Source organism: Streptomyces sp. LUP47B, assembly GCF_001746295.1.
Taxonomy (GTDB): Bacteria; Actinomycetota; Actinomycetes; order Streptomycetales; family Streptomycetaceae; genus Streptomyces.
In genome coordinates this window covers 284287-399629 of sequence record NZ_MJAH01000003.1, presented here as the reverse complement: position 1 = coordinate 399629, position 115343 = coordinate 284287, and the positions used below count along the sequence as shown (strand labels likewise).

The following is a 115343-nucleotide window of genomic DNA, read 5'->3' as shown; positions in this document are numbered from 1 at the left end:
CGGCTCCGGAGACGACGACGGTCTCGCCACGCTCGACCTTGACGGCATGGACCGCCGCGTACGCCGTGGCACCGGCGACGTAGAGCGCGCCGGCCTGCTCCCACGGGACGCCCGCCGGCCGGCGAATGAGCTGGTCCTCCTCGACGATCACGTACTCGGCGTGACTGGCCCGGCTGTGGGTGAAACCGATCACCTCGTCACCGACGGCGAATACGGTGACTCCCGCGCCGAGTTCCTCGACGATTCCGGCGAGGTCACTGCCCTGACCTGACGGGAACGTCGCCGGAAACCTGTCATGCAGGAACCCCCGCCGGATCGCGGCCTCGCCCGGGTTGATCCCGGCGGCCACCACCTTGACCAGTACCTGGCGGGCACCGGGCTCGGGCCGTTCGACGTCGACCACGTTCAGTACGTCGATGCCCCCGTACTCCGCGAATCGCACCGCTTTCGGCATCGTGACTCCTTCGATCGCACTGCGGGTGAGGAAAAATCCGGGACTACACGGAACGATGGTCGTTCACAGTCCCAGAACGCGCTCGGCATTGGCGTGCGCGATGCGCCCGAGGTCGGCCGGCGCGTACGGCGCGGACCGCAGGAACCCCACCGCCTCGGCGCTGGACTCGAACGGGTAGTCGATGGAGAACAGCACCCGGTCGACACCGACGGCATGGACGGCTCCCAGCAGCGCGGCATGCGACATGACTCCGCTGGTGGTGACGTACACGTTGTTCCGCAGGTAGTACGACGGCAGGTGCCGCACCCTGTGCTCGACGGGCACCTGGGGATAGCGGCTGTCGAGCCGCGACATCTGGAACGGCAGCAGCTCGCCCATGTGGCCCAGCGTCACGGACGCGCCCGGGAACTCGTCGAACACTCCGCCGTAGATCAGCCGGAGCGCATGGGCACCCGTCGTCGCGGTCCATCCCCACGACGGCCCGACCAGCACGGGGTACCCGTCGAAGACATGCCAGTTGTCCGCCGGAACCACTGCCGGATGCAGATACAGCGTCACACCCAGGCGCTCCAGTTCGGCCCATACCGGCCTGAACTGCGGTTCGTCCAGGTAGTGCCCCCGCACATGGTCGTTGTGCAGCACTCCCTTGAGCCCGAGCTCCTGAACCGCCCGCCGCAGTTCCACGACCGCGGCCTTGGGGTCCTGCAGCGGAAGGGCGGCGAAGCCCGCGAAGCGGGTCGGGTGTGCGGCGACCGCCTTGGCCAGATAGTCGTTGATCCGCCGCGCGGCCGCCACGGCCTCCGCGGGATCCTCGATCACTTCCACGCCCGGCGTGGAGTACGAGAGGACCTGAATGTCGACGCCGTTGGCGTCCATGTCCGCCAGCCGCAGGTCGGTCAGATCGTCCAGACGTCGGAACCACTCCTGCTTCATGGCCTCCGGCACGGCCATGTGCTGACGGATGGCCTCCTCCTGCCGGATGGCTCCGGGAACGGCGAACGCCTCTTCCACGGCCACGATGCGCATCTTTTCCTCCGAGGTGTTCCGATGGTGCTTCGAACGGCCGCCTTCGGGTCGGCTCGGCGGACCTTGCGTCGGCTGCTTGTGGCCGGCTGCCTGGATGCCGCCGGCCGTGGTGGAGGCGCGGTTGCCGGACGCGGCCTCGGCTGCCGACGCGGACGGCCCCGCGAGCAGGCCGTCGACCACGGCGGCTCCACCGGCAGCGGCGGTCGCGGCGGTCGCGGCGGTCGCGGCGGTCGCGGCGATGAATCTTCGCCGAGTGGCGTCTGCGGGAGGCTCGGGGGTGGGGCCGGGCGACGGAGTCGCTGCTTGGAAGGGACGAACGTCGGACATGTCCACTCTCCCTCGATGGTGCGCGGGTGCTGGCCGGGGTCCTGCCGGTGCTGTCGCGCTCCGCGAAGGTGCGCGTCTCTCCCGAGTGGTCCGACGGCCCTTCGAGCCACGGCCGTTGGGGGCGTGGCGGCGGTCAGGGCGTCGGTCGGTCGTGGTCGGCCCCCGGAATCGGTGGGCCGCGTACGGCGACCGGATCCGACGTGGTGCGTCATCTCGGACCCGGTGCCGAACCGGTCGATGACCGGTCTCGTGACGGGGTGGACGCCGGACCGGGCTCGGCTGGGACCGTTCGCTCCTGCCCGTCAGTCGGTCTGCTCGCCGTTCTCGGCCAGGATCCTGTTGCGCACGCCGGCGAGGGCTCCGGCCATCGCGCCCGCGGGCCTGCCGAAGGTCGTGGCCGAGAACTGAGCGGGGCCGGTCTTGGCGGTGAAGGAGTGCGGGTAGGCGAACTCCCGGAGTCCTTCCTCGCCCTGCTTGCGCCCGTAACCGCTGTCTCCGCGACCGCCGAAGGGCACCGCCGGGTTGATGGAGAACACGAGGGCGTCGTTGATGCTGGTCATTCCGACACGGAGTTGACGGGCGATGGCTTCGCCGCGGTCGCGGCTGAAGACGGCGCTGCCCAGTCCGTACCGACCGCCGTTGATGTGGGCGATGGCCTCCTCGGTGTCGGCCACCTTGACGACGGCGAGCGTGGGCCCGAACGTCTCCTCCGTCGCCGCCAGGGCGTCGGGGGCCACCCCGACGAGGACGGTGGGAGTGACATAGCGCTCCCCCACCGCATCGAGGCCGCCGACCGTGGCTGTCGCGCCGCGCTCGAGAGCGTCCTTGATGTGCTCCCGGATGATCGGGATCTGGGTGGGCAGAGGGACCGGTCCGATCTCCGCGTCGTCGCCGCTTCCGACCCGTACCAGCTTGGCGAGGTCGCTGATCTTCTCGACGAAGGCGTCGTGAACCGACTCGACGACGTAGGCCACTTCAAGGCTGATGCAGCCGTGCCCGGTGTTCTGCATGGCGCCCCAGACGATATGGCGGGCGGCTTCGTCCAGGTCGGCGTCCTCGGCAACGACGACTCCGTCCTTTCCGCCGAGTTCCAGCAGAACCGGGGTCAGGGTCTGTGCGCACTGGGCGGCCACCGTCCTGCCCGTGGTGACACTGCCGGTGAACGCGAGCTTGTTCAGACCGGCCTCGATGAGCGCCTGGCCCGTGGCCCCGAACCCGTTGAGGCACTGGAGGACGTCCGGGAGGTCGGGGACCGCGCGCCGCCAGGTCCGGACGAGCCACTCCCCGACGCCGGGCGTGATCTGGCTGGGCTTGAGGACGGCGGCGTTTCCGGCCGCGATCACCTCGATGAGGATGGCCCCCGGTGTGAGCAGGGGGAAGTTCCACGGGCCGATGACACCGACGACGCCGTAGGGCTGGTACTCGACCCACGCACGCTGATTGGGCACGGTGGGGCTGCCCGGGACGTCCCGGCGTCCCAGTACACGCTCGGCGTTCTCGATGGCGAACTGCACGTGCTCCAGAATCCCGAGCACCTCCACGCGGGCGTCGTCCAGGGGCTTGCCGTTCTCCGCGTGGATGAGGGCGGCCCCCTCCTCGCCGCTCACGGCTATCTCCCGGCGCCATGCGCGCAGCCGTTCCGCGCGGCCCTCGAATCCGAGGGCCCACCAGGTCCCGGCGACCGAGCGGGCGGCGGCGACGGCCGAGGCAGCCTCTTCCGTGCCGGCCACGGGGTACCGGGCGAACTCGGCTCCGGTGGCCTGGTCGACGGTGACCACCTCGCTCCCGTCCTGTCCGATGACTCCGTCACGCGTGATCGTCGGAGTGTTGTTGGTCACGGGTTTCTCCTACTTTGTTACGACCGCCTGCGCCAGAGCGGCACCCCGAGGGCTACGGCAGGTGAAGGGGGCGGTCTTCGGCGCGATGAAGGGCCGCTGTGCGACAGCGGACGCGCGCCGGGGTGAATGACTTCAGCGACGGCTCATGGGCCGCGCGCAAGTACTAGAGTATCAAACCCTTGGGTAGCGTCAAGCGTTTGATAGTCAGCGGTGCACCTGCGACTCAGCCGGTCAGGTCGAGGGCTGCGCGAACGATGCTGTCCGCATCCAGACCGTGATGGCGGTAGACGTCCTCGATCGATCCGGACTGCCCGAACCGGGTCACGCCGAGGGAGGAGACGGGCACACGGTTGACGGTGGCCAGGAAGGCCAGGGTGTGCGGATGGCCGTCCAGGACCGTGACCAAAGGCGTGGCGCGGTTGGCCGGGAAGACCTGGTCCAGCACCCAGGACTCGGCCTGTTCATGACCCTGCCTGGCGCGCACCGCCCGGTACAGGAGGTCGGGACTGGTGACACACACGACGTCCGCCGGAACGCCGACCTGCGCCAGCCGGTCAGCGGCCGCCAGCGCCTCCGGAACCACCGCACCCATCACGGCGATGGTGACCTTGGCGGCGTCGGTGCGCACCAGGGGGTAAGCCCCGGCGACGACCTGGCGACGGCGACGCTCGCGCGCGGCGGGGTCGCCGGGGACGGCGGCCAGTGTCTGGTCGACGGGCCGCGTCGACAGCCGTACGTACGCGGAGCCGCCGTCCGGTCTGCCGAGCCGGGCCAGGCCGGCGAGCAACGTCCATTCGGCGTCGAGGGCGAACGCCGGTTCGTAGGTGACGCAGCCGGGTTGCTCCAGACCGATCGACGGCGTCTTGATCGACTGGTGCGCACCGCCTTCCGGGGCCAGGGAGACCCCCGAAGGGGTGCCGACCAGGAGGGACTGTCCGCCGGCGTAGATGCCGAAGGACCAGGGTTCGAGGGCGCGTTCCACGAAGGGGTCGTAGAGCACACCGATCGGCAGGAGCGGCTGCCCCCACCTGCTCCAGCAGGCGCCCAGTTCGCCGATCAGGCCGACGAGGTTCGTCTCGGCGATGCCCAGTTCGATGTGCTGCCCGGAGGGTCTTTCCCGCCAGTGCAGGATGGTCTCGGCGTCGTCGGCGAACCAGTCGAGCCGATCGGTGGAGGCCCAGACGCCGACCTTGTTCACCCACCCGCCCAGGTTCGTGCTGGAGCTGACGTCGGGGCTGACGGTGACGACCCGGGCGGCCACCTCGGGGGCCGCTCTGGTCAGGTCCAGCAGCACCCGGCCCAGCGCGGCCTGCGTGGTCGCGGTCCCGGTCGGTGTCCGTCCGATGTCGACGGGCACGGCCGCCGGCGCGTGGCGCACCGGCTCGCTCCTGCGGAGCCGTCGCGCGGTCTGGCGGCACAGCTCATGCACCGCGCTGTCCTCGGGTACGCGGTTCGCGTGGTGAGTGATCGCCGATGACAGCCAGAGCACCCTGCCTTCCACCTCGCGGAGAACGCCGAAGTCGTCCTGTGCGCCGAGCGGCGTGGTGACTGGGCTGCTCATGACTGACCAACTCCTGCGGTCGGTGGCGGATTCGCCACTCTTAAACTGGAGCCAAGTTAGTTCTGCAGAATTGATCCAGTCAACACCAGGGACATGGCACAGAAACTTCAATTTCAATCTCATGACCCGGAGCCAAGAGCAAGAGATAGAGGGAACGCTCCTACATGCGAGCCGGCGGACAGGAAGCAATCCTCTACCCGCCGGCCATGACCGCCCTAAGCTCGCGGTTCCGTGTAGCGGGACGCGAGCGTGGGCTGGTTGCCGCCCGCGACAAAGGCCGTCTCCGCGGCGAGCAGGGCGTCCAGGGCGGAGTCCAGATCTTCCAGACCGGGGGCACAGACGGTCTCGCCGAGGCGCAGCCCGGCCAGGCTCGCCGACGCCACGTCCTCGGGCGACATCGCCCAGGGGATGATGTGGCCGGCGCCGCTGTTCCAGTCGGTCGCCACGACGCCGGGACACACCACCTGGACGCGGACCGGGGTATCGGCGAGTTCACCGGCGAGAGTGCGGGTGAAGCCCACCGTGGCGGCCTTGGCAGCGACGTACAGGGTGCGCCGTGGGGCTCGCGGGTCGGTGCTGCCCGCACTGAACGCGAGGAGGGAGGCGACGGTGACGATGGTGCCCTCGCCTGCCGCCAGCATCGCGGGAAGTGCGGCGTGGACCAGCCGGACGGGGGCGACGGCGTTGAGGGTGAGCAGGCCGTCGATGTCGGCCGACTTGACCTCCGCGAGTGGGGCGTAGCCACCGGCGCCGGCGTTGCTGATCAGCATGCGGACGTCACCGGCGGCCAGACGGTCGGTGACGGCGGCGATGCCGTCGTGGGTCATGAGGTCGGCGGGCAGCACGTCGACGGCCGCTCCATGGGCGCGGAGTTCCTTGGCATGGTCGGCCAGCCGGTCGGCCCGGCGCGCCACCAGGACGAGGTCGTGGTCGTCCGCCAGGAGTCGGGCATAGGCGGCACCGATACCGGAGGAGGCGCCAGTGATCAGAGCAAGGGTACGAGTCATGTGGCCAGTCTTCGTCAAGTGCTGGACTGCTGTCAAACGTTTGATGCTAGTGAAATGTCGTACCCTTCTCCCGTGATACGAAACAACGAGGAGCCCCTCGGGCTCGAGGCTCTCGACAATGAGGAGCCCGTCGGGCTCGACGCCCTTGACCGGGTGACGTGGGCCCTGCGCCGCGCGGAGCTGGCGGTGCAGACCCTCAAGGAGCAGCGGCTGCGCCCGTTGGGCATGGCGGCCCCCCATTACACGCTCCTGATCTCGGTGCACGCCGACCCGGGACTGACCGGCGCCGAGCTGGCCCGCCGCCTGAACGTCACCCCGCAGGCCGTCGCCTCACTGGTGGCCCGCCTGGAGAGCCGCGGACAGTTGGAGAGACGCGAGCACCCGCGCCACCGGCATGTGCAGGAGCTGCACCTCACCGACGCCGGACGCGATGCCCTGCGCGCGGCCGACAAAGTGATCGCCGACATCGAGCTGCAGATCACCGATGGTCTCGGCCCGGAGGAGACCGTGCGGCTGCGGGCGCTGCTCGACCGGGTGGCCCGGACGGTTCGCGAGGACTGACTGCGCGTCCCGTGGACGGGAATCGCCCGCAAGCGGTGGCCTTCGTGGTGAGCCACTGGGGAACCCGGAGGCCATCTCCTGCGCCACCTGTCCCGCGCAGAGGGCCACCCGCCGACACGTGCCGCGACGATCTCCGCCTGACCGCCGTCGGGTTGGGCGGCCCGACTCACCCTCCGGCCTGCTCGCTCCTCCCCGGAGAGGGATCCCGAGACCTTCACTTGGTTGAGTGCTGTCAGGCCGTTTACTAGTGCCCAGGTGCCGTAGGGTCGCGGCGTGACACACGACGACGAGCGGTCCGTCGCCGCCGACGCACTGGACCGGGTGACCTGGGCGCTGCGGCGGGCGGAGTGGGCGGTGCAGGCCCGGAAGGATCAGCGACTGCGACCGCTGGGGCTCGCGGCCGCGCAGTACGCCCTGCTGATCTCCGTCCACAGCGACCCCGGTCTGACCGGCGCGGAACTGGCCCGGCGTCTGAACGTCACCCCCCAAGCAGTGGCCTCCCAGGTGGGCCGCCTGGAGGAGCGGGGTCAGCTGGAACGCCGACCACACCCGCGCCACCGCCATGTGCGGGAGCTGCACCTCACCGAAGCCGGCCGCGACTCCCTGCGGGATGCCGACGCCGTGATCGTGGGGATCGAAGGGCGGATCGCCGAGAAGCTGGGTCTCCGAAAGGCCGCACAGCTGAGGACACTGCTCGACGAGGTGGCCGACGTGGTCCGGGAGGCCTGAGCCGGTGGGCCTGCCGACCCTCGACCCCCTCGACCTCCAGATCCTGCAGGCGCTGCAGCTTGACGGACGCGCCCCGTTCAGCCGTATCGCCGCCGTCCTCGGGGTCTCCGACCAGACCGTGGCCCGGCGGTACCGGAGGCTGCACAACACCGTCAACGTGCGCGTTCTCGGCATGACGGACGAGGACCGGTTCGGTCGGCAGACCTGGGTCGTACGACTGCACTGCGTCCCTGACGTGGCGGAGCAACTCGCGGACGCTCTGGCCAGACGCCCCGACACCCTCTACGTGAACCTCATCTCGGGTGGCACCGAGGTCGTCTGCGGCATGAAGCCCCGCAACCGGAAGGAGCGGGACGAGCTGCTCTTCGGCCGGCTCCACCGCACCCGGCAGATCGTCAGTGTGACCGCCCACTGTCTCCTGCACTCCTTCTACGGCGGCTCACTGGGCTGGTTGAACAAGTCCCACGCCCTCACCCCCGAACAGGAGTCCGCGCTGCGGCTCCCCGGTCCGGTTCCGCTCGATGCCCCGCTCGTTCCGGACGCGGCCGACGAGGCGCTGCTCGCGGTACTGCGCCGTGACGGCCGGGCCACCTTGGCCGAGCTGCACAAGGCCACCGGCCAGTCGGAGTCGGCGGTCAAACGGCGGCTCGAGACCCTGCGCTCCACCGGCGCCCTGTACTTCGACCTGCAGTACGACCAGGGGTCCCTGGGACAAGACGTCAGCGTCATGCTCTGGCTCACCGTGACGCCCCGTGCGCTGGCCGACGTGGGCCGCAGTATCGCCGCGCACCAGGAAGTGAGCTTCGTGTCCGCCACCACGGGCAAGGAGAACATCGTCGTCTCCGCCCACTTCACGAGCACCGACGAGCTCTACACCTATCTGAGCGAGAAGATCGGTGCCCTCGACGGCATCCAGGCGGTCGAGACGGCTCTCGTCCTGCGCCAGGTCAAGCAACTCACCTACGAACCGAACCGTGCCGCCGACCACACCACGTGAGCCGGTCCACGGCGGCACGTGGTGGTCCGGGAGCGGGGGCGAGGTCCCGGACCACACGCAACCCACGGAGCGCCCCGTACCGGCCGGGCCCTCCGTGCCCTGGGCGGGCGCGGACCGGTACGTACCGCTGCCTCGCTCTCAGCCGACGGTTGCCGATCGGGTGGCCCGTTCAGCGCTCCGCATGAGCGAGCTCCACGTCGAGCTCATGTCCTGGTCCGGCCACGGAAACCGGCGCGGCAACCGGCGGATAGCCGCCGGCGATCACCGAGTAGACCCCCGCGTCCAGGTCGGTGAAGGCGTAGCCGCCGTCCGGACCGGTGGTCGCCGTGCCGATGACGTTGCCCGCCTTGTCCACGAGCGTGACCCGCGCGTCGGTCAACGGCAGGCGGGCGGCGCCTGCCCTCACGGTGCCCCGAAGTTCCGCTCCGGGCCGCAACACCACGTCCAGACGGCCGAGTCGAGGGCCGGACACCCGCACCGGGAGCGCGGCGGGCCGGAATCCCGCCGCGTTCACCACCACCGTGACATCGCCTTGCGGCAACTCGCTGAACGCGAACGCGCCGGACACGTCGGTCGTTTCAGCGGCCAGTGCCTCTCCCCGTACGTCCGTCACCGCCACCGTGGCACCCTGCACGGGCACCCCGTCCCCGGCGGTGACCACCGTGCCGACCAGCCCGCTGTTCGCGGACAACAGAACGTCGTGGGACAGCGGCTCCTCACCCACCACCACGCCGGCCGCCTGCGGTTGGTGGCCATCGGCAGCCGCGATCAGAACGTACGATCCCGCCGCCGGCACGTCGAGACGGTAACGGCCTTCGGAGTGCGCCACGGCCCGGCCCAGCTGTCGCCCGCCCGGGGAGATCAGCGTCAACGTGGCATTCTCGACCGCCTCCCCTGCCGTACCGAGTATCCGGCCGTGCAGGGCGGGACCGGAGCCACCGTCAGGGACGAGGCCTTCAACACCGGCTGCGAAGCCGACCGCGCCCATCCGTTGCCCGGACTCCCCCGACCGCCCCAGAGCATGGGCACCGACCAGCACCGGCTCGGACTCGGACTCGGACTCGGACTCGACGGAAGGTTCGGAGTGTGCCGGATGATCGGCAGCGGTGACGGCGGACTTCGCGGCCTGCGGGGTCCGCAGTAGTACGGCGCCGAGGAGAGCGGCGAGCAGAACCAGGCACGCGGACACGATCAGGCACAGGTGGAGCCCGTCGAGGAATGCCTCACCCAGGGCGCCCATCGCCCGGCCGGTGTCCTTACCGAGGTTCATCCCGGCCACTGCTCCCAGGCCGTCGGCGTCCGCGACGCCGGTGATCCGGTGTGCGAGCGGTCCGGTGAGGCCGGCGTCGCGCAGGTGGCCGGGCAGGGCGTCGGTGCTCCTGGTCGTCAGCAGGGTGCCCAGGACGGCGGGGCCTAGAGCACCGCCGACCTGCCGGAAGGCGTTGTTGCCCGCCGCCGCCATGCCGGCCAGGTGATGGGGCACCGAAGCGACGGCGGTGGCGGTCATCGGGGTGATCACCAGACCCAGGCCCAGGCCCATGACGGCCAACCGCCAGGCCAGCGGACCGAAGGAGGTTCCCGCGTCGATCGCGGTGAGGGCGAACAGCGCACCGGCGGTGGCCAGCAGACCGACGGTGATCATGACGCGAGGCGAGGTCCGGTGCATCAGGCGGCCCGCCAGGGCGCCGACGACCAGGGACATCACACAGACGACCAGCAACCGGTACCCGGCGTGCAGGGTGTCCAGGTGCTGCACCATGCCGAAGTAGAGGCTGAGGACGAAGAAGAAGCCGATCAGCCCCAGGAACGTGATCATGGCGATCAGGGTCGTCGCGCTGAACGCCGCACTGCGGAACAGGGACAGGTCCAGCATCGGGCTGGGGCTGCGCCGCTCCACCAGGACGAAGACGACGGCGCTGACGGCCGCCAGTGACAGGGCCGCGATCACCCGCCCCTCGGTGAACGAGGTGGCGCCGCCCTCGATGACGCCGTAGACCAGGGCGCTGATCGTCAGCGCCGCCACGATCTGACCTGGCCAGTCCAGCCGGCGATCGCCGGGAGCGCGGGAGTCGGTCACCAGCGGTGCCGCGACCGCGAGGGTGATGACGGCCACCGGTATGGTCGGCAGGAAGATCCAACGCCAGGTGGTGTGGTCGAGGATCACACCGGCGATCATCGGCCCGACGGCCAGCGCGGTCATCAGGGACGCCGCCCAGAGCCCGACGAACGTGGCGCGCTTTCGCGGGTCGGGCACGGCATGACTGATCAGCGCCAGCGTCGAGGGCAGCAGCGCGGCGGCGCCCAGACCGGCGCACGCCTGGCCGATCCAGAGGACCTCGACCGACTGGGCCGACAGTGCGACGGCCGCTCCCACGCCGGCCATCGCGAGGCCCGCCAGGTACACCTTCTTACGGCCGTGCACGTCGCCGAAGACCCCGGCGGTCAGGATGAGAGCGGCCATGGGGAGCTGGAACGCGGAGGAGGCCCAGGTCAGTTGGGAGGTCGAAGCGTGCAATGCCCTCTGGATGGCGGGCAGGCTCACCGAGACGGTGGTCACCGGCAGATAGGCGACGAACATTCCGAGACAGGCCATGACCAGCGTGGCCACCTGCCGTTCTCGGTGGTCGTTCACTTTGTGTGTAGCACTCACAGAACTCTCCCTCATGGCACGGCGATGCCGCACTCGACTCGCAGCGCAGTCAGCTTCCGGCCACGTCCTCGTCCGATGCCAGCCACGACCTCAAATACCTGGAGAACCGACATCCGGAGCGGGCCGGCGAAGGATTTCCGACAGGCCGGCGGCTTTCATACGGCTGCACTGACAGTGCGATCAGGCTCTGCCTGACCCGGGTGCGGCACGGCGCATTCAGGCCGTGCCACGCAGGGCCGGCGCCGGCAAAGCGTCGGGATTGAGCTCGGCCTGGGGAGTGGCATAGGCACAGCCGGCTGCGTCCCCACGCCGGCTGCCGATGTCCTGGAGCGACGCTCCCCTGCCGCCGGGACGGGATGCGACAGGGGAAGGCCGTGAGCGCCGGGCAGCCCTCTCGAAGAGGGCCGCGATGGTCTTCGCCGCTCAGCCGCCGTGGACGGTGTCGACGCCGAAGCTGTAGGACCCCGAGCCGACCTCGAACACGGCGGCCCCGTTCTCCATCCGGAGGAAGCGGATTCCCTTGGCGGCCTCGGCCCGTCGGCCGCCCTCGGTGACCGCCCACCGGCTCTTCGCCGGTACGTGGACCTCCGCGACGGTGTTGACCGGCACCGTCACCTTCAGGTCGAGAGCGCCGTTGCGGGTGCTCCACCGCGAGGACAGCGGGCCGTAGACGGTCTTGAGGCTTCCTGATCCCTGCGTCAGGTTTCCGCCGGGCACCGGCGCGATCCGGGAGCGCTTGTAGCCGGGTCCGATCGCGGAGAGGCCGCCGATGTTCTGGAACATCCAGTTACCCACGGCACCGTAGGCGTAGTGGTTGAAGGAGTTCATGTCGACCGGGCCGAAGCTGCCGTCAGGCATGATCGAGTTCCAGCGCTCCCACATGGTGGTGGCTCCGTTGGCGACCTCGTAGCCCCAGGACGGGTAGTCCTTGTGCAGCAGCATCTTGTAGGCGAGGTCGTCCCGGCCGATCCTGCTCAGCGCGGGCAGCAGCAGTGGTGTGCCGATGAACCCGGTCCTCAAGTGGTAGTCGGTGAGGGCGAGTTTGGCCACGAACTTCTCGCCGGCCTTGTCGACCAGTGCCGGATCGGAGATCAGGTTCATGCCGAGGGACAGGGCGTACCCCGTCTGCGAGTTGCCTTTGACGGTGCCGTCGGCTGCGACGTAGGCCTTGGTGAAGGCGTCGCGGATGTCGGCGGAGAGCTTGCCGTAGTCGGACGCCGCCTCCGTGTCGCCCAGGGCCCCCGCCACCTCGGCCATCATGCGGGCGTCCTCGGCGTAGTAGGCCGTGCCCAGGATGCCCTGCTCGGTCGGGTCGTCCAGGTTGAGCCAGTCGTTGGTGAAGAACGTGGTGCGGCCGGGCTCGAGCAGGTCCGGTCCGGCGCTGTCGCGCACAAACTGGAAGAACTTCTGCATGGCCGCATAGTTCTCCCGCAGGATGCGGGTGTCGTCAAACGCATGCCACACCGAGTACGGCACGGTGATCATCACGTCGGACCAGCCGACACCGCTGTCGCTCAACTGGCCCTGAGGGGACGGTACGACTGCCGGCAAGTCACCGTCGGGGTGCTGGGAGTTGCGTACGTCCGCCATCCAGTGGGAGAGGAACGCGCGGGTGTCGACGAGGTAGTTGGCCGTCGGCGCGAACAGGCTGATGTCTCCCGTCCATCCCAGTCGTTCGTCGCGGGCGGGGGTGTCGGTGGGGATGGAGAGGAAGTTGCCCCGCTGACTCCAGGAGATGTTGCTCACCAGTTGGTCGAGCATGGTGTCCGAGGTCCTCAACGTGCCGGTGGTGGGGAGGTCGGAACCCCACACGACGCCCTTGACGTCGGAAAGCGCGGGAGGTTCGGTCACGCCGGTGATCTCGACGTAGCGGAACCCGTGCTGAGTGAAGGTGGGCTCGTAGGTGGCCTTTCCCGACTGGGCGAAGGTGTAGCGGTCGGTAACCTTGGCACTGCGGAAGTTGTCGGTGTAGAGGGTGCCGTTCTTGTTGAGTACCTCCGCGTAGCGGATCCTGGCCGTCTGGCCGGTGGAGCCGGTGAGGGTCAGCCGTGACACGCCGACCATGTTCTGGCCGAGGTCGTAGACGTACGTTCCGGGGGTGGGCTCCGTCATCTTCCGGGCGTTGAGCACCTGGGTCCGGCGCACGGGCTCGTCACTCTGCGGGACCAGGAGGGCGGTACGGGACTCCAGGCTCGCGACGGGTTCCCACCGCGCGTCGTCGAATCCCGGTCGGCTCCAGCCCGTCGGCTCCAGACGGGCGTCATACGTCTCGCCGTCCTGCAGGTCGGCCTTCGCGTAGGGTCCCTCCGCCGCCTTCCACGAATCGTCCGTGGCGACCCACTGGGTCGAGCCGTCGGTGTAGGTGATGCGCATCCTCGCCACGAGAGCGGGGGTGTCCCCGTACTGACGGCTCCAGCCGATCCCGACCTTGCCGGCCCACCAGCCGCTCGCCAGGGACGCGCCGATCACGTTGTCGCCGCTCGCGAGCAGCTTCGTCACGTCGTAGGTCTGGGACTGGATGCGCTTGTCGTAGTTCGTCCAGCCCGGGGCGAGCACCTGGTCGCCGACCGCCTTGCCGTTGATCTCCAGCTCGTACAGGCCGAGTGCTGATGCGTAGACGCGCGCGGAGGCGACCTTCTTGCCGGTCTGTGTCCCGAAGTCCTTGCGCAGCAAGGGCAGCGGTCGGGCCGCGGGGCCGTACAGGGCGTCGGTGGTGCCGGACACCGCGAGGGCGGAGTCGACGATCTCACCGTCGGTGAACGGATTGCGGCCGGACGCGAAGTCGGTGTCGAGCAGGGTGCCGCCGTCGGCGCCGGTCACGACGGCGTCGTAGACGGTTCCCCGTTCGCCGCAACAGGAGTGTGTGCGGAAGCCGATGTAGCCCTTGGTGAACGTGGAGTCCGTGAAGGTGTTGACCTGCTTGCCGTCGAGCGTCGTCGTGATGGTGCTGCCCGCCACGTCGTAGCGGACGGTGTGCCGGTCGGCGAGGAGATCCGCGTCGGTGAAGCCGTAGGGCGCGAGATCCACCTCCTGGACGACGGAGTAGTTGCCCTTGACCTGCTTGTGCAGTCGCAGCATCGGGGTCGGGCCGGTGACGCTGAACTGCCACATGTACCCGTTGCTCACGTCGGGGGCGCGCAGGAACATGCCGAAGGCGGCGTTGTCGAGCTTGAACTCGACCGTGGCCGTGTAGTCGGTCCACTTGTCCAGCTCACTCGGCGGCGCTGGACGAGTGATCCACTGGGCACCGCCCCAGTCGCCGGGCTCCAGCAGACCCGTCTCGAAGTGCGCGTCGGTGCTCCACCGGCTCGCGGTTCCCTTGTCGTCCCAGGCCCGGACGTGCCAGTAGTAGCGGGTGGCCGGCTCCAGTGCGGGGCCGCCGTACCGCACGTCGACCTGGCGGTCGGACCTCACCCTGCCGGACGACCAGACATCGGCAGACCCCGGCGCGCGTCCGACCTGGATCTCGTAGGCCTTCTGCGACGTCGCTCGCCGGGCGGACGCCAACTGCCAGCCGAAGACGGGCTCCTCGCCGCCGATGCCCAGCGGGTTCACCCGGCCGTTGGTGGTCAAAGCGTTCACGGCGAACGGCGAGTCCGGCTCCGACGCCGCGGAGGACACGGACGCCGGCAGGGTCGCCACGCTTGCGACGACGGCCAACACCACAAGGGCTCTGAGGAGTTGGAGTAGGAGCGAGCGTGTTCGGAGCATGACACCTCCAGGATTGAATCGTTTCAAACGCTCGAAGTGCCGGGACAGTACTCATGTGACGAGCGACACGTCAACAAGCGGAGCGTGATTGCTGGAGAGTTCTGCCTCCCTCGCGACGACGCCGGAGGGGCAGTGCGACCGAATGGGCGGTATCGCGCGGTTTGGGCAAAGGCGGCCCGAGAAGACCACCTTCCTTTTCGGACAGAACGGTTCGACGCCCGTTGTCCTTCCGAACGGTTCGTACCGGACGGAAGGACAACGGGCGGGAGTGGAGGCTCGGTTGCACCGTCGCGCCGAGCGAGCGGGTGCCCGGTCGCTACGAGTGGCAGGCCGAGCTCAGCCGCGCGCGGCGAACGCGGCGGCCGCTTCCACGAAGGACGCGGGTTCGCGGCCGAGCAGCATCCGCAGGACGTTGCTGTTGCCGTGCAGGCCGTGCCGGTCGTAGTCCTGCCACATGGCACGCATGTCGGGGCCCCGGGACGGGTCGTCCGCCACTCCTGGCGGGAGCGGTGCGTCCGCCCAGTCCACCGTCCTCGCCTCCAGATCCACTCCTCGTGCCCGCCCGGCGAGGCGCACCGCCTCGGCCAACGTCAGCGCTGGTCCGGCGAGTTCGTAGGTCGCCGAGCCGTGTCCCTGTTCGGAGAGCACCTTGACGCCGACTTCACCGAGGTCACGCAGGTCGATGAACGAGAACTCGTTGTGGACGTCGAACGGCACGTTCACGTGCCCGGCCGGAGCCCTCCCCCACGTCGACAGGACGATCTGGGCGAACATCGAGGGCTGGAGGATCGTCCAGTCCAGGCCCGAAGCCCGCACGGCGGCCTCGGCGTTCGCCTTGCGCAGGTGATGGCGCAGCCCGGGGGTGTGCGGATGGAGGACGGACAGGTACACGAACCGGCGCGCACCGGCGTGCTCGGCCGCTTCGAGCGCCCTGCTCGCGAAGACGTCCTCCTCCGGGTGGAACGCAGGAGGGATCATGAACACCAGGTCGGTGTCCTTCAGCGCCTGGCGGACGGATTCTGGCTCCGCCAGATCCGCCTGGACGATCTCGTCGGCACCCAGGGCGGCCACACGCTCCCGCCCCGCCGGCCCGTGCACCACGGCACGGACCCGGAACGGTGCCTGCCGAGCCGCCTGAAGTACGTGCGTACCGCAGAGGCCGGCGGCTCCGACCACCGTGAGCAAGGGCTGCTCTTCGCCGCGTACGGCTTCTGTCTCGGACACTTTCCGGTTTCCTCTCGCTGGACCTGAGTCGCGGTATCTGAGTCGCGGCATCTGAGTCGCTGGATCCGAGCCCGCTCCGCAGAGCACCGTGCTGGACCCGAGCGTCGGGTCAGGGGTTGACCACGGTCATCCACATCGGGTTGTCGGCGCGCTGCTGTATGGCGTCGATGGCCTTGATGGCGTCGGTGAGCGGGAATCGATGGGTGATGAGTTCATCGATGGTGAGGACGCCGGTCTCCAGCAGGCGCAGCACGTCCTGCGCGTCCGTGCGGGTGTAGGCGCGGGTGGCGACGAAGCGCCAGCAGTGCATCATCTGGACGATCGGTATCAGCGGCAACGGGGCGGAGTTGCCTCCCATGTGGACCAGTGTGCCGCCGGTGGCCAGCGCGGCCATGGCCTGGCCGATGGCCGGTCCTTCGGGGATGAAGTCGATGACGCCATGGACCCCTTCGGGTGCCGTCTCACGCAGTCGGCGGGTGAGTGCGCCGTCGGCCGCCCAGTCTTCGGGCAGTTCGTCGAGGGCTACGACACTGGCGGGGACGTTACCGGACAGCGCCGCGACGGAGTTGAGGCGTTCGGCGTCCCGGCCGACGAGGATCAGCCGGGCGACGCCGAAGTGCTCCGCGAGCTTCACCGTCGCGGTACCCATGGTTCCGGTCGCCGCGGTGACCACCAGGGTGGATTCGCTGGGCAGTTCGGCACATTTGAGCGCGCGCACGGCGTTGGCCATGTCGTGCACCTTGGCCGCGACGTCGAAGCCGATGAAGTCCGGCAGCGGATCGATGAGCCAGTGGGGCACCCGTACGTATTCCGCGAGTCCGCCGTTGTGGTACTCCGCGTAGAGCGGCATCGGGATGTCACCGAAGGCGGCGTGGCCGAGTATGGACTGCTCGGCGCACATCATGTCCCGGTCGGTACGGCAGTAGTCGCACGCACGGCAGTTGAGGAAGGGATGCACACGCACCCGGTCGCCGACGCGGTGCCCGGTGACTTCCCTGCCGACGGCGGTGACGGTGCCCGCGGCCTCGTGGCCGAGGGTGGTGGGCAGATGCTTGAACGCGCCCATGTCGAGCAGCCGCATGATGCCCGGGGCCAGCCCGGCGGCGGCGACCTTGACGACTACGTCGAGCGGACCGGGCTCGGGGACGGAGATCTCGTCGAGCACGAGCACTTCGGAGCCGTGGTGGGCTCGCACGGCAAGCATCGTGGTCATCGTTGGACCTCCACGTCGAGGTTCGAGAGCCGTTCGGGTGTGCAGGAGTCGGCCGTGCGAGAGGTCTTGGCGACCTGGGGCAGCTCCCGCCGTGAGAGGAGACTTACGTAGTGGCCGGGCTCGGTCACCACGCTGGTGTGGGAGATGCCGAGCGGGATGCGCACGAAATCGCCGGGCTCGAGGTCGACGATGCCGCGCTGGGTGATCAGGGTCCGGTGGCCGGCCGCCTGGTACTGGATCTCGTCGGCATCGAGGGTGCGGCGATAACGGCGTTCGCTGCCGGGCGTGGTGGTGACCGCTCCGAGGCGGATGCCGTCGGTTCCGTACAGCCAGGTGACGTCCTGCTCCGGATCGGCCCTCAGTACCGGCATCCGGCGGTCCTCGCTGTGCACCTGGTCGAGCAGGAGCTGCTCGTCGACCCCGAAGACGGTGATGTCGTGGCCGAGTGCGGCCATGCACTGGGTGACCGCCTCGTTGGCCGCACCCGGCTGCCAGCCGGGGAACGGCGGGAACATCGGCTGGGACTCGCGTCGGCCCGGCAGGAGCTCGGTGACCGGCGCCGGAATGTAGAACAGCAAGTGGCTTTCGGTACGGCAGTAGTTGTCGTGGGCCACACCCCGGGGGATGCGGGAGAACTCGCCGGGCTGGAATTCGATCGAGCCGAGTTCACTCATCAGCGTGCGCTCGCCGGCGATCTGATAGGAGATCTCGTCCACATCGCAGTTACGGTGATAAAAAGGCTGCCTGCCGTCCAGTTTCTGCCACTCGACGCGGATTTCGTCGTTCTCGTACACACCGCGTGGTGGGGCGTATGCCTCTGCCTGGTATTCCTGCGGGTAATGCACCACGCTCAGCGGCGGGTGGTCCTGCCACAGTTTGACGGGCACCTTGGGCGGATGCGGGGGCGACAGCAGCAGGTGCTCGTCGCGGGCGACACTGCGCAATGGCTGAGCAGAGCCCAAGACCATGACGTCTTCGATGACCTTCACGGGGACCTCCTTGTCCCTGGGCGGCGTGGGGTGAAACGAAGCGCGGTTACTTCTTCCGACCCCAGAACATCTCGATGCCGCGCCACTCCATCAGTTGGGGGTTGGCAACCCGGTCCCCGAACGCTTCGCGGATCTCTTCCCCGGAGTAATACGGGATGTCTTCCTCGGGAACATGCTGGAAGAGCTTGTCGAACCACTGGCGGAGATGGACATCGGAGTTGATGCGGGCGTAGAACGCCGAGCCCTTCAGGACCGACTCGGCCAGCACGATGCGACGGCCGGGCTTCATGACACGCAGCAGGTCCCCGGCCGTCTCCTCCCAGTCGTCGGCGTGCTGGGTCGCCTGCAGCACGGCGACGCAGTCGTACGACTCGTCCGCCAGCGAGTCCGCGTAGTCCCAGCGCCAGCATCCGGTCTGGCCGTTACGGCCGGGGATGCGGCCCAGGACCGCCTTCCGCCCGTCCTGGATGATCTCCACCGAGTCCACGGCGCCCTCGGGGCCCACCAGCTCACGCATGTCTTCGAGCCACCCGGCGGGCGCGATGCCCTCACCGATGAGCAGAACTCGGTCTCCGGCACGCAGTTCGAGGAGACCGTAGACGATTTCGGAGATGGGCCGGGCCAGTTCCTGCCAAATGTACGGGAGCCCGCCGGCGATGGCCACGGCCATCTCCCATTTCGCCCGTTGGCCGTCGTCCTGAATTTCCTTGCCGAAACGCTCATCGTCCCAGGGCTGAATGTAGTCCCAAGGGTTTCCGCCACCGAAACCGTTCTTGGTGTCACCGCTCATTTTCATGGCCTCCAATGGAAGGGCCGCCGACTTGTGATGGCCGCCGGACGTTACTTCGAGGGCGTTGCCCTCTGTCAGCATGACCCTGCTTTTCAGGCGCAGGTGTTCACGAGAATTCCGATCCCCTCGATCTCGATCCGCACCTCGACGCCCGACCGCAGGTACAGGCCGCGTTTGTGCCCGACTCCGGACGGTGTTCCGGTCGCGATCACGTCGCCGGGCTCCAGCGTCGTCTGCCGCGACAGGTAGGAGACCAGGGCGGGGACGGGGTGAATCAGCTGGGAGGTGCGTGCGTCCTGGCGCAGCTCGCCGCCGACCCAGGTGCGCAGGTGCAGGTCGTCGGGGTCGGTGAACCCGTCGAGCGTGGCCAGGGCGGGGCCCATCGGGGTGAACGTGTCGAAGCTCTTGGCCGCGGTGACGTCGGCGGCTCGGCCGGGGACACGTCCCTTCTGGATGTCGCGCGCGCTGACGTCGTTGCAGATCGTGAAGCCGGCGACGAAGGAGTACGCGTCCGCTTCCGACACGTCGGTGGCGCGCCTGCCGATGACGACCGCGAGTTCGCCTTCGTAGTCGACCTCGTCGGGGGCCGCCTTGGGGAAACGGATCCGCTCTCCTGGGCCGGTCACCGAGGACGGGGCCTTCAGGAAGATGACCGGGTCCTCGACCGTGCCGGTGTACCCCACCTCGGTGCGGTGACCGGCGTAGGCGTAACCCACTGCCCAGATCTTCGAGGGTCTGGGCACCGGCGCGATGAGCTGGGCCTGCGTCGCGGGTATCCGGTCGCGGACGGCGGCCGTGGCGATGGACGTGATGTCGAGGCCGGCCTGCAGGGCGGCACCGAGGTCCGTCGCGTCGAGGTCGAGCAGGGCGACGGTCTCGCCGTCGTCCTCGAGTCTGCCGATCCCCTTGGCCATACTGACGAGTCTGGTCACAGGGCGACCGCCTGGTTGTCGAGGCGCAGCAGCTCGTCCACGGGATCACCTGCGCGGTAGCGGGCGACGAAGCGATCGGGGTCGAGTTCCAGGCCGGAGGGGTTGGCGGCGAAGACGGGGCCGGACATGAAGGCCACCTCCTCCTCCGTGGTGGCGAAGTTGGGGCAGGAGAACTCGACGATGTTCCCGTCCGGGTCGCGGTAGTAGAAGCTGGTGGCCTGGCCGTGGTTGGCCGCCCGGTGCGGACGCGTGCCGATGGACGCCATGTGCTCGTGCTGGGAGACCAGTTCGCCGAGCGAGCCGACACCGAACTGGAAGTGATGCAGGCCGGGCCCGGAGGCGTCGGTCCCGATCAGGCTGTCGATGCCGAACAGGGCCAGGACCTGGCTGTGCGGGCCGTCTACGACGCGGAAGAAGCCAAGTCGGACATCGACCGCCCGCTCGGGCATTCCCGCGGGACGCGGCGGGGCGTCGGGATCGGGGGTCCGCTCGTAGAACGGGCCGTGTCCCAGTACGTGCGTGTAGAAGGCGGCCATGTCGTCGTAGCGGCCGGTCTTGAGCACGAGCTCGGATATCTGGAGCGCGACGGCTTGGGTCTCGGTGGCCGCGGGGGCGGCCGTGCTCTGGGGGGTCGTCGTCATCGTGGGGGCCTCCTTGCCCGTCAGACGGTGGGGTGCAGCGGCCTCGAGAGACGGTGCGTGATCTGCCACCGTCCGCCCGAGTGGCGGAACCGGTGGACGGTGTCGAGGACGCGGTCGAGGACGTAGGCGCCGTCGGGCCGGCGGACGTGCAGCAGAACCATCGTCCGCAGCTCGACGCGCCGGTCGTCACGTCCGTCGTCCTCGCCGTCCTGACCGGTGACGACCTCGTTGGCGAGCACATGGACGGTCTGCCGTCCGGTGTCGGCCTCGCGCGCGCCGAGGAAGCCGAGTATCTCGTCCCGACCGCGGAAGACCCGGCCATGTGCCTCGAACTCGGCGTCATCGGCGAACGCACCGATCCCTGCGGTGGCCCGGCCGCTGTCGATGTCGCGGTGATAACCGACGACCAGGGCACGACAGCGGCCCACAGCATCGCTTCGATCGGCCGGTGACATCACGGCGCTCCCCTATCTCTTGAACCGAGGTCAAGCGTAACACCGCACCCGCACCGTCGATAGATATCAGCTCATCATGCTCTTCCACAGAACTGCACGGGCATGCGACTCTGACTCGGGTTCAAGAGATTGGGTCGCGACTGATCCAAGCCGTGTTCAGGAAGGCAGGTCCCCTGTGTCTGACCGCAACGAGAGAGCCGGATCGCAGCGTGTCCTCGTCGTGGGAGCGGGGCCCGTGGGGCTCTCGCTCGCGATCGAGCTGGGGTGGCGCGGTGTGCCGGTCACCGTGATCGATCAAGGCGACGGCCGCGTGCCCTTCCCCGCGGGCGAGGCGATCTTCTCCCGCACCATGGAACACCTTCGGCGCTGGGGCTGTGCGCAAGAGGCCCGCGCGGAGTCGGCACCGCCCACGGACTACCCGCACCGGACGGTGTTCGCCACGTCAGTGACGGGACATGTACTGGCCGAGTTCGATTACGGGGTCACGAACCGGTCTCCCGGCGTGTACGGTCGGCTGACGCCGGAGGGCCCCGCGTTCCTGTCCAAGTTCTCGTTCCTGCCGCTGCTCGAACGGACGGCGCGGGGCCTGCCCGCTGTCGACATCAGGTTCGCCACGCGCCTGGAGTCCTTCGAGCAGAACTCCGACGGTGTTCTCGCCGTGGTGCGCGACCTGGACAGCGGCGCCTCCGAGACACTCACCGGCGACTACCTGGTGGCCTGTGACGGTGGCCGCAGCAGCGTACGGCGGTCGCTGGGCATCGAGTTCGAGGGCAGGTTCGCGCAGGGTCAGAACTTCGCGGTGCACTTCCGTGCGCCGCAACTGCTGGGCCTGCTCCGGGAGCGGCTGGGCGGCCACGCGGTGCAGATCCACACGCTGTCGTCGGCCCGCAGGCCGTACATCACCGTGGTCAACGGCGTGGACGAGTGGCGGCTCTCGGTCTACCTGGACGAAGAGCCGGAGCCCGGGGACGCGGTCGCCTGGGTGCACGAAGCCGTCGGTGCGCCCATCGACGTGGAGATACTCGCCGCCCAGCCCTGGAGCGGGCACTGCGTTGTGGCCCGCAGCTACCGTGCGGGACGGGTGTTCCTCGCGGGCGATGCGGCACATCTCCTGTGGCCCAAGGGGGGCTTCGGTGCCAACACCGGGATCGGCGACGCTGTCGACCTCGGCTGGAAGCTCGCCGCGGTCCTGAAGGGCTGGGGAGGCCCCGCGCTGCTCGACAGCTACGAGCTGGAGCGACGGCCGATCGCCGTCCGCAACGTCACGGAGGCATCGAGCAACTGGAGGTCCGACTCCCGGCTGGCACCCGACGCGGCACTCGGCCTCGTCGGCGCGGAGGGCGAGCGGGCCCGCCGTGAGATGGGCGAGACGATCCGCCGGGCGAGGGGCAAGGAGTTCCGCTGCACGGGCGTGCAGCTCGGATACCGCTACAGCGGCTCCCCCATCTGTGTGCCGGACGGCACCCCGGAACCGCCTGACGAACCGGACGACTACGCCCCGTCGACCTGGCCCGGTTGCCGGGCACCGCACGTCCGGCTGCCCGACGGCACCTCGGTGCTCGACCACTTCGGCCGCGGTTTCGTGCTCGTGGCTTCGGGGGCGGCAGACCCGTCCCCGCTGGTGAAGGCAGCACGGCAGCGTGACGTGCCGTTGACGGTGCTGCACCTCGCCGATCTTGCGGCGGCGAGACTGTACGAGCGGCCGCTGGTGCTGGTCCGCCCTGACGGGCACGTCGGGTGGCGGGGCGAGCAGGCTCCGGCCGACCCGGTCGCCGTACTCGACCGGCTGCGCGGGGCAGAGACCGGGAATCCGGCCGCGGATGCGGTCAGGGTGCCGGAGGCGGTCTCGGCGGGAGTCGCCACCCACCAGCACTGACCGGCCGCGTTCAGCGGTCGCGCCCCTTGACCGGTGACCGGCCGACCAGCATGGACTCCATCACGAAGCGGATCATCTCGTGTGCCGGTCTGTTCCGGTCGTTGGGCACATTCGCGCCCTCGAACACGGCGACCGCGACATCGCGCAGGAGCGCGGCGTCGATGCCGGGGTCGCCGTCGAGGCCGTGCTCGGCCATGACCTCGTCGACAAGTCCGACGATCCAGTCGAGGAAGGTGGTGTGCGCGGCGCGAACGGCCTCGGAATGCGGAAGCCGGTCGTGCATGGCCTGGTGCAGCGGCCTGTACAGACGCATGTCGGACAGGCCGCGCACCAGCCGGCTCAGTGGGTCGGCACCCGCCTGCTCCGCGCTGAGCGTGCGGATCTCGCGGCTGAGCATCCGGTCCATCACCGCGGCGAAGATGTCGTCCTTCGAGGCGAAGTACCAGTAGACGTTGCCCCTGGCGACACCGGCGGCCGCGCTGATGTCCGCCATCGTGGTCTTGTCGTAGCCCTTGGAGAGGAAAAGCTCAGTGGCCGCGGCTAGCAGATCACCCGCCCGCTCTTCACGGGGGATCTGTTGGCGGTTGCGCGGCATCCCGGGCTCCTCTGATGTGTTCAGCTCGTCTCAACTGAGTGTAGACAGCGAGCTGAACCGGTCCGACGGCGATGACGGGATCCCGCCGGGACACAGTGGCCTCTAAGAAGCCCGCGCGATGACACGGGTCTACGGATGCGCTCGGGTCACGGCACCAGGACGACCTTTCCGCTGGTGTGACCGGTCATGATCTGGCGATGGGCGGCAGCGGCTTCGCGAAGCGGGTGGCTGCCGGCGATCAGGACGCGCAGTCGCCCTGCCTCCACAGCCTCCGTGAGCTGCAGGCGGGCGGCGTCGCGGACGTCCGTGCCCGGATCGGCGCCGGGCGAGCCGCCGAGGAGCTTGATGCCGGCCTGGGCCCCACGCCCGAAGCCCGCGATGGTGGCGATGCGGGAACGGTCCGCCACGAGTTCCACCGAGACGTCCACCGCCTCGTCGGTGCCCACCAGGTCGGCCGCCGCGTGGACGCCCTCCGGTGCTGCCGCGCGCACCCGGTCGGCCAGGCCGGGCCCGTAGGCGATCGGGATCGCTCCGAGGTCGCGCAGCAGTTCGTGCCTGGCCGGGCTCGCCGTTCCCAGGACCGTGGCGCCTCGCGCGACCGCCAGCTGCACGGCCATCAGGCCGACTCCGCCGGCGGCGCCATGGATCAGCACCGTCTCGTCCTTGCTCAGGGAAATCGCCTCGAGAACGTGCACGGCGGTGGCGCCGACGACCATCAGGCCGCCGGCCTGCTCCCAGGACAGGCCGGCGGGCTTCGGCACCACCGACGAGGCCGGGACGACGAGTTCGGCGGCGTAGGCGCCGGGCGCGCGATAGGCGATCACCTCGTCGCCCACCTGGACCGGACCTGCCGGGCCGGTCGCGTCGGCGCCCACCGCCGTCACCACACCCGCCGCCTCGGCACCGAGCCGCATCGGCAGCTTCGCCGGATCGGTCCCGAAGGCACCGCTGTACATCTTGTGGTCGAAGGGGTTCACCCCGGCCGCGCGGACCGCGATGCGCACCTGGCCCGGCCCGGGTTCCGGGACGGTGACATCGATGACCGACAGGACCTCGGGACCGCCGTACGCGCTCGCTACTACTGCTTCGCTCATGTCAGGGCCAACACGGTTCCGGAGGTGACCATTCCTCCACGCTCGCCGTCGGCCGGACATCCCCTCACTTGCCGAAACCGGCGGTGAGCCCGCTGATGAGCCGGCGGCGGCCGAGGACGTAGAGGGCGAGGATCGGCAGCGTGGACAGGACGACCGCCGCCAGGATCGCGGGGGTGTTGATGGTGAGCTCGCCCTGGAAACTCGACACGAACAGCGGCAGGACCCGTTTGTCGGGGCTCTGGGTGAGGATCAGCGGGAAGAGGAAGCCGTTCCACACGTTGAGGGCGTCGTAGATCGTGACCGTGATCAGGGCGGGGCGGGACAGCGGCGCGGCCAGGCTCCAGAGCATTCGCCAGTGACCGGCGCCGTCCGCGCGCATGGACTCGTACAACTCGTCGGGGATGTCACGCAGGAAGTTGACCAGGATGATCACCGTGAGCGGGATCGCGAACGCCGCCGACGGGAGCACGATCGCGGGCAGGGTGTCGTACATCTGCGCCTTGGCGATCAGGTAGTACACCGGGATGATCGTGGCCTGCAGCGGGATCGCGAGTCCCAGCAGGAAGACGCTGAACGCCCAGCGCAGCGCGCGGCTGGTGCCGCGGACGATGGCGTACGCGGCCAGGAACGACACGGCGAGGGTCAGCAGCGTCGCTCCGACGGTGACCAGGGCGCTGTTGAGGAGGTAGTGGGAGAAGCCGCTGTCGAGGACGAGCCGGTAGTTCTCCAGGGTGGGACTGGTCGGCAGGGCGAGCGGGTTGGCGTCGAAGAAGCCCTCGCGGGTGCGCAGGCTGGTGACGACGACCCAGTAGACCGGGACGAGGACGACGACCAGCCAGAGCACACCGACCAGGGCGCCGAGGGGGTTGGTCCTCACCGCGCGGATGCCGGTCACCGGTGAACGGGCCGCCGCGCTCCACCTGCGCTACCTCGACCTGGTCCTCGCCGGGCTGCGCACCTCCGCCGCCGACCCGCCCACCTTGCAGGGCCCGGCACCGCACTGGGACGAACTCCGGGAGCTGTGGAACACACGTGAGGGCTGAGGGATGAGTTCGGCCCCACGCAATTCCCCGAGGACCAGGTCTTTCCGTCGCGCCTGAAGGGGAAAATCGGTTACCCGGAGAATGGCATGCAGGGGAAAATTTCTTCCCCCTCACAGCGCGCTCTTCCGATGCAAGGCTTGGTCACATACCGAGCAAGACATTCGAGGAGCCCTCATCACCATGTCCCTTTCCGGCCGCCCCACAATCGCCATTGCCTTTCATTCGGGCTACGGCCACACGGCCGTCATCGCCGAAGCCGTGGCGCGTGGCGCAGCGGAAGCCGCCGAGGTGGTGTCCGTGTCCGTGGACACCATCACCGACGAGCAGTGGGCGCAGCTGGACGCCGCTGACGCGATCGTCTTCGGTGCCCCCACGTACATGGGCACCGCCTCCGCCGCCTTCCACGCCTTCGCCCAGGCGAGCACCAAGCGCTGGTACTCGCAGGCCTGGGCGGACAAGCTCGCCGCGGGCTTCACCAACTCCGGAGCCAAGAACGGCGACAAGTCGTCCACTCTGAGCTACTTCGCCACCATGGCCGCCCAGCACGGCATGCACTGGATCGCCCTGGGTCTGCAGCCGGGCTGGGCCTCCACCACGGGCAGTGAGGACGACATCAACCGGCTCGGCTTCTTCCTGGGCGCCGGGGCCCAGAGCCCGACCGACGCCGGCCCGGAAGCGGTCCACAAGTCGGACATCGCCACCGCGGAGCACCTCGGTGCGCGCGTCGCGCGACAGGCCGCGATCTTCCGCGCCGGGCGGACCACCCTCGCCGCCTGATCACAGGCTTCCGTTCCCGTATCAGATCACCTCCCGCAAGGAGCGAACCATGTCCGACTCTGCGAACGTCACGCTCGTCCGCCGGCTCTACGACTCCGGAATGGCGCCCGAGGTCACCAAGGAGGTCATGGCCCCCGACCTCGTCTGGGACATCACCCCGGGCTTCCCGAACAGCGGCGTGTACCACGGCTGGGACAACGTGGCGAAGGACTTCTTCGGCGTGATGATGCCGAGCTACGAGTCCTTCGGCGCGGTGGCCGAGGAGTTCTACGGAGCCGACGACGACCACGTCGTCGTGTACGGGCATTACCGGGCCGAGACGAAGACCGGGAACAAGGCCGACGTCCGTTTCATCCACCTGTGGACCGTCCGCGACGGCAAGCTCGCACGGATGCGGCAGGCCGCCGACAGCCACCTCCTCCAAGAAGCCCTGAAGGGCTGACACCATGACCGGGAGCCCCTCAATGGCGAAGATCCTCTTCGTGATCACCGCGTCCGACCACTGGACGCTGGCCGACGGAACGCGGCAGCCGGCCGGCTTCTGGGCCGAGGAAGCCCTCGGCCCGTACGCGGTCTTCAAGGAGGCCGGATACGAGATCGTGGCGGCGACACCCGGCGGTGTGCCGCCCACGGCGGACGCGCTCAGCCTCAGCCCGGACTTCAACGGCGGGGAGGAGGGCGCGGAGCGGATGCGGACCGCGCTGCGTGAGGCGACCGAGCTGGCCCAGCCGTTGCGGATCGAGGACGTGCGTATCGAGGACTACGCGGCCGTCTTCTACCCCGGCGGCTGGGGCCCGATGGAGGACCTGCCCGACGACGCCGAGTCCGGGAAGCTGCTCACCGAGTGGCTCGCCTCGGGCAAACCGGTGTCGCTGGTGTGCCACGGCCCCGCGGCCCTGCTGGCCACCATCGGTCCCGACGGGACGTCCCCGTTCACCGGCTACCGCCTGACGGGCCTGTCCAACGCCGAGGAGAAGCAGAACGGTCTCGCGGACCGCGCCAAGTGGCTGCTGCAGGACCGCCTCGTCGGCGAACTCGGAGCGGACTACCGCGAGACCGAACCGTTCGCCCCGCACATCGAGATCGACCGCACCCTGTACACCGGCCAGAACCCGGGCTCGGCGACTCCGCTGGCCCAGGAGGTCCTCAAGGCACTGAGCTGACGCCGCAGCCGTGTGTTCTTGCGGCGGTCCGGTACGCGCTCGAAATGCGTACCGGACCGCCGACTCCTGTGTGCGCCGCCGTACAGGTCGAACCCGTACGATTTTCGTGCGCCGGCCGAGGCAACGCAGGGAGGGTCCCGCCCCCACACAAAGCCGGGCTTCTGTGCGAGGCTGGAGATCATGAACCGCGACCCGCATCTGAACGAGCTGGGTGAGTTCCTCAAGGCCCGCCGTGCCGACCTCAGCCCCTCCGAGGTCGGACTCCGCGGCGGACAACGGCGGCGTGTGCACGGACTGCGCCGCGAGGAGGTGGCCCTTCTCGCGGCGATCAGCACCGAGTACTACGCGCGCATCGAGCAGGGCCGTCTCCAGGCGTCGGCTCCCCTCCTGAACGAGATCGCCCAGGTGCTCCGCCTGAACGAGGACCAGCGGACGTACCTGTTCCAGCTCGCGGCGAAGGCGACGGCAGGCCCGGTCACGGCGGGCGATCGCCAGCAGGTGGACACCCAGCTGCGGCGCATGCTGGACAACCTCACCGCCACTCCCGCCTTCGTCATCGGCCGACGGACCGACATCCTGGCCTGGAACGAACTCGCCGGCGCGCTGTGGACCGACTTCGGGCGCATCCCCGAGCAGGAGCGCGTGTTCGTCCGGTTGCTGATCACCGAGCCCTGGATGCGTGAGCTGTACGTGGACTGGGAAGAGGTCACCCGTCTGGCCATCGTGCAGCTGCGCATGGAGAGCGCGCGCTACCCCGACGACCGACACCTCGCCGCCCTGGTCGACGAGCTCTCGGCCCGCGACGCCCAGTTCCGGCAGTGGTGGAACGAACATGACGTCGCGGCGCGCGGCAAGGGCACCAAGAAGCTCTGTCACCCGGTGGTCGGGGAGCTGACGCTCGACTGGGACACGCTCACCTGTGCCACCGACCCCGAGCAGCACATCATCGTGTGGACCGCCGCACCCGGTTCCCCGTCCCACGACGGACTGCGCCTCCTGGCATCCTGGGCCGCGGACCAGAAGCGAACGGCGCCCGACACCGTGGGCTGATCGCGGACGCGGCTGACGTTCCTGCTCGGTTCCCAGCCGTTCATCCTGGCGGCAGCCGACGGCCTCGTTCCGATCAGGCTGTCGCACCCGGTACCGGCTCGTACGGGTCGGCGGCCCACGACGCGAGGAAGCACAGTCCGTCATGGGACGGACTTCCGGGCTCGGCGGTCCAGATCACCCATTGCTGTGCCGGGTCGGCTGTGCAGATCAGGCTGTCCCAGTCGAGTGTGAGGTCGCCCTCCACCGGATGGCGCAGTCTCTTGGTGCCCATCCGCCGGCCGGTCACCTGTCGCCCGGCCGACCACCGACGGAAGTCCGCGTCCGCCACCGACAATTCGCCGACAAGGGCGGCCAACTCGGGGTCGCCGCCGGGGCACTTGGCGGCGTCCACGCGCAGTTGGGCGCCGCAACTGCCGGCGATCGCCCTCCAGTCGCGGTAGATCTTCCGGAAGCCTGGATCGGTGAAGAGCAGCCGGACGTAGTTGCGCTTCTTCTCCGGGACCCGGTCGAAGTCGGTGAGGAGAGCGGCTGCCGGAGCGTTCCAGGCCAGGATTTCCGCATAGCGGCCCACGACGAGCGCGGGGGTCGCCGTCAGCTCGCCCAGAGACGTCTGAGCTGCGGCTGAGCCCTCTACGTCGGCCGACGGCGCTGCGCGCACTCGTCGGTCGTCGAGGTGCAGGACACGGACGAGTGTGGCGAGCACCGACGTCGACGGGAGGACCCGCCCGTGCTCCAACCGCGTGTAGCGATCGGTGCTGATGCCCGCGAGCCGAGCGACCTCCTCACGGCTGAGTTGTGCTCGGCGAAAGGAAGAGTGAGGGGGAGAGTTCTCTCCCAGATCAGTCCCCGCGAGGGGGGTAAGGATCCTTCCCTGGATAAGTCTTCCCCGGGGTGGAATTCTCCCCTTTGCGGGTTCGCGCAATGGTGGCAGGGTCGACGACGAGGTCGGCGACCAGGGACCCGCCCGCGGAGAGCGTTCACCGAGGTGGCGGGGCTCCAGCCTCTGGTGTGGGGGGCGCTTCCCCAATGTCACTGACATTCCGTGGTTCCGGGCGCTGACGGAGGAGGCGAGAAAAGCGAGCCGTTGCTCGGCATGGGCGTTCCCCGCGCTCCCGCGTTGCCCGCCGCTTCCCTGGCGCCGGTCTCGGCGGGCTCGCCACCGGCCTGGACACGGACCCGAAGATCACCGGGTGGCCGCGCCGGTAGCAGGAGGCCTATCCGGCGGCCGTACGGAACCAGGTGCGGACGCCGCCGACGACAAGCCGGTGCCGATCCGGTAGCAGCACCACGTCGTACCGCGTCCGGCTTCGTCGCCCCGCGGACACGTCTCCGTCGTGCGCCTCCGCGACACCGCAAAGAGATCGTGACCAGCAACGGAAGAGTAAGAGCAGCGATGGACTACACACGCCTCGGGTCCTCTGGTCTCAAGGTCAGCAGGATCACCCTGGGCTGCATGAGCTTCGGCATCCCTTCGGAGATGCTGCCGTGGACCCTCGACGAGGACGGCGCCGCACCACTGTTCCGGCAGGCGGTCGAACTCGGCATCACCTTCTGGGACACGGCCAACATCTATGGCGTCGGCAGCTCCGAGGAGATCGTCGGTCGCGCACTGCACAAGTACACCCGGCGCGAGGACATCGTCCTGGCGACGAAGGTGTACTTCCCGATGCACCCCGGTCCCGGCGGCGGGGGACTGTCCCGCAAGGCGATCCTGGAGCAGATCGACGCCTCCCTCGCCCGCCTCGGCACCGACTACGTCGATCTCTACCAGATCCACCGCTTCGACCCGGAGACCCCGGTCGAGGAGACGATGGAGGCCCTTCACGACGTCGTCAAGGCGGGCAAGGCCCGCTACATCGGGGCCTCCTCCATGTGGGCGTGGCAGTTCGCCAAGATGCAGCAGACCGCGAAGGAGAACGGCTGGACCCGGTTCGTGTCCATGCAGGACCAGTACAGCCTGCTGTACCGCGAGGAGGAGCAGGAGATGTTCGGGCTGCTCGCCGACCAGGGCGTCGGCAGCATCCCGTGGAGCCCGCTCGCGGCGGGACGCGTCGCCAAGCCCTGGGGCGAACGATCGACACACCGCGCGGAGACCAACGCCGAGGTCGACCAGCGGGGTCGCCCGCTCTATCTCGACAGCGACAAGGCGATCGTCGACGCCGTGCAGAGGATCGCTGAGGAGCGAGGGATTTCCATGGCGACGGTCGCGATGGCCTGGGTGCTGAAGAACGCGGTCGTCGACGCACCCATCGTGGGCGCCACCAAGCCGCGCCATCTCGCCGACGCGGTCGCCGCGCTCGACATCGAGCTCACCGACGAGGAGATCCGCTCCCTCGAAAAGCCGTACGTCACCCGGACGCCCACCTATTTCTGAGTCTTTCCCACGGTGAACGCGCCGTCGGCCGAATACCCGGCGGCCTGACATACCGAACACACGCAAGGAGCACCCCCCATGCCCGAACGGAAGAAGTTCGCGCCGCCCGCGATCCAGGAATTCGCCCCCAAGCTCGCGGAGGTCACCGACACGGTCCTGTTCGGGGACATCTGGGAGCGGCCGGATCTGTCCCCGCGCGACCGCAGCCTGGTCACCGTCATCGCTCTCGCCTCCCTGTACCGCACCGACCAGCTCGGCTTCCACCTCGGCAAGGCGCTGGAGAACGGCGTGACCAAGGACGAGCTGATCGAGGCACTCACCCATCTGGCCTTCTACGCCGGCTGGCCCAACGCCATGACCGCGATGAACCAGCTCAAGGAGATCGTGGACAAGGCCGACCAGTCCGACCAGTTGGGCTCCCGCCCCTGAGCACCCACACCCGTCCCTGCACCCCACGGCAGACCCGACAAGAGCTGAGACAGCGTCATGCGAGCAACCTTTATTCACGCGCCTGGTGACATCCGGGTGGAGAACGCCCCCGAGCCGAAGATCGTGGCGCCCACGGACGCGGTCATCCGCACCGTCGCCACGTGTGTGTGCGGCTCCGACCTGTGGAGCTACCGGGGCATCAACCCGGTCACCGAGCCGCAGCCGATCGGCCACGAGTACGTCGGCATCGTCGAGGAGGTCGGCAGTGACGTCTCGACCGTCAGGCCCGGCCAGTTCGTCATCGGCTCCTTCATCGCCTCCGACAACACCTGCCCGAACTGCCGGGCCGGCTACCAGACCAGCTGCCTGCACCGCGACTTCCCCAACGGCTGCCAGGCCGAGTACGTCCGCATCCCCCTCGCCGACGGCACGCTGGTCGCCACCCCGGAGCAGCCCGCCGAGGAACTGATCCCGAGTCTGCTGACCCTGTCCGACGTCATGGGCACCGGCTGGTACGCCGCCAGCGCGGCCGAGGTCAAGCCCGGTGCGACAGCGGTGGTCGTCGGCGACGGCGCAGTGGGCCTGTCCGGCGTCATCGCGGCGAAGGAGCTGGGCGCCGAGCGCATCATCGCCATGAGCCGGCACGAGCCCCGGCAGAAGCTGGCCCTGGAGTTCGGTGCCACCGACATCGTCACCGAGCGCGGCGAGGAAGGCGTCGCGCGCGTCAAGGAACTGACGAACGGCATCGGCGCCGACTCGGTCCTGGAGTGCGTAGGCACCCAGGAGTCGATGCACCAGGCCCTGCTGTCCACCCGCCCCGGCGGCAACGTCGGCTTCGTCGGCATGCCGCACGACGTGCGGATCGACGGCCAGGAACTCTTCTTCTCCCACGTCGGGCTGCGTGGTGGTCCCGCCCCCGTGCGGGCCTACCTTCCCGACCTCATCGAGCGCGTCGTCAGCGGCCGTATCAACCCGGGCAAGGTCTTCGACCTCACCCTGCCCCTGGACGAGGTCGCCGAAGGCTACAAGGCCATGGACGAGCGCCGCGCCATCAAGGCGCTGCTGCGTCCTTGACGTGAGGCCCGGTGGTGGTGAGCGCAGGGGCAGCCGCGTCCACCACCGCCGCCGTCGCCGAGCGGCAGTCGAGCCCACGCATCCCAGCCGAGCAGAACTGACCGACGGCCATGACCAGCGAGGCGATCGCGTCTTCGAGGACTCGCTCGGCATCACGCGTACCCACCTCGGTGAGCCGCTCACCACCACTCCCCCGTGAGCCCAGGCGTTCCGGCCCCACACCTTCTTCCCGCTCTCACCGAATCAAGGAGACTGGAGCAGCACCGATGACGACATGGACCAGCGACGAGCTCAACCGCATAGCCGGCGCCGACGAGTTGGAGATGGCGCCGCTCCGCCGTGACGGCACCCTGCGGGGGCCGGTGCCGATCTGGGTCGTCCGCGACGGTGACGACCTGTACGTCCGCTCCTTCCGGGGCACCGACGGTGCCTGGTGGCGCACGGCCCGTACAAGCCACGAGGGGCACATCCGCTCCGGCGGCGTCGACAAGCGCGTCACCTTCGTCGAGGTGGCGGACTCACAGGTCAACGATCGCATCGACACCGCCTACCGCACCAAGTACGACCGCTTCGGCGGCGCGTACGTCGACCCCATGGTCGCCGCCCGCTCGACGACACTGCGGCTGGTCCCCCAATGAGCAGAACACTCCTCGTGAAGCCCGTTGAGCTCCCACCGACAGCCCGCACGTCACGGGAGCAAGCGCCATGCTCGGTCTAGAACTCGTCGTCGCCCTCGGCGCGGCCGTGCTGGCGGGCAACGTTCTCGGGCGGCGCTTCGGCCTCGCGCCGCCCGTCACGCTGCTCGTCGTGGGCGCTCTCCTCGGGATCGTCCCGGCTGTCCGCCAGACCCAACTGCCGCCGGAAGTAGTGCTGTTGCTCTTCCTTCCCGTGCTGCTGTACTGGGAGAGCCTGACCACGTCGATGCGGGAGATCCGTTCGAACCTGCGCGGCATCGTCCTGCTCAGCACGGTCCTCGTGATCCTCACCGCGGGGGCGGTGGCGGTCGCCGGCCATGCGCTGGGACTGCCGTGGGGACCGGCGTGGGTGCTGGGCGCGGCCGTGGCTCCCACCGACGCCACCGCGGTCGGCGCCCTGGCCGGTGCCCTGCCGCGTCGTCAGGTCACCGTGCTGCGCGCCGAGAGCCTCGTCAACGACGGCACCGCGCTGGTCATCTTCGGCCTGGCGGTCGGTCTGACCGTCGGCGAGGAACATCTCACCCTGCCGCACGTCGGCGGACTGTTCCTTCTTGCCTACGGCGGCGGGGCCGCGATCGGCGTGCTGGTCGCCTGGATCAACATGAACCTGCGACGCCGCCTGGACGATCCCCTGCTCGGCAACACCGTCATGATCCTGGCCCCGTTCACGGCGTATCTGCTCGCCGAGCTGATCCATGCCTCGGGAGTCCTCGCAGTCGTCGTGAGTGGGCTGATCATGGCCCAGGTGGCTCCCAGCCTCATCCGGGCCGAGCATCGCCGGCAGGCGCTGGCGTTCTGGCCGCTGGCCACGTTCATCATCAACGGCACGCTGTTCGTCCTGGTGGGAGTGGAGCTGCAATACGCTCTACGCCACTTGAGCCGGGCCGACCTCCAGGACGCCCTGATCGCCATCGGCGTGGTCGGCGTGGTGCTGGTCGCGGTCCGGTTCGCGTTCCTGTTCTGCTCCGCCTACCTGATCCGCCTGATCGACCGTCGTCCGCAGCAGCGGCTTCGGAGGATCAGTCACCGGGCCCGCGTCGTCAGCGGGTTCGCGGGCTTCCGGGGTGCCGTGTCGCTCGCCGTAGCACTCTCCGTACCGAAGGCCCTCGACTCGGGTGAGCCCTTCCCGGACCGCGCCTTCATCGTCTTCGTGACCTCCGGTGTCATCGTGGTGACACTCGTGGTGCAAGGGCTTCTGCTGCCGCGCGTGGTGCGCTGGGCCCGGCTGCCGCGCGACACGTCCGTCGACGAGGAGCACATCCTCGCCGAGACCATGGCAACCGAGGAAGCCATCAAGGCACTGCCGCGGCTCGCTGCCGAACAGGGCGCCGACGCACGGGTCACCGAATGGCTGCGCCAGGAGTACGAGGCTCGCCTGGCGGCGGCGCGGGCGAAAGGCGCGGGTGACGACGACGATCCCGCGCTGCTCCACAACCGGCACTACACGGATCTCGGCCTGGCTCTCGTCGCCCACAAGCGGGCGACCATCGTCCGCCTCCGCGACGAACGCGACATCGACGACACGGTGCTGCGGCGCCTCCAGGCCGCCCTGGACTACGAAGAGGTGCGGCTGGCCGGACGTGAGCAGGTGGAGTGAGCGGAACCCGACACTCGGCCCCGGCACAAGCCCCACGAGAAGGGATCACCCTGCATGCCCTCCCCACTCATCGACGTCCACGCCCACCTCCTGCCCGACTTCTACGTCCAGCAGGCGACCGCGGCGGGCCACGCCCAGCCCGACGGCATGGCCGGCTGGCCCTCGTGGTCCGTGGAAGCGCACCTGGACCTGATGGACCGCAACGGCATCGAGACCGCGATGCTGTCCATGTCGTCCCCCGGCGTGCACTTCGGTGACGACAAGGCGGCCCGTCTCCTCGCCCGGCAGGTCAACGAGTACACCGCCGAACTGACCCGAGACCGCCCCGGCCGCTTCGGCAACTTCGCGTCGCTGCCCCTGCCGGACGTGGACGGCTCGTTGGAGGAGATCGGATTCGCCTTCGACGAACTCGACGCCGACGGCGTGGCCCTGCTCACGCACACCCACGGTGCGTACCTGGGCGACCGGCGCCTCGACCCGGTCTTCGCGGAACTCGACCGCCGGCAGGCCGTGGTCTTCCTGCACCCCACCTCACCGGTGTGCTGGGAGCAGTCAGGACTCGGCAGACCGCGCCCGATGGTCGAGTACATCTTCGACACGGCCCGCACCGTCACGGACATGGTGATGGCGGGCGTCCTGACGCGTCATCCCGGCATCCAGGTGATCGTTCCGCACTGCGGTGGCGCGCTGCCCGTCCTGGCCGACCGCATGAACGAGTTCATGAGACTGTTCCTGCCCTCGGACAAGGCGCCCGCCCAGGACGCGGTCCAGCAACTACGAGGCCTGTATTACGACATGGCGGGCACAGCCTTCCCCCGCCAGACCCCGGCGCTGCTGCAGCTCGTCGACCCGGACCGCGTGCTGTTCGGCAGCGACTACTGCTGGACCCCTCCCCCACTGGCCGACGCCCACATAGCGGCGATCGACGCGGTCGAGTCACCGGTGGACGGGACCACGTGGCGGTCCCTGACGACGGCCAACGCCCAGCGCCTGTTCCCAGGGACGACGCGGTGAACGACAGCCGCCCGGGGCGGTGGACACCGACCGGTATCGGCATCGACAAGGAGGAAGAATGCACACGCGAACGCTCGGGCGAGACCTCCGGGTATCCGCCGTCGGCCTCGGTGCCATGGGTATGTCCCAGAGCTACGGCCCGAACCCCGGTGACCGGAACGACATGATCGCCGTGCTCCGTGGGGCCGTCGAACGCGGGGTCACGTTCTTCGACACCGCTGAGGTGTACGGCCCCTACGTCAACGAGCAGCTCGTCGGCGAGGCCCTGGCTCCGGTCCGTGACCAAGTGGTGATCGCCACGAAGTTCGGATTCCGCATCGAGAACGGTGCCTCCGTCGGACTCGACAGCCGGCCAGAGCAGATCCGTGCCGTCGCCACCGCCTCCCTCGAACGGCTCGGGGTGGAGAGGATCGACCTGTTCTACCAGCACCGCGTAGACCCGGAGGTGCCGATCGAAGACGTCGCCGGCACCGTGGGCGAGCTCGTGCGGGAGGGCAAGGTCCGCTCCTTCGGGCTCTCGGAGGCCGGCGCGGAGACCATCCGCCGCGCCCACTCGGTCCACCCGGTGACGGCAGTGCAGAGCGAGTACTCGCTGTGGACCCGGGATCCGGAGCCGCAGGTCCTGCCGACGTGCGCGGCGCTCGGGATCGGGTTCGTGCCCTTCAGCCCGCTCGGCAAGGGGTTCCTGACCGGGGCGGTGGACGCGTCGACGTCCTTCGCGGACAACGACGTCCGCACGACGATTCCACGGTTCACGGCCGAGAACCGGGCGGCGAACCAGGCTCTCGTCGAGCACATCTCAGCGCTCGCGCAGACCAAGGACGCCACACCGGGACAGGTCGCGCTCGCCTGGCTGCTCGCACGGCACCCGTCGATCGTCCCGATTCCCGGAACCCGGCGCATCACGCGTATCGAGGAGAACATCGGCGCCACCCAACTGCCGCTTTCCGCCGACGAACTGGCGGACCTCAACGAACTGGCCGGTCGGGTCGGGGTGCGGGGAGACCGCTACAACGAGCACCACATGTCACTGGTCGAGAAATGACTCCACAGGCTGACTCCGTCAGTCCATCGTTGTGGACCACCACTCACACCTCCTGATCAGGGACGGAAGGTGCGGCGGTAGGTGTCGGGCGGGACGCCGACGCTGCGGTGGAAGTGGCGGCGCAAGGTGGTTGCGGTGCCCATGCCGGTGGCCGCCGCGATGGTGTCCACCGTGGCGTCGGTGGTCTCCAGCAGTTCCTGGGCATGGCGAATGCGCTGGGTGTGGAGCCACTGCAGCGGCGTGGTGCCGGTGAGGTGCTTGAAATGACGGCCGAGGTGGCGTGAGCTCATGCGGGCCTGGCGGGCCAGGTCCTCCACGGTCAGCGGCTGGTCCAGCCGCTCCAGCACCCAGGGGAAGAGCTCGCCCAGGGGGTGGTTGCCTTCGGCCGGGAGGGGGGTGGCGATGAACTGGGCCTGGCCGCCGTCCCGGTGGGGCGGGATGACCAGGCGTCGGGCGATCTTGTTGGCGTTGGCCGATCCGTGGTCGAGGCGGACCAGGTGCAGGCACAGGTCCATGGCGGCGGCTTTCCCCGCGGAGGTGAGGACGTCGCCGTTGTCGACGTAGAGGACGTCCGGATCGACGGTGGTCGCCGGGTGGCGCCGGGCCAGTTCCCGCGTGTGGGCCCAGTGCGTGGTGGCGCGCCTGCCGTCGAGCAGTCCTGCCGCGCCCAGGACGAAGGCGCCCGTGCACAGTGAGGCCACGCGGGCACCGGCCGCGTGGGCGGCACGCACCGCATCGACCAGCTCGACGGGCGGGTCGCGGTCGGTGTCGGCCCAGCCGGGGACGATCACTGTGTCCGCGTGCGCGAGGTGGTCGAGTCCGTGGTCGGGTTCCAGGCGGAAGCGGCCGATGTGCACCGGACCGCTCCCGCAGAGGGAGAAGTCGTACCAGGGGTCCACGACATGGGTGAGGTCGGCTCCGAAGACCTCGAGGGCCACGGACAGTTCGTAGTGGAGCATGCCGTCGGTGACGGCCAGCGCGACAGCGGGCATGTCCGAAACTGTACGCGGCATGTCGTTTCCGACACTCTCGGGGAGTGCTGCCGGAGGGACAGGATGTGGGTGTCAGGCCGCAGCGGATGGACCTCGCAGCGGGCGTTCGAGTACACGGGGAGCAGTCTCATGGGGTCAGGTCAGCTGGTGACGGTGTTCGGCGCATACGGTCACACCGGGCGGTTCGTGGTCGCGGAACTGGCCGCGCGTGGGTTCGTCCCGGTGCTGTCCGGGCGCAACGCTCAGCCGCTGGAGGAGCTGGCCCACGAGTACGGCCTTGAGGCCCGGGTGGCGTCGGCCGACGACCCGGCGTCGCTGGACCGGGCCCTGGCGGGAACGGCGGCGGTCATCAACTGCGCCGGCCCCTTCGCGTCGACCGTCGGCCCCGTGATCGAGGCAGCGCTCCGCGCGAAGATCCCCTACCTGGACGTGGCCGCCGAACTCGAGGCCAACCTCGACACCTTCGCCTACTACCGCGAACGGGCCCGGGAGGCGGGAGCGGTCATCGTCCCGGCCATGGCCTTCTTCGGCGGCCTCGGCGACCTGCTGGCCACCGCGGCGATGGGCGACTGGACCGAGGCCGACGAGGCACACATCGCCTACGCGCTCAGCAACTGGCACCCCACCGCCGGTACCCGCCTCTCGGGCGCCGTGTCCCGCGAGCGACGCGGCGCCCACCGTCTGCGCTACAGCGGCGGACAGTGGGAACACCGCACCGACGCCGCGCCCCTCCTGGAATGGACCTTCCCGGAACCGATGGGACGCCGGCCGGTGATCGGGGAGTTCACGATGGCGGACGTCGTGACCGTCCCCCAGCACCTCTCCATCCCCGACGTGACCACCTACATGACCGCCGAGGCGGCCCGGGACGTCACCGCCCCCCACACACCGGCCCCGACCGCCACCGACGAGAGCGGGCGCTCGGACCAGACCTTCCTCGTCGACGTCGTCGTCCGCCTCGGCGGAGCCGAACGCCGGGCCACGGCCGGCGGCCAGGACATCTACGCCGTCACCGCGCCCCTTGTCACGGAGGCCCTCGAGCGCGTCCTGACCGGCCGTACCAAGACCGTCGGCGTCGCCTCCGCCGGCGAGATCTTCGACGCTCCCGACTTCCTGCACGCGCTCGCCCCGCACATCACACTCGACCTGGTTTCGGTCTGAACCCTGTTTTCATGTGTCACCGGGCGAGGGAGACGGCGAAGGGCTTGAAACCGTGTCGGCGCAGAATGTGGGGCACGACCAGGATCATGGCCTCGGTGGCGCGGGCCGTGGTGATGTCGCCGAGGTCCTCGATCCGTTCGGGCCGCCAGCCCAGGTCGCCGAGCAGGCCGGTGACGGTCCTCTTCGCGTGTTCGTCGTCGCCCGAGAGATAGGCGGTCGGTGGGGTGGCCAGGGCTTCGGGAGCGGTCATGACCGTGAAGAGCATGGTGTTGAGGGTCTTGACCACATGAGTGTCGGGGAGCGCGGCCTGAAGCTTCTCGGCGAGGCTGCTGCCGGGATAGCACAATTCACCGGGCAGGCCGTCACCGTCGTCGCGGGTGGCGTTGGAGACGTCGATGAGGATCTTGCCGACGAGGTCGGCACGCAGGTCGGTGAAGCGGGCCAGGGAGCTGTCGCCGGGCGTCGCGTTGATCACGATGTCCGCGGTGCGGGCAGTGGTGCGCTGGTCGGCGAAGGCGATCCGCGCGGCGAGCCCGGCGGTGCGGGCGGCGGTGTCTTCGGGACTCCGGCCACCGAGGGTGACATGGTGTCCGGCTGCGGAGAGCTTGCCGGCGAGGTTGGTGCCGACGCGGCCGGCGCCCAGGATGCCGATGCTGGTCATGTGGTGACGCTCCTTGCGGTATCGAGGTGAGGAGAAGGGACTTCCGGTCAGGCGGTCGACGAGAGGACCTTGAGGGCGGCGCCGTGGATGCCGGGGGCGGCGGCCAGGAAGTCGCGGCTGCCGGTGTTCCAGGTTTCGCCCGCCAGGTCGGTGACGGTGCCTCCGGCCTCGGAGACCAGCAGGGCGCCGGCGACGAGGCCGGAGCGGACGTCGGAGAACTGCCAGAACGCGTCCATGCGTCCGGCGGCGACGTGGATGAGCTGCATCGTGGCGGGAACGGACACCCGTACGACCAGGCCGTTGACGAGCATCGCGGTGACTGAGTCCCCGATCCGCCGGAAGGTGCGCTCGTCCTCGCCGGGCTTGGCCTGGCCGGTGCCGATGAGCGCCGCGCCCAGGTCGGTCTTGGCGGACACCTTCAGGGGCCGGTCGTTGAGGCGGGCACCGCCGCCGGCGACCGCGGTGTAGGTGTCGCCGGTCAGCGGCAGGTGGACGACGGTGAGTACCGGCTGGTTGTCCCGGACCAGGGTGGCGGTGACGGCCCAGTCGTCCATGCCGTGGACGTGGTTGATGTTGCCCTCGGCGGGGTCGACGACCCACCACTCCCCGGGCGGGAGCGCGCCGCCGGCCAGCTCGTCCTCGGCCCACTGCGATCCCGGCCGGGCCCGCAGCAGCGGCTCCCGCAGCACCTCCAGCACCGCGTCGTCGTTGGCGTAAATCTCGCCCACGACCTCGTCCAGGCTCACGCCCCGGGCGTACGAGGTGTGGCGGTCGCGCAGCGTGACGCCGGCGGTCTTCACGGCGGCTGTCACGTCGGACAGCAGCGTCGTACCGGCGTCAAAAGGCATGGCTGTGCTCATGACTGGCTCCCTGGTTTCGGTCGAAGCGGGGCAGTTGTCTCGCCCCCGCACTTCGAAGGTAGGCCGCCCAGTCATTAACAACAAGTGCATGCTTGTCACTTGTAGAGTTACTCTCATGCAACTGGATCTGAACCTGCTCACGGCCCTTGATGCCCTGCTGGAAGAGGGCAGCGTCGCCGGCGCGGCAGCTCGTCTTCATGTCACCGCCCCGGCGATGAGCCGTTCCCTGGGCCGCATCCGCAAGGCCACCGGTGACCAGATCCTGGTCCGCACCGGCCGCAGCATGGTCCCCACCACCCGCGCGCTGGCCATGCGCGCCGAGGTCCACGCCCTCGTGCAGCAGGCCCACCACCTGCTGTCGGCGCAGCAGGAACTCGACCTGGCGGCTCTGGACCGGGTGTTCACCGTGCGCTGGCACGACGCCCTGACCGCCGCATGCGGCACAGCCCTGACCACGGCCGTCCACCATCAGGCCCCAGGTGTACGGCTGCGCCTGTCCGCCGAACCAGGGTCGGACGACGCCGAGTTGCGCCGGGGTGAGGTCGACCTCGAATCAAGCTCCGGCGTGCCGACGCTCCCCGACATCCGCCACCGCCTCGTCGGCACGGACCGGCTGGTCATCGCCGCCCGACCGGGCCACCCGCTCACCGCGGGCCCGCTGACCCTCGAGCGTTACGCAGCCGCCGAACACCTCACCGTTTCGCGGCGCGGAAGCCTGCGCGACCCGATCGATGACGCCCTGACCACACACGGCCTCGAACGACGCGTCGTCGCCGTCGGGCCCACGGCCGCCTTCGCACTTCAACTCGCCCTCGCCACCGACCTGATCGTCACCCTCCCCGACGCGGTCACCCGCACGGCCCGGGAACAACTCGGCCTGGCCACACTGCCGCCACCACTCCCGCTGCCCGACGTACCCCTGTACCTGCTGTGGCACCAGCGCTACGACAACGACCGCGCCCACACCTGGCTACGAGACCTGGCCACCGAAACCGTCCAGGCACTGTTCACACCTCCGACCGCCGCTTAAGACGCCTGCGGCACGGGACGGGTGGCTCGTCGTCGCCGCTTGGCTCCGGGCCGGGAACTCGCTGCGCGATCGCCCGGTGGCTCGGCCGGAGTTCCGGGAGGCCCAAGGTCACAAAGCGATCAGACCTGCCGTCGTCTCTCTGAAGCCACAGGCATCGAAGTAGAACGCTCGCAAGTTCTCCTCGAAGTCGACATGCAGCCACTCACACCCCGCAGCACGGCATCCCTCAGCAGCTGCCTTGACCAGCGCGGCTCCCACCCCGTTCGAACGACGGCGCTGAGCGACGACCGTGTCCAGGACAAACGCATGGACGCCGCCGTCCCAGGCGACGTTGACGAAGCCGACCAAACGGCGATCTTCCCAGGCGCAGACCCAGCCGAGGCTGTGACGATGAAGCCTTGCCCGCCAGTCCGTCTGCCCGACCGGGTGATCGAATCCTTCGGCATGCAGCTGGTTGAGAGCTGAGTTGTCGACGTCGCCCCGCCACTCATATGTGATCGCCATGATCCGAACCTAGTGACCGCCAGAGCGGAGATCAGCAGCCAGGTCATAGGCGCAGATGCGTCCGTCAACGAGCCGCATGTCTTCCTTCCGGTGGCCCTGGCACGCTCCAGCCTGTCGCTCAGTTGTCGGCCCGGCCCCATGCAGCAGCGCTCACGACGGCTCTAGTAGCTGTCGTAACCGGGCTTACCGCTCGGCCGGTACACGCCGAGGACGGTGCCGCCCTTCGTCGTCGAGACGCTGACCGGCTCGAGCGCAGTGGGGATCGCTCCGTCGGCGAAAAGCCGCTTGCCGGTGCCGATGATCACCGGATGGATGGTCAGCCGGTACTCGTCGACGAGGCCGTGTCGCATGAGGGTCTGAGCGAGATCGCCGCTCCCGACGACGTTGATGTCGCCGCCGTCGGACGCCTTCAGCTTGCCTACGGCATCGACGGTGTCGCCCTCCAGCAGCGTGGAGTTCTGCCACTCGACGGACGTCAGGGTCCGAGACGCCACGTACTTGTGCATGCTGTTCATCCGATCGGTGAACGGGTTCTCGGGATCGGCGGTCGGCCAGTACGACGCGAAGATGTCGTACGTCTTGCGACCGAGCAGCATCGCGTCGGAGTGCTCGTACCAACCGGCGATGGCCGTGCCGACCTCGTCGTCGGCCACCGGCTTCTGCCAGCCGCCGTGCTCGAAGCCGCTCTCAGCGTCCTCGTCCGGGCCTCCCGGCGCCTGCATGACGCCGTCCAGTGTCAGGAACGTGCAAACGATGATCTTGCGCATGGTGCGCTCCCTTCGTCGAGGGGTAGACGGCACGACCGCCGGAAACTCATCGCTGGGACCAGGGCCAACGATGTAGCTCGATCGTCCAGGGAATCGGAAGACGGCGCTACCGGCGGACCGCCGAGATCAGTCCGCCCGGCCGCTCCTCACGCTGCGGCGGGGTGTTGATCGGGCGGCCGTAGGCCGCAGCGCGCTCGCGCAGAGTGTGGGCGTCGGCCTCCCAGCCGTGCCCTGCCAGCCAGCCCACCGGGTCGTCGGGCATCTCGGAGACCCACATGGACGCCGCCGATCCCGGCACCGCGTCCGCGGCGAAGCGCTCGATCACGCCGCGCGAGCCCAGCGTCAGCCCCATCCGGCTGCCTGGCGCCGACTGCGCGCTGATCCGGGCAAGCAGCAGCTCCACCGCGTCCTCGGGCAGATAGATCAGTAGTCCTTCGGCGATCCACGCGGTCGGCAAGGCCGGGTCGTGCCCTGCGGCGGCCAGCGCGCCCGGCCAGTCCGCACGCAGATCCGCCGCGACGGTGATCCGCTCGCAGCGTGCGACTGCTCGCTCCTGGCGCAGCACCGAAGCCTTGAAGTCCAGGGGCGCGGCGGTGTCGACCTCGAACAGCCGGGTGCCCTCGGGCCAGTCCATCCGGAAGGCCCGACTGTCCATGCCGGCACCGAGCAGCACTACCTGCCGGACCCCGGACGCGGAGGCCTGCTGCAACAGGTCGTCGAGGAACTTCGTCCTGATGACGATGGAGAACGACACGGCCAGCCGACGGCGTTGCGCGGCCTCGTCATCGGGCGGCGGCGAGTCGGGCCACAGACCGCCGGCGGTGGCGAAAGCCTGTGCCAGGGGATCGCGGAACAGCGCGTTCTCCCGCTCGGTCTCCAGCGCCCGCACCCTGGCAACCCCGACTGCCGTGGCCCACACTCCCGACGGCTGCACCCGCTCCTGCTCATCAGTCACGGCGCCACCCTAGGCGATCGATTCCGAGGGGACGGATCAGGTGCATGATCCGCTGCCGCGGCGAACGCGCCGTCGCCACCCACTAGACCTGGCATCCTGGCCAGGCAGCGTTGCCGCCCCTCCCGGACGACCGCGATGGTGCAGGCCATTCTCGCCAGTGATGAGTTTTCGCGCCCGTACCCGTCACACCTACGACGGGACACGACGAGGCGTAAGGGTGACGTGATGAGTGCGGACACGCGGCTGGAGGAGCTGGACGTGAGCGGGTTGGGTGAGGTCGACGAGCCGGCGTTCTCCGGGCTGGTCGAGCGGCACCGGCGGGAGCTGCACGTGCACTGCTACCGGATGCTCGGGTCGTTCGAGGACGCCGAGGACACCGTGCAGGAAACGTTCCTCCGTGCCTGGCGACGGCGGGAGACCTTCGAGGGGCGGTCGACGTTCCGGGCCTGGCTGTACCGGATCGCGACCAACGCCTGCCTGGACCTGCTCGCCAAGTGCCGCCCGGAGCCGGCGACCGGCGGCGAGGTGCTGTGGCTGCAGCCCTACCCGGACCGGCTGCTCGACGAGGTGCCCGCGGGCGGCGCGGACGAGCCGGAGACCGTCGCCGTCGCCCGGGAGACGATCGAGCTGGCGTACCTGGTCGCGGTCCAGCACCTCGCGCCGCGCCCGCGGGCCGTGCTGATCCTGCGGGACGTGCTCGGCTGGCCGGCCAAGGACGTCGCGGAGTGCCTCGGTGACTCCGTCAACTCCGTGAACAGCGCGCTGCAGCGGGCCCGCGCCGGCATGCGGGAGCATCTGCCCGCCGAGCGACAGGACTGGACCGGCGCAGAGGAGGACCGAGAAACGCGCGAGCTGGTGCGCCGCTTCACCGACGCGAGCGTGGCCAAGGACGTCGACGCTCTCGCTGCCATGCTGCGGGACGACGTCCGCAGCTCGATGCCGCCCACCCCGGGCCTGTACGTCGGTCGCGACACGGTGGTGAACAACTGGGTCGAGGACGGGTTCGCGGACCTGGGGCGCCTGCGCTGTGTCCTCACCTCGGTGAACCGGCAGCCCGCCCTCGCCTTCTACCTCTGGCGGGAGCAGGAGAGCGCGTACCTGCCACTGACGATCGACGTCCTGCGCATCACCGACGGGGCGATCACCGAGATCGTCATCTTCCACGACGACCGGTTCCCGCGGCTCGGGCTGCCGGAGCGCCTGCCGGCCGACCGCATGAAGTAGTCCCGGTGAGATGACGGCACCGCCGTCGCCGTCAGCCGACGCGCGGTGTCCTCCTGGTGTGTCCCTAGCCTTCGGAACGCTCCGGCGCTGTTTGAATCGCTGCATGACCAAGCGCGACGATGCACTACTTTTCGGTAACCGATTCCTGACCGCGCCCGCTCCCTCGGACACCTTCCCCGAGGAAGGCATGGCTGCGTCGGACGCCATGAGGCTCGTGGACGTGGATCTCGCCATGGAGGGTGACCCACAGCGCAACCTCGCCACATTCGTCACCACCTGGATGGAGCCGGAGGCGCAACGGCTGATCGCCGAGAACCTCCACCGCAACTTCATCGACCACGCCGAGTACCCCATCTCCGCCGAGATCGAGCAGCGTTGCGTGCGGATGCTCGCCGACCTCTTCCACGCGCCTGGCCCCACGACCGGATGCCGGACCCAGGGCTCGTCCGAGGCGATCATGCTCGGCGCGCTGTCGCTGAAGTGGAAGTGGCGCGAGCGCCGCCAGGCGGCGAACCTGTCCACCGACCGCCCCAACCTGGTCTTCGGCGGAGACGTCCACGTCGTATGGGAGAAGTTCTGCCGCTACTTCGACGTCGAGCCGCGAATCGTGCCGCTTGCCGAGGGCAAGTACACGATCGGCCCCGAAGACGTGGAGCCCCACCTCGACGAGAACACGATCGGCGTCGTCGCCGTCCTCGGCACCACCTTCACCGGCCACAAGGACGATGTCGTCGGGATCGACAAGCTCCTGCGGGACGTCCGCGAAAAGCGGGACCTCGACATCCCGATCCACGTCGACGGCGCCAGCGGCGCATTCGTGTGGCCCTTCCTCTACCCGGACTCGAAATGGGACTTCCGGCTCGAGCAGGTCCGTTCGATCAACGTCTCGGGACACAAGTACGGCCTCGTCTACCCCGGCATCGGATGGCTGGTCTTCCGCGAGGAGTCCGACCTGGCCAAGGACCTCGTGTTCTACGAGAACTACCTGGGCAAGACCGACGCGACGTTCACGCTGAACTTCTCCACCGGTGCGTCGATGGTGCTCGCGCAGTACTACAACTTCGTGCGGCTCGGTCGCCAGGGCTACACCTACGTCATGAAGATCATGCAGGAGAACTCCCGGGCATTGGCGGACAACCTGCGCAGCAGCGGCCGCTTCGAAGTGATCGGGAGCGACCTCGAGCAACTGCCGCTGGTTGCTTTCCGTCTCGCCGGCCAGCATGCCTACGACGAGTCCGACATCGCCTGGCAGCTCTCGGCCGAGCGGGGCTGGATGGTGCCGGCATACACGCTCCCGCCCAACGCGGAGCGGGTGAAGATCCTGCGCGCCCTGGTCAAGGAGACTCTGAGCCGCGAGCAGATCGACCGGCTGAGCCAGGACATCGCCGACGCGTGTCGCACGCTGGACGACAAGGGCGCGGCCCACGGGATCGAACGGGCCCAGGTCAAGCGCGGCACCGGCTACTGACGCACGGCGACGGGGCAGGACTTTCGGACGACCGGCCATCGGCGACCCGTCCGGCTCCAGCGCCGGCGTTCTGGACTTCCGCACCCCACCTCGCCCACCTCGTCTGTGCCGGAGCCTGCTTCGAGCGCGGCCGCGTCATCGAACACCCCGCGTGCCAGGCAGCTTGAACGACCTCCTCTCATCCCCAGATCTGCACTGCGACTCCCCGCGCCGGCCCCAGGCAACAGGGCCGGCGCGTCAGGCCGATGAGTTCGCCGGTTGCCTGAGGTCTTCCTCGTGACATGCGCGCCCCGTCGGCAGACCAGGAAGCGGTGGGTCCCGGTGTCATCGAGGAGAGATGGAGGCAGGGATGCACAATCCGATTCGGCTGTACATGTCCATGTCGCTCGACGGCTATATCGCCGGGCCGGACGATCGGCCAGGTCAGGAGCTCGGACGAAACGGCGGGCGGCTGTTCAACTGGCTCGACGACCGGAAGTCCGACGGTCCCAGCGGACAGATCTACCGCGAGGCTCTGGCGACCGGCGCGGTGATTTCCGGTCGCCGGACCTTCGAACTCGCGGGGCGCTGGCAGGGCGACCATCACGACGGCGTGCCGATCTTCGTCCTCACCCACCATGTTGACGACGGGGACGTGCCACCCGGCCACGCGCGATTCGTCACCGACGTCGAGGACTGCGCCCGCCAGGCTCGCGCCGCCGCAGGGGACCGGCCGGTCATGGTCCATGGGGCCGGTGCGGCCCAAGCCCTTCTCCGAGCCGGGCAGATGGACGAGATGGAGATCCACCTGGTGCAGGTCCTCCTCGGGGACGGCCGACGGCTCTTCGACCACCTCGGTGGTGAGCACATCGAACTCGACCTCGTTCGACGGCTCGAGGACCGAGACGTCACGCACCTCCGCTACCGGGTGCGCCGACCCGGGGAGGCCGGGTGAAGACGCTCTTCGTCGCCTACCGCGTCACCGATCTGGACCGCTCGCTGGGTTTCTACACCGCCTTGGGCTACGTCGAGTTGGGCAGGGTCGAGACCGGCGAGGGGGGTCGCCTCGTGATCCTCAGGTTCCCCGGCGAACCGGCGGCCTCGCTCGAACTGGTCCACCGTCCCGCGGACGGACGTGTCGACGTGGGCAGCGGAGTCGACCACCTCGCGATCCAGGTGGACACGCTGGCAGTCACCCTGAAAACGCTGGCCGAAGCCGGCCTGGAGCCGGGGCCCGTCCAGTATCCGGGCGGCCCCGACGGTCCGAAGACGTCGTGGCTCATCGACCCGGACGGCTACCGGATCGAGCTGGTGGAGTGGCCGTTCGGACATCCCGACGGCATCACCGAAGCCGATTTCTCCTGAGGTGGTCACAGTGAGCGGGGTGGGGGCTACGGCCCACCGCACCGCGATGGAACCTGGTGACTCGGGCCGTACTTGTCAGGCGACCAGCTCGGCGATGCTCCGGGCTGTCAGCCACAGTCCGAGCAGCAGGGCGAACATGACGACCAGCCGCTCCTGATGCTGCGCGAGCCACTCCCGCAGGGCGCTCAACCGGGCGTTCGCGACGGCGGGCGCCCAGACCACGTACATCTCCATGGCGATAAGGCTGAGGGTGGCCAGCAGGCAGTAGCCGGCCAGCGCGAGCCAGTCGGCCAGCGTGGAGAGGTTCGCGTCGACGGCGGTCGCGGCTCCGGCGCCGACCAGTGCCCAGGGCTGCAGCAGCCATGCCAGGCCGGCTGCCGTGGCCGGGGAGGCGTTGTCGACCCGGGCTGTCCAGCGGGGCGGACCGTGCGGGCGGGGCGGCCGGAAGTGCCGGTGTACGCCGTACAGCACCAGTGCCAGGCCGATGGCGAGTTTCGCATAGCCGGCGGCGGTCGAGGGCGCGCTGTGACGGGCCGGAGGCTGACCGCCGGTCAGCAACACCACGCAAGCGATCACCGCGATCATGTTGGCCAGCCACGACAACAAGAACGCCAGGCCCTGGCGAACACCGTGCCGTGAGGAGAGCAGCAGCATGAAGGCGCTGTTGTGCAAAGGCCCCAGGGTGACGGCCGTAGCGATCACAACCAGGTCGAGGACCATCGGATCAGCCGCTCCTGGGTATCAGGGCCGTGTGCCACCTGTGGACGGACGGACCGGTCGGCAGCTTGAGGCAGTGCCGCTGCGGTGCCGCTTCCCGACTGTGCAGGCGGAGGTCCGGCTGGTCAAGCAGGCCACGCCCGCATGGCGGCACCCAAGGCCGAGCACTTCTGCGTCGGCATCGCCGCAGCCGGCATCGGCTAGCGCGGGCTCACCGCCTGACCCGGCCTTTCAGGCGTTCGGGCCGGTGTGTACGAAGAGGCAGAACGGGTGGCCCGCCGGGTCGAACAGCACGCGTACATCGTCCTGGGGCTGGAAGTCCGTCACCGTCGCTCCGAGGGCAAGAGCTTGCTCGACGGCTGCTGACAGATCGTTCACCTCGATGTCCAGATGCATCATCATCTGCTGTTCGGACCGTACGGAAGGCCACCGCGGGCGGGTGAAAAGTGGCTCTGTCTGGAACGACAGCCCTGGACCGCCATCGGGCGGACCGATCTCCACCCAGGCGGGTTCCAGCTTCCGCACCGACCATCCGAGCAGACCCTGATAGAACTGCGCCAACTCGTGGGCGTCCGGTGCGTCAAGTGTCGTCGCGGCCAGCGTGAAACGCGGTTGCGGCTTCATCCCCTACTGCTGCCCCGTTTCGCTGCTGCAAGGCCGGCGGAACGTTCCCGACCGGAGCGGCCGACTTCTATTCGGAGGAGCGGCCCGTGCACCCGGTGACTTGGACGGACGGCTTCTGGATGGATGCCCATCCGGTCGCCGTCGCCGAGCTCCCGGAGGCTCGTGAAGGCCACCGGCTACAGCACAAGGGCCCTCAGGCCCGTCGGCCGGTGATCGTCACCCACCGTCAGCGAGGCCGGGTGGACGGCAGGCCATCAGGAATGGCGCGGTCGGCCTCGGCCGCGTCGGCGAGGGCCGCGGCGGCGGCTTCCGCAGCCTGCGCCGCGTCGTCAGCGGCCCGCTCAGCGCTGTCGTCCGAGGGTTTCTCGCGGGTGGCCGGGGACTGGGGCAGCACCTCGGTGAAGGCGCGGGACACGCCCTGGAGCGCGGAGGTGATCTCGCTGGGAATCACCCAGAAGTTGTTCCCCGAGCCCTGCGCCAGTTGGGGCAGGGTCTGCAGGTACTGGTAGGCCAGGAGTTTGGGGTCGGGGTCGTTGCGATGCACGGCCTGGAAGACCTCGTCGATGGCCCGGGACTGACCCTCGGCCTGGAGGATCGCAGCGGTACGGTTACCCTCCGCGCGCAGGACGGCCGCCTGCTTGTCGCCTTCGGCGGTGAGGATCTGCGATTGGCGCTGTCCCTCGGCCCCGAGAATCGCGGCCCGCTTGTCCCGCTCGGCCCGCATCTGCTTCTGCATCGCGTCCTTGATGGACTGCGGCGGATCGATGGCCTTGATCTCCACCCGGTTGACCCTCAGACCCCACTTGCCGGTGGCCTCGTCCAGTACGCCGCGGAGCTGGCTGTTGATGGTGTCCCGTGAGGTGAGCGTCTTTTCCAGGTCCATGGATCCCACGACATTGCGCAGGGTGGTCACGGTGAGCTGTTCGACCGCCTGAAGGAAATTCGCGATCTCGTAGAAAGCCGCTCGCGGGTCGGTGACCTGGAAGTACAGGACGGTGTCGATCTCGACGACCAGGTTGTCCTCGGTGATGACCGGTTGCGGCTTGAAGGAGACGACCTGTTCCCGCAGATCGATCACCGGATGAACCCGGTCGATGTACGGAATGACCAGGCTGAGGCCGGGACTCAGGGTCCGGTGGTAGCGCCCGAGTCGCTCGACATTACGAGCACGCGCCTGGGGCACGATACGGACCGCCCGTACCACGGTGAAAACCGCGATCAGCGCGAAGATCAGACCGGCAATGAGGAACGCCGTGGTTTCCATGGTTTCAGTCCCGGGGGTAGACGAGCGCGGTGGCGCCGCTGATCTCCATGACGTCGACGGTCTTTCCCGGCGGAATCACCAGCGTCTCGTCGTAGGCGCGGGCCGTCCATTCCTCACCGTCGATACGGACCCTGCCGCCGAGGCCCGTCACCTCCGAGAGGACATAGGCAGGCTTGCCGATCAGAGCGTCGATGCCGAATCGCTCCACCTGCGGCCGGAGCACGTGGCGCAGCGCGATAGGACGCACGAACACCACGGTGCCCGTGGCGACGAGGGCGAACACCAGGAACTGGAAGGGCAGAGGCAGCCCGACCGCGGCGGATCCCGCCGTGACCAGGGCGGACACACTCAGCATTCCGAGCGCAGCGGTAAGGGTGACGATCTCCGCCAGCGCCAATACGGCTGCGACGACCAACCAGATCAGCCATGGATCCATTGGGTGCCTCTTCTCACCGGTGCGGGTGCAGGTGCGGAAGAGCCTTACTCCCACCATTGGACCCCGACATCGGACAGCGGCGATACCCCTGGGGAAGGCAAACCCGACCGATCCGGTGGCCCTGAGACTCGGGTGATCAAGGGAGTCGGCGGCTGATCCGGGGCGCAGTTCGGTTCGGGTGCCGATCAGTGGTGGCCGGTGAGTTCGCCGCTGAGCGTGTCGTGAATGCGGGCGCTGGGCTCGTTCAGTCCGGTGATCCTGACGGTTTTGCCGCGCTGTGCGTACTTGGTCTCGATGGCGTCGAGGGCCGCGACGGAGGAGGCGTCCCAGATGTGGGCGGCGGACAGGTCGACGACGACCTCGTCGGGGTCGCCGGCGTAGTCGAACCGGCCGACGAGGTCGTTGGAGGAGGCGAAGAACAGCTCACCGGTCACCCGGTAGATCACGGACGAGCCGTCGGGCTCGGTCACGGCGGTGGCCTCGGCCAGATGGGCGACCCGCTTGGCGAAGACGACCATCGCGGTGATCGAGCCCACGACGACACCGATGGCGAGGTTGTGGGTGGCGACCACACACGCGACGGTGATCAGCATGACCGTGATCTCCCCGGCCGGCATCCGCTTCAGGGTCTTCGGCGCGATGGAGTGCCAGTCGAAGGTGCCCACCGACACCATGACCATCACGGCGACGAGCACGGCCATCGGAATGTCCGAGACGACCGGCCCGAACATGACGCACAGCACCATCAGGAACGCACCGGCCAGAAACGTCGACAGCCGCGTCCTGGCGCCCGACACCCGTACGTTGATCATCGTCTGCCCGATCATGGCGCAGCCGCCCATGCCACCGAAGAAGCCGGTGACGATGTTGGCGATGCCCTGGCCGACGGACTCGCGGGTCTTGGAGGAGGGGGTGTCGGTGATGTCGTCCACGAGCTTGGCGGTCATCAGGGACTCCATCAGACCGACCAGCGCCATGGCGAGCGCGTAGGGCGCGATGGTGGTGAGGGTGTCCAGGGTGAAGGGCACGTCCGGCAGCCCGGGCACGGGGAGCGAGGAGGGCAGCTCGCCCTTGTCCCCGACGGTCGGCACCGCGATCCCGGCGGCCACCGTGATGACCGTGAGGATCACGATCGACACCAGCGGGGCCGGGATCACCCTGGTGACCTTCGGGAAGAGCACCATCAGCGCCAGACCGGCCGCGATCAGCGGATAGACCGGCCACGGTACGTCGGTCATCTCCGGCACCTGCGCCATGAAGATGAGGATCGCGAGGGAGTTGACGAAGCCGACCATCACGCTGCGCGGCACGAACCGCATCAGCTTCGCCACCCCGAGGGCGCCGAGGACGATCTGGAAGACGCCGGCCAGGATGACGGCGGCGACGAGGTAGCCGAAGCCGTGCTCGCGGTTGAGCGGGGCGATGACCAGGGCGACCGCGCCGGTGGCGGCGGAGATCATGGCCGGTCGGCCGCCGACGATCGCGATGGTCACGGCCATGGTGAACGAGGCGAACAGGCCGATGGCCGGGTCGACCCCGGCGATGACCGAGAACGAGATCGCCTCGGGGATCAGGGCGAGGGCGACCACGAGCCCGGCCAGCACTTCGGTGCGCAGCACCTTCGGATCGGACAGCCAGGCAGGACGCCGGGAGCCACGCAGCCACGTGGCCAGGGACAGTGCGGAGGAGGACAAGACGAGAGGAACCTGTCGTGCTCGGGCACACCCGGCATCACGGCGGGCGTACGGGAAGGAGTGGGAGGCGGGGCGGCCGGCCACGGGGTCCGCGAGCGGCGGACCGAAGTCAGGGGGCGGCAGCGAAGCGATCCGCCACGGGATGGTGCGCTGTGCGGGGGTGACGGGTCACGGCGGGCAGGCGGCGGCGCCGGGCATCATGGGCACACGCACGCTCTCTCCTGCAGGTATCGGTCTTCGCCGGAGGCATCATCGGCCCCGACACCGGTGACCTGGCACCGAGGCAACTCTACCCTAACGTTAGGGTAGAGATCGGCGGCCGTGCGCGGCCCTGGCGAGAGATGAGGAAGGCACCCGGCGTGAGCAGCGAGCGCATGCAGATCGGCGAGGTCGCCACCCGGACCGAGCTGTCGCTGCGCACCATCCGCCACTACGAGGACACCGGCCTCGTCATCCCCTCCGCCCGGTCCCAAGGCGGCTTCCGCCTCTACACCGAGTCCGACGTCGCCCGCCTGATGGTCATCCGCCGTATGAAGCCTCTCGGGTTCACCCTGGACGAGATGCGCGCCCTGCTGGAGGCCACCGACCGCCTCGACACGGGCGCGGAACTGCCGCCCGAGGAGCACGAGGAACTGCTGGACCGGATCCGCGGCTTCGAACAGGCCGCCCAGCAGCGGGTCGAGGATCTGCGCACCCAGCTGACGCGTGCGGAGGAATTCGCGGCCACGCTGGGCGAGCGCCTCGCGCGGCCTCCCGCCCCCTGACGCGGTAGCGGGCCGCGACCATCCGGTTGATCGCGATGACCGTACGTCTGCCGGTTCGCAGCACGGCGACGAGGCAGGATCTGGCGTGGTCGGGCGCCTCGCGTCGGTGCGGTGTGAGATCGCGGACACGAACCCGCAGGTTGTCAGTGGCGTACGACAGGATGTGCGGGGGCACCAACTGCCGTGGGGGGCATGAGGCATGACGACGCAACGGACACCGCTGGTCGGCAGAGACGCTGAACTCGCGCGCGTGGAGCGGCTGCTGGCGGAGCTGGTCGGAGACGTGCCCGGGCGCCCGGCGGTGCTGGACATCAGTGGTGAGGCGGGCATCGGCAAGAGCCGGCTGGTCCATGAACTGTGCCTGGGCGCGACGCGACGCGGGGCGACGGTGCTGCGCGGCCGGGCGACGGAGTACGAACACCACATCCCCTTCCAGCCGTTCACCGACGCCTTCTGCGACCTCGACCCGCAGGCCGTGGAGTCCTTCCCTGCGGCCGCCGAGGTCGCCCCGGTGCTCAGCGGCGCTCCCCGTCGCACGGACCGCTTCCACCTGCACCGGGCCACCGCCGACCTGTTGACGCACGCCGCGGGGTCCGCGCTGGTCGTGGTCCTGGACGACATGCACTGGGCGGACGCCGCGTCCCTGGAACTCCTCGACCATCTCGTACGCCACCCCGTGCGCGCCCGTGTCCTGCTGGTCCTGGCCCGCCGCGACCGGCAGAGCCCCGCATCCCTGACCGCGACCCTCACCCGTGGCACGGACACCGGCACCGTGCGGCGGACGGTCCTGGGCCCGCTCGACGAGCGGGAGGGCATCGAGCTGCTCGCCCCCCACCTGGCCAGCGACGAGGCCGTTCGGCTCTTCACGGCGAGCGGGGGCAACCCGCTGTACCTGTTGACCCTGCTCCAGGCGCACCGCGAGGGCGCGTCGGTGAGCCGGCTGTCCACGACCGGTCTCGGGGCGCTGCTGCTCGACGAGCTCGCCCCGCTCACGCCGTCGCAGGGCCGACTCGTCCAAGTGGTGGCGGCGCTGGGCGACCACGCCACGCCCGCGCTGCTCGGCCCGGTGACCGGCCACGAGCCGGGACAACTGGCCGAGGACCTCGCCGTACTGACCCGGCGCGACCTGCTGCGCACCGGCGCGCACGGGCGGATCGCGCTGCGCCACCCCGTGCTGCGCAGCCTCGTCCGCGACGGCACCGACCCCTGGCTGCGCACGCAGACCCACCGGCTCGTCGGCGCCGAACTCGCCCGGACCGGAGCCCCGCTGGCCGAACAGGCGCACCACGCCGAGCAGTCACTGTCCGGCTGGGATCCGCGGGCGGCGGCCGTGCTGGACGAGGCAGCCGCGCAGGCCGCGCACACAGCGCCCGCAAGCAGCGCGCACTGGCTGGAGGTGGTGCTGCGGCACCTTCCGCACACGCCGGAACACGCCAGCAGACGGCGCGAGTTGATGCTGCGGCGGGCCCGGGCGCTGGGCGTCGGCGGTCGGCTCCGGGAGAGCCGCGACCTGCTGCACCAGGTGATCGCCCTGCCCGACCCGGCAGACGGGACGGGGTCGCGGGCGTCCGCTGTCGTGCTGTGCGCCGTCATGGAGCGCCATCTGGGCCGGTACGCGGAGGCGTCCGCCCTGCTGCACCGCGAACTGCACCGCACCGATCCCGCTCCCTCGCTCGCCGACCAGGTGGCGCTGGGCTTGGAGTTGGGCGCATCAGCCCCGCACGACACCTCGTACCCGGCGGTGCGCTCCGAGGTGGCACGCACCCTGGAGGTGGCCCGTCGCCTCGGAGACGAGACGGGGGTGGCGGGTGCGCTGAGCGTCGCGGCACTGGGAGAGGCGTACGAGGGGGAGACGGCCGCGGCGGAGGACTTCGCTCGCCGGGCGGCAGCCCTCGTGGACTCGTTGCCGGACGGCGATCTGACCGACCTGTGCGAGCCGCTGGTCCGGCTGGCCTGGGCGGAGGCGTTCCTGGAGCGCTTCGTCGACGCCGAGCGGCACGCCGATCGCGGGCTGGCCATAGCCCGTCGTACCGGCCAGCTCTACCTCCTGCCCCACCTGTTGCTGTGCAAGACCCACGTACGCATCCAGACCTGCCGGCTCGCGTCGGCGGTGGAGCTGTCCGAGGAGGCCGAGGACATAGCCCGCGGCATCGGCAGCGACGAGCTGCTCGCCTTCGTCCTGGCGACCAGGGCCCACGCCCTGGTGGACGCCTGCCCGCCCGGCGATCCGCGGCCACTGGCCACCGCCGAGGAAGCCGTGGCCGCGGCAGGCGGAGGCGTCAACTGGTGGGCGTCCATCGCCTGGTGCGTGCTCGGTTACGCGGCGCTCGCGGCCGGAGACCCGGCCCGCGCCCGGGAGGCGGTACTGCGTGCCGGCGGTCCCGGCCTGCGGCAGATGCAGCCCTCCATGCGCCCGTTGTTCCTTGAGGTCCTGGTGACCGCCACCGTCGCCATGGGTGACCTGGACGCGGCGACCGACTGGGCCGAGCGGGCCCACGCGGAGGCCGAGAGACTCGATCTGCCCGTGCAGCGTGCCTCGGCCATGCGCAGCGCCGCGCAGCTACGCCTCGGTCTCGGTGACGACGGGGCCGCGGGGGACCTTTTCGAGGCGGCGGCCGAGGAGAGCGCACGCAGCGGAGCGGTGTTCTGGGAGGCGTTCTCCCTGCTCTTCGGCGCCCCTCTGCTGGCGGCGGATCCGCGCGGTGCGCGGCGCGGGCAGGCGGCCTGGCACCGCGGGCGGCGGCTCGCCGCTGCCGGTGGCTGCGGAATACTGACTGTGCTTGCCGAGGCCGTCGGTCCGGCGGTGGCCGCCGCCGACGACGGACCGCTGCGCCTGCTCGCCCAACTGACCGTCCGGGAAAGGGAGATCGCCGACCTCGTCGCCGACGGCCTCACCAGCCCCGCGATCGCCGAACGACTCTGCCTGAGCCGCCGCACGGTCGAGACCCACATCTCCCGCGTCTACCGCAAGACGGGCGTCTCCTCGCGCGCGGCCCTGGCAGGCCTGATAGCGGGGCTCACACCGAGGCCTTCCTTCGGCGGGTGAGCTCCTGCGCGGTTCAAGGTGTGGTCCCGTAGACGCGGACCTGAGGCGCGCGGACCCTCTCGCACAAGAGATCTTCTCGGACGTCGCCGACAAGCGGGCGTTCCTGATCATCGAAGCTCTCGGAGAGCGCACCCTGCGCTGCAGCGAGTTGCGCAACGAGGTCGAGGGTGTCAGCCACAAGGTGCTCACCCAGGTCGAGTACACCCTCACCGAGCCGGGCCGAGCCTGCGAGCCACGGTCGACGGCATGCGCGGATGGCCCCACCAGTTCCGCGGTCACATCGAGGCCGTCCGCCGCCGCTTCGACGTCTGACAGGTGCACAGGCACGCGCATGAGCCGGCCGGTCGGGCGGTGGCCGGGGCGCCCGGCGTCGCACCGCGCCTCGCGTCGACCGTGCAGGCAGTGGATCACCCCGGCAGACCCTCCGGTAACGTGAGGGTATGAGCCATCCGCACCCAGAACTCAAAGCCGCCCCGCCACTGCCCGAAGGCGGACTGAGGGTGACCGCCCTGGGTGGTCTGGGCGAAATCGGCCGGAACATGACCGTCTTCGAGCATGCCGGCAAGCTGCTGATCGTGGACTGCGGCGTGCTGTTCCCCGAGGAGAACCAGCCCGGCGTCGATGTGATCCTTCCCGATTTCACCTCGATCCGGGACCGCCTCGACGACATCGTCGCCGTCGTTCTCACCCACGGCCACGAGGACCACATCGGGGGCGTGCCGTATCTCCTGCGGGAGCGCTCGGACATCCCGGTCGTCGGCTCGAAGCTCACTCTCGCCTTCCTGGAGGCCAAGCTCAAGGAGCACGGCATCCGCCCCCGCACGGTGCGCGTGCGGGAGGGCGACCGGCGCGGCTTCGGCCCCTTCGACTGCGAGTTCGTGGCCGTCAACCACTCCATCCCGGACGGCCTCGCCGTGGCCCTGCGGACCCGGGCCGGCCTGGTGCTGCACACCGGTGACTTCAAGATGGACCAGTTCCCGCTGGACGACCGCATCACCGACCTGCGCGCCTTCGCCCGCCTCGGCGAGGAGGGCGTGGACCTGTTCCTCACCGACTCCACCAACGCCGAGGTCCCCGGCTTCACCACCTCCGAACGGGAACTGAACCCCGCGATCGAGCAGGTCCTGCGGACCGCCCCGCGGCGGGTCATCGTCTCCAGCTTCGCCAGCCATGTGCACCGCATCCAGCAGGTCCTGGACGCCGCCCACCAGCACGGTCGCAAGGTGGCCTTCGTGGGCCGTTCGATGGTCCGCAACATGGGCATCGCCCGCGACCTCGGCTACCTCAAGGTGCCGTCCGGTCTGGTCGTGAACGCCAAGGAACTGGAGAAGCTGCCGGACCACCGGATCACCCTGGTGTGCACGGGTTCTCAGGGTGAGCCGATGGCCGCCCTGTCGCGGATGGCCAACCGCGACCACGCGATCCGTATCGGCAAGGGCGACACCGTCCTGCTCGCCAGCTCCCTCATCCCCGGCAACGAGAACGCCATCTACCGGGTGATCAACGGCCTGACCCGCTGGGGCGCCAACGTCGTGCACAAGGGCAACGCCAAGGTGCATGTCTCCGGCCACGCCAGCGCCGGGGAACTCGTCTACTGCTACAACATCGTCCGGCCCCGCAACGTCATGCCCGTGCACGGCGAGTTCCGTCACCTGCGGGCCAACGCCGACCTCGCCATCCGTACCGGCGTCGACCCCGAGCGCGTCGTGATCGCCGAGGACGGTGTCGTCGTCGACCTCGTCGACGGCCGCGCCTCCATCGTCGGCAAGGTGCCCGCGGGCAACGTCTACGTGGACGGCATGGAAGTCGGCGGCGCCACCGAAGCGTCCCTCAAGGACCGGGTCACCCTTGCCCAGGAGGGCGTCATCACGGTCGTGGCCCTCGTCGACGCCGACACCGGCGCGCTGGCCGAGCCCCCGGACTTCCTGGCCCGCGGCTTCGTCCACGACGAGGCCACCTTCGAGCCGGTGATCCCCGTCATCGAGAAGACGCTGGCCACCGCCGCCCAGGAAGGCGTCGGCGACGCCCACCAGCTCGAACAGCTCATCGCCCGCGCCGTGGGCAACTGGGCGTTCCGCGCCCACCGCCGCAGGCCACTGATCATCCCGGTCGTCATCGACGCCTGAGACGGCCGCCGCCCCGGCTCACCGCTTCCATGCTGCGTCACTCATGCGTCCACGAACGAACGTCAGAAGGGTGAGCGGATGAGCCGGCGCTTCGAGGAGATCGACTGGCAACCGACACCGATCGGTGAGATCAGTCTGCGCCGGCGCCGTCACCCGGTCTCGGGAGACGACGTGTACGAGGTGAAACTCGGCGACGAGTTCCTGATGTCCAGCCTCTTCACCACCGGGGAGATCGCGCTCACGGAACTCGCACTGGCGCAGCTGCCGGACACCGAACGGGCCGAATTCGACGTCGCCGTCGGCGGACTCGGGCTCGGCTACACCGCCCGGGCGGCGCTGGACGACCCCCGGGTGCGCTCGCTGATCGTGATCGACGCGCTCGCCGAAGTCATCGACTGGCACCAGCGGCACCTGGTGCCCCTGGGGGCCCGGCTGACGTCGGACGCCCGCTGCCGCCTGGTGCACGGCGACTTCTTCGCGCTGGCCGCCGAGCCCGGCGGTCTGGATCCCAAGGAGCCGGGCCGCCGCTTCCACGCCATCCTGCTGGACGTCGACCACTCACCGCGCCATGTGCTCCATCCCCGGCACGCCGCGCTCTACCAGCCTACGGGGCTCCGTGCCCTCGCCGAACACCTCCACCCCGGCGGGGTGTTCGCCCTGTGGTCGAACGACCCGCCCGACGAGGAGTTCACCTCCGCACTCAGGGAGGTCTTCGCACAGTCGGCAGCCCACGTCGTCGACTTCGACAACCCCCTGCAGGGCGGCACCTCGGCCAACACCGTCTACCTGGCCGGCACGGCACCGGGCACAGCGTAGGACGACGGAGACGCGGCGCTGCCCCTCCCGCCGGGGAGGGCGGGAGGGGCAGCCTGGGGTGGTGCTCAGGGTGTGGCCCAGCTTGCTCGGGTCACTTCCCCCAGAGCTTCCGGTAGGCCTCGCGGTACCCGCTGGGGTCCCAGGAGGACTTGCCGCCGCTGTTGGCGGCCGTGGCGATGTGCACCGGAGCGACGTAGCCGCTGGCGGGCTTGCCGGCGAAGGCGCGGTTGAACTCGTCGATCATCTGCCAGCCCTGCTCGGACAGCGGCTCGGGAACCGTCGCCGACTGGAACTGCTTGCTGTTGACACGCTGGAAGGCGGACGGGTCGCCGTCGCCCGCGCCGATGTTGAAGGGGGCTTGATTGCCCTGCTTGCCCGCTGCCCGTAGTGCTGGGGCGGCGTCGGCGAAGTAGAGGTCGTTGATGGCCACCGAGCTGGTCCACTTGGCGCCGAAGCGGGACAGCAGCGCGGAGACCTCCTGCGGCGTGCGGTTGCTGGCGTCCGCGATGGGGATGTTGGAGGTCGTCAGGACCTTCACGTCGGAGCAGGTGGCGAGCTCCTTCTCGATCAGGTCCGACTTGCCCTTGGCGAAGGGTATGGACGCGTCGGTGAAGACCACCACGCCCGCCCGGCCGTTGGACTGGCCGATGATCCAGTCGGCGCTGATCTTGGCGACATCCTGCACCTTGGTGGTGACGTTGCTGAAGAGCTTCGGGTCCGTGCTGGGGCCGGGGGCGTCCACGGCATGCCAGCCGATGAGGGGGATGCCTGCGGCGTTGGCCTGGGCGACCTGCTGCGCTGTCGACTTGGGGTCGAAGCCGGAGAGCACGATTCCGTCGGGCTTGACGGCGACGGCCTGACTGAGCGCGGCCTGGATGCCGGCCGGGGTGCCCTGGCCGTCGATGATCCGTACGGTCCATCCGATGGCCTTGGCGGCTTCCTTGACGCCGCCGGCGGCGCCGGCGACTCCCGGGTTGGTCATGCTCTGGGCGACGTAGACGATGGTCTTGCCCGTTGCCGCCTTGGGGCCGGTGGTCGGGCCGTCCCAGGGAGCGTTGGCGTCCTCCGCGGCCTTGACCGCCGTCTTGGCGGTGGCGAGGACCGCGGGACAGCCGGCCTTCGAGTCGGCGACGGCGCTGGCGGTGCCGACCTCCGACCCTCGAGTGCAGCCTGCGGCGAACGCGGTGACCACGGCGCATGCGGCCACGGCTCTCAGGGGCGCTTTGCGGGTGTGGTGGTACGACACGGACGGGCTCCTTGCTGATGTACGGGGAGGGCGGGTGACGTCCGGACGACGGGCCGCCTGGGCTGTACGTGGGGTTCGGTGGTTCTAGTCCGTCGTCGTGGACGGCGGTGGGGGCGCGGATTCCGCGGCGGCGACGGAGGTCTGCACGGAGGCTGCCGGCGGCGCGGACGCCGACGGTCCGGACAGTGAGGTGCGGGTGGCGTCGGCCCCGGCGCGCAGTCGGCGGCGGGCGGAGTAGCCGGCCAGGCCGACGGCGAGGAGGAGGGTGCCGCCGTTGAACAGGGAGGTGGCCCAGAACTCGGCCCCGAGCTGCTGGATGCCGGCGAGGCCGATGGCGAGGATGGCGACGGCGACGACGGTGCCGGCGGCGTTGGCGCGACCGGGCTTGATGGCGGTGGAGCCGAGCAGCGCGCCGACGAAGGCGGGCAGCAGGTAGTCCATGCCGACGCTGGGGTTGCCGATCTGCTGCTGGGCGGCGAGCAGGACGCCGGCGAAGCCGACCACGAGCCCGGATCCGGCGAAGGCGTAGATGCCGTAGCGGCGGGTGGGGATGCCGACCAGGTCGGCGGCGCGGGCGTTGGAGCCGATGACGTACAGGTAGCGGCCGAGCGGCAGCCGTTCCAGCAGCAGCCAGAGGATGACGGCGAGGCCGAGGACGTAGAAGGCGGGTACCGGCAGGCCGAGGAACTTCGAGTCGTACAGGTCGGTGAAGGCCGGGGGCAGTCCGCTCGGGCCGGGGACGATGCGCGCGCCGTCGGTGATCCAGCCGGTGCAGGCGTACAGCACGCTGCCGGTGCCGAGGGTGGCGATGAAGGAGTCGATCTTGGCGAACTCGACGAGCAGCCCGTTGAACACGCCGATGACGCCGCCGCCGACGATGACGACGAGGCAGGCCAGCGGCCAGGGCCAGCCGTTGTTGACGATGAGCTGCATGGCCAGGACGTGGGCGAGGCCGAGGCCGTAGCCGACGGAGAGGTCGAACTTGCCGGTGACGATGGGGATCATCGCGCCGAGGGCGAGCATGGCCGGGATCGACTGGTTGGACAGGATCGACGAGATGTTGTCGAGGGTGGGGAAAGTGTCCGGCAGGGCGAAGGAGAAGACGAGGAAGAGCAGGACGGTGAGGGTGAGCAGGCCGTAGGTGCCGATGACGTGGCCGCGCAGTCGGCCGCCACCCCGGCCTCGGGACGGTCCGCCGGGGGCGGCGCCGGTCGTGCGCCTGCTCCTGGGCGTTTTGGCGTCGCCGCCGGTCGTGGACCGCTGGGCTCTGCGGGTGGATGGGGTCTCGGTGGCCATCAGTGGTTGCCCGTTCCGGTCAGCGCCGGCATGGCCGACGCGGCGTGGGTGAGTTCGGTGACGGTGAGGGCGTCGCCGGACAGTTCCGCGGTGACGTGGCCCCGGACGAAGACCAGCGCGCGGTGGCAGACGTCGGCGACCTCCTCGAAGTCGGTGGAAATGAGCAGGACGGCGAGCCCTTCGGCGAGGGCGTCGTCCAGGAGCCGGTAGATCTCGGCCTTGGCGCCGACGTCGACGCCGGCGGTCGGCTCCTCGAGGATCACCACGCGGCGGCTCAGGCGCAGCCAGCGGCCGATCATGATCTTCTGCTGGTTGCCGCCGGAGAGAGTGGCGATCGGGGCCTCGGAGTCGGCCGGGCGCACGCCGAACCGCTCGACGAGCGACCTGGCCTCCGCGCGTTCGCGTGCGGGGCTGATCCAGCGCCAGGGGGCCCGGGCGTCCGCGCGGGGGTTGGCCAGGAAGTTCTCGCGCACGGTGAGTTCGAGGGCGCAGCCCTCCTCCTGGCGGTTGCTGGTGACGAAGCCGATGCCCGCGTCGACGGCCGCGGCGACCGAGTGGGGGCGGTACGGCTTGCCGTCGAGCAGCACCTCGCCGCCGGTGAAGGGCCGGGACCCGGCCAGAGCACGGCCGAGATCCATGTGCCCGGCTCCGGTGAGGCCGACCATGCCGAGGACTTCCCCGGTGCGCAGTTCCAGTTCGACGGGGCCGGCGCCCTCGGTGGTGACGCCGGTCAGGTGCAGCACGGTGGAGGCGGGGGTGCCGGTCGCCCGGGGGCCGGGAGGGCGGTGGCCCTCCGGCTCGCGGCCGACGATGTCGTGCACGATCCGGTCCGGGCCGTGGTCGGCCAGGAGGCCCTGGCTGATGAGGCGGCCGTCGCGCAGGACGGCGAAGCGGTCGGCCACCTGGTAGACCTCGTCGAGGCGGTGGCTGACGTAGACGATGGCATGGCCGCGGTCGCGCAGGGTGTGCAGGACGTCGAAGAGCCGGGCGCAGTCGGCGGCGGGAAGGCTGGCGGTCGGTTCGTCGAGGACGATGAGGTGTGCGCGGGTGGCCAGTGCGCGGGCGATGGCGACGAGGGAGCGTTCGGCGCGGGTGAGGTCGGCGACGGCCGCGTCCGGGTCGAGGTGGCCGGCGACTATCTCCAGGGCCTCGGTGCAGCGCCGGCGTACCTGCCGCCAGGAGACGAGCCCGGCGCGGCGGGGGTAACCGGTGCCGAGGGCGACGTTCTCGGCCACCGTCATCCACTCCACGAGGCCGAGGTCCTGGTGGATGAAGGACATCTCGGTGGACGCGGCGCCGGAGCCGAGCGGGTGACCGGCGACGGTGACCTGGCCCTCGTCGGCGCGATAGACACCGGCAAGGATCTTGATAAGTGTGGATTTTCCCGCACCGTTATGGCCCAATAGGGCGAGAACGCTGCCTGCCTGAACGTCGAGGTCCACATCGGCGAGGGCGAGGGTTCCGCCGAACCGCTTGCGCAGTCCGCGGATCGTCACGAGCGGACGGGAGGCCACTCCCCCGTCGCGCGACGGAGAACTGGAGGCTGTGTCGTCGGGAGCGTCGTTCACGGACTTCTCCGGGGATTTGCAGGCCGAGGACCGATCCAACGGCTCGACCAGAATCCTGAACTCGTTACAGCATCCTGGTCAATACTCCCGTCGCCATAGATTGCTCCAAAGTTACGGCGGCGGTACGGAGAAGTTCCGTACGGCCGCCGTTGTCCCGATCGCCATGGGCCCCCCGCACCAGCGGGCAGCCCATGTCACCTCATCCGCCCCCCGCCGTCAGCCCTCGCGGAAGCATGGGGTTCTCCAGCCCTGCCGCGATGGCGCGCAGGTCCTTCAGAAGCGCCTCACGGAAGTCGTCGTCGAGTCGCGCCTTCAGCACGGTGACGCTGATCGCGAAGGGGGCCGAGTCGGTGCGGAATCCGGTGACCGGCACGGACAGGCACAGGACGCCCGCGGTGGCCTCCTCGTCGTCGACCGCGTAGCCGCGCTCCCGGGTCGCCGCGAGGTCCTCCAGCAGCGCGGGCACCGAGGTGAGGGAGCGCTCACTGAGCGCGGGCAGGGTGCGGCCGCGCAACCGGTCCTCGGCCACCGCCGGATCCAGCGTCGACAGGATCGCCTTCCCGGTCGCCGTGCAGTTGGCGGGGAAGCGGTCGCCGATGTTGGCGGTGAGCCGCAACGGCTGAGTACCGTCGTAACGGGCCAGATAGAGAACGTCCAGACCGTCCAGAACGGCCACCCGGGCGGTCTCCCGCGAGATGTGCGCACTGCGCCGGCACAGCTCGTAGAAGTCGCGCAACTGGTCGACCGTGGACAGGTAGCGGCCACCGAGTTCCACCAGCTTGCGCCCGAGGCCGAAGCCTGTGCCATTGCGCGTGATCATGCCCGCCGCCTCCAGCGAGGCGCAGAGATTCCCCGTCGAGGACTTCGGCAGGCCCAGGGCGCGCGCGATGTCACTGACCGACAGCGGCCGGCCCTCCGCCTCGCCGAGGACGTCGAGAATCGCCACCGCTCGGGTCACCGCCGGGACGAGGCTTCCCGGGTCGCTTGCGCTCACCGTCGTTTCCACCCATCATTCTGTTCGTCGTTCAGCATGTTGTTATTGTCTCTCGTCTGTCACCGAACGACAATGCCGTCGCCGTGCGCTTTGCCATCGAGATTCGCCGAGTCTCCTGACCGTAGCGCGCCTTCCGGGCCGATCGACGACACCCTCCGAGCCTTGGAGCGCTGAGCAGCTCATGACCAGCAGCCCACCCCCTTCCCCGCCACCTCCGCCCGACAACGGCCCCCGCCTGTCCCGCGAGGACTTCGATTCCCTCTTCGACTCCGTTCGGACCTGGGGCACGTGGTCCCCCGCCGACCGCGGTGCGTGGAACCGGGTCACCCCCGCCCATGTCCAGCGAGCCACCGCCCTCGTCCGCAGCGGCGTCACCGTCCCCATGGCTCTGCCCTGGAACACGGTTCCCGGCCCCGACAACGGCAAGCCCGCTCTGCATTACATGTCCGATCTCGGCGACGTCGAGGCCCCGGAGCCGTCCTGCCACAAGGACTTCATCGCGGTCGACTACCACGGCAAGGGCGTCAGCCACCTCGACGCGCTCTCCCACATCGCGTACCGCGGTCAGCTCTACGACGGCCGCGCGGCCCGCGAAGTGGTCGACGCCGCCGGCGCCCACTTCGGCGCGGTCTCCGCCCTGGGGCCCCTCGTCACCAAGGGCGTTCTGATCGACCTGCCCGCCGTCCTCGGCACCGACTGGCTCGAGCCGGGAACCGCCGTGCACGCCGAGGACGTGCTCGCCGCGGAGAAGGCGCTCGGCGTGACGATCGCCGAGGGCGACGCGGTGCTGCTGCGCTCCGGCCACTTCCGACGCCGTGCGGAACTCGGCGCCTGGAACCCCGACAACGCCAGTGCCGGCTTCCACGTGGACGCCGTACCCCTCCTCGCCGAGCGCGGAATCTCCCTGCTGGGCGGCGACGGCGACAGCGACGTGCGCCCCTCCCCCGTCGACGGGCTGCACTCCCCCGTGCACGCCCTCGCTCTCACCGCCATGGGCCTACCGCTGCTGGACAACCTCGACCTGGAGGCGTTGTCCGCCGCCTGCGCAGCCGAAGGCCGTTATGAGTTCCTGCTGGTCGTGGCACCACTGAACGTCCCCGGTGGCACGGGCTCGCCCGTCAACCCGGTCGCGGTGCTGTGATGACGAGCTCCCAGCCGGCGGAGGGCCGGTTCACCGTCGGGGTCAGCCGTGACTTCCGCGACGCGGACGGACACAACGTGTGGGGCGACATCCGGCTCAGCGAGCTGGACGCCGCCGGGATCCCCTGGCACTACCTCCCGCGGGACACCGGCGAACTCCTCGCCCCGGACATCGACGGCCTGGACGCCGTCCTGTTCGCCGGCCCCGCCGTCACCGCCCGCACGTTCGACGGCGTCACGCGGCCCCCGCTTCTCTTCGCCCGCTTCGGCGTCGGCTACGACGCCGTCGACCTCGACGCCTGCACGCGCCACGGCGCCCTGGTCACCATCACCCCCGACGGCGCCAGACGCCCGGTCGCCACCGCCGCCCTCACCATGCTGCTGGCGGTCCTGCACAACGTCACCGCCAAGGACCGGCTGGTGCGTCAGGGACGCTGGTCCGAGCGCGAGCAATGGATGGGGCTCGGGCTCACCGGCCGCCGGATCGGCCTGCTCGGGCTTGGCAACACCGCCCGCGACCTGGTCGGTCTGCTGCGGCCGTTCGACACCGAGGTCATCGCCTACGACCCCTACTGCCCGCCGGAAACGGCCCGCGAACTCGGCGTGCGTCTCACCGACGCCGACACCGTGATGGCCGAGGCCGACGCGGTGATCGTGATGTGCGTGCTGACCGAGGAGACGTATCACCTCGTGGACGCCCGCCGACTGGCCCTGATGAAGCCCTCGGCCGTGCTCCTCAACGTCGCCCGCGGGCCGATCGTGGACGAGGCGGCACTGATCGACGCTCTGCGCGCCGGCCGCATCCGCGGCGCCGGACTGGACGTGTTCGAGTCCGAGCCTCCCGGCGCCGACAACCCGCTGCTCTCCATGGACAACGTCGTTCTCAGTCCGCACAGCCTCGCGTGGACCGACGAGATGTCCGCCGGCAACGGCGGAAGCGCGGTCCGGGCCGTCCTGGAGGTGGCGACCGGCCGCCTGCCGCGGTTCGTCGTCAACCGGGACGTGCTCGGCCACCCGTACCTCTCCGAACGGCTGGGCGCCCTCGCGGCGGACACGGGGCAGCACGCACCGGCAGGGGTCCGTCCGTGACCTCCCCGCCTCAGCCTCCCGGCACGGTCGGCTTCGTGGGGCTCGGCGCGATGGGCCTTCCCATGGCGGCCAACCTCGCGAAGGCCGGCTTCCACGTCCTCGTGTGGGCCCGGGGCCGCGTCCCACTCGACGCCGCCGTCGCCGCCGGCTGCCGTGCGGCCGGCCAACCCGCCGACGTCGCCGCCGGCGCCCGTACGGTCATCACCATGCTCCCCGATCTGCCTCAGGTCCGGGACGTGTCGGCCGGCCCGGACGGACTGCTCGCAGGCCTGGGCACCGCCGCGCCGGGCGAGGCGATGGACACCCTCGTCGTCATGGGTACCGTCTCCCCCGTCGCCGTACGTGCCCTGGCCCGGGAACTGCGTTCCTCCGGCGTCACCGTCGTCGACGCTCCTGTCAGCGGTGGCGTGACAGGCGCCCAGGACGCCACCTTGTCGATCATGGCGGGCGGAACGCCGTACGCCGTCGACCGCGTCCGTCCGTACCTGACCGCCATGGGCTCGACCGTCCGCCGCATGGGCGACATCGGAGCCGGATCGCTCGCCAAGGCCTGCAACCAACTCGTCGTGGCCGGCACCCTCGTGGCGCTCGCCGAGGCCGTCGTACTCGGCGAGCACGGTGGCCTCGACCCGGCCGCCCTGCTGGAGGTGCTGGCCGGCGGACTCGCCTCCTCGGAGGTGCTCGCGCAAAAGCGCCGTCACCTCGCCGACAGCGACTTCACCCCCTCGGGCCCCGCCCGCTATCTCCACAAGGACCTCGGCTTCGTGCTGGACAGTGCCGCGCACGCGCACGTCGAGCTGCCGCTGTCCACCTCCGTCGCCCGCCTGTACGCGGCGATCGACGACCGAGGCCTCGGCGATCTGGACAACAGCGTCGTCCTCCGGCTGTTGCGTGAGGACAACAGTCCCTCCCGCCCGCACCACACCTCGAAGGACTGAGCAATGCAGATGGGAATCGTCGGCCTAGGACGCGTGGAGGAACTGGTCGGCAATCGTTCAGGAGGTCAGGTGTCAGGAGATACAGAGGTCGGCGTGGCCGGGCTCGGAGTCATGGGCTCCGCCATCGCGCGACGGCTGCTCGACTGCGAGCACGCGGTGCGCGTCTACGACATCAGGCCGGAGGCCGTCGCCGAACTCGCCCGGGAGGGGGCCGCCACGGCGCAGTCACCGGACCGGCTTTCCCCCTCGGGAGTGGTGCTCCTCTCCCTCAACACCGCGCGGATCGTGGAACAGGCGGTCTTCGGACCGGGCGGGATCCTGACCGGGGCACCGGACGGCGTGCTGGTGATCGACATGTCGAGCATCGAGCCCGGCCGCACGCGCGAGTTCGCCGAACGTGCCGCAAAACTGGGCGCCGGCTGGGTCGACGCCCCGCTGTCCGGCGGCGCACCGGCCGTCGAGCGCGGTGAGCTGACGCTGATGCTGGGCGGCGAAGCGGAGCACGTCGAACGCGCCCTCCCCGTCCTCGGGTTGCTGGCCTCCCGGCTGACGCATCTCGGCCCCGCCGGTGCCGGCCAGCTGGTCAAGGCCGTCAACCAGGTGCTGGTCGGCTGCGGATTCGCCGCACTCGCCGAGGCAGCCGCCCTGGTGCGGGCGGCCGGCCTTCCGCCCCGGCAGGTACTCGCCGCGCTCACCGGAGGCAGAGCCGACTCCGCGCTCCTGCAAGAGTTCTTCGTGAAGTTCGCCGACGCCGACCTCTCCCCCACCGGACGGATCAGCAACATGGTCAAGGATCTCGACGCCGCGCGCGACCACGCACGCTCCGCAGGCGTGCCCATGCCCGTCACCACCGCTGTCGCCGAGCTGCACCGCTGGCTCACCGCCGCCGGCCACGGCGACGCCGACAACGCCGCGCTGATGCACTACTACGCTCCTCTGGAGGTACGGCCGTGAAGGCTCCCGCACTGTTCGACCTCACCGGCCGCCGCGCCCTGGTGACCGGCTCCAGCAAAGGCATCGGAGCCGCCCTCGCCGCCGGACTGGCCGAGGCGGGCGCCGAACTCGTCCTCAACGGCCGCGACGTAGGTGCGCTGGAGCGCGCGCGGCAGGAACTGGCCGAGAAGACCGGGGCCAAGGTCCACACGGCGGCCTTCGACGTCACCGACGAGACGGCCGTACGACGCGCGGTCCGGGAGATCGAGGACGACCTGGGCCCTGTGGACATCCTCGTCAACAACACCGGCGTGCAGCACCGCGAGCCGCTGCTGGAGGTCTCGGCAGAGAACTTCGAACGGCTGCTGCAGACCAACCTCACCAGCGCCTTCCTGGTCGGCCGCACGGTGGCCGCCGCCATGGTCGAGCGCGGCCACGGAAAGATCGTCAACATCTGCTCCGTCCAGACGTGGCTCGCCCGGCCGGGCATCGCCGCTTACGCGGCCTCCAAGGGGGGCCTGGCGATGCTGACGCGCAGCATGTGCGCGGAGTGGGCCGGATCCGGACTGACCGTCAACGCACTCGCCCCCGGCTACGTGGTCACGGAGCTGACCAGGCCCCTGGTGGACGACCCGGCCTTCGACACTTGGATCCGAGGCCGCACCCCGGCCGGCCGCTGGGCCACGGTCGAGGACCTGGTCGGCACGCTGGTGTGGCTCGCGGCCCCTGCGTCGGACTTCGTCAACGGTCAGGTCATCGCCGTCGACGGCGGACTGACCGCGGTCGTCTGAACGCACTGCGATCCACGACCCTCACGGCCGGCCACAGCACGCAGACACGCAACCAACCGAAGCAGCCGAAGAGTTCGGCAGAGAGCGGGACGAGCACATGGACTCAGCGACGATGCGAGCCGTGGTGGCGCATGGTGCGGGAGACCTCCGCCTGGAGGAGCGTCCGGTACCGGTGCCCGGCCCGGGCGAGGTGGCGGTCGACGTCCAGTACGGCGGTATCTGCGGCTCCGACCTGCACTACTGGCGCCACGGAGCCGTCGGGGAGTTCCGGCTCCGCGAACCACTGGTGCTCGGCCACGAGATCGTGGGCCGGGTGCGCGAGGCGGGTCCCGGCGTCCAGGCGCCGCCGCCGGGGACCCCGGTGGCCGTACACCCACTGGATTCCTGCGGACGGTGCCGGCAGTGCCACGCGGGTCGACGCAACACATGCCTGGACACGGGCTATCTGGGCAGCGCCGCCAGGAACCCCCATGTACAGGGCGGCTTCGCCGACGTCCTCGTCGTCCCCGCGGAACGGGTGCTCACGCTGCCGGAGGGCCTGGATCTGCGGCTGGCCGCGGTGGCCGAGCCCGCCGCGGTCGCGTGGCACGCCGTACGGCAGGCCGGAGACGTACGGGGGAAGCGAGTGCTGGTCACCGGCGCGGGCCCCATCGGTTGTCTGGTGGTCGCCTCGCTGCGGGCCGCGGGCGCGACCGACATCACCGTGACCGACATGCACGAAGCGCCGCTGGCCGTGGCCAAGCAGGTGGGGGCCACCTCGGCCGTACGGGTCGGCGTCGGAGCCGACCACCTTGAGGAACTCGCCGCGGACATCGCCATCGAGTCCTCGGGCAGTCCCGCGGGCCTGCGCACCTGCGTGTACGGGGTCGACCGGGGAGGCCTCGTGGTGGGCCTCGGCCTGCTGCCGCCCGGGGACACTCCGGTGGCGGCCAACGCCCTGATCACCCGGGAACTGCGCCTCGTCGGCTCCTTCCGTTTCGACACCGAGCTCACCGAGGTCCTGCACGCCCTGTCCGACGGCCGCCTGGCCGTCGAGCCGGTGGTCACTTCCGTGGTCCCGGTAACCGACACCCAGAAGGCGTTCGAGCTCGCGGCCGACCCCGCCCGCTCGTGCAAGGTGCTGCTCGACTTCGGCGAGCCGACATCGCTCTGACGGCGCGTCGCCTTCTCCCGCGTGCTCCTGATCCCGCCACCCGAAACGGAGTTCCGCATGTCGGGCACATCCTCCCGCCGCCCCCCGCGTGGCGGCCAGCCGCAACGGCCTTCCGGGAGAGGGCGTCGAGCGCCTCTCCGCCCGCTGTGACGTCACCGCCTGGGCGGGAACCGCACCGCCGACGGCCGCCGAGCTGGCCGGGCTGGTCCGGGGCTGCGAGGGCCTGCTCGTCCTGGGCGCCGACCGCGTCGACGCGGCGCTGCTCGACGCGGCGGGGCCCGGCCTGCGGGTCGTCGCTCTCGCGTCAATGGGCTACGACGGTGTCGACGTCGCAGCCGCGGCGGCACGGGGCGTCGTCGTCACCCACACCCCTGAGGTGCTCGCCGACACCACCGCCGACGTCGCGATGGCGCTCATCCTTATGGCCCGACGTCGCCTGCCCGCCGCCACTGACGCGCTGCGCCGCGGTGCATGGGGCGCCTTCCGCATGGACGCCTTCCTCGGACTCGACGTGCACGGAGCCACCCTCGGGCTGATCGGCTACAGCCAGATCGCCCGACCCCGCCCAGCAACCGGTTCGAGCGGCGCCGCGCCGAAACCCGTGGCACCCTCATTCGCGCGGCCCGGCAGATACTCGCCGAGACCGGGGACACCGGCGTCAGCATCCAGGCGATCGCGGAGCGCGCCGACGTCGGCTTCGGCTCCTTCTACAACCACTTCCAGTCGAAGACCGAGCTGTTCGAGGCGGCCGTGGTGGACGCCCTGGAGGAGTTCGGCCAGAGCTTCGACGAGCGCCTGACCGGCGTCGACGACCCGGCCGAACTCGTCGCGGCGGGCTTCCGGCTCAGCGCCCGTATGGCCGACTCGCACCCGGAGCTGATGCAGGTCCTGCGCCGTCGCGGCCTCGGACACCTCCACTCGGACAACGGCCTGGTCCGGCGGGCACTGCGTGACCTCGAAGTCGGCATGGCCTCCGGCCGCTTCACCGCCCTCGACCCCGCGGTCGCCCTCTCCGCACTGGGCGGAACCCTGCTGTCCCTGGTGGAGCTGCGGTTCGCCCGCCCCGACCTGGACGGTGACGAAGCCGCGGTGAACCTGGCCGAGATGGTCCTGCGCATGCTGGGCGTACCCTCCGACGACGCCCACGAGGTCGCCCGACGACCCCTTCCTGACGCAGCATGACCGACCGGGCCCTGCCTGTTGGACGAGGAGTCCGGCCGGGAGGTGCCTCGAGCAACTCCTCCCTTCGGCAGATGCCTCCTTGAGGGGCGGTTCCGTTGCCGTCCCCCGTTGCTTCAGCCGGTTCGGGAGCGCTCCCAACCATGGGCGGCAGGATGACCGTCCGTATCCACACCCCTGGTGAAGTCTCATGTGCGCGATCCCCTTCGGCGGCTAAGATCTGTGATCTCTTGGGGGAGGTGGCATGGGCAGGCGACGCCCGGAGGCACCGACGCTGGAAGAGGTGGCCGCACACGCAAGGGTGGGGCGAGGCACGGTCTCCCGCGTCATCAACAACGCCGCGGGCGTCAAGGAGTCGACACGTCGGGCCGTGCAGCAGGCCATCGACGAACTCGGGTATGTGCCCAATCTCGCGGCCCGTTCCCTGGCCGGGCGGCGGGCCGACGCCGTAGCCCTGGTCATGACGGAGCCGGACTGGCGGCAGTTCGCGGAGCCCTTCTTCTCCGAGATCGTCACCTCGCTCGGGGACGCCCTGACCGACACCGGAATGCAGCTGATGCTGACCCTGGTCCGCTCGGACGCCGAACGACAGCGTTTCCTCGAGTACGCGCGCGGCGGCCGGGTCGACGGCGTCCTGCTGATGTCCGTGCACGCCGGTGATCCGCTGCCGGACATGCTCGCCGAGGCCCGGCTGCCGACGGTGCTGCTGGGGCGCCGCTCCGGCGACGAGTACGTCAGCTACGTCGACATGGACAACGTCGGCGGAGCGCGCAGCGCCGTCTCCCACCTTGTGCAACGGGGCCGCAGGGTCATAGCCACCATCACCGGGCCGCTCGACCTGCATGCCGCCCAGTGCCGGCTGCGCGGCTACGAAGAGGCCCTGGCGCTGGCGGGGCTGAAGGTCGAGCGGACCCGCGTCGCCGAAAGCGACTTCACGGCGGAGAGCGGACGGCTCGCCATGGCGGAGCTCCTCGAACGGCATCCGGACATCGACGGCGTTCTCGCCGCGTCGGACACCACAGCCGCGGGGGCCCTGGAGGCCCTGCGCACGGCCGGACGCCGGGTGCCCGAGGACGTCGCCGTGATCGGCTTCGACGACTTTCCGCTGGCTCAGCGGACCGAACCACGGCTGACCACGGTGCGTCAGCCGATCGAGGAGGTCGGGCGGGCCATGATCCGGCTGCTCCTGGAGGAGATGGAGGAGGGCGCCGTGGCCTGGCGACATGTCATCCTCCGTACCGAGCTGGTCGTCCGCGAGTCGACCTGACGCGCCCGCACAACTGCCGGGGAGAGGCCCGGAGTCGGGTGCCGTGTCTCGCAGCCCCGTCTGACCTGAGGCTCCCCGAATCGGTTCAACTTGTTCCTGCCGACAGCCTTGTCATGGACCTGAACCCTCCCTACAGTCCTGGCGAACCCAGAATTGGGAGCGCTCCCATTCGCTAGGTCATGGGAGCACTTCCCCGTCACCTCTCCCCCACCTCGAAGAGGATCCGCATGCGTCCTTCACGGCTCCATGCCCGCCGCGCGCGTGGCCTGCTCGGCGCGCTGCTCACCTCGCTCGTCTCGCTCGGCGCGCTGCTGACCACCGCCCCCGTCACGCAGGCCGACACCACGATCTGCCAGCCCTTCGGTACGACGACCATCCAGGGGCGATACGTGGTCCAGAACAACCGCTGGGGCACCAGCGCCACTCAGTGCATCACCGCGACCGACTCGGGATTCAGGATCACCCAGGCCGACGGATCCGTCCCGACGAACGGCGCCCCGAAGTCCTACCCGTCCCTCTACAACGGCTGCCACTACACCAACTGCTCTCCCGGCACCAACCTTCCCGCTCAGCTCAGCGCCATCTCGACCGCGCCCTCGAGCGTCTCCTTCAACTACGTCAACGGCGCGGTGTACGACGCCGCGTACGACATCTGGCTCGACCCCACGCCCCGCACCGATGGCGTGAACCGAACCGAGATCATGATCTGGTTCAACAAGGTCGGATCAGTCCAGCCCATCGGCTCCCCGGTCGGCAACGCCAACGTGGGCGGGCGCGACTGGCAGGTCTGGTCGGGCAACAACGGCTCCAACGACGTACTGTCCTTCGTCGCACCGTCGGCGATCACCAGCTGGAACTTCGACGTCATGGACTTCGCCCGGCAGGCCGTCTCCCGGGGAATCGCCCAGAACAACTGGTACCTGACGAGCGTTCAGGCGGGCTTCGAGCCCTGGCAGAACGGCGCCGGTCTCGCCGTGACCTCGTTCTCCTCCACCGTCAACAAGGGCACCTCCGGCGGCCCGGGCACCCCGGGAGGCTCTACGGCCTGCACGGTGGCCTACGGGACGAGCTCCTGGCAGGGCGGCTTCACCGCGGACGTAACGATCACCAACACCGGCGCCTCCCCCGTCAGCGGCTGGAAGCTCGCGTTCACCCTCCCCTCCGGGCAGCAGATCACCAACGCCTGGAACGCCAACCTCTCCGGGTCGTCAGGAGCGGTCACGGCGAGCAACGTGAGCCACAACAGCGAGCTGACGGTCGGCGGCCGGGCAACCTTCGGGTTCCAGGGCACCGCCGGCGGAACCGTTGCGAAGCCCTCCACCTTCACGCTCAACGGCACCGACTGCGCGACCGTGTGACACCCGCCTATCCTCCGGGCCCGCCCGGTTCCGCCGCGTCGGCGGGCGGGCCCGGAGGCCGAGAGTGACGGCAGCGCGCGGGAACGAGCAGGTGACCAACCGTACGTTCTTCCTGTCGCCCGCGTTGAGCCCGTCGCTACGGCAGGCCCGCTCCTACGACCCCGGTCGCCGTGACAGCCTTGACCAACTGCACCTGTATGGGGGGCAGTTGGATGTCGGCCGTCGACCCGGTGCCGCGTCAGGTCAGCCGGGTGGACGAGCTCGTCGCCGCAGGTGCAGCCAGGACCGGGGTCTCGTGGCGGTGGGGGTAGGCGGCCGCCCGGTGCTGGAAGGAGAGGATCTTCGGGTTCTGGACGACGCCGTCGCGCATCTCGGTGGCCTTGGTGATCGTGACGTCGGTGTCCCATGCCGTAGGGCCGCTCATGACCTTGCGCAGGTAGGGAAGGAGCGCCTCGCTGATCTCCCAGGTGGCGGAGTTCCACAGGTGGGACGGGCTGTGATCCACCGCGTAGTAGTGGCAGCCCGGACCCACCGTGAACATGGGCGCGCCGAAGGTCGTCGGGCGGGCCCACGTGAAGCCCATGCCCTCGTCGCAGGAGACGTCGACGAAGAAAGTGCCCGGCCGGAACAGGGTCAGTTCCTCGTCGGTGACGAAGGTGAGCGGAGCGTCGGTGTCCTGGAGGACGCAGTTGACGATGACGTCGAACTCCGCCAGGTACTCCGCCAGCGGCATGGAACCGGCCGCGGTGACCGCCCGCAGGCGCGACGGATCGTCCTCCTGCTCCTCGAAGTGGGCCATCACGACCGAGGGCATCGGCGAGGCCACCGCCGCGGCGGCACGCTGGGTGAGCACCGTGACGTCGGTGACCCCCATGGCGCCCAGTCCCGTGACCGCTCCGCGCGCCGTGGCGCCGAAGCTGATGACCACCGCGCGCAGGCGGCGGCCGTAGTGTCCGGTCAGTCCGCCGAGCTGCAGGGCGTGCAGGACCGAGCAGTAACCTGCCAGCTCGTTGTTCTTGTGGAACACATGGACGCTGAAGGCGCCCGTGGAGGTCCAGTGGTTCATGGCCTCCCAGGCGATCAATGTCAGCCGTCGGTCGATGCCCAGCTGGGTCATCTTCTCGTCCTGCACGCAGTGCGGCCATCCCCACAGCACCTGCCCCTCGCGCAGCGCGGCGATGTCGTCGTGCGTCGGTTTGGGCAGCAGCACGATGTCGCTCTCGGCGAGGAGTCGCTCGCGGGAACGCAGGCCCGCCACGAGCGGTAGCAGCGCGTCGTCGGTGACGCCGAACCGCTCGCCGTACCCCTGTTCGAGGAAGATTCTTCCGCGAATGTCCGGGGCGATCCGTTCGAGGTGGGCAGGGTGCAAGGGCAGCCGGAACTCGTTCTCCTTGCGGGAGGAGGCGAGTACTCCGAGGCTCATCAGACTCATACGGGTGCGGCTCTCTTCCGGCTGTATGCGATGCACTCCAGCCTTTGCCGTTCCCCGAGGGCGACGCCGCAATGGATGGCGGCGTACGAAGTGCACTCGGTAGGGCAACCGTACTCCCCTCCTGTCCCCGAGCCGACCCATCGGGCGTAGCCGCCCCTTCCCGCCCAAACGGGAACTTGCCCGGCGTCCGGGTCGTTGTAGCGGGTGGTTGTAGCTGAAGAAGGAACCGTGGAGTGGTTCACCGGCGGCCAGGGCCCGAAGGGCATGCAGGCCGACCGGTTTCGCGCGTTCTGAGGGCCCCCAATTCCGAGGCACGCCCGTCCCGCGGGCCTGCCTCGCGCTGCTTCCGTACTGGCTTCTCTCACCCCGGCGCCCTGCCCCCGCGCCGGCGGTGACGGCCCTCACGCGTTCGAAAGGAAAACCGTGACCATTGACACCGTCAACCGGGGCACCGAGCCGGCGGACCCCGCAGGGACGACGAAACACTCGCCCAGCGGCCGGGGCAGCGACTACGCCGCGCTGTCCCGCGAGGTGAAGCAGAGCGGGCTGCTGAGGCGGCGGCCGGGTTACTACTCCGTCAAGGTCGGCGCGAACCTGCTTCTGCTGGCCGCCGGATGGACGGCGTTCGCCCTGATCGGGCAGTCGTGGTGGCAACTGCTGACCGCTGCCTTCCTCGCGGTGATGTTCACTCAGACCGGGTTCATCGGTCACGACGCCGGTCACCACCAGATCGCTGCCTCCAAGCGCGTCAACAACCTCCTCGGCCGCGTGCACGCCGACCTGCTGGTCGGGCTGAGCTACGGCTGGTGGATCTCCAAGCACAACCGGCACCACTCCCACCCCAACCACGTCGACCGCGACCCCGACATCGCCGACGGCGCGATCGCGTTCACCGAGGACCAGGCCCGGGTCCGGAGCGGGGCGTACGCCTGGCTGGCCCGTCACCAGGCCTGGCTGTTCTTCCCGATGCTGCTCCTGGAAGGGCTCGCGCTGCACATCGCCGGCGTACGGGCACTGCTGGAGCGCACCGGCACCACGACCTCGCGGTCGACCAAACTCGCCGAGGCCGGACTGCTCACGGCTCACCTCGTCGGCTACCTCGCCGCGCTGTTCCTGGTCCTGTCCCCCCTCCAGGCCGTGGTCTTCCTCGCCGTGCACCAAGGACTGTTCGGGCTGTACATGGGGTGCTCGTTCGCGCCCAACCACAAGGGCATGCCCATGTTCGCCAAGGACGACAAGATCGACTTCCTGCGTCGGCAAGTGCTGACCTCACGCAACATCCGTGGGCACCGGTTCACCGACTTCGCGCTCGGCGGGCTGAACTACCAGATCGAGCACCACCTGTTCCCGTCCATGCCGCGGCCCGGCCTGCGCGACGCCCAGAAACTCGTACGCGCCTTCTGCGCCCGGCACGGCATCGCCTACCACGAGACCGGCCTCTTCAATTCCTATGCCCAGGTGCTGCGACACCTCCACGCGGTAGGCGGCCCTCTCCGACCCGAGCTGGAGTACTGATCTCGCACTCCTGGCGCACCGGCGGCGGACGCCGATTTCGTTGAGTCCCACCGCATTTCTGGCCCGCCGGGAGAACGGTGCCGCCCCGCTCGACTGCGACATGGAACAGCTTGCGATCTGAACGCAGGTCATGACGGCGGCTCCATCCGTCCGGAGGTACGCCGCGAAGGAGCGTGCGTCGGCCCGTTGCGACCGGTTCGTCCTGCCGAGTTCCGAATCCGTCCGCTGCCATCCGCGCGCAGGGCCTGCGGCTCGGCTTCGACGGGAAGCAGACGGATCCAGTACGCCGTCCGCGGAGCCGGGTTCATCGTCTGCGGGGCGCCGAAAAGCTCAGCCCGCTACGGCAGCACCGCGCGCCCTCGCGTGTCCGAACCCATGTGAGTCGCCATGCTCATGCTTCGGCCTCGGCTATGGCTACGAGCTGTGACGGGCGGGCTCGGAGGCCCGCCCGTCAGTGGCGATGAGTGAGTCGCACCCGTTCAGTGCTGCCGCATGCCGTGGTAGCGCTCGGCGAGACGGGCGAGGGCGACGGCGGCGAGCAGGAGCCCGAAGTCGCGCAGGGCGATGTCGTAGTAGTCGGGGATGGTCAGGAGGTTGACGATGATGCCAGCCAGCCAGCCGGCCACCAGCCAGGCTCCGAAGCGGGGCGCAAGGCCCACGGCGATGCCGGCGACGATTTCGATCACGCCTACGGCGTACATGGCGGCCTGGGCGCTGCCGGGAACAAGGTCGTTGATCCAGGGCGCGAGGTAGGCGGGCCAGTCCACGAGCAGGTTGGCGAACTTGTCCAGGCCGAACAGGATCGGCGCCACTGTGAAGGCGGTGCGCAGGATCACGAACGCCTGATAGCCGGGATCGGCGAGCAGCTCACGCCGCGGGCCGGCCGAGGATGTGGTGCTTGTGGTCGCGGAGGTCATGACGCCCTCTCCTTCTATCGACAACTCTCATCACCTATAGAAGCGTGGGTCCCTTCTTTAGTCAATGGCTGTTGGTTTTACACTGGTGTTCGTGGACGACCCGAAGGAAGTACGCGACGCCGATGTCTCCGCCATCGCCGCTCTGGACGAGCCGACACGCAGGCGGCTGTACGACCATGTGGTCCGCCAGCCCGGCCCGGTCGGACGGGACGAGGCGGCCGCCGCGCTGGGTCTGGCACGGCAGACCGCGGCGTTCCATCTCGACCGCCTGGCCGATGAGTCCCTGCTCGACGTGGTCTACGAGCGGCGCAGCGGGCGGGCCGGGCCGGGCGCGGGCCGGCCCGCGAAGCTCTACCGGCGTTCGACGAAACAGATCGCGGTCAGCCTGCCGGACAGGCGCTACGAGCTTGCCGGGCGGCTACTGGCACAGTCCGTGGAGGAATCCGGAGCGACCGGTGCGCCGGTGCAGGAGGTGCTGCACCGCAGGGCCGAGGAGCTCGGCACGCTGTTGGGCGAGCCGGGCAGCGGAAGTCTTTTCGATCTGCTGGAGCGGTACGGGTTCGAGCCGCGGCACGAAGAAGGCGCCATCGTGCTCGGCAACTGTCCCTTCCACTCCCTGGCCCGTGAGTACACGCAGACGGTCTGCGGGATGAACCTGCATCTGCTGCGGGGTGTCCTTCAAGGGCTGAGCGAGAGCGGGTACGCGGCCCGCCTGTCGCCCAGCCCGGGCCAGTGCTGCGTCCGGTTGGAGCCCGTCGCCTGACGGACCCAGGCGTCAGTGAGGACGAATGCGGCACCTTCACCAAGGCGCCGTGGGCGACCCCGACCGTGCTCACGCGGTAACGGAATAGCTCAGGTCCTGTGCGGTGAGGGAATCGGGAACCAGCCGCAACCACGTCGTTCCCCTCACCTCGGGGTCGTCGTACAGGTAACGCAAGAAGCGTGTGTCCCAGCGGGACTCGTCCGCGCCGAGGTAGCGGATGAGCTTGCGCCGGCCTCGCGGTACGTCGAAGGGCACGAGTTCGGCATCACCACGGGCGATCACCTGTTGGACGAGGCCCTTTTCGATGTCGCAGACGTCGACCACGAGGGCGACCGCGGGGTTCGACCTGACGCGATCGAAGAGCCTGGCCCACGGACCCGTGAGGACCCAGAAAGCTCCGTCCTCCCATAGGAACCACACAGGTCGGACCGTCGGGCCATAGGTCGCGATGCGCGCGGTGAGCGGCTGGTTGAGGAAGGTGTCCACATCGAGCGCGGGAGAGGTCACCCGCTCATTCTCTTCTCGCCGGCGTCCATTGGAATTCGACAGGTCGCACCAGTCCTCCAGCCCGGCTGCAAAAAGGGTTGGAGGAACGCGGCGCCCCGCTGCTACGTTCCTGATGGACCGTGAAGTCGTCGTATGGAGGTGAGACCCGTGAACACAGTTACCCATGGGTGCTCCCTCAACCCGTCACGGTCCGGCGGCTGACGTTCGGTGTCGCCAGGAGCGCCTGAGATCGAGGCACTCCTGGGAGGAGACTCCGATGAACACAACACCTTTCACATCTGGCCTGAGCGAGAACGCGGTAATGATCACGCGCGTCGCGGACAGGCAATGGCATGCACTGGATGACGACCTCGTGGTCGGCCGCGGGCAAGCACAGCACCGGCCCGACGGACGCTTGTTCGTCAGCATCGACGCCTGGCACGACTCCATCTTCGACCGGCTCGCCGAGGCGATGCTGGCGGAACTGCCGGCCCCGCTGTACACGGTGGTCGACGAAGCCGACGTCGAGCTGACGGCAGGCTGGCGGCGGGCCGGATTCACGGTCCGGCGCCGCGAGTGGGAGTACGTCGTGCCGACCGACCCACGGGTCACAGGACTCGAATCAGTCATGCCGCCTGCGGGCGTGACGATCGTGCCCGCCGGCCAGGCGGACGAGGGCCTGCTGCGGGCGGTGGACCGCGCGATCCGTGACGAAGTCGAGGCGACCGTCGGGTGGCAGTCGATGCCTGCGGAGGTGATCCCCCGCCCCGAGGGGGACACCATCGTCGACCCGTCGAAATACGCGGTGGCCGCGGGGCCCGACCGCTACCTGGGCCTCATCCGGGTGGTGACGGTGATCCGGCCGCGCATCGGGCTGATCGCGGTCCGGGCCGACGAGCGGCGCCTCGGCATCGCGCGGGCTCTGCTGGCCCACACGCTGGAGACGCTGCACCGCTCCGGGGCCGCCGCGGCCTGGACGGAGGTCCAGGAGTCCAACCACGCGGCCTCGGCGCTGTTCAAAAGCCTCGGTGCCCGGCCGATGAGCAGCAACCTGGAGCTGGTGCGATGACAAAGCACAAGAACGTCATCGAAGTCGAGGGCAAGGTCGTCGAGTGCCTGCGCAGCGCCATGTTCACCGTGGAGCTCGAGAACGGCCACCAGGTGCTCGCGCACATCAGCGGGAAGATCCGCAAGAACTACATCAAGATCATGCTGGAGGACCGGGTGCTGGTGGAGCTCCCGCCGTACGACCTGACGCGCGGCCGGATCGTGTTCCGGTACCGGAACTAACGGTGGTCGACACCCTCCGCGACAACTGATCCTTGCCCCGGTCACAGCGTTTCCGTGACCGGGGCAAGGTCATGCCGCAGCGAATCAGCCATGAACCGGCCGAGCTCGACCACACGGTCAACCGCCGCGGCTCGGTGCCGCGGCCAACGGTTATAGTCATGACAGGGAACGTTCCCGGACGACATTGACCGAAGCGTGATGGGGAGCTGGAACGGATGGCGAGGGCCCGCGGCAAGGCTCCTACGATTGTGGACATCGCTGCGGAAGCGGGGGTGTCCAAATCCGCCGTGTCACGCGCCCTTTCGGGACAAGGTGAGGTGAGCGCCGCGACCCGGGACCGGGTCGAGCGCGCCGCCCGCAAGCTCGGGTACGTGGCCAATGCCATGGCACGTGGGCTTGTCGCCTCGCAGACGAAGACGGTCGGTGTCCTGCTCCGGGACGTCACCCGGCCGTTCTACGCCTGGCTGCAGACTGCGATGCAGCGTGCGGCCGAGGAACGCGGCTACCAGATCGTCACCGCCACGAGCGCCGCCGACCTGGGCGTGGCCGACGCGCTGCGTGCGCTGACAAGCCTCGTCTCCTTGCAGGTGGACGGCCTGGTCGTGTCGTCGGCTCGGCTGCCCTCGGAAGAGATCGTCCCGTTCATCGAACGCGTACCGATCGTGGTGGCCGGCCGCCGCGAGACAAGTCGCGGCATCACGAGTGTGTTCTGCGATGACGCTGACGGCGGCGCGATGCTGGCAGACCATCTGCTGCAGCTCGGGCACGGACGCATCGCGGTGGTCCTGACCGACCACTCGTACTCGCTGAGCCAGTACGCCCGGGGCATTTCCATGATCGAACGCATCCGGGCCGCAGGGAAAACCGCCGTTGTCTGGGAGGCCGCCTCGGACAGAGAGGCGGGCCAGGTGATCACCGACCGGATCGACGGCTCCGGGGTCACGGCCATCATGTGTCCCACGGACTCGGCTGCCGTCGACGCCCTGGAAGTGCTGCGGCAGCGGGGGGAATCGGCACCCGAGGAGTACGCGGTGACCGGTTACGACGGATTCGGCCCGCTGGCCACCCCTTATCTGGGGCTCACCACGTTCCGCCAGCCCGTGGAGGACATCGGCAGAACCTCGATCGAGCTTCTGATCGACAGAATCGAAGGCAAGACGGACCAGGACCGCCTGGTCGAACTCAGGGGCACTCTCGTCGAAGGCCGGACAGCGGCCGGGGTTCGTCGGCCGACTTGATCGGTGCTCGGCCTGCCGGCCCGATCAGTCGTCGGTTTCGGCCGGCCACCACCGACTGGACGTCACCTTCGGGTCCAGACCGATCCGCTGGACGGCGACCTCCAGACCTGCAGTGTCTCCGGCGTGCTGTGCGGAGACACCCGCCATGACCTTCGTCTGCGAACTCTTCCCGGGCCGTATGTCGAGCGACCGCAATGTGTACTCCGGTCGGTCGACCGCCTGCAGTACCAGCGCCCTGATGCGCGGCTCGCTCTTGTCGGTGGTGACGACCTCGAGCATGAAGTCGGTCGGTACGTCGTCATCGTCCGCTTGCTGCAGCGGTGCCCCGAGCCGCCGTTGGCGTCCGTTGACGAATCGACCCAGGGGCCGCAGGAGGGTGTTGGTGGCGATGATCGCCACGCAGCCGATGATCGCCATGACTTCCATCCCGGCTCCGGCCAGAGAGCCGACCGCCGCCGCGCACCACAGGGTCGCGGCCGTGGTCAGTCCTCTGATGTTGAACCCGTCCCTCAGGATCACGCCGGCCCCGAGGAAACCGATCCCGGACACGACCTGAGCCGCCACGCGCGTGGGGTCAGCCCCGGGGTTCTCGCCGAGTCCCACGGCTCCCATGACGACGAAGAGCGAAGCGCCGACGGAGACCAGGGCGTTGGTCCGGATGCCCGCGGTGCGCAGGCGCCACTGCCGCTCCATGCCGATCGCCGCGCCCAGCACCATCGCGATGAGGATTCTGAGCGCGAGCCCGAGGGTGACACCGGGGTCTGACACAGGACACCCCTTTCCTGTTCGGCCGTAGGTTCCGGCACACCATCGGACCGGGAGCGTTCCCGGCCGCAGGTTACGCGGATCACCCCTGTCCAGCAAGGACAACGGGCTGCCGATACGGACTATTGTCGCAACCTGCCGTTTGCCAGAACGTCGCTTGTTCCCGTCGTCGGGCCTCTGATACGTTCACGCCATTGCCAGCCCGGGAACGTTCCCGTAACGTCGCGGACATGCTGTACGCCGGGCAGAGGAGTTCATATGCCTTCAAACACGTCGTCTTCCCTGGCGGCCGGGTGGCGCAGAAACGGCGTCGGCCCGTGGCTTGTTCTGCCGACTGCCGCGCTGCTGGCGGTCTTTGTCTTCAGGCCGCTCGCCCGGAGCGTGCAGCTCAGTACCTATGCCAGTGACCTCATCGGGAATCCGACGCGGTTCGTCGGCCTCGACAACTACACCTCGTTGCTGTCGGACCCGGATTTTTTGCACACGGTCGTCGTCTCGGTCGTCATCGCCCTGCTGGGCATGTTCCTGGCGACCTTCGGCGCCCTGGTCGCGGTGCTTCTCCTGCGCGGCCGGCTTCTGGGCGGCGGGATCTTCAACGTGGTTTTCTCACTGCCGTTCGCGTACTCCGCGGCCTCGGCTTCGACGGTGTTCGCCGGGCTCTTCGCACCGTCGGTGGGAGTTCTCAACATCATCCTCGGCAACCTCGGAGTATCCGGTCCGCACTGGCTGGACAGCCCTGTCGCCGCAGTGTGGTCGATCGCCATCGCGACCGCCTGGTACGAGTTCGGGTTCGCGTTCCTGGTGCTGACGGCAGCTGTGCGTGACGTGCCGCCGGAGGTCATCGAGGCTGCGCAGCTCGACGGCGCGGGCGGCTTCCGCCTCGCGGCCCGCATCCTCGTGCCCGTCATGCGGCCGAGCATCCTGTTCCTGGTGGTGACGCAGACGATCACGGGACTGCAGTCGTTCGCCCAGATCCAGGTGCTGACCCGGGGCGGACCCGCGGGAGCCACGACCAACCTGGTCTACCGCATGTACCAGTTGGCCTTCGGCAACGGAACTCCGGACTTCGGCCGGGCATCGGTCATCGCGGTCGTTCTCGTTCTCATTGTCGCCGCGATCACGGCGCTGCAGTTCCGGCTGCTCGGACGGGAGAAGACAGCATGATCTCGACAGACGTCAGGCCGGCACGGATGGAGCCCGAGGCAGTCGCGGCGCCCCGATCCGGGCGCGGAGTGCACGTTCCGGGAGTGTGGGCCATCGTCCGGTTCGCAGCTGTGCTGGTCTTCGCGGCGATCGTCTTCCTGCCTGTGTACGTCTCGTTCGTCGGAGCTTTCACACCCAACGGGGAGTTCGCGCGCAGCGGGATCCTTCCCGACCCCGCCGATGTGACGCTCGGCAACTTCCACGAGGCACTGACGGCGATCCCGCTGGTGCACGAGTACTTCGTGAGCGTCGGCGTCGTCACACTGCAGACGCTCGGGCAGCTGCTGACCGGTGCGCTGGCGGCATACGCCCTGGTCTTCCCGCGCTGGCGGGGCCGGAAGATCGCCTTCGTCCTGGTCCTTGTCACGCTGGCGATCCCCGCCGAGAGCATCGTCATCCCCAACTACGAACTCGTCAGCTCGATCGGGCTGCGCAACACGATTCTCGGGGTCGTGATCCCGTACCTGGCAGCGGGATACCCGGTCTTCCTGCTCCGTCAGGCGTTCGCCGCCGTGCCCACCGAGATCTGGGAGGCGGCACGGATGGATGGCGCCGGCGACCTCCGGGTCCTGTTCACGATCATCATGCCCGCATGCCGGCCCCAGGTCACCAACGCGGTGATCTGGAGCGCCCTGGCCGCGTGGAACGGCTTCTTCTGGCCGCTGCTGATCACCGACACGGCCGCCGCCCGCACCATCCAGGTCGGCATTTCCCAGCTCTCCGCCTCCGAGGCGGCCAGCCCGGCGGTCATCTTCGCGGGTGCCGTCCTCGTGGTCGTCCCCACGATCCTCCTCGTCATCTTCGCCCAGCGCTTCCTCATCAACGGCCTGACCCGCGGTGTCCTGCGCTGAACCGGCCCGTCCCTCCTCACTGATCCGACTGATCCGAAGGAAGCGTCATGAAGAACAGATTCGCGGCTGCGGCCATAGCGGTAACCGTCATGGCCGGCTCAGCGGCCTGCAGCTCGACCTCGAGCGGGAACGACAGCGCGTCCTCCGTACCCGACGCGTCCGCTCTGAAGAACGCCAAGGGCGTCACCGAGATCACGGTCTGGCACGGTCTCGGTGCCGCCAACGGTGTCGCCTTCAACGAACTGATCAGCCAGTTCAACGCAGCCAACAAGGGAAAGATCCACGTCAAGGCCACCTTCCAGGGCATCTACGCCGACCTCCTGGCCAAGTACACGGCGGGCCTGCGCGGCAACTCCACCCCGACCATCATGGTCGCCGGTGACATCGCCACCGGGTTCATGACCGACGTCAGGAAGAGCATCCCGGCGGCGGACATGGCCAAGGCCAACCCCGGTGACCTGAAGCTCGCCGACCTGTCAGCGGCAGGCCGCAACTACTACACGGTCAACGGCAAGTTGCAGGCCGTCCCGATGAACATGTCCACCCCGGCACTGTGGGTCAACCGCGACCTGCTCGCGAAGGCCGGCATTCCCATGAGCGCCGACCTCAGCACGCTGGACGCCGTGGTCGCGGCGGCCAGGACCGTGGCCGAGAAGACCGGTCAGAAGGGCTTCACCATGCCCGACGACGACTGGTACATCGAACAGCTCGCCGCCACCGCGGGCCAGGACTTCTGCACACCGGACAACGGCCGAAAGGGCACCGCCGCCTCCGGCATCACCATCAACACCGGCGCGGCCAAGTCGGCCATCACGAAGGTGGCGGACCTCTATCGCACGGGGGTGGCCGTGGACGGTGCGCCCGACGGCTCCGCTGCCCTCTCCGGCTTCCAGGCCGGCAAGGTCGCCTTCCTGCTGAACAGCTCGGGCGCCCTCGGCGCGCTGAAGAGCGGCACCTCGTTCGACTACGAGGCCCTGCCGTTCCCCACCACCGGTCCCGAGGGCAGCTCCGGCCCCGTCATCGGCGGCTCCGCCCTCTGGCTCAGCAGCACCGCCACGGACGCGCAGAAGGTGGCCGGCTGGAAGCTGGAGACCTTCCTCACCTCGGTCGCCGCTCAGGAGCAGTTCAGCCACGCGACCGGATATGTGCCGGTCAACACCAAGACCGACGCGTCCTCCGCCCAGCAGGCGTACCTCAAGGCGAACCCGAACTTCCAGACGTTCACCACCCAGATCAAGAACACCCCGATCGTGTCGGCACCGGCCGGCTGCGTGACCGGCGCGATGACCGCCATCCGCACCGGCAACATCAACCAGATCCAGGCCGCCTTCGCCGGCCAGAAGTCGATCGGCGCGGCACTCGACCAGGCAACCGCCGACGCCGAGAAGGCGATGAAGGCGTACCAGGGCCAGCGAGGCCAGTAGCCGGCCCAACCATCACCATCACCGCCACGGCCACTGCCCTCGCCAGAACAGAAAGGGATGACCCTTGACGGACATCCGCTACGGCATTTTCCTCCGGCCCGACCCGGCGACGTGCTGGGCCGTCACCCAGGTGACCTTCGCCCTGAACCGGCAGTTCGGACTCGTATCGGCAGGGGCCTTCCCACCGCACGCCACCCTCATCGGGAATCTGTGCACCCGCGCCACCGAGGCCGAACTCATCGCCGCCCTCGATCCCGTCTTCGACAACGTCACGCCATTCCCCGTCTACAACCAGGGCATCACCCGGACAGGGACAGGCGCCTACGAATACGACATCAATCTCGACGCGTCCGGGAACCGGCCCAACGAACCGCTCGGCCGAGTCGCCGGCGCGGTGGCCAAGGCGGTGGCACCGCTCTCGGTCCCCGTCGACGACTTCATGGTGACCCCGGTGGCCGAGTACAGGTTCGCCGCACATCTCGGCCTGGCGAGCCACGAACTGGCCGTCGACAGCCGGCTGAGCAAGGAGGTCGGGGACTTCCTGGCAGGCCTCCCGGTGCACGCGCCCGAATCCTTCGCCGCACGCTGGTACTCACTGTTCGAGTTCCAGGCCGACTGGAGCAGCCACTGGTGGCAGAACATGTCGTGGCGCCACCTCCACTCGTGGGAGACCGTATGACACCCTCCAGGGCAACCGCCGCGAGCGTTGTCATCTTCGATCTCGGTGAAGTGCTCGCCACCCCGACAGATCTGTACGCATCGCTGGCGGCATGCCTGCCCCAACGGGCTGCGGCTGTGGAAACCGCCTACTGGGCGCACCGTGACGCGTACGACCGGGGCGGTACGGCGCAGGCCTTCTGGACCTCAGTCCTCACCGATCTCGGCACCCCTGTGACACCCAGCCTCATCGCCGACCTGACCTACATCGACACCCAAGCGTGGACGACCGTCCGTCCTGACGCCACGTCCCTCCTCAAAGCCCTGTCGGACAGCGGCATCCGGGTCGGGGTACTGTCCAACGCGACACTCGAGATGGCCACGGCCGCCCGCGCGACCCCGTGGGCCGAGTACATCACCGACTGGTTCTTCTCGTGCGAGCTCCGCCTGGCCAAACCCGATCCCGCGATCTACCACCACGTCACGAAGGAACTGGCGCTCCCGGCCGACTCAGTCCTGTTCATCGACGATCGCCGCGTGAACGTGAACGCCGCCCTGGACGCCGGCTGGAACGCCCACTTGTGGACCTCGGGCCCGGACACCGCGAACCTGCTGACCGACGTGGGACTGCTCCGGCCCGTCTGACCACGGTTGGCACGGGTCTCCCTACAGCTTCGCATCCCGAAAGGCCCACGACGCTATGCGCTTTACTTCTGAGACGTCGTCCGACGGCGTCTTCGAACAGCTCTTCCTCCTCGGTGACATCCCTGGAGCGCTGTGGACTCCACAAGGTGCCGACGGGACCCGCCCGCTGATCGTCCTGGGGCACGGCGGCGGTCAGAGCAGGAAGGCCCCTGACATCGTGGCCCGTGCGCGCCGTTTCGTGGCCGAGTGCGGTTTCGCCGTGGTGGCTGTCGATGCGCCCAGCCACGGCGACCGGCCGGAACATGAGGAGTTCACCCGGATTGCGACCGAGTACGAGGCCCGGCTCGGCACCCGTGAGGGACTGGCCCCGCTGATCGCCGACTTTCAGGCGCTCGTTGTCGGCCAGATTGTGCCGGAATGGCAGACAGTCCTCGACGCGGTCCAGATGCTAAGTCACGTTGGCATTGGGTCAGTTGGCTACTGGGGTGTGTCGCTCGGCTGCGTGATCGGCGTCCCGCTTGTCGCCACCGAACCGCGCGTCCGGGCGGCGGTGCTGGGCCTGGCCGGTTCCGAGGTGTCAGCCGAGGCCGCCGCGCGGATAGCCGTCCCGGTCGAGTTCCTCGTGCAGTGGGACGATGAACGAGTGCCACGGACCCAGAGCCTGGCACTGTTCGACGCCTTCGCCTCAACCGAGAAGACACTGCACGCCAACCCCGGCAAGCACGGTGAGGTCCCGGCGTTCGAGATGGACAGCGCGCTACGTTTCTTCGCTCGACACCTTGGCTGATGTCGCCAGATGGGAGCGTTCAGCGCGCACTGGCCAGAGTGTGGCCGGCGCGGCAATAGGACTTGCCCGGCGGGTGGCAGCACACTTGCCGCTTTCCCGGGGAGGCGCAGTTGAACTGTCATCGACGTACTGCGCGAAACGCCCTTCTGGGACCGGTACTCCGAGGTCGTCGAACTCGCCACCCTTGGTGCGCTGTCGCCGCCGACGTCCCGCTCTCGTCACCCCTCCGACATGGCTGTCTGGCGGGCTGCCTCACGCAGGGCGGACACGGCCGGTGCGTTGCGGTGGTCCGGAAGCCAGGCCAGTTCGGCCGTGGAGAGGCCCAGTTCGGGGCAGTCGACGTAGGTGATGCCGGCGCGCGGGTACAGGCGGCGGGCCGCGGAGGGCAGGAAGGTGATCGCCCTCCCTTGGGTGACGGCGAGGACCATGGCCTCGGTGTCCCTGACGACGGGGCCGAAGCGGACCGTTGTGCCGTCGGGGCGGGGATTGACGGTCAGGTGGTTCCACCATGACCGGGGCACTTCCGGCGGCATGTCGACGACCATACGATCGGCGAGGTTGCCGAGCGTCAGGATGTCCCGGCCGGCGAGCGGGTCATCGGCGGACAGGCAGACCACCCGCGTCTCGGTGGCCAGTTGGAGGGACTGGATCCCGCCGGGCAGGGGGCCGCGGAGGAAGGCGGCGTCGACCTCCCCGGTGAGCAGAGTGCTGAACATGTCGACGAAGGTCAGGTTGCGGACCTCTATCTCGAGATCCGGGTGCTTTCCGCGCAGGCGGGACAGGATGGCCTGGGCGTAGGGCATGGCGGCCTCGGCCCCGAGGCTGCCGATCCTCAGGAGCCCGCGCGCCGCGCCGGCATGACGGTCGGCCGCCTGACGCAGCCGGGCCATGGCATCGACCACTGCCCCGGCCTCCTCGGCGATGGACCGGCCGACCGCGGTGAGCCGCACACTTCCGCCGCCGCGTTCGACGAGTACGACACCGAGCCGCTGCTCCAACGATCGGATCTGCTGGCTGAAGGCGGGCTGAGTGACGTAGACCCGCGCTGCCGCGCGCCCGAAGTGAAGCTCCTGCGCGAGAACCAGAAAGAGCCGGAGTTGGTGGAAGCTCGGCTCTCGTTTGGCACCGGATCCGCCACCAGGACTCATAAACGAAAGTTTATCGACAAGAAGGTCATCCTCTCCCAGCTCTCGGCTTTCCCCTCCAGACCCACTACATCAGGATCTATGGGGCCGACTACCTCCCTTCGCAAGGAGCCACTTGCTTCGTATCCACTTCGGCTGGCGCGATCTGGAGAACATCCGGATCGCCCAACAGCCAGAACCGCTGTGGGAGTTGATGTGCGCGGTGTGCCGCCTCCAGACGTCCCAGGGGCTGGTGGAGTTCGGGCATTGGCGCCGCGAGACAGGTCGGCGGCTGTCGCGGGACCGACGCGCCTCGCATGCCCTGCACACCCTGCGCAGCGTCATCCCGGCCTCCGGCTACATCCCCGACTTCCTCACGCCTTCGGCCACGGGCGAGTGCCTGGAGGCGGGGCTCGACACGCTACGGGCGACGCCCCGTGATCGATTAGCCGCGGAACTGACGCGATTCGCCGACACAAGGCCGGTGCCGGGCTGGATGCGTGGCCCCCACGAACCGGCCGTCGCCTCGCTCACACTGGTCTCCGACGCTCTACGGGCCTCGTTCCGGACACTCCTGGAACCCCACTGGCGGCACGTCCGCTCGGCGGTGGTCGACGACGTCGCGGTCCGCACGCGCGCGGTGCTCGGCGGAGGGAGCGCCGCCCTGCTGGAGGGCCTGCGCCCCTTCGCGAGATGGAACCCGCCGTATCTGGACGTCGACTATCCCGTCGACCGGGAACTGCGGCTGGAAGGGCGGGGGTTGACGCTCGTGCCGTCGTACTTCTGCTGGCGCAGACCCACGGCCCTTGCTGATCCCGACCTCGACCCGGTCCTCGTCTACCCCGTCATGAAGCAGCCGCTCGACATCGCGAAAGCCGGCGAGGAGCGGCTGGAACGATTGCTCGGGCGGACGAGAAGCGCTGTTCTCGTCGACGTGGCCGGTCATCGCACCCGTACCACCACCGAGTTGGCGCGGGCTCTCGGGCTCGCACCGGCCAGTGCGAGCTATCAGGTAGGTGTCCTGCGCGGTGCGGGACTCGTCGTCAGCAGGCGCGACGGCAAGCACGTCGAGCACACGGCGACGCCCCTGGCCCTCAACCTGCTGGCCGGCACCGGGACGACGTTTCGAAGAGGTTCGAAAACATAGCGGCCCGTGCAGGGGCGTGGCACTCTTTTCGCAACCGTTGACGACCAGGGAGAACCACATGGGGCGTGCCGTCAAGGCTGCGCTGATCGCGCTCTTGGTGCTCGGCTGTTGCTCCGTCATCGCCACCAGGTCGGCACCGCCCCAGAGCGTGACGATGACGGCACCCTAGCGGGCGGGAACAACGTCGGACACGACCGATGGGGGAACAAATGAACGTGCACAAGCGGGCGATCACCGTGCTGTTCCTGGCAGCAATCGCCCTGGGATCAATCGGCGCACCCGCCATGGCGGCACCGATGCCGTGGGAAACCAGTAAGGTGCCGGCAGTCCCGGCCGCGTCCGACGGACCGAACGGCACCTTCACGGTCCAGTGTGCGCCTCCCTGCTACCAGTAGGCGCAGCGAGCCTCGCCATTCGCATCAGCTCGGTTCATGCTGACCCGCACGGCGGGTCGACTGCCACCGGTCGCCCGCGCCGGGGCCGGACACCGACCCGTCCGCGCCGACCGGCGGCAGCGCTCAGTGGCTGCTGAGCATGCCCTCGCGCAGGCGGGCCAAGAGGCGGGTGATCAGGCGGGAGACGTGCATCTGGGAGACGCCGAGGTGTTCGGCGATCTGGGCCTGGGTGAGTTCCTCGACGAAGCGCCAGTGGATGATCTTCCGGTCGCGTTCGTCGAGTTCGGCGATCATCGGTGCGAGTGCGTGGAAGTCCTCGACCAGGCCGAGCGCCGGGTCCTGGTTGCCGATGAAGTCCGCGAGGACACTCTCGCCCTCCTCGCTGCCGCCGATCGCCGCGTCCAGAGAAGCCGACCGGTAGCCGTTCGAGGCCAGTCGGGCCTCGACGATCTCCTCCTCGGGCAGACTCATCAGCTCGGACAGTTCCCTGGTGGTCGGCGTCCGGCCCAGTCGGCTGCTCAGCTCCTCGCTCGCGCGGGCCAGCTGCACACGGGCCTCCTGCAACCGGCGAGGCACGTGCACGGCCCAGGAGGTGTCGCGGAAGAACCGCTTGATCTCACCGACGATGTAGGGGACGGCGAAGGAGGTGAACTCCACCTCGCGGGACAGCTCGAACCGGTCGATCGCCTTGATCAGACCGATCATGCCGACCTGGACGATGTCCTCCATCTCCTCCTGGCCGCGGCTGCGGAACCGGCCTGCCGCGTAACGGACCAGGGAGATGTTCATCTCGATCAGGGTGTTGCGCGCGTACTGGTACTCGGGCGTGCCCTCCTCCAGCACCGCGAGCTGCTCGAAGAACAGCTTCGACAACTCCCGCGCGTCCTTGGGAGCCACCTGGGACGGGTCGGTGATCTCCGGCATGGTCACCGTCTGTCCGGCGGTCCGCACGGTCGTCGTCGCCATGATGTGCCCCTCCCACTGTGTCGGTCTCGTGTCAGCCTGTCCGCTGACCGATGATCATCCGTCTACCCCCGGCTTGAACACGCATGCCCGCGAATTTTACTGCCGGCGTGGCCGGGTTCCGGCGATCGAGCCGGAACCCGGCCAGGTTCCTCCGGCCCTGTCCGGGTTTGCGGGCAGAAGGCCTAGCGGACCAGTTTCCAGTCCTGTGAGCCGTCGTCGGCGGCGCTCTGGAGGGTCAGCGGGGCTCCCGCGGACGCTCCCGTCAGGTAGAGGGCGGTGTTCTTGACCGCCTGGAGCCGGTAGTAGCCGTCGGGGGTCTTGACGAGGTTCCAGCTGCCCGACGCGCTGTTGTCGACCCACTGGCCGATCCGCTGGCCGGCCGTGGCGTTGCCGGTCCAGATGGCGGCCGCGCGGCCGCCCGACTTGTTCAGCAGGGTCGTGCCGCCGTTCGGTTCGGTCACGACGTGCCAGTACTGGGTGTCCTGGTCCGCCGCTGCACCGGCGTCCTCCAGGGCTACGTCGGGCACGTCGCCGTTGCCGAGGTTCGCGTCGTTGGTCCTGTTGCCGGTGCCGATCACCTGGCCGGTCCTGCGGTTGACGAGCCGGTAGTACGTGCCGGCCGAGTCCCCGAGGTCGACCTCGGCGTAGGCGATCGTGGAGGTGCCCTGGTTGTTGAGGATCGCGATGCGGCCGGTGCCGTCGACGTACTGGAGGTTGCGGCTGTAGCCGGCCGGCGAGGTGGTCTGGTACTCCGTCCACACCCCGTCGCTGCGACCGCTCTCGTTGACCCACACGTCGCCGCTGTTCGACGCGTTGTAGACCAGGCGTCCGTCGGGCAGCCTGATCAGGACCGGACTGCCGCCGCCCGCGAGCGGGTGGGAGCCGGCGACGACCGGGAGCGAGCCGACGGACATGCCGGTCTGGGTGCCGCGGAAGAACGTGAGCGGATCGTCGGCGATGGCGTAGCGGGTGTTGGCCCCGCCACCCCAGTACTCGAAGGTGAGCATCCACTTGCCGTCGGCCGTACGGACGACGTTGGTCATGCCCGGACGTCCGCCGCCGATCTCGGTCTTGCCGCCGCCCATGTCCTGGACGGATCCGGAGATGTCGACGACGGGGTCGCTCCATGCGGCGTTCCCGCCGTCCCAGGTGCGGTGCACGAGGATCTGGCCGTGCGAGTCGGTGGCCGTGTCGTTGGCGGGATCCTTCTTCGGGACACCGGTGACCGGGTCGAAGCCGGTGTAGTCGTTCTCGTCGGAGTAGTAGCAGACCAGCTTGCCCTGGTAGACCATCAGGTACGGCTCCCAGAGCGGGTCCACCTGCCGGTACTTGTTGGCGGTCGCGATGTTCTGCCCGACCGCGCCCGCGCTGCCGCCCTGCCAGCCGGCGGTCGAGACGACGTTGACGACCTTCCAGCTGCTGCCCTGGTCGGTGCTGGAGTACAGGGCGATGGCCATGTCGCCGCGGTCGCCGTCGTTGTTCGGCGTCCAGCCCGGGTCGGCCGCCTTGTGCTCCTTGTAGTAGTAGTCGTCACCGGAGACGACACTCGCCAGGAGCAGCGTGCCGGCCTTCAATCCGCCGACGCTCTGCGGGAGGACGTAGAGGTACGGGTTGGTCCAGTTGCTCGTGTACTTGGCGTACTTGGGGTCCTTGGAGAGGTACGCCGGTGCCTTGACCTCGGACAGCGGCTGCCAGCTGGTGCCGTGGTCGTCGCTCTTGTAGACGGGCAGGGTCTGCCCGTCGGCGCTGCCCGACGTCGGCACGACGGTGGACTTCTCGAACGACGCGACCAGCCGCCCGCCGGGGAGTTGGGCCGACTTCGGGTAGACGGCGCAGTTGCCCCGGCCCTTCAGGCAGGGGTCGCTGCCGAGCTGGTAGAGGATTCCGCCCGTCGGGTTGTAGGCCTGCGCACTGACCATGGGTATCGCGAGTATCGCGGATGTGGCCGCGAAGGTTCCGAGGGCTCGTCCAAGCCTTCTTCTCTGCATTGCCCCTCCTCAGGGGATGGATCAGGATGGGTCGGTTGCTTCGGAGGCCGGCGCGCTGTCGGCGTCGGTTGAGGCGAGAACGCGTACGTCCCACGGGCCGAGGTTCAGAGCCGAGCCTGCGAAGACGGAGGTGCCCGTCAGGGCGTCGGAGAGGTCCACCGGTGCGGGGACGCTCGCGGGCTCCCAGCTCCAGTTGTGGACGATGTGCACACGGCTTCCGTCGGGTGAGGTGCCGGTGGTCGCGGTGACGGACGCGGGAAGGTCGCGCCATCCGCTCCGCGCGACCGGGACCAGCCACTCGGCCAGCGCTTCGGCGAGGTCTCGACCCGGCACCGTGCCGACGGTGGTGACGCGGCCCGCACCGTGGCTGCGGCTGGTGACCGCGGGCCAGCGGCCGTGGTGCGGGTGCTCGTACACGGCGAGAACCTCGGCGTCGACGACCGTGAGGCCCTCGGCCCAGTGGGCCGCCGTCGCCTGAGCCGGCACCTGGAGCGGGCCACCGGGTACGGCGCGGACCGGGACCGTCCCCACCAGGTTGCTGAATTCGTCGTACTGGACGCCCGCGGCCTCGGCGAGACGGCCCGGCGCCGGTTCGTGCCGGGCCCGGGCCTCGTGGTCGGCGTAGCCGGTGCGCGGGCCGAGGACCAGGTGGCCGCCCGCGTGCGCGTAGGCGGCGAGCCAGTCGAGGGCGGCGTCGGCGGCGATGTACAGCGCCGGTACCACCAGCACGGGGTGGCGGCGCGCGGCCTCTTCCGGTGCCATCCGCTCGTACAGCTGCCGGGCGTGCACGATCCGCACCTGACGGCCGGCGTCGAAGGCGCCCCGATAGAAGGGGTCGAAGATGCGGTGGTAGGCGGCGGGGTCGGGCGAGCCGTCCGGCTTCGCGAGCGGCGGGTACTTCTGCATCAGCCACTTGCTCGGCATCGAGTAGACCATCGTGATGTCGGCGTCCGGTTCGAGTCCGGCGACGAGCGGTCCGGCCTTCGCGAACTCCGCGCCCAGCCGGGCGACTTCGGCGTAGGTGCGGCCTGGCTGTCCGCTGTGCGGGAGGACTCCGCCCCAGTAGGTCTCGGCTCCGAAGCGGAGGGTCTGCCACTGCCAGTACTCGATCATCCGGGCGCCGCGTGCCACGTGCGCCCATGCGGCCTGGCGCCACTGGCCGTCGTAGCCGGGCCTGTTGTCCCAGGCGAAGCCGATGGAGTTGGCGTTGGTCTCGGTGACGAGGAAGGGCTCCTGGCGGGAGGAGAACATCCAGTCCGCGGTCTCGTACATCGACCACACGCCGGTGGTCTTCCAGACCTGCTCGTGCTCGTCCGGTGTGGGGTCGGGCAGCAGCAGGCCGTCCTGCATGTCGTAGTACGGGTTGCCGGAGGCGATGTCGAGGCGATCGCTCATCTCGTCGTCCGCCACGCCTTGGCGGGTGTAGGAGATGCACGTGGTGACGAAGTGCTCGGGCCTGGCGTACTCACGGACGATGTCCGCCTGCCACCCGATGAACTCGGTGACCTGGCGGGCCTGGAACTCCCGCCAGGCGACGTCGTACTGAGGCTGTTCGTTGCCGTCCGGGGTCCACAGGTCGGCCCAGGTCGACAGGCGGTGCGACCAGTACACCAGCCCCCACTCGCGGTTGAGGGTCTCGACGTCGCCGTACTTGTCGCGCAGGTGGTCGACGAACCGCTGGAAGACGCCGTGGTTGTGGAAGAGATGGAGACCGGGTTCGTTGTCGACCTGCCAGCCGATGACCGCCGGATGGCCGGCGTACCGGGCGACGACCTTCCGGATGATCCGCTCGGCGTGGAAGCGGAAGGCGGGGTGGGTGAAGTCGGCCTCCTGTCGGGCGCCCCAGCCGATGCATTCGCCGGTGCGCCTTTCGCCGGTGATCTCCGGGTACTGGCGGGCCAGCCACGGCGGAACGGCGTAGGTCGGGGTGCCGAGGATGACGGAGAGGCCCCGCTCGTGGGCGCCGTCGAGGACCGGCTGGAGCCAGTCGAGATCGAACCGACCGTTCTCGGGCTCCCAGGTCGACCAGACCGACTCCCCCACGCGGATCACGGTGAAGTTCGCCTCGGCCATGAGGTCGAGGTCGGTCTTCAGCCGTTCGTCGGGCCGCAGTTCAGGGTCGTAGGCGGGCGTGTACTCGTGGTAGTACGCGGCACCGAACAGGACGCGGGCGGGCAGAACCGCCATGGGGGAACCTCCGAAGAGTCAATGGGGGGTGGGGCGGTGCGTCGGCGCGAAGGTCGGCCGGGCGTCACTGCTTGACGCCGCCGGCGGCCAGACCGCTCTGCCAGTACCGCTGCAGGAGCAGAAAGGCGACGACGAGCGGGATGACGGAGATGAGGGACCCGGTCACCACGAGCGCGAGCATGTTGCTGTTCGCTCCGCTTCCGCCGCCGAAGGCCTGGGACGCCCAGGAGGACAGGCCTACCGTGACGGGGTACAGCTTCGGGTCGTTGAGCATGATCAACGGCAGGAAGTAGTTGTTCCAGGTCGCCACGAGGGTGAAGAGCACGACGGTCACCAGGCCGGGCGCCAGCAGCCGCAGCGCGATCGTGACGAAGATGCGCAGTTCACCGGCCCCGTCGATGCGCGCGGCCTCCAGGAGACTGTCCGGGACGGCGTCCGCGGCGTAGATGCGCATGAGGTAGAGGCCGAACGGGCTGACCAGGGAGGGCAGCACGATCGCCCAGGGCGTGTTGACCAGGTCCGCCTTCGCGAAGAGCAGATAGGTGGGGATGGCCAGGGCGGTGGTCGGGATCATGATGGCGCCGAGCACCAGGGCGAAGGCCGCGTTGTTGCCCCGGAACCGGTACTTGGCGAATCCGTAGCCCGCGGCGGCGGCCAGGAGGGCGGCACCGAGTGCGCTGCCGACGGAGTACAGGACCGTGTTGAGCAGCCAGTGCAGGAAGACCCCGTCGTCGTGGGTGACCGTCTCCCGGACGTTCGCGAGCAATTGAGGGGCGTGTGAGAACCACAGGCCGAAGGTGGTGAAGAGGTCCTGGGTGCTCTTGGTCGAGGAGACCGCGAGCCAGAACAGCGGCAGCAGGAAGTAGGCCAGGACGGCCAGCATGACGATGGTCAGCGGGGTGCTGCGGCGGCCGACCGACCGCCGGCGCTGTCCCCGGGCGGTCCGTCGTGCGCCGGTCGTGGTGGTGCGCGGGGCCGACCGGGACGTGGAAGGGGAGGTCGTGGTCGTCACGAGGTCCTCCTGCGGTTCGCGATGAACAGGACGGCGTAGGAGAAGATCACGATGACGAGGCCCAGGAAGAAGGACACCGCGGCCGAGTAGTTGACCTGCTGGCCGGTGAACGCGAGGGAGTAGGCGTAGAGGTTCGCGGTGTACGCGTTGTCGATGACGTCGGGCGCGACGGGCTGCAGCAGCTTCGGCTCGTTGAAGAGCTGGAAGCTGCCGATCACGGAGAACAGCAGGGTGAGCAGCAGCGCGGGGCGCAGGGCGGGGAGCTTGAGGGACCAGGCGATGCGCCAGGCGCCGGCGCCGTCCATCGCCGCGGCCTCGTACAGCTCCTGGGGGACGGTCCGCAGAGCCGCGTACAGGATGATCATGTTGTAGCCGACGAACTCCCAGGTCACGATGTTCGCCAGGCTTGCCGGCATCCATCCGTCGCTGAGGAAGTGCGGGACAGGCAGGCCGAGCTTCTCGCTCAGCTGGGCGAACGGCCCGAAGTCCGGCCCGTAGAGATAGCCCCACATCAGGGTGGCGACGACGCTCGGGACGGCGTACGGCACGAAGATGCCCAGGCGGATCACGCGCGCGAGCCGCAGCAGGCCGCTGTCGAGAGCGAGCGCGAAGGCCAGGGCGAGCAGGAGCATCAGCGGGACCTGGATCACGAAGAACGTCGCGACCCGCAGGACTCCCTGGCGCAGGAGCGGGTCCTTCAGGGCGGTCACGTAGTTGTCCAGCCCGACGAACGCGTTCCCGCCGATGAGCTGTTCCCGGAACAGGCTGAGGTAGGCGGCGTAGCCGAGCGGGGCGAGGAACATCAGCAGGAACAGCACCATGAACGGTGCGACGAACAGGGGACCTGCCGCACCTTGACGCAGGCCACCGAGTGGGCGTCGCTTCGGCCCCGTTCGGCGCGGCTCCTCGGTGGAGGCCACGGTCGTGGCAGTCATCATCGGGCCTTTCTGGTGGGAAGGGGTGGCCTCGTGGGAAGGGCCGGCCGGGCGCGGGTCCCGCGTCGCCGCCGTAGGGCATCGGCGCGGGACCCGCCGGACATCACGGCGTCTTGACGGTGAAGCCCTGGGCCTTGGCGTAGGTGGTGAGCCGTGACTGCCACGCGTCGAGGGCGGCGACGGCGTCCTTCTTCCTGGTGAGTGCCGTGCCCACGGTCTCGGTCCAGTCGGTGACGGCCTGGTCGAGGAACGGCGGCCACTGGAAGTCGGGGCTCACCGTTTTGCCGATGTCGGCGAACGCCTGGTTGACCTTCTGTCCGCCGTAGAAGGAAGCCGCCGCACCGGTGAAGGACGGGTCCTCGAGCAGAGGCTTCGTCGCCGGGAAGAACGACTGCTTGGTGTTGAACAGCTTCGCGCTGGCCGGGTCGCTGTTGAGGAACTGCGCGAACACCGCGGCCGCGATGGGGTTCTTGGTCTGCTTGATGACCGCGCTGGTCGAACCGCCCCAGTTGCCCGAGCTCGGCTTCGACGCGTCCCACTGCGGCAGCGGGGCGGCCCGCCACTTGCCCGCGGTGGACTTGGCCGAGCCGGCGAGGAAGACCGGCCCCCAGGCAGCGGTGATCCAGGTGGCGTACTTGCCCTTGTTGAGCGCGGAGAACCAGGCGTCGGTGAAGTCCGGCTCGACGCCGATGACACCCTCCTGGGCCAGCCCGCCCCAGTAGGCGGCGAGCTTCTTGGAGATCGTGTCGTCGACGTCGATGGAGACGTTGCCCTTGCCGGAGGTCGCGTAGGGCTTGGCGCCCGCCTGCCAGAGCAGGCCGTGCCAGGCGGCTGCCTCGTTCCCGGCCAGGTTGGTCAGGTAGACCTCCGGGTCGGCCTTGCGCAGCTTGCGTGCCGCGGCGGCGAAGTCGTCCCAGGTCTTCGGCGGCTCGATGCCGTGCTTCTCGAAGATGTCCGCCCGGTAGAGCATGCCCATCGGACCGGTGTCCTGCGGGATCGCCCAGATCTCGCCCTTGGGGCCGCTGACCTGTCCCCAGGTCCAGTCGACGAACGTGTCCTTCAACTTGGCGGCGCCGTAAGGGTTCAGGTCCAGAAGGCTGTCCGTGATCGTGAACGTGGGAATGGCCTGGTACTCCATCTGCGCCACGTCCGGGGCGCCGCTGCCGGCCTTGATCGCCGTGCGCAGCTTCGTGTAGTGCTGCACGCCCTGGCCCGCGTTGACGACCTTGACCTTGATCGCCGGGTACTTCTTCTCGAAGAGCGCGACCTCCTGGTCGATGTCGGGAACCCACGTCCAGAACGTCAGCTCGGTCGGCTTCTTCATCGCCGCGTCGATGTCTGCCTGGCTGACCGGCTTCGAGGACGAGGAGGCCGTACCGCCGCCGTCACCGCCGCCGCAGGCGGACAGGGCGGCACCCAACGAGACCGCTCCCGCGGCGGTGAGCAGGAGCCGACGGCTCATCTGGGACTGGCTGGGGGTGGAGTGGGATCTGCGCATGACGAACTCCCGCCGATGGCTGAGGAATGGCACGCCGAGCACGGGCGTGCCTAAGGAGGTGATGAGGAGTGGAGGGTGAGGAGGAAGACAGGAGGCTCGGACGCGACGGCCAGGACACGGAGGTCCGGCATGGCACGGGTGCACGTCTTCGCGGACGCCGCCCGGGGGTTCCACCTGCTGCGGAGGGGGAGACCCGTGGACGGGAGGGGTTACGGGTGGAGCGGAGAGCTGGGGCGGCGGGGTTGCTCAGTGGCTGCCGCCCGGAGGGGAGGACGAGTCGCGTCGTCGGGGTGACGAACTGTTCGGGGATGCGAGGCCGGCGGGAACAGGACAGGTACGGCGGCTCGCCTCACGATGGCTTGCCCGGCTGGGGAACGCTGTTTCCCGGTGCGGTCGGTGTTGATCAGTTGTATGTGGCTGCACCTCCGTCCCGGGGCGGGTCGGTCCGGCTCCCACTCGGAGAAGAGGCCAGGGCCCGGTCCCGGCCCGGGGTCGTCCGGGTCGGCGGTGGGGGCCCGGTCGAGGCACGGACCACGAGGTCGACCGGTGGTTCAACGGCCGACAGGGGTGGTGCGTCCGGGTTCTCGATGGAGTGCACGAGGCGTTTGAGCCCCTCCTGTGCCACGGTGTCGAAGGGTTGGCGCATCGTGGTGAGAGGGGGAGTCACATAGGCGGCGACCGGAATGTCGTCGAAACCCACGACGCTGACGTCCTCCGGCACCCGTCGGCCGGCTTCCGCCAGCGCGCGGACGAGACCGATCGCCATATCGTCGTTGGCGGCGAACACCGCGGTCATGTCGTGGTCGCGGGCCAGTTCGCGACCCGCCGTGTAGCCGCTGGCGGCCGACCAGTCGCCCTCGACGACGCGGGGTACCGTCCTGCCGTGCGCGGCGAGCGTGGACCGCCAGCCCTCCAGCCGGTCCCGGGCGGCGTACCACCGCCACGGACCGGCGAGATGGTGGACGGTGTCGTGCCCCAGTTCCAGCAGGTGTTCGGTCGCCCTACGCGCCATCAGATCGGCGCCGACGCCCGCGGCCAGCGTCCTGGGCACGGACAGGGGTGGCGCCCCGAGGACAAGGACCGGTACGTCGACGCGGGCGGAGAGGTCGTCGCCGTGTCCGTCGTCGATCGGCTCGGAGATGACGATGCCGTCGACGCCCTGCTCCAGGAGTGAGTCCACGGCACCGGCGACGCCCGTCGGGTCGCCTTCCACGGTGTTGACCACGCGAAGGGCGTATCCCGTGTCCCGTACGGCACGTTCGACCCCCATGATCAGTGAGGCGGGTCCGTACAGGGCGGTCCCGAGCGTCACCACGCCGATGGACCGGGTACGCCCGGAGGCCAGTGCCCGGGCGGCGTTGTTCAGCCGGTATCCGAGTTCCTCACCGGCTTCCAGGACGCGGCGGCGTACGTCGGCGGAGACGTACGGCTCGTCGTTGTAGACCCGGGACACGGTCTTCTGGGAGACGCCCGCCAGCTGGGCCACATCCACACTGCGCGGTGCGCCGGAACTGCCGCCCCGCCCTGCGCCTCGCCTCATGGTGGCTCCAGATGTTGGTGACCGGTGGTGGCCGGCATCCGTCTGACTGCGCTGACATGTCTACGCAGTCATAGTGCGGCCGTCAAGCGCCTGAAACGGATTCGTAATCTTGCGCGGGCGGCGACGGGATTCTTGCCGGAGGGAGGTCTCCGAGTCGGTCGAAAGCCTTGACGCGTCTGCTCTGACTGCGTAGACAGAGTGCGGCAAACCTTCGTGTCACGGGCGCCCGGGAGCGACGGATCGCGACCGCCGTTCGCCTGCGGGGAGCCGGGCCGCTGCCGGTCGCCGAGAGCTGAGCGCGCGCCGCAGCCGGCGCTGCCCTGTTGTCTGCACCGTCTGGTCATCTGGCCGCTCGGCGGCGACCGTCGCCCGGCCGCTGTGGCTGCCGGCTACAGATGCGGCGATCTCGACCGGCAGTCGGTCGCCGGGCCGGCATTCCCACGCCACGGTCGCCTCACCGACCCGGGACACCCCGCGCGCACCTCCGTGCCGTACGGAAGGCGGCGACGGTGAGGCCCTCGACAGTCGGCACGTACCGGTGCAGCAGCCCGATCCGCTCATCGAGCGTGCGCCGCCCACGAAATGGAAGTCGACCGGCGGCGGAACAGGGACGACGGGAAGACCGACGAGGGCCGCCTGAGCAGCCCGATTAAGGCGGGAATCGAAGCGCTTCGACGCTGGCATCGGCACTCGTGGAGTGTCACCAGGCAGGCATTAAGGAAGCTTCTTGGCGTTGCCCCTCTTGTTTAGCGAGAAACATGTCATTAACGTACCCCGCCAGGTGAAGCGCTTCGACGCGCTTCGAACCGCCGACGGGAAGCACCGCGTCATGACCAACAAGTTGAACCGGACATGCTTCCTCGGCACAACGGCCGCCGCGATGGCCCGCCTTCTGTCGTCCCGCGGAAGCGGCGAGCGGCCGCAGACCGGCACAAACATCGCTCGCGCCAGGCCTGAAGAAGGTACTGACCGTCCACGCACCCGTGGCGAACGAGCTCTGCGCGCAGCATTGCTGACGATACGTCAGAACACTCCCTGGCCCGAGTCCCCTGTCCCGAAGGACCAGCCATGACCTCGCGCAGCCTCACCGACCGTCTCCGAACCCGGCCACGACCTGCTCACGGGCGGCACGGTCGCCGAACTCGCCGCCGGTGGCAGCGCCGTACTCCGTATCGCCTGAGCACACGTCTTTCTCTCCCTCTCCTCGGAAAGGCAGCAATGACCAGCGCACCCCAGATCGTCCGATGGGGCCACCGGGCCCTGGAGGCCGAGGTCGTCGTCGGCGAGGACGGCATCGCCCGCCTCACCCGTCTCGGCCTCCCCGGCGGACTGCCTCCCGAGCGGCGGTCGTGGCCTCCGCTGCCCCTGGTGGAGGTGACGGCTGCGGGGCACGGCCGCGCCTGGTCGGGCGGGCGCCTCATCGACTCGTACATCGGCGGGCGGCTGCGTCACCGCGCGCACCGTGCCACCCGCGACGGCGACTGGCATGTGCTCACCGTCGAACTCCACGACCCGGAGACCGGGCTCGCCGCCGAGGTGACCTACCGCTGGCCGGACGGGGTGCCCGTACTGCGCGGCGAGGTGGTCCTGCGCAACGAGGGGGACGCCACCCTGCACCTGGAGTCCGTCTCCTCCCTCGTCGTCGGGCCCCTCGCCGACGGTCCGGACGCCATCGACGGCGCCGACCTGCTGTGGGCCGAGAACGACTGGGTCGCCGAATGCCGTTGGCAGCGGCGACCGATGCGGGTGTCCTCGCCGGTGATCGGCGACCGTGTCGCGGTCTACGACAACGGCAAGGGTGAGTTCACGCAGAGCGGGCGGGGTGTGTGGTCCAGTTGCGGACGGCTGCCGATGGGCGGCCTTACCGACCGTCGCCCCAGCCGCACCTGGCTGTGGCAGATCGAGCACAACGGAGGCGGCTGGCACTGGGAGTGCGGCGAGCGCGACACGCTGGCCTACCTCGCCCTGTTCGGCCCGACCGACATCCACCACGGCTGGCGGCATCCGCTGGAGCCGGGCGCGGAGTTCCGCACCGTGCCCGTCGCCCTCGCGTTCAGCGACGCCGGGGGCCCCGACGAGGCGTTCGCCGCGCTCACCCGCTACCGCCGGGCCGCCCGCCGCCCGCACGCCGACCACCACCGGCTCCCGGTCATCTTCAACGACTACATGAACTGCCTGATGGGCGACCCCACCACGGAGAAGCTGCTGCCGCTTGTCGACGCGGCGGCCGAAGCGGGCGCGGAGTACTTCGTCATCGACGCCGGCTGGTACGACGGCGAGAACGGCGGCTGGTGGGACAGCGTAGGAGCCTGGGAGGCGGCCGCGTCCCGGTTCCCCGGCGAGCGCGGCATCCACGAGGTGCTGGACCGCATCCGGGAGCGCGGCATGGTGCCCGGTCTGTGGCTGGAGCCCGAGGTGATCGGCGTCCGCAGCCCCATGGCCAAAGCCCTTCCGGACGAGGCGTTCTTCCGCCGGGACGGCGTCCGCGTCACCGAGACCGGCCGCCACCACCTGGACCTGCGCCACCCCGCCGCCCGTGCCCACCTGGACCAGGTCGTGGACCGCCTGGTCGGCGAGTGGGGCGTCGGCTACCTCAAGCTCGACCACAACATCGACCCCGGCTCCGGTACCAGCGCCCACCCCGGCGAGACCCCGGGCGCCGGACTGCTCGGCCACAACCGCGCGCACCTGGACTGGCTCGACGGCATCCTGGACCGCTATCCGCACCTGGTGGTGGAGAACTGCTCCTCCGGCGGCATGCGCTGGGACTACGCGCTGCTGTCCCGGCTGCAACTGCAGTCCACCAGCGACCAGCAGAACCTCCAGCTCTACGCCCCCATCGCGGCCTCCGCGCCCACCGCCGTCACCCCCGAACAGGGCGCCGTTTGGGCCTACCCGCAGCCGGAGGACTCCCTCGACGAGGTGGCCTTCACCATGGCCAACGCCCTCCTCGGGCGCATCCACCTGTCCGGGTTGCTCCCGGACCTGCCGCCCGAGGCCCGTGCCCTGGTCCACGAGGCCGTCACCGTGTACAAGGCCATCCGGACCGACCTGACCCAGGCGGTGCCCGCGTGGCCGCTGGGCCTGCCGGCCTGGGACGACCCGTGGCTCGCCCTGGCGCTCCACACCCCGGTCACCACCTATCTCACGGTCTGGCGCCGCGCCGGTGCGGAGACCAGCACGACCCTGCCGCTGTCCCCTCTGCACGGCCGTGCGGTCCGCGTCGACGTGCTCTACCCCGCAGCGAGCCAGGTCGTCGCCTCCTGGCACCCGGACACCGCCGCCCTCACCCTCACGCTGCCCGCGGCCCCTTCCGCGGTGCTCCTCCGCCTCGCCCACGCGGCGTCGGACACCCCCTGAACACACCGACACACCCCACTCCGAAGGGACTTGACCGAGTGTCAGAGACATTGCGGGCGGCTGCCACCCTGGCCAACCCCGTCATCCCCGGCTTTCACCCCGACCCCAGCGTCTGCCGTGTGGGAGACGACTACTACCTCGTCTGCTCCAGTTTCGAGTACTTCCCCGCCATCCCCGTCTTCCACAGCCGCGACCTGGTCCACTGGACACAGCTCGGCAACGCCCTGGACCGGCCGAGCCAGCTCGGCCTCACCGCCGCCACCCTGTCGTCCGGCGGCATCTACGCTCCCACCCTGCGCCACCACGACGGCCGCTTCTGGCTGATCGTCACCAACGTGACCGAGGGCGGCGGCAACGTACTGTTCACCGCCACCGACCCCGCCGGCCCCTGGTCCGATCCCGTCCGTCTGCCCGGGGTTCCGGGTATCGACCCGGATCTGGCCTGGGACGAGAACGGCACCTGCTGGTGCACCTCCGCCGGCGGCGGACAGGTCCGTATCGACCCGTACACCGGGGAGACCCTCGGACCGCCGCGCAAGGTCTGGGCCGGCACCTCCGGAGCCCTGGCCCCCGAGGCCCCGCACCTGTATCGCATCGGCGCCTACTGGTACCTCCTGATCGCCGAGGGCGGCACCGAGCGCGGTCACAGTGTCTCGATCGCCCGCGGCCGCACGCCCGACGGCCCCTTCGAACCGTGCCCGAACAACCCGGTCCTCACCCACCGCGGCACCCATCACCCCGTCCAGAACACCGGGCACGCGGATCTGGTCCAGGGGCCCGACGGCTCCTGGTGGATGGTGCTGCTGGGCGTCCGGCCGCGCGGCGGGACCCCGGGCTGGCATGTGCTGGGCCGCGAGACCTTTCTCGCGCCGGTGAAGTGGGTGGACGACTGGCCCGTCGTCGACGAGGTCCCGTCCGTCCTGCCCGTGCCCGCCTGGCCGCTGGTGCCCGGCCCCGCCGAGGAGGTCCGGGACGACTTCGACCTCAGCGAACTGCGGCCGCGGTGGATCTCCGTACGCGACCGTCCCGCCGAGTACTGCACCACCAAGGAGCGGTCCGGCCATCTGACCCTGCGTGCCCGCGGTGACTCCCTGGACGAGCCGGACGTCGTGTTCGTCGGCCGTCGCCAGGAGCACCTGTCGTGCCGGGTGCGGGCCCTGATCGACCCGGCCGAGGGGCGCGGTGGTCTCGCCGTCCGCCTCGACGAGGAGCACCACTACGAGATCGAGGCGGCCGAGGGCGAGGTGCGCGTCCTCAGCCGTGTCGGACCGTTGCGCACGGTCGTGGGATCGCGGTCCGTGCCCGCCGGTCCCGTGGTGCTCCGTCTCCAGATCTCCGACGCCCCTGACAAGGGCCCCCGCACCGGTCCCGACATCCTCACGCTCGGCGTCGAGGAGCCCGACGGGACCTTCACCCCTCTCGGCGAGCTCGACGGCCGCTACCTGTCGACCGAGGTGGCCGGCGGCTTCACCGGACGGGTCATCGGCCTGTACGCGGCGGCCGGCACGGTCCACTTCGACTGGTTCGACTACGAGCCGCTCGTCCCCTGAACCAGTTGCCTTGAACTCCATTCCCCCCACGGGCGGAACGTCCGCTCACCAACAGAAAAGGATCGAAGATGAAGGGAACGCACTCCCCCACCGGTCACCGCAGACGCGGCCCCGCCCGTCTGCTCGGCCTCGTGGTGGCGCTGATCGCCGCGCTCGGCCTGATCAGCACCGCCGCCTTCGCTGCACCGGCCCACAAGGACGCGTCCGGGGCACTCGGCTCCAAGGCACTCAGCCCCATGAGCACCGTGGCCGCGATGCAGCCGAGCTGGAACCTGGGCAACAGCCTGGACGCCATCCCCGACGAGACGTCCTGGGGCAACCCCGCGGTCACCAAGCCCCTGTTGGACACCATCAAGGCCCAGGGCTTCCGCAGCGTACGCATTCCCGTCACCTGGTCGGGCCACCAGTCCACCACGGCCCCGTACACGATCGATGCGACCTGGATGAACCGCGTCAAACAGGTGGTCGACTGGGCGCAGGCGGACGGTCTCTACGTCGTGCTGAACGTCCATCACGACTCGTGGCAGTGGATCTCCACCATGCCCACCGACCACGACAACGTGCTGGCCCGCTTCAAGGCGACCTGGACCCAGATCGCGGCCAAGTTCAGGGACTCCTCCCCGACCCTGCTCTTCGAGAGCAACAACGAGCCGCAGTTCAACAACACCACCGACGCCCAGGGCATCCAGTACAACGACGAACTGAACACCGCGTTCCACACCATCGTGCGCCAGTCCGGCGGCAACAACGCGACGCGTCTGCTCGTGCTGCCCACCCTGCACACCAATTCCGGGCAGAACTTCCTGGACGCCCTGGCCGGCGAGATGAAGGCGCTCAACGACCCCAACCTCGTGGTCACCGTCCACTACTACGGCTACTACCCGTTCAGCGTGAACGTCGCCGGCGGCACCCGCTTCGACGCCACCTCGCAGCAGGACATGACCGACAACTTCAACCGGCTCCGCGCCACCTTCACCTCCAAGGGAATCCCCGTCTACCTCGGTGAGTACGGGCTGCTGGCCTACCCCGACAGCAACCACCCCTCCCGCGTCGAACGGGGCGAGGCCTTCAAGTACTTCGAGCAGTTCGGCTACGAAGCCCGCGCCGCCGGAGTGACCACGGCCCTGTGGGACCCCGGAACCTTCGCCTACCTGAGCCGCACCACCCTGAAGTGGACCGACTCCGAGCTGATCAACCGGATCAGGTCGAGCTGGACCACCCGCTCGGGGACCGCCTCCTCGGACCAGGTCTTCCTGGCGAAGTCGAGTGCGATCACCGCCCAGACGCTCACCCTCAACCCCAACGGCCTCACGATCCGTGGGCTCTGGCAGGGCAACACCCAACTCGCCCAGGGCCGGGACTACACCGTCTCAGGCAACCAGCTCACGCTCACGGCCTCCGCGCTGACCCGACTGGCCGGCAACCGCGCCTACGGGACCAACGCGACGATCGAGGCCAGGTTCTCCGCCGGTCTCGCCTGGCCGATCCGAGTGATCACCTACGACCGCCCGGTGCTCTCCAACGCCACCGGCAGCACCACCGGTCTCACCATCCCGACCCAGTACCGCGGTGACCAGCTCGCGACCATGGAGTCCACCTACGCCGACGGCACCAACGCCGGCAACACCGGCTGGACCCCCTACCAGGAGTTCAACGGCGCCTTCTCGCCCGACTACGCCGACAACGCCCTCACCCTCACCCCTGACTACCTCAACGCACTGCGCGACGGTGCGCCGGTGACACTCACCTTCCACTTCTGGAGCGGAGCCACCGTGACGTACCACGTGACGAAGTCCGGCAGTTCGGTGACCGGCACCGTCGGCTGACGGCCCCTCGCCCCGGGTGCCGGACCCGGCGCCCGGGGTCCCGCTCAGCTCTTCGGCGAGGCCGTGCTCTCGCGGATCGTCGAGCATCGCCTGTGCTGCACGGATCTGTTGCCGTACCCGGTCCGCCGCCGGTGTGTCGACGCCGGCCACCACATCGTTCCGCCCACGCGGCCGACCTGGCGGACGGAGCCCGGGCACCCGCCGTGCGCGGCGGGTTCGCGGTCCCGGAAGCCTCCGGCCCGTCAAGTGGCGAGCAGGGTTCGGCGATACCACCCCGCCGACTCCGCGAAGTCCGCCCCGAAGCCCGGGCCGGGTGCCAGGCGCAGGTCTCGCCAGAGCGGGGCGCCGTCGAACCAGTGGTCGGTCCTCAGCATGTCGAGCGCGTGCGACAGCCGGCCTTCCGCCGCCAGGTGCGTCCGCGCACTGGAGACCGAGAGATCCTGCTCCGGCCAGGGCAGCGAGGCGCACTCGGCGACCGCCTGCAACAGCGTCGCCGCGTCGACGGGCACCGGGTGGGCCGCGTGGTAGGTCGTGGACCTCAGATCGGCCGCGGGCGCGAGGCCCGTACCGACCACGAGCCGGCCCAGGTCCCGGGCGGAGATCAGCGAGAGCCGGGAGGCCCAGCCCTCTACCGTGCCCTGCAGCGCGCGCAGGAGACTGGCGAGGCCCGGGACGACCCACATGTCCCCCTGGCCGTGGACCAAATGGGGGCGCAGGACGATCCCGCCGGCTTCGAGAACGGCGTCCTCGGCCATGGCCCGGCTTCGCGACGTGGGTGAACTCGGGTTCCTGACGAGTTGTCCGGGCGTGGCCTCCCAGAAGGTACCGCGGCCGTAGACGGACGCCGTGCTCACGTACACGATGCGGGACACCCCGCAGCGGCGGGCTTCGGCGACCAGGTTTCTCGTCCCCCCGGCGTTGACGGACGCATTGCTGTCGAGTGCCGCGCCGATGTACGACGCGCAGTGCAACACGACGTCCACACCCTCGCACACGCCGCTCAGCGAGTCCGGGTCGGTGAGGTCGGCCCGCACGACCCGATGCCCGGCGTCGGTGACACGCACCGGACGGCTGTGCGACAGCAGGGTGAGGGCCACGCCCTGCCGTGCGGCCTCGTGGAGCACATGGCCGCCGACGAAGCCCGCGGCGCCGGTGAGCAGAACGGTACGCACGTGGGGACTCTCCAGATGACGCGTCGGAATCAGGCGATCGGGCGGCGCAGGTACAGGTCCGCGGTGAAAACCTGTTCTCCCTGTTGGGTGCCGTTCACATGGACCTTGAGGTCTCCGGCCGTGTCGGGGTCGTCGACACGGGCCTCGATCCAGCACGGGGCATCGAGTTCGGCGTACCGGGCGAACTCGGTTTCCAGGCCGAGGAGAAGGGCCGTGGGCAGTCCTGTCGCGGCACGGGCCGCCTGCCGGGCCGCCTCGATCAGGACCATGCCGGGGACATGGTCCACCGGGTGGTCGAAATAGACGGCGTGCCCGGTGTCAACCCGGAGCTCCCACCGGGCCTCGCCGGGCGTCGCAGGAGCGGCGAGTACGACGTGCTCCGGGCCGGCGTGACCCACCTCGGCCGGGTCGACCGGTGCCGGAAGTGCGCGGCAGGTGGTCGTCGGACGCCCCTCGCGCAACCGTCGGTGGGCTGCGGGGCTGGCGCAGCTGAAGCCGGCGCCGCCGGTGGCTATGGTCAGCCCGTCGCGGCGGACGGAGACCTCGTAGTGCATGCCGGCGATGGTTCTGCCTCGGCGGACGATGTCGCGGCACACCGTGCGCAGTTCGACGTCGGTCGGCGCAGAGCCGACCTCGAACGCCGAAGGGGCGGCGGTGAAGGAGATGTCCCGCATCAGGAACTGGTGGCCGAACGGGACTCCGTACTCGGCGTGGGCCAGCAGGCTTCCGGTCTGGCGGATCGACTCGACCATCAGCAGCGGATCCTGGTGGCCGGCCATCGGGGCGAAGAGGGCGTGGCTCCGCGGCCACTGGGCCCGGACCACGAAGGAGTCGGACGGGTTGTCCGAGCCGGTCGGGTCGGCCCGCCAGCCAATGAGGAACACCTCTGCCACGGAGGCGCGATGGACGTACTCGCGCGGGACCGTGGTGGTGAGAAGGGGACCTGCCGTCAAAGCGCTGTCGGTCGGGGTCGTTCGGGCCGTGGCCAGCATGCTGCGCTCCTGTCTCTGTTCATGGACAGGGGCCGACCACCCGTGCGCCCGCCCCCGTTCCCCCGTCACCAACGGAACGCGCACCCCTCGAACATACAGACAGGTCAGCTTGGTTTTAAAGTAAAACATCGACAAAGGCAGGCGGACCTGCCGGGTTAACATGATCGCTACACCCGCCTCATTTGCATGTCACGCGCCGATCAGGCTCAGCGAAGAGATGTTTAGTCGGGAATGCCATCATATTTCCCTGCAGATAAGCGATCTGCCGACCGCTTGACATGTCGGCTCTTCGGGCGAGCAGCCCTGCCTGGCCGCGTTGACAAACCGACAACCTTGCCTGGTACATTCCCGTGGGATTTGCGCTCAACAGTTCGATGTTGTGTCCTTTGGGGGAAGGAGCGTGCGGTGAATCGACAGGTCATGGATCTGACGAGACCACACAGCGGGAGAGGGCAGACGCCGGCCGGAGGACAGGCCTTGCAGGTTCTCGTCGTCGAGAACGACGCCCGCGCCGCCGAGGATCTGGCGCAGGAGCTGCGCAGGCACGGATATCTGGCCGACAGTGTGTCCACCGGCGCGGAAGCACTTCAGGCCCACAGTGGTGTCGACATGGTCCTGCTGGACCTCGACCTTCCCGACCTGGACGGCCTCGAGGTGTGCCGCCGGATCCGCGTGCTCGGGAGCGTGCCGATCATCTCCATGACCGTGCGCGACGCCGAACTGGACTGTGTGCTCGGGCTGCAGGCCGGTGCCGACGACTACCTCGTCAAGCCCTACGGCTTGCGGGAGCTGCTCGCCCGGATGGAAGCGGTGCTGCGCCGGGCCCACCCTCGGTCCGCACCAACGGCACAGGTCATCACGCACGGCCCGCTGCGCATCGACGCCGGGGCACGCGAACTCCTGCTGGAGGGACGGCGGGTGGACCTCACGCCCAAGGAGTTCGATCTGCTGTACCAGCTCGTCTCGCAGCCGGGGACCACCCTTTCCCGCCGTCAATTGCTGAGTCTGGTATGGGACGACGAGTGGTCGCACCGCGGCCGTACCATCGACACGCACGTCAGCAGCCTCCGGAGCAAGCTCGGATCGAGCCACTGGATCGTCACGGTGCGCGGTGTCGGCTTTCGGATCGGGCACGCATGACTCAGTAGGGCTCCGGGCGCATGAGGGCACTGCGCCGGTGGAATATAGTGCAGGCAAGTCTGTATGTTTTCGAGCCTGAGATGCGAGGATCCCACGATGGCCCGACAGGAGCGAGGCATCAGGTCGAGACACTCCATCCTGGAGGCCGCCGCTGCGGTGTTCGGCGAGCGCGGCTACGACGCGGCGAGCACCAACGAGATCCTCGCCAGGGCCGGCCTCACCCGCGGCGCGCTGTACCACCACTTCCCCTCGAAGGAGGCGATCGCCGCCGCGCTGGCGGAGGCTCAGGGCGACGCCCTGGTGGTGCCGGAGCAACCGGTGAAGCTGCAGGCCGTCATCGACCTCACGCTGTCGTTCTCGACCCGGCTGCAGACGGACATGGTGCTGCGGGCCAGTGTGCGGCTGGCCGTTGAGCGGTCGTCCTTCTCGGCCTCGGCCCAGGCTCCGTACAACCAGTCGATCACCGTGGTGGAGGATCTCCTGCGTCAGGCCGAGAAGCAGGGCGAACTCCTGCCGGGGGCCGACCTGTCGGAGGTCGCCGCGACGATCGTCGGCGCGTTCACCGGTTTGCAGGTGATGTCGGAGGCCTACAGCAGCCGGAAGGACCTGCCCGCGCGGGTCTCCGCACTGTGGCGACTCCTCCTGCCCGGACTCGCCGCGTCGGGCATGCTGCCGCGCCTGCGGACCAGTTGCCCGCCCGCGTCCGCGCCCGAAAGCCCGACGGGCACTTCCGGCGAGACCGCACAGGCCTGACGGACGGGCCTGGGTCACGGCGGCGGTCCGGGCCCGGCGCTCACGGGGAAAGCAGATCTCCGGTGCGCGCTTCCCCGACCTCCCGTTTGAACTCCTCGACGACCGAGGCGATACGTTCTTCGTCGCGCCGGTAGTGCGTCCACTTCCCGACACGCGTGGAGCGCACGAGACCCGCGCGTTCGAGCACCGCCATATAGGCCGAGACCGTCGACTGCGCGAGTCCGGTCTTGGCCTGGATGTGACTGACACAGACGCCGACCGTGCGTGGATCGGTGACAGCCGGATCGACCGGAAAATGCTCTTCCGGATCACGCAGCCACTGCAGCACCTGGAACCGCACGGGGTTGGCGAGCGCCTTGAGGGGTTCGATCAGGGTGGCGAGGTCGCCTGTCACGGGCATGTGTCATGCGCCTTCCGGTGCCGAAGCGGAGCCGACTGTGGTCGCATCGACGATAATCGATGCGTTGCGGCCGCGCGAGCCGCCCCTCGCCGTGACGCATCGGTGTCGAGAGCCCGGCGGGCTCCCGACACCGATTCTTAAGTTTTGCCGAGAATTGGCCCTTTCATCTCTCCGGCCAGTTCCTTTTCTCTTCTCTGACATTCCCCTACAGAGACCCGCAGAGGCTTGAAAAACCCTGTACCGGAATGTGTGGAAACAGGTTCGAGCGAGCGGAAGAATTCATTTCGTACTCGCGAGTGAGGATTCCCCGCGCCCAAAGGTGAGCGTGCGATGTTCCCGCCCAGAAGAACCCGAGAGGCGATACTTGTGTCCCCCTCCCTGTCTCATGCACCCACCCGCGCCCACCCCGCACCGGCCGCTGACGCGCGCCCCGCGCTCGTCGAAGACGTCCTCAGCACGACGGACAGAATCCGCGTGGCCGGGTTCTTCCCCGGCCTCGGCAGCCGGGCCTTCTACCGGGATCTCGGCCGGCTGCTCCTCGACTCCGGCGTCCCCGAAATCACCCACATCTACCGCGAAGCTGCCCGAGCACTCGGTTTTCCCGCCCGTCCGGACCTGCTTCTCCTGGACCCCGACAACCTTCCCGAGGGCAGGATGGAGCGCCAGGGCTTCATCGGGGCGGCTTTGCTGGTGCACAGCCTCGCTCTGGACGCGTATCTGCGCGACCGGATCGCGAAGAACGGGGTCCCGGTCGACTTCGCCGCCTACACCGGCGAGAGCTTCGGCATCCTGACGGCCGCGGTGGCAAGCGGCTCCCTCTCCGTCTTCGACGGCACCCGGATCGCCCAGGTGTTCACGCCGCTGATGCTCCAGGCCGCCGGCGCGCAGAACTCGGACGAGTCCTTCGCCCGGACCGTCGCCTCCTATCTGGACGAGTCCGTCCGGCAGACACCCCTGGTCGGAGAGCCCTATCACGTGGTTGCCGTGAAGGCGCAGAGCCCGGACGTCCTCGCGGTGGTCCTGGACGGGTTACGGACGACCTTCCCGCTCACGGACGTCGAGTTGCACAAGACCTACGCCCCGACACAGGCGAACCTCTACGTCCGCTCCGGGGTCCGGCCCGAGTTCGACGCCTTCGTCGCCTCCTTCGCGAACGCGACCATGTCGGAACTGAAGGAGCCGACCGTCTTCCTCGCCCACTCCGCGCGCATGCGTCCCGCCCGGGATGCCTTGGAGCAGTTCTTCGCCACTCACCGGATCCACTTCGACAGCCCCCGCGTCCCTGTGGTGTCGAACCACGACATGTCACTGCTGACCACCGCACACGACGTCCGCGAGGGCGTCCTGGCCATGACGGATCGGGTCATGGCCTCCCGTGACACCTGTGAAAGCCTGAACGGTCTCGACGCGGACATGGTGCTGGAGCTCGGGCTGGGGGCGAAGTCCGTCAGGCTGCTGCAGGACAACCATGTCGTCGCCCCCGTCATGGCCTACACGGGAAGCCATGAGGACACCGCCGGGTTCCTGCGCGCCGTCAACGTGGTGAGCGCCCTGATGTCCCGGCTGGAGGAGCTGTACGGCTCGGGGCGGGAGCTGACGCGCGAGGACTACCACCTCCTGCAGGAGCTGTTCCGCCTCGCTGCCGAGAACGACTTCTGCGACGACTACTTCTCCCGCACCCTCGGGCGCGTCATCACCGCGGAGATGCTGCGCCCCGACCGGGAGGGCTCGCCGACGTTCTACCGGTTCCTGGAGATCTTCCAGCACACCCGGGGTCACAGCGAGCGCATCGCCACCGACCAGGGCGAACTCGTCATCAGGGCGCGGACGAAGAAGAGGATCACCGCGGGCGACTCCACGCTGCTGGGCAAGGCCTACGTGGAACTCACGGTGCGGGACGCGGCCGGCGACGTCCGTGCGCGGACACTCCACACGACCCGTCCGGAGGTCCTCGTCTTCCACTTCGGCGGCCCGTCCGACCTCGACGACCAGGCGCCGGCCCGCAGGACACGGATACTGCTGGACACCCGGCCGGCAGCGTACGACATGCACGACAGGACGCTCGCGGGCCTGCGCCCGGACGGCTGCCACCACCCGGTGGGACAGCGGATCGTCTACCAGTTCCTGCTGTTCAACACCCTCGCCCAGCACCGGCCCGCCCTGCTCGCGCAGAGCGACCACTACCTCGAAGGGGGCGACGTCCCGGGCTGGCTCACGGCCCTGGCCGTCTCCGGAGCCATCTCGCCTGCCGACGCGGTCACCCTGAGCGCCCAACAGACGCCCGAGGAGGTGCGGGATCGGATCCTGAACGGTCTCACCGCGGCCGGGATTCCCCTCGTCTCCCCGGACGGCATGCCGATCCAGTCACGCAAGGATCTGCAGGACGCCACCCGCGCCGTGCTCCGGGACGGCGCCCTCGACACCGAGGTACGGCCGATCCACCTCAACGGCAACTGCCAGATCGTCGCCCTCGACTCGCAGCCGGCGGCGGCCGACGTCGACACCGGACCGTACGCCATCCATGTCGTCGCCGTCACGGAGCCGGCCGAGACCTGGAGAAAGCGGGTCAACCCCGCCCTCGACGCGCTGGAGTACGCCTGCGTCCTCGCCCTGACCGAGGAGAACGAACGTGTCCTGGCCAACGCTCGCAGCCGCCGCGTTCTCTCCAGCACGGTCTACGCCTACATCAACACCGACGAGACGATCGTCGGCTTCGGTCAGGGCGGAAGCGAGTCCATGACCGTCTTCATCCGCAGGGAAGGGGAGGAGCACGTCACCGTCCGGAAGATCCTCAGCGAGGCGCTGACGACCGCGCGCTGGAACCCGGAGGGGGAAGGCGTGATGCTCCCGCCGTTCACAAAGGCCAGGAAACAGGCCGAGTTCCTGCAGTCTCTGCCCGAACCGGTGCGCGGCTACTTCCCCGAGGTCTTCTCCGTCCTGGAGCGTGACGCACCCGTCCCGTCGCATCTGCGGTCCGGCGACCGCACGGTGGATCGGGAAGTCATCTACGAGATGAGCTACGTCGCGGGCGAGGAGGTCAGCCGATACG

101 protein-coding genes and 3 pseudogenes (2 of these 104 only partly in view) are annotated in these 115343 nt (G+C 69.4%); 56 read left to right on the top strand and 48 right to left on the bottom strand.

The window, feature by feature from the left end:
- The 5 genes and pseudogenes from BFN33_RS12310 to BFN33_RS12290 all read right to left on the bottom strand — a co-directional run.
- A protein-coding gene (locus BFN33_RS12310; protein WP_069759985.1) for an NADP-dependent oxidoreductase crosses the window boundary here: on the bottom strand, positions 1–454 show its 5' portion. It extends 467 nt beyond the left edge of the window; the window shows 454 of its 921 coding nt (coding positions 1–454); its start codon is at positions 452–454; its stop codon lies beyond the left edge, outside the window.
- 63 nt (positions 455–517) lie between these two features.
- Complete coding sequence (locus BFN33_RS12305) at positions 518–1807, bottom strand: amidohydrolase family protein (protein ID WP_256122731.1); 1290 nt, start codon at positions 1805–1807, stop codon at positions 518–520.
- 302 nt (positions 1808–2109) lie between these two features.
- A complete protein-coding gene (locus BFN33_RS12300; RefSeq protein WP_069759984.1) occupies positions 2110–3645 on the bottom strand; it encodes an aldehyde dehydrogenase family protein in 1536 nt (511 codons plus the stop codon).
- 223 nt (positions 3646–3868) lie between these two features.
- Positions 3869–5050 (bottom strand): annotated as a pseudogene (locus BFN33_RS12295) (pyruvate dehydrogenase); the annotation flags it as partial.
- A gap of 371 nt (positions 5051–5421) precedes the next feature.
- The gene (locus tag BFN33_RS12290; protein ID WP_069759983.1) at positions 5422–6213 is read right to left on the bottom strand and encodes an SDR family oxidoreductase; all 792 of its coding nucleotides are present in this window, start codon (positions 6211–6213) and stop codon (positions 5422–5424) included.
- Positions 6214–6285: 72 nt separating this feature from the next.
- Here BFN33_RS12290 and BFN33_RS12285 point away from each other — a divergent pair, with 72 nt between their 5' ends.
- The 3 genes from BFN33_RS12285 (at position 6286) to BFN33_RS12275 (ending at position 8500) form a co-directional block, all read left to right on the top strand.
- Entirely contained in the window at positions 6286–6774 is a 489-nt protein-coding gene (locus BFN33_RS12285; protein WP_256122729.1) for a MarR family winged helix-turn-helix transcriptional regulator, read from the top strand.
- A 273-nt stretch (positions 6775–7047) separates the two neighbouring features.
- Entirely contained in the window at positions 7048–7503 is a 456-nt protein-coding gene (locus BFN33_RS12280; protein WP_069759982.1) for a MarR family winged helix-turn-helix transcriptional regulator, read from the top strand.
- A gap of 4 nt (positions 7504–7507) precedes the next feature.
- Entirely contained in the window at positions 7508–8500 is a 993-nt protein-coding gene (locus tag BFN33_RS12275; RefSeq protein ID WP_069759981.1) for an Lrp/AsnC family transcriptional regulator, read from the top strand.
- A gap of 169 nt (positions 8501–8669) precedes the next feature.
- Here BFN33_RS12275 and BFN33_RS49685 read toward each other — a convergent pair whose 3' ends face one another.
- The 9 genes from BFN33_RS49685 to BFN33_RS12230 form a co-directional block, all read right to left on the bottom strand.
- Positions 8670–11150, bottom strand: a complete 2481-nt coding sequence (locus BFN33_RS49685) for a DHA2 family efflux MFS transporter permease subunit (RefSeq protein WP_370743276.1) — start codon at positions 11148–11150, stop codon at positions 8670–8672.
- Positions 11151–11573: 423 nt separating this feature from the next.
- Complete coding sequence (locus BFN33_RS12265) at positions 11574–14861, bottom strand: family 78 glycoside hydrolase catalytic domain (protein WP_079140782.1); 3288 nt, start codon at positions 14859–14861, stop codon at positions 11574–11576.
- A gap of 336 nt (positions 14862–15197) precedes the next feature.
- Positions 15198–16085, bottom strand: coding sequence for an SDR family oxidoreductase (locus tag BFN33_RS12260; protein ID WP_218108975.1), 888 nt, complete (start codon positions 16083–16085; stop codon positions 15198–15200).
- 109 nt (positions 16086–16194) lie between these two features.
- Complete coding sequence (locus tag BFN33_RS12255; protein ID WP_069759980.1) at positions 16195–17298, bottom strand: alcohol dehydrogenase catalytic domain-containing protein; 1104 nt, start codon at positions 17296–17298, stop codon at positions 16195–16197.
- On the bottom strand, positions 17295–18287 hold the full coding sequence (locus BFN33_RS12250; protein WP_069759979.1) for a hypothetical protein: 993 nt from the start codon (positions 18285–18287) through the stop codon (positions 17295–17297). The genes BFN33_RS12255 and BFN33_RS12250 overlap by 4 nt, the downstream gene beginning before the upstream one ends.
- Before the next feature lie 46 nt (positions 18288–18333).
- Complete coding sequence (locus BFN33_RS12245; protein ID WP_069759978.1) at positions 18334–19077, bottom strand: methyltransferase domain-containing protein; 744 nt, start codon at positions 19075–19077, stop codon at positions 18334–18336.
- A gap of 92 nt (positions 19078–19169) precedes the next feature.
- Complete coding sequence (locus tag BFN33_RS12240) at positions 19170–19991, bottom strand: fumarylacetoacetate hydrolase family protein (RefSeq protein ID WP_069760252.1); 822 nt, start codon at positions 19989–19991, stop codon at positions 19170–19172.
- A 14-nt stretch (positions 19992–20005) separates the two neighbouring features.
- A complete protein-coding gene (locus BFN33_RS12235) occupies positions 20006–20650 on the bottom strand; it encodes a VOC family protein (RefSeq protein ID WP_069759977.1) in 645 nt (214 codons plus the stop codon).
- Between the two features lie 20 nt (positions 20651–20670).
- Positions 20671–21105 (bottom strand): nuclear transport factor 2 family protein, encoded by a 435-nt coding sequence (locus tag BFN33_RS12230; RefSeq protein WP_079140780.1) that lies wholly within the window; start codon positions 21103–21105, stop codon positions 20671–20673.
- A 76-nt stretch (positions 21106–21181) separates the two neighbouring features.
- Between BFN33_RS12230 and BFN33_RS12225 the strand changes: the two genes are divergently transcribed.
- A complete protein-coding gene (locus tag BFN33_RS12225) occupies positions 21182–22981 on the top strand; it encodes an FAD-dependent monooxygenase (protein WP_079140779.1) in 1800 nt (599 codons plus the stop codon).
- A gap of 10 nt (positions 22982–22991) precedes the next feature.
- On the opposite strand, the gene BFN33_RS12220 is transcribed toward BFN33_RS12225, so the two are convergent.
- The 3 genes from BFN33_RS12220 to BFN33_RS12210 form a co-directional block, all read right to left on the bottom strand.
- Positions 22992–23576, bottom strand: coding sequence for a TetR/AcrR family transcriptional regulator (locus tag BFN33_RS12220; protein ID WP_069759974.1), 585 nt, complete (start codon positions 23574–23576; stop codon positions 22992–22994).
- Positions 23577–23722: 146 nt separating this feature from the next.
- A complete protein-coding gene (locus tag BFN33_RS12215; RefSeq protein ID WP_069759973.1) occupies positions 23723–24670 on the bottom strand; it encodes an NADP-dependent oxidoreductase in 948 nt (315 codons plus the stop codon).
- A gap of 64 nt (positions 24671–24734) precedes the next feature.
- A complete protein-coding gene (locus tag BFN33_RS12210; protein WP_069759972.1) occupies positions 24735–25565 on the bottom strand; it encodes a carbohydrate ABC transporter permease in 831 nt (276 codons plus the stop codon).
- Between BFN33_RS12210 and BFN33_RS49680 the strand changes: the two genes are divergently transcribed.
- From BFN33_RS49680 to BFN33_RS12190, 5 genes are all read left to right on the top strand, one after another.
- Positions 25555–25713 carry a hypothetical protein gene (locus tag BFN33_RS49680; RefSeq protein ID WP_256122728.1) on the top strand — a complete coding sequence of 53 codons (159 nt, stop codon included), beginning with the start codon at positions 25555–25557 and terminating at the stop codon, positions 25711–25713. The two genes, BFN33_RS12210 and BFN33_RS49680, sit on opposite strands and share 11 nt — an antisense overlap.
- Positions 25714–25893: 180 nt before the next feature.
- Positions 25894–26490, top strand: a complete 597-nt coding sequence (locus BFN33_RS12205; RefSeq protein ID WP_069759971.1) for a flavodoxin family protein — start codon at positions 25894–25896, stop codon at positions 26488–26490.
- Positions 26491–26539: 49 nt separating this feature from the next.
- On the top strand, positions 26540–26932 hold the full coding sequence (locus BFN33_RS12200) for a nuclear transport factor 2 family protein (protein WP_069759970.1): 393 nt from the start codon (positions 26540–26542) through the stop codon (positions 26930–26932).
- A gap of 22 nt (positions 26933–26954) precedes the next feature.
- Positions 26955–27653, top strand: coding sequence for a type 1 glutamine amidotransferase domain-containing protein (locus BFN33_RS12195; RefSeq protein ID WP_069759969.1), 699 nt, complete (start codon positions 26955–26957; stop codon positions 27651–27653).
- Between the two features lie 180 nt (positions 27654–27833).
- Entirely contained in the window at positions 27834–28703 is an 870-nt protein-coding gene (locus BFN33_RS12190) for a helix-turn-helix domain-containing protein (protein WP_069759968.1), read from the top strand.
- Between the two features lie 73 nt (positions 28704–28776).
- Here BFN33_RS12190 and BFN33_RS12185 read toward each other — a convergent pair whose 3' ends face one another.
- The gene (locus BFN33_RS12185) at positions 28777–29463 is read right to left on the bottom strand and encodes a transcriptional regulator (protein ID WP_370743280.1); all 687 of its coding nucleotides are present in this window, start codon (positions 29461–29463) and stop codon (positions 28777–28779) included.
- 633 nt (positions 29464–30096) lie between these two features.
- Between BFN33_RS12185 and BFN33_RS12180 the strand changes: the two genes are divergently transcribed.
- From BFN33_RS12180 to BFN33_RS12145, 7 genes are all read left to right on the top strand, one after another.
- Positions 30097–31077: an aldo/keto reductase gene (locus tag BFN33_RS12180; RefSeq protein WP_069759967.1), complete on the top strand. Its 981-nt coding sequence runs from the start codon at positions 30097–30099 to the stop codon at positions 31075–31077.
- 78 nt (positions 31078–31155) lie between these two features.
- On the top strand, positions 31156–31506 hold the full coding sequence (locus BFN33_RS12175; protein ID WP_069759966.1) for a carboxymuconolactone decarboxylase family protein: 351 nt from the start codon (positions 31156–31158) through the stop codon (positions 31504–31506).
- Positions 31507–31563: 57 nt separating this feature from the next.
- Complete coding sequence (locus BFN33_RS12170; RefSeq protein ID WP_069759965.1) at positions 31564–32580, top strand: zinc-dependent alcohol dehydrogenase family protein; 1017 nt, start codon at positions 31564–31566, stop codon at positions 32578–32580.
- Between the two features lie 266 nt (positions 32581–32846).
- Positions 32847–33218: a DUF2255 family protein gene (locus tag BFN33_RS12160; RefSeq protein ID WP_069759963.1), complete on the top strand. Its 372-nt coding sequence runs from the start codon at positions 32847–32849 to the stop codon at positions 33216–33218.
- A 67-nt stretch (positions 33219–33285) separates the two neighbouring features.
- Complete coding sequence (locus BFN33_RS12155; protein ID WP_069759962.1) at positions 33286–34872, top strand: Na+/H+ antiporter; 1587 nt, start codon at positions 33286–33288, stop codon at positions 34870–34872.
- Between the two features lie 54 nt (positions 34873–34926).
- Positions 34927–35886, top strand: coding sequence for an amidohydrolase family protein (locus tag BFN33_RS12150; RefSeq protein WP_069759961.1), 960 nt, complete (start codon positions 34927–34929; stop codon positions 35884–35886).
- 58 nt (positions 35887–35944) lie between these two features.
- The gene (locus tag BFN33_RS12145) at positions 35945–36931 is read left to right on the top strand and encodes an aldo/keto reductase (protein WP_069759960.1); all 987 of its coding nucleotides are present in this window, start codon (positions 35945–35947) and stop codon (positions 36929–36931) included.
- Positions 36932–36987: 56 nt separating this feature from the next.
- Here the strand turns inward: BFN33_RS12145 and BFN33_RS12140 are convergent, their stop codons facing one another.
- On the bottom strand, positions 36988–37923 hold the full coding sequence (locus BFN33_RS12140) for a helix-turn-helix domain-containing protein (RefSeq protein ID WP_069759959.1): 936 nt from the start codon (positions 37921–37923) through the stop codon (positions 36988–36990).
- 129 nt (positions 37924–38052) lie between these two features.
- On the opposite strand from BFN33_RS12140, the gene BFN33_RS12135 reads away from it, so the two are divergent.
- The gene (locus BFN33_RS12135; RefSeq protein WP_176742370.1) at positions 38053–39084 is read left to right on the top strand and encodes a trans-acting enoyl reductase family protein; all 1032 of its coding nucleotides are present in this window, start codon (positions 38053–38055) and stop codon (positions 39082–39084) included.
- Between the two features lie 16 nt (positions 39085–39100).
- Here the strand turns inward: BFN33_RS12135 and BFN33_RS12130 are convergent, their stop codons facing one another.
- Both BFN33_RS12130 and BFN33_RS12125 read right to left on the bottom strand, forming a co-directional pair.
- Entirely contained in the window at positions 39101–39796 is a 696-nt protein-coding gene (locus tag BFN33_RS12130) for an NADPH-dependent F420 reductase (RefSeq protein ID WP_256122746.1), read from the bottom strand.
- Positions 39793–40605 (bottom strand): inositol monophosphatase, encoded by an 813-nt coding sequence (locus BFN33_RS12125; RefSeq protein WP_069759957.1) that lies wholly within the window; start codon positions 40603–40605, stop codon positions 39793–39795. The genes BFN33_RS12130 and BFN33_RS12125 overlap by 4 nt, the downstream gene beginning before the upstream one ends.
- A 115-nt stretch (positions 40606–40720) precedes the next feature.
- On the opposite strand from BFN33_RS12125, the gene BFN33_RS12120 reads away from it, so the two are divergent.
- Positions 40721–41635, top strand: a complete 915-nt coding sequence (locus BFN33_RS12120) for a LysR family transcriptional regulator (RefSeq protein ID WP_069759956.1) — start codon at positions 40721–40723, stop codon at positions 41633–41635.
- 108 nt (positions 41636–41743) lie between these two features.
- Here BFN33_RS12120 and BFN33_RS49675 read toward each other — a convergent pair whose 3' ends face one another.
- The 3 genes from BFN33_RS49675 to BFN33_RS12110 all read right to left on the bottom strand — a co-directional run bounded on the left by BFN33_RS49675 (position 41744) and on the right by BFN33_RS12110 (position 43861).
- The gene (locus BFN33_RS49675; protein WP_079140777.1) at positions 41744–42139 is read right to left on the bottom strand and encodes a GNAT family N-acetyltransferase; all 396 of its coding nucleotides are present in this window, start codon (positions 42137–42139) and stop codon (positions 41744–41746) included.
- 161 nt (positions 42140–42300) lie between these two features.
- Positions 42301–42906, bottom strand: coding sequence for a dihydrofolate reductase family protein (locus BFN33_RS12115; protein WP_069759955.1), 606 nt, complete (start codon positions 42904–42906; stop codon positions 42301–42303).
- Between the two features lie 106 nt (positions 42907–43012).
- Complete coding sequence (locus tag BFN33_RS12110) at positions 43013–43861, bottom strand: class I SAM-dependent methyltransferase (RefSeq protein WP_088245313.1); 849 nt, start codon at positions 43859–43861, stop codon at positions 43013–43015.
- Positions 43862–44086: 225 nt separating this feature from the next.
- Here BFN33_RS12110 and BFN33_RS12105 point away from each other — a divergent pair, with 225 nt between their 5' ends.
- The 4 genes from BFN33_RS12105 (at position 44087) to BFN33_RS12090 (ending at position 47897) form a co-directional block, all read left to right on the top strand.
- A complete protein-coding gene (locus tag BFN33_RS12105; RefSeq protein ID WP_069759953.1) occupies positions 44087–45085 on the top strand; it encodes an RNA polymerase subunit sigma-70 in 999 nt (332 codons plus the stop codon).
- 103 nt (positions 45086–45188) lie between these two features.
- A complete protein-coding gene (locus tag BFN33_RS12100; RefSeq protein WP_069759952.1) occupies positions 45189–46553 on the top strand; it encodes a glutamate decarboxylase in 1365 nt (454 codons plus the stop codon).
- A gap of 349 nt (positions 46554–46902) precedes the next feature.
- Positions 46903–47487 carry a dihydrofolate reductase family protein gene (locus BFN33_RS12095; RefSeq protein ID WP_069759951.1) on the top strand — a complete coding sequence of 195 codons (585 nt, stop codon included), beginning with the start codon at positions 46903–46905 and terminating at the stop codon, positions 47485–47487.
- Positions 47484–47897: a VOC family protein gene (locus BFN33_RS12090; RefSeq protein WP_069759950.1), complete on the top strand. Its 414-nt coding sequence runs from the start codon at positions 47484–47486 to the stop codon at positions 47895–47897. Before BFN33_RS12095 ends, BFN33_RS12090 begins: the two co-directional genes overlap by 4 nt.
- 75 nt (positions 47898–47972) lie before the next feature.
- On the opposite strand, the gene BFN33_RS12085 is transcribed toward BFN33_RS12090, so the two are convergent.
- From BFN33_RS12085 to BFN33_RS12065, 5 genes are all read right to left on the bottom strand, one after another.
- Complete coding sequence (locus BFN33_RS12085; protein WP_069759949.1) at positions 47973–48617, bottom strand: GAP family protein; 645 nt, start codon at positions 48615–48617, stop codon at positions 47973–47975.
- 228 nt (positions 48618–48845) lie between these two features.
- On the bottom strand, positions 48846–49238 hold the full coding sequence (locus BFN33_RS12080; protein WP_069759948.1) for a VOC family protein: 393 nt from the start codon (positions 49236–49238) through the stop codon (positions 48846–48848).
- Between the two features lie 226 nt (positions 49239–49464).
- On the bottom strand, positions 49465–50502 hold the full coding sequence (locus BFN33_RS12075) for an SPFH domain-containing protein (protein WP_069759947.1): 1038 nt from the start codon (positions 50500–50502) through the stop codon (positions 49465–49467).
- A 4-nt stretch (positions 50503–50506) separates the two neighbouring features.
- Positions 50507–50938, bottom strand: a complete 432-nt coding sequence (locus tag BFN33_RS12070) for an NfeD family protein (protein WP_069759946.1) — start codon at positions 50936–50938, stop codon at positions 50507–50509.
- Between the two features lie 185 nt (positions 50939–51123).
- Positions 51124–52632 (bottom strand): SulP family inorganic anion transporter, encoded by a 1509-nt coding sequence (locus BFN33_RS12065; protein ID WP_069759945.1) that lies wholly within the window; start codon positions 52630–52632, stop codon positions 51124–51126.
- Positions 52633–52991: 359 nt separating this feature from the next.
- On the opposite strand from BFN33_RS12065, the gene BFN33_RS12060 reads away from it, so the two are divergent.
- The 5 genes and pseudogenes from BFN33_RS12060 (at position 52992) to BFN33_RS12045 (ending at position 59384) form a co-directional block, all read left to right on the top strand.
- Entirely contained in the window at positions 52992–53396 is a 405-nt protein-coding gene (locus BFN33_RS12060; protein WP_069759944.1) for a MerR family transcriptional regulator, read from the top strand.
- 199 nt (positions 53397–53595) lie between these two features.
- The gene (locus BFN33_RS12055) at positions 53596–56442 is read left to right on the top strand and encodes an AAA family ATPase (protein ID WP_176742369.1); all 2847 of its coding nucleotides are present in this window, start codon (positions 53596–53598) and stop codon (positions 56440–56442) included.
- A 4-nt stretch (positions 56443–56446) separates the two neighbouring features.
- Positions 56447–56754, top strand: a pseudogene (locus BFN33_RS54240) (winged helix-turn-helix transcriptional regulator).
- Between the two features lie 128 nt (positions 56755–56882).
- On the top strand, positions 56883–58568 hold the full coding sequence (locus BFN33_RS12050) for a ribonuclease J (RefSeq protein WP_069759943.1): 1686 nt from the start codon (positions 56883–56885) through the stop codon (positions 58566–58568).
- A 78-nt stretch (positions 58569–58646) separates the two neighbouring features.
- Positions 58647–59384, top strand: coding sequence for a spermidine synthase (locus BFN33_RS12045; protein ID WP_069759942.1), 738 nt, complete (start codon positions 58647–58649; stop codon positions 59382–59384).
- Between the two features lie 91 nt (positions 59385–59475).
- Here BFN33_RS12045 and BFN33_RS12040 read toward each other — a convergent pair whose 3' ends face one another.
- The 4 genes from BFN33_RS12040 to BFN33_RS12025 all read right to left on the bottom strand — a co-directional run bounded on the left by BFN33_RS12040 (position 59476) and on the right by BFN33_RS12025 (position 64488).
- Positions 59476–60630 (bottom strand): substrate-binding domain-containing protein, encoded by a 1155-nt coding sequence (locus tag BFN33_RS12040; RefSeq protein ID WP_370743275.1) that lies wholly within the window; start codon positions 60628–60630, stop codon positions 59476–59478.
- Between the two features lie 84 nt (positions 60631–60714).
- Complete coding sequence (locus tag BFN33_RS12035; RefSeq protein ID WP_069759941.1) at positions 60715–61926, bottom strand: ABC transporter permease; 1212 nt, start codon at positions 61924–61926, stop codon at positions 60715–60717.
- Positions 61926–63494: a sugar ABC transporter ATP-binding protein gene (locus BFN33_RS12030; RefSeq protein WP_069759940.1), complete on the bottom strand. Its 1569-nt coding sequence runs from the start codon at positions 63492–63494 to the stop codon at positions 61926–61928. The genes BFN33_RS12035 and BFN33_RS12030 overlap by 1 nt, the downstream gene beginning before the upstream one ends.
- Positions 63495–63693: 199 nt before the next feature.
- A complete protein-coding gene (locus BFN33_RS12025; RefSeq protein WP_256122727.1) occupies positions 63694–64488 on the bottom strand; it encodes an IclR family transcriptional regulator in 795 nt (264 codons plus the stop codon).
- A 181-nt stretch (positions 64489–64669) separates the two neighbouring features.
- On the opposite strand from BFN33_RS12025, the gene BFN33_RS12020 reads away from it, so the two are divergent.
- The 10 genes and pseudogenes from BFN33_RS12020 to BFN33_RS11980 all read left to right on the top strand — a co-directional run bounded on the left by BFN33_RS12020 (position 64670) and on the right by BFN33_RS11980 (position 74336).
- Positions 64670–65629: a cyclase family protein gene (locus BFN33_RS12020; RefSeq protein WP_069759938.1), complete on the top strand. Its 960-nt coding sequence runs from the start codon at positions 64670–64672 to the stop codon at positions 65627–65629.
- Complete coding sequence (locus tag BFN33_RS12015; RefSeq protein WP_069759937.1) at positions 65629–66717, top strand: NAD(P)-dependent oxidoreductase; 1089 nt, start codon at positions 65629–65631, stop codon at positions 66715–66717. Before BFN33_RS12020 ends, BFN33_RS12015 begins: the two co-directional genes overlap by 1 nt.
- Complete coding sequence (locus BFN33_RS12010) at positions 66714–67655, top strand: NAD(P)-dependent oxidoreductase (protein WP_069759936.1); 942 nt, start codon at positions 66714–66716, stop codon at positions 67653–67655. The genes BFN33_RS12015 and BFN33_RS12010 overlap by 4 nt, the downstream gene beginning before the upstream one ends.
- Positions 67656–67724: 69 nt before the next feature.
- Entirely contained in the window at positions 67725–68609 is an 885-nt protein-coding gene (locus tag BFN33_RS12005) for an NAD(P)-dependent oxidoreductase (RefSeq protein ID WP_256122726.1), read from the top strand.
- Positions 68606–69379, top strand: coding sequence for an SDR family oxidoreductase (locus BFN33_RS12000; RefSeq protein WP_069759934.1), 774 nt, complete (start codon positions 68606–68608; stop codon positions 69377–69379). Before BFN33_RS12005 ends, BFN33_RS12000 begins: the two co-directional genes overlap by 4 nt.
- Before the next feature lie 97 nt (positions 69380–69476).
- Positions 69477–70532 (top strand): L-idonate 5-dehydrogenase, encoded by a 1056-nt coding sequence (locus BFN33_RS11995; protein ID WP_069759933.1) that lies wholly within the window; start codon positions 69477–69479, stop codon positions 70530–70532.
- Positions 70533–70620: 88 nt separating this feature from the next.
- Positions 70621–71037: pseudogene (locus BFN33_RS49665) on the top strand (D-glycerate dehydrogenase); the annotation flags it as partial.
- 107 nt (positions 71038–71144) lie between these two features.
- Positions 71145–71714, top strand: coding sequence for a TetR/AcrR family transcriptional regulator (locus tag BFN33_RS11990; RefSeq protein ID WP_069760247.1), 570 nt, complete (start codon positions 71145–71147; stop codon positions 71712–71714).
- A 241-nt stretch (positions 71715–71955) separates the two neighbouring features.
- Positions 71956–72978: a LacI family DNA-binding transcriptional regulator gene (locus BFN33_RS11985; RefSeq protein WP_069759932.1), complete on the top strand. Its 1023-nt coding sequence runs from the start codon at positions 71956–71958 to the stop codon at positions 72976–72978.
- Between the two features lie 227 nt (positions 72979–73205).
- A complete protein-coding gene (locus BFN33_RS11980; RefSeq protein WP_069759931.1) occupies positions 73206–74336 on the top strand; it encodes a cellulose binding domain-containing protein in 1131 nt (376 codons plus the stop codon).
- A 238-nt stretch (positions 74337–74574) separates the two neighbouring features.
- Here BFN33_RS11980 and BFN33_RS11975 read toward each other — a convergent pair whose 3' ends face one another.
- Positions 74575–75768, bottom strand: coding sequence for a N(5)-(carboxyethyl)ornithine synthase (locus tag BFN33_RS11975; protein ID WP_069759930.1), 1194 nt, complete (start codon positions 75766–75768; stop codon positions 74575–74577).
- Positions 75769–76197: 429 nt separating this feature from the next.
- Between BFN33_RS11975 and BFN33_RS11970 the strand changes: the two genes are divergently transcribed.
- Positions 76198–77283, top strand: coding sequence for a fatty acid desaturase (locus tag BFN33_RS11970; RefSeq protein ID WP_370743279.1), 1086 nt, complete (start codon positions 76198–76200; stop codon positions 77281–77283).
- Positions 77284–77762: 479 nt separating this feature from the next.
- Here BFN33_RS11970 and BFN33_RS11965 read toward each other — a convergent pair whose 3' ends face one another.
- Positions 77763–78200, bottom strand: coding sequence for a DoxX family membrane protein (locus BFN33_RS11965; RefSeq protein WP_069759929.1), 438 nt, complete (start codon positions 78198–78200; stop codon positions 77763–77765).
- Positions 78201–78285: 85 nt separating this feature from the next.
- On the opposite strand from BFN33_RS11965, the gene BFN33_RS11960 reads away from it, so the two are divergent.
- Positions 78286–78963, top strand: coding sequence for a metalloregulator ArsR/SmtB family transcription factor (locus tag BFN33_RS11960; RefSeq protein ID WP_069759928.1), 678 nt, complete (start codon positions 78286–78288; stop codon positions 78961–78963).
- Between the two features lie 69 nt (positions 78964–79032).
- On the opposite strand, the gene BFN33_RS11955 is transcribed toward BFN33_RS11960, so the two are convergent.
- Positions 79033–79470: a pyridoxamine 5'-phosphate oxidase family protein gene (locus BFN33_RS11955; RefSeq protein WP_069759927.1), complete on the bottom strand. Its 438-nt coding sequence runs from the start codon at positions 79468–79470 to the stop codon at positions 79033–79035.
- Between the two features lie 256 nt (positions 79471–79726).
- Here BFN33_RS11955 and BFN33_RS11950 point away from each other — a divergent pair, with 256 nt between their 5' ends.
- From BFN33_RS11950 to BFN33_RS11940, 3 genes are all read left to right on the top strand, one after another.
- Positions 79727–80518: an N-acetyltransferase gene (locus BFN33_RS11950; RefSeq protein WP_069759926.1), complete on the top strand. Its 792-nt coding sequence runs from the start codon at positions 79727–79729 to the stop codon at positions 80516–80518.
- Positions 80515–80739 (top strand): translation initiation factor IF-1, encoded by a 225-nt coding sequence (gene infA / locus BFN33_RS11945; protein ID WP_069759925.1) that lies wholly within the window; start codon positions 80515–80517, stop codon positions 80737–80739. Before BFN33_RS11950 ends, infA begins: the two co-directional genes overlap by 4 nt.
- Positions 80740–80954: 215 nt before the next feature.
- Complete coding sequence (locus tag BFN33_RS11940; RefSeq protein ID WP_069759924.1) at positions 80955–81977, top strand: LacI family DNA-binding transcriptional regulator; 1023 nt, start codon at positions 80955–80957, stop codon at positions 81975–81977.
- A gap of 24 nt (positions 81978–82001) precedes the next feature.
- On the opposite strand, the gene BFN33_RS11935 is transcribed toward BFN33_RS11940, so the two are convergent.
- Complete coding sequence (locus BFN33_RS11935) at positions 82002–82745, bottom strand: MgtC/SapB family protein (protein WP_218108972.1); 744 nt, start codon at positions 82743–82745, stop codon at positions 82002–82004.
- A gap of 255 nt (positions 82746–83000) precedes the next feature.
- Between BFN33_RS11935 and BFN33_RS11930 the strand changes: the two genes are divergently transcribed.
- The 6 genes from BFN33_RS11930 to BFN33_RS11905 all read left to right on the top strand — a co-directional run bounded on the left by BFN33_RS11930 (position 83001) and on the right by BFN33_RS11905 (position 88309).
- Complete coding sequence (locus BFN33_RS11930; RefSeq protein WP_069759923.1) at positions 83001–83906, top strand: carbohydrate ABC transporter permease; 906 nt, start codon at positions 83001–83003, stop codon at positions 83904–83906.
- Entirely contained in the window at positions 83903–84796 is an 894-nt protein-coding gene (locus BFN33_RS11925; protein ID WP_079140773.1) for a carbohydrate ABC transporter permease, read from the top strand. Before BFN33_RS11930 ends, BFN33_RS11925 begins: the two co-directional genes overlap by 4 nt.
- A gap of 47 nt (positions 84797–84843) precedes the next feature.
- Positions 84844–86220, top strand: coding sequence for an extracellular solute-binding protein (locus BFN33_RS11920; protein ID WP_069759922.1), 1377 nt, complete (start codon positions 84844–84846; stop codon positions 86218–86220).
- A 64-nt stretch (positions 86221–86284) separates the two neighbouring features.
- On the top strand, positions 86285–86899 hold the full coding sequence (locus tag BFN33_RS53130) for a hypothetical protein (protein WP_069759921.1): 615 nt from the start codon (positions 86285–86287) through the stop codon (positions 86897–86899).
- The gene (locus tag BFN33_RS53125; protein ID WP_069759920.1) at positions 86896–87522 is read left to right on the top strand and encodes an HAD family phosphatase; all 627 of its coding nucleotides are present in this window, start codon (positions 86896–86898) and stop codon (positions 87520–87522) included. The genes BFN33_RS53130 and BFN33_RS53125 overlap by 4 nt, the downstream gene beginning before the upstream one ends.
- A gap of 55 nt (positions 87523–87577) precedes the next feature.
- Positions 87578–88309, top strand: coding sequence for a dienelactone hydrolase family protein (locus BFN33_RS11905; RefSeq protein WP_069759919.1), 732 nt, complete (start codon positions 87578–87580; stop codon positions 88307–88309).
- A gap of 218 nt (positions 88310–88527) precedes the next feature.
- Here BFN33_RS11905 and BFN33_RS11900 read toward each other — a convergent pair whose 3' ends face one another.
- On the bottom strand, positions 88528–89457 hold the full coding sequence (locus tag BFN33_RS11900; protein ID WP_069759918.1) for a LysR family transcriptional regulator: 930 nt from the start codon (positions 89455–89457) through the stop codon (positions 88528–88530).
- Between the two features lie 112 nt (positions 89458–89569).
- On the opposite strand from BFN33_RS11900, the gene BFN33_RS11895 reads away from it, so the two are divergent.
- Positions 89570–90580, top strand: coding sequence for a helix-turn-helix domain-containing protein (locus BFN33_RS11895; protein ID WP_069759917.1), 1011 nt, complete (start codon positions 89570–89572; stop codon positions 90578–90580).
- A gap of 209 nt (positions 90581–90789) precedes the next feature.
- A complete protein-coding gene (locus BFN33_RS11890; protein ID WP_069759916.1) occupies positions 90790–90975 on the top strand; it encodes a hypothetical protein in 186 nt (61 codons plus the stop codon).
- A gap of 123 nt (positions 90976–91098) precedes the next feature.
- Here BFN33_RS11890 and BFN33_RS11885 read toward each other — a convergent pair whose 3' ends face one another.
- The 7 genes from BFN33_RS11885 to BFN33_RS11855 all read right to left on the bottom strand — a co-directional run bounded on the left by BFN33_RS11885 (position 91099) and on the right by BFN33_RS11855 (position 101101).
- Positions 91099–91941 (bottom strand): RNA polymerase sigma factor SigF, encoded by an 843-nt coding sequence (locus tag BFN33_RS11885; protein ID WP_079140772.1) that lies wholly within the window; start codon positions 91939–91941, stop codon positions 91099–91101.
- 182 nt (positions 91942–92123) lie between these two features.
- Positions 92124–93929 (bottom strand): RICIN domain-containing protein, encoded by a 1806-nt coding sequence (locus tag BFN33_RS11880; protein WP_069759914.1) that lies wholly within the window; start codon positions 93927–93929, stop codon positions 92124–92126.
- 21 nt (positions 93930–93950) lie between these two features.
- Complete coding sequence (locus tag BFN33_RS11875; RefSeq protein ID WP_069759913.1) at positions 93951–96116, bottom strand: beta-galactosidase; 2166 nt, start codon at positions 96114–96116, stop codon at positions 93951–93953.
- A gap of 64 nt (positions 96117–96180) precedes the next feature.
- Positions 96181–97128, bottom strand: coding sequence for a carbohydrate ABC transporter permease (locus BFN33_RS11870; protein ID WP_069759912.1), 948 nt, complete (start codon positions 97126–97128; stop codon positions 96181–96183).
- Positions 97125–98063 carry a carbohydrate ABC transporter permease gene (locus BFN33_RS11865; RefSeq protein WP_069760243.1) on the bottom strand — a complete coding sequence of 313 codons (939 nt, stop codon included), beginning with the start codon at positions 98061–98063 and terminating at the stop codon, positions 97125–97127. Before BFN33_RS11865 ends, BFN33_RS11870 begins: the two co-directional genes overlap by 4 nt.
- 103 nt (positions 98064–98166) lie before the next feature.
- Positions 98167–99561 carry an ABC transporter substrate-binding protein gene (locus tag BFN33_RS11860; RefSeq protein WP_069759911.1) on the bottom strand — a complete coding sequence of 465 codons (1395 nt, stop codon included), beginning with the start codon at positions 99559–99561 and terminating at the stop codon, positions 98167–98169.
- A gap of 403 nt (positions 99562–99964) precedes the next feature.
- Positions 99965–101101, bottom strand: coding sequence for a LacI family DNA-binding transcriptional regulator (locus BFN33_RS11855; RefSeq protein WP_079140771.1), 1137 nt, complete (start codon positions 101099–101101; stop codon positions 99965–99967).
- Positions 101102–102319: 1218 nt separating this feature from the next.
- On the opposite strand from BFN33_RS11855, the gene BFN33_RS11850 reads away from it, so the two are divergent.
- The 3 genes from BFN33_RS11850 (at position 102320) to BFN33_RS11840 (ending at position 107837) form a co-directional block, all read left to right on the top strand.
- Positions 102320–104461: a glycoside hydrolase family 36 protein gene (locus tag BFN33_RS11850; RefSeq protein WP_069759909.1), complete on the top strand. Its 2142-nt coding sequence runs from the start codon at positions 102320–102322 to the stop codon at positions 104459–104461.
- A gap of 38 nt (positions 104462–104499) precedes the next feature.
- Positions 104500–106011 carry a glycoside hydrolase family 43 protein gene (locus tag BFN33_RS11845; RefSeq protein ID WP_069759908.1) on the top strand — a complete coding sequence of 504 codons (1512 nt, stop codon included), beginning with the start codon at positions 104500–104502 and terminating at the stop codon, positions 106009–106011.
- 68 nt (positions 106012–106079) lie between these two features.
- Positions 106080–107837 (top strand): cellulase family glycosylhydrolase, encoded by a 1758-nt coding sequence (locus BFN33_RS11840; RefSeq protein WP_069759907.1) that lies wholly within the window; start codon positions 106080–106082, stop codon positions 107835–107837.
- Positions 107838–108079: 242 nt separating this feature from the next.
- Here the strand turns inward: BFN33_RS11840 and BFN33_RS11835 are convergent, their stop codons facing one another.
- A complete protein-coding gene (locus tag BFN33_RS11835; RefSeq protein WP_069759906.1) occupies positions 108080–109009 on the bottom strand; it encodes an NAD(P)-dependent oxidoreductase in 930 nt (309 codons plus the stop codon).
- A 29-nt stretch (positions 109010–109038) separates the two neighbouring features.
- Positions 109039–110001: a ScbA/BarX family gamma-butyrolactone biosynthesis protein gene (locus BFN33_RS11830; protein WP_069759905.1), complete on the bottom strand. Its 963-nt coding sequence runs from the start codon at positions 109999–110001 to the stop codon at positions 109039–109041.
- A gap of 477 nt (positions 110002–110478) precedes the next feature.
- Here BFN33_RS11830 and BFN33_RS11825 point away from each other — a divergent pair, with 477 nt between their 5' ends.
- Both BFN33_RS11825 and BFN33_RS11820 read left to right on the top strand, forming a co-directional pair.
- Entirely contained in the window at positions 110479–111141 is a 663-nt protein-coding gene (locus tag BFN33_RS11825; RefSeq protein WP_370743274.1) for a response regulator transcription factor, read from the top strand.
- Positions 111142–111237: 96 nt separating this feature from the next.
- A complete protein-coding gene (locus BFN33_RS11820; RefSeq protein WP_069759903.1) occupies positions 111238–111894 on the top strand; it encodes a ScbR family autoregulator-binding transcription factor in 657 nt (218 codons plus the stop codon).
- A gap of 40 nt (positions 111895–111934) precedes the next feature.
- Here the strand turns inward: BFN33_RS11820 and BFN33_RS11815 are convergent, their stop codons facing one another.
- A complete protein-coding gene (locus tag BFN33_RS11815; protein ID WP_069759902.1) occupies positions 111935–112294 on the bottom strand; it encodes a helix-turn-helix transcriptional regulator in 360 nt (119 codons plus the stop codon).
- Between the two features lie 474 nt (positions 112295–112768).
- Here BFN33_RS11815 and BFN33_RS11810 point away from each other — a divergent pair, with 474 nt between their 5' ends.
- Positions 112769–115343: the 5' portion of an ACP S-malonyltransferase gene (locus BFN33_RS11810; RefSeq protein WP_069759901.1), read on the top strand. It continues 1049 nt past the right edge of the window; only the first 2575 of its 3624 coding nucleotides appear in the window; its start codon is at positions 112769–112771; the stop codon falls past the right edge of the window.

Excerpts from the sequence above, each read along its gene's own strand:
- BFN33_RS12305 (WP_256122731.1), bottom strand. The coding sequence starts at position 1,807 with ATGTCCGACGTTCGTCCCTTCCAAGCAGCGACTCCGTCGCCCGGCCCC.
- BFN33_RS12290 (WP_069759983.1), bottom strand. The coding sequence starts at position 6,213 with ATGACTCGTACCCTTGCTCTGATCACTGGCGCCTCCTCCGGTATCGGT.
- BFN33_RS12265 (WP_079140782.1), bottom strand. The coding sequence starts at position 14,861 with ATGCTCCGAACACGCTCGCTCCTACTCCAACTCCTCAGAGCCCTTGTG.
- BFN33_RS12255 (WP_069759980.1), bottom strand. The coding sequence starts at position 17,298 with ATGACCACGATGCTTGCCGTGCGAGCCCACCACGGCTCCGAAGTGCTC.
- BFN33_RS12245 (WP_069759978.1), bottom strand. The coding sequence starts at position 19,077 with ATGAGCGGTGACACCAAGAACGGTTTCGGTGGCGGAAACCCTTGGGAC.
- BFN33_RS12240 (WP_069760252.1), bottom strand. The coding sequence starts at position 19,991 with ATGGCCAAGGGGATCGGCAGACTCGAGGACGACGGCGAGACCGTCGCC.
- BFN33_RS12235 (WP_069759977.1), bottom strand. The coding sequence starts at position 20,650 with ATGACGACGACCCCCCAGAGCACGGCCGCCCCCGCGGCCACCGAGACC.
- BFN33_RS12230 (WP_079140780.1), bottom strand. The coding sequence starts at position 21,105 with ATGTCACCGGCCGATCGAAGCGATGCTGTGGGCCGCTGTCGTGCCCTG.
- BFN33_RS12225 (WP_079140779.1), top strand. The coding sequence starts at position 21,182 with ATGCTCTTCCACAGAACTGCACGGGCATGCGACTCTGACTCGGGTTCA.
- BFN33_RS12220 (WP_069759974.1), bottom strand. The coding sequence starts at position 23,576 with ATGCCGCGCAACCGCCAACAGATCCCCCGTGAAGAGCGGGCGGGTGAT.
- BFN33_RS12215 (WP_069759973.1), bottom strand. The coding sequence starts at position 24,670 with ATGAGCGAAGCAGTAGTAGCGAGCGCGTACGGCGGTCCCGAGGTCCTG.
- BFN33_RS49680 (WP_256122728.1), top strand. The coding sequence starts at position 25,555 with ATGCCGGTCACCGGTGAACGGGCCGCCGCGCTCCACCTGCGCTACCTC.
- BFN33_RS12205 (WP_069759971.1), top strand. The coding sequence starts at position 25,894 with ATGTCCCTTTCCGGCCGCCCCACAATCGCCATTGCCTTTCATTCGGGC.
- BFN33_RS12200 (WP_069759970.1), top strand. The coding sequence starts at position 26,540 with ATGTCCGACTCTGCGAACGTCACGCTCGTCCGCCGGCTCTACGACTCC.
- BFN33_RS12195 (WP_069759969.1), top strand. The coding sequence starts at position 26,955 with ATGGCGAAGATCCTCTTCGTGATCACCGCGTCCGACCACTGGACGCTG.
- BFN33_RS12190 (WP_069759968.1), top strand. The coding sequence starts at position 27,834 with ATGAACCGCGACCCGCATCTGAACGAGCTGGGTGAGTTCCTCAAGGCC.
- BFN33_RS12180 (WP_069759967.1), top strand. The coding sequence starts at position 30,097 with ATGGACTACACACGCCTCGGGTCCTCTGGTCTCAAGGTCAGCAGGATC.
- BFN33_RS12175 (WP_069759966.1), top strand. The coding sequence starts at position 31,156 with ATGCCCGAACGGAAGAAGTTCGCGCCGCCCGCGATCCAGGAATTCGCC.
- BFN33_RS12170 (WP_069759965.1), top strand. The coding sequence starts at position 31,564 with ATGCGAGCAACCTTTATTCACGCGCCTGGTGACATCCGGGTGGAGAAC.
- BFN33_RS12160 (WP_069759963.1), top strand. The coding sequence starts at position 32,847 with ATGACGACATGGACCAGCGACGAGCTCAACCGCATAGCCGGCGCCGAC.
- BFN33_RS12155 (WP_069759962.1), top strand. The coding sequence starts at position 33,286 with ATGCTCGGTCTAGAACTCGTCGTCGCCCTCGGCGCGGCCGTGCTGGCG.
- BFN33_RS12150 (WP_069759961.1), top strand. The coding sequence starts at position 34,927 with ATGCCCTCCCCACTCATCGACGTCCACGCCCACCTCCTGCCCGACTTC.
- BFN33_RS12145 (WP_069759960.1), top strand. The coding sequence starts at position 35,945 with ATGCACACGCGAACGCTCGGGCGAGACCTCCGGGTATCCGCCGTCGGC.
- BFN33_RS12140 (WP_069759959.1), bottom strand. The coding sequence starts at position 37,923 with ATGCCCGCTGTCGCGCTGGCCGTCACCGACGGCATGCTCCACTACGAA.
- BFN33_RS12135 (WP_176742370.1), top strand. The coding sequence starts at position 38,053 with ATGGGGTCAGGTCAGCTGGTGACGGTGTTCGGCGCATACGGTCACACC.
- BFN33_RS12125 (WP_069759957.1), bottom strand. The coding sequence starts at position 40,605 with ATGAGCACAGCCATGCCTTTTGACGCCGGTACGACGCTGCTGTCCGAC.
- BFN33_RS12120 (WP_069759956.1), top strand. The coding sequence starts at position 40,721 with ATGCAACTGGATCTGAACCTGCTCACGGCCCTTGATGCCCTGCTGGAA.
- BFN33_RS49675 (WP_079140777.1), bottom strand. The coding sequence starts at position 42,139 with ATGGCGATCACATATGAGTGGCGGGGCGACGTCGACAACTCAGCTCTC.
- BFN33_RS12115 (WP_069759955.1), bottom strand. The coding sequence starts at position 42,906 with ATGCGCAAGATCATCGTTTGCACGTTCCTGACACTGGACGGCGTCATG.
- BFN33_RS12105 (WP_069759953.1), top strand. The coding sequence starts at position 44,087 with ATGAGTGCGGACACGCGGCTGGAGGAGCTGGACGTGAGCGGGTTGGGT.
- BFN33_RS12100 (WP_069759952.1), top strand. The coding sequence starts at position 45,189 with ATGACCAAGCGCGACGATGCACTACTTTTCGGTAACCGATTCCTGACC.
- BFN33_RS12095 (WP_069759951.1), top strand. The coding sequence starts at position 46,903 with ATGCACAATCCGATTCGGCTGTACATGTCCATGTCGCTCGACGGCTAT.
- BFN33_RS12085 (WP_069759949.1), bottom strand. The coding sequence starts at position 48,617 with ATGGTCCTCGACCTGGTTGTGATCGCTACGGCCGTCACCCTGGGGCCT.
- BFN33_RS12080 (WP_069759948.1), bottom strand. The coding sequence starts at position 49,238 with ATGAAGCCGCAACCGCGTTTCACGCTGGCCGCGACGACACTTGACGCA.
- BFN33_RS12075 (WP_069759947.1), bottom strand. The coding sequence starts at position 50,502 with ATGGAAACCACGGCGTTCCTCATTGCCGGTCTGATCTTCGCGCTGATC.
- BFN33_RS12070 (WP_069759946.1), bottom strand. The coding sequence starts at position 50,938 with ATGGATCCATGGCTGATCTGGTTGGTCGTCGCAGCCGTATTGGCGCTG.
- BFN33_RS12055 (WP_176742369.1), top strand. The coding sequence starts at position 53,596 with ATGACGACGCAACGGACACCGCTGGTCGGCAGAGACGCTGAACTCGCG.
- BFN33_RS12050 (WP_069759943.1), top strand. The coding sequence starts at position 56,883 with ATGAGCCATCCGCACCCAGAACTCAAAGCCGCCCCGCCACTGCCCGAA.
- BFN33_RS12045 (WP_069759942.1), top strand. The coding sequence starts at position 58,647 with ATGAGCCGGCGCTTCGAGGAGATCGACTGGCAACCGACACCGATCGGT.
- BFN33_RS12035 (WP_069759941.1), bottom strand. The coding sequence starts at position 61,926 with ATGGCCACCGAGACCCCATCCACCCGCAGAGCCCAGCGGTCCACGACC.
- BFN33_RS12020 (WP_069759938.1), top strand. The coding sequence starts at position 64,670 with ATGACCAGCAGCCCACCCCCTTCCCCGCCACCTCCGCCCGACAACGGC.
- BFN33_RS12015 (WP_069759937.1), top strand. The coding sequence starts at position 65,629 with ATGACGAGCTCCCAGCCGGCGGAGGGCCGGTTCACCGTCGGGGTCAGC.
- BFN33_RS11995 (WP_069759933.1), top strand. The coding sequence starts at position 69,477 with ATGGACTCAGCGACGATGCGAGCCGTGGTGGCGCATGGTGCGGGAGAC.
- BFN33_RS11985 (WP_069759932.1), top strand. The coding sequence starts at position 71,956 with ATGGGCAGGCGACGCCCGGAGGCACCGACGCTGGAAGAGGTGGCCGCA.
- BFN33_RS11980 (WP_069759931.1), top strand. The coding sequence starts at position 73,206 with ATGCGTCCTTCACGGCTCCATGCCCGCCGCGCGCGTGGCCTGCTCGGC.
- BFN33_RS11975 (WP_069759930.1), bottom strand. The coding sequence starts at position 75,768 with ATGAGTCTGATGAGCCTCGGAGTACTCGCCTCCTCCCGCAAGGAGAAC.
- BFN33_RS11965 (WP_069759929.1), bottom strand. The coding sequence starts at position 78,200 with ATGACCTCCGCGACCACAAGCACCACATCCTCGGCCGGCCCGCGGCGT.
- BFN33_RS11950 (WP_069759926.1), top strand. The coding sequence starts at position 79,727 with ATGAACACAACACCTTTCACATCTGGCCTGAGCGAGAACGCGGTAATG.
- infA (WP_069759925.1), top strand. The coding sequence starts at position 80,515 with ATGACAAAGCACAAGAACGTCATCGAAGTCGAGGGCAAGGTCGTCGAG.
- BFN33_RS11940 (WP_069759924.1), top strand. The coding sequence starts at position 80,955 with ATGGCGAGGGCCCGCGGCAAGGCTCCTACGATTGTGGACATCGCTGCG.
- BFN33_RS11930 (WP_069759923.1), top strand. The coding sequence starts at position 83,001 with ATGCCTTCAAACACGTCGTCTTCCCTGGCGGCCGGGTGGCGCAGAAAC.
- BFN33_RS11925 (WP_079140773.1), top strand. The coding sequence starts at position 83,903 with ATGATCTCGACAGACGTCAGGCCGGCACGGATGGAGCCCGAGGCAGTC.
- BFN33_RS11920 (WP_069759922.1), top strand. The coding sequence starts at position 84,844 with ATGAAGAACAGATTCGCGGCTGCGGCCATAGCGGTAACCGTCATGGCC.
- BFN33_RS53125 (WP_069759920.1), top strand. The coding sequence starts at position 86,896 with ATGACACCCTCCAGGGCAACCGCCGCGAGCGTTGTCATCTTCGATCTC.
- BFN33_RS11905 (WP_069759919.1), top strand. The coding sequence starts at position 87,578 with ATGCGCTTTACTTCTGAGACGTCGTCCGACGGCGTCTTCGAACAGCTC.
- BFN33_RS11900 (WP_069759918.1), bottom strand. The coding sequence starts at position 89,457 with ATGAGTCCTGGTGGCGGATCCGGTGCCAAACGAGAGCCGAGCTTCCAC.
- BFN33_RS11890 (WP_069759916.1), top strand. The coding sequence starts at position 90,790 with ATGAACGTGCACAAGCGGGCGATCACCGTGCTGTTCCTGGCAGCAATC.
- BFN33_RS11885 (WP_079140772.1), bottom strand. The coding sequence starts at position 91,941 with ATGGCGACGACGACCGTGCGGACCGCCGGACAGACGGTGACCATGCCG.
- BFN33_RS11880 (WP_069759914.1), bottom strand. The coding sequence starts at position 93,929 with ATGCAGAGAAGAAGGCTTGGACGAGCCCTCGGAACCTTCGCGGCCACA.
- BFN33_RS11875 (WP_069759913.1), bottom strand. The coding sequence starts at position 96,116 with ATGGCGGTTCTGCCCGCCCGCGTCCTGTTCGGTGCCGCGTACTACCAC.
- BFN33_RS11865 (WP_069760243.1), bottom strand. The coding sequence starts at position 98,063 with ATGACTGCCACGACCGTGGCCTCCACCGAGGAGCCGCGCCGAACGGGG.
- BFN33_RS11860 (WP_069759911.1), bottom strand. The coding sequence starts at position 99,561 with ATGCGCAGATCCCACTCCACCCCCAGCCAGTCCCAGATGAGCCGTCGG.
- BFN33_RS11855 (WP_079140771.1), bottom strand. The coding sequence starts at position 101,101 with ATGAGGCGAGGCGCAGGGCGGGGCGGCAGTTCCGGCGCACCGCGCAGT.
- BFN33_RS11850 (WP_069759909.1), top strand. The coding sequence starts at position 102,320 with ATGACCAGCGCACCCCAGATCGTCCGATGGGGCCACCGGGCCCTGGAG.
- BFN33_RS11840 (WP_069759907.1), top strand. The coding sequence starts at position 106,080 with ATGAAGGGAACGCACTCCCCCACCGGTCACCGCAGACGCGGCCCCGCC.
- BFN33_RS11830 (WP_069759905.1), bottom strand. The coding sequence starts at position 110,001 with ATGCTGGCCACGGCCCGAACGACCCCGACCGACAGCGCTTTGACGGCA.
- BFN33_RS11820 (WP_069759903.1), top strand. The coding sequence starts at position 111,238 with ATGGCCCGACAGGAGCGAGGCATCAGGTCGAGACACTCCATCCTGGAG.
- BFN33_RS11815 (WP_069759902.1), bottom strand. The coding sequence starts at position 112,294 with ATGCCCGTGACAGGCGACCTCGCCACCCTGATCGAACCCCTCAAGGCG.